The organism is Streptomyces chryseus (genome assembly GCF_014650755.1).
Lineage (GTDB): Bacteria > Actinomycetota > Actinomycetes > Streptomycetales > Streptomycetaceae > Streptomyces > Streptomyces chryseus.
In genome coordinates this window covers 1-114,173 of record NZ_BMVO01000007.1, presented here as the reverse complement: position 1 = coordinate 114,173, position 114,173 = coordinate 1, and the positions used below count along the sequence as shown (strand labels likewise).

Sequence of the window (114,173 nt, the reverse complement as noted above, 5' to 3'; positions counted from 1 at the left end):
TGAGGGCGGGCCACTGGTGATCAGTGGCCCGCCCTCCTTTCGTGCGTACGGACGTCCGGGCGTCCGGGTCAGCGGGCCGGGCGGCCCAGGATCACCCGCAGGTCCGCCGCGTTCGCCTCGGTCACCTTCCACAGCTCCTGCTGGCGGCCGTGCACGTCGGCCACGGACGCCGCGTGGTCGTCCAGCAGCCCCACCGCGCGCTCGGTGAGGACCGCCCCGAGGTTCTTGTCGTGGACGGAGATCCCCCACTCGGGCCGGTCGATGTCGGACAGGAAGTACGCCATCTTCGGGTGCGAGATCAGGCTGATGATGGGCGTGCCGCAGCCGAACGGGATCATCCCCGCGTGGCCGCGCATCCCGATCACCAGCTTGGTGCGGGCGTACGTGTCCCTGATCGCGTCGTTGTCGAAGTCGTACATCGGGATGACCGGCAGCGACACCCCGTGCTCGCGCCGCAGGTCGAACGCGATCTTCTCGTCGTCGAGCGAGTGCGCCACGCACTTCACCTCGGCGTGCGCGCCGAGCGCCCGTACGGCCTTCGCCATCTCGGCGAGGAAGTGGCCGTAGTCGTGCCCGAAGCGCAGGCCCGCCCGGTCGTACGCCGCGTTCACCAGGACGGTGTTCTCACGGTGCGGCGGGTCGGTCCAGCCGTCCACCAGTTGGCGGGTGACGGTGGTAGGGCAGGGCTGGAAGCGCACCTTGTCGTGCAGCTCGGCGGGGAGCAGCGACCGTACCTTCTCGATCGAGCCGTGGTTGCGGAGCCCGAAGAAGGACGCGCGCTCGACGAGGGCGCGCAGGGCGGTGTTGAAGCGCCCGGCCCGGTAGGACTGGCCGTCGAAGGCGTTGAACCCGACGGCGTACACCATGACGGGTACGTCGATGCGGTTGAGCAGCGCGTCGGGGACGTTCCACTGCCAGGCGCTGTTGCCGTTGGGCGCGGTGTCCGGGATGAACAGTCCGCCGCCGCCGATGACCAGGCCGCGCCGGGCGTTGACGCGCTCCAGGGCCGCCTCGTCGAAGAGCCGGTGCGCGTGGACGGAGAGCCACTTGCGCGGGCCGGTGTCGCCGTCGGTGCCGACGGCCAGCCGGACGGTCTCGGGCAGCAGCTTGTCGCCAGCGTTGCCCTGGCGCTCCATGTAGAAGGCGACGTGCGCCAGCTGCTCGGCGGCGACACCCTCCGGCGGGGCCTGCGGGGTCTCGGTACGCCGCTGCATCAGCCGGTTCGCGCGATGGGTCGGGTCCACCCGCAGGCCGTCGAGCGCGTACCGCTGCGCCGCCTCGTCGTCGCCGTGGATCCAGGCGATCTGGGCGAGCCGGCCGAAGGCCGTGGCGGCCCGGTTCGGGGCGCCCGTGGCGAGCAGCAGCTGCGCCCTGGCCTCGTCGTAGCGCGACACGCTCATCAGCGCGTGCCCGAGGACCTCGTGCGGCCAGGCGGCGTCCAGCGGGATGCGTACGCTTTCGAGTACGTCCACCGCCTCCTGGTACTCCCCCGCCGCGATGTGGGCCGCTGCGACCCTGCGGGCGCTCTCGACGTCCCCGGTGCGCCGGACGTGCGGGGTGCCGAAGTGCACGAGCAGGTCGTGGTGCGCGCCCTTGCCCTGCGCCAGGTAGGCGGCATGGAACTGGGCGTCGGACAGTTCCAACTCGCGCCAGCGCTCCTCCGCCTTCCCGTACCCCGCCTCGCCGCCCTGCCAGGGCTTGTGCCGCCCGGTGAAGTGCAGGATCGCCGTGTCGTCCGGCACCGGCAGGTCGCCGGACAGCCGCCGCTTGACGAAGTTGTAGCGGGCGTCGAGCTGGACGAAGTCCCCGTCGAGCACGGCGTTGAGGATGCCCTGGTCGTGCTTGTCGAGTTCGTACGCCCCGCTGCGTCCGGTGGCGTCGATCCGCGCGCAGAACTCGTCGCTGAGGTATTCGCGCTGGATGACGAGCAGACCGCTGTTGAGCTTGTGCTGCCCGTAGAAGAACTGCGGCACGGCCGCGAGCCCCTCGCGCAGCTTCAGCAGCTCGCCGAGGTCGCCCAGGACCACCATGTCGGTGTCCAGGGTGATGACGGTGTCGTAGTCGCGGACGCGGAAGACGTCGAGGATGAAGTACGCCTTGCGGACCAGGTAGTTGGCCTGGTCGCCCTTGGCGTACGAGTCGTAGTGGGCGGCGTCCACCCGGCGCAGCTCGACGCGCGGGTGCAGCGCCCGGATACGGGCGACGGAGGAGGGCTTCAGGTCGTCGTGCAGGACGATGAAGTCCTCGCACAGACCCGGGTTGGACAGGGCGAGGCTGCGCAGCAGCACGAGGAAGCCGGGCAGGTAGTTCTCGTCGACGAAGCTGGCGAAGGCGATGCGGCGCTTGCCGGTGAGCGTGTTGGCACTTCCGCCGGCAGGTCTCGCGGTGGGGCCGGTGGCGGGGGTGACGGCCTGGGTGGTGGCCACGGTGGTGGATGTCATCGCAGGCATATCCTCATGTCACTGACGCTCTGGGCGCGTTCCATGACCCACGCCTTTTCGCTGGTGTATTCGTGCACGGAGGTGATGGGCATCCGCATCGCCTCCTGGAGGCGGTACGCGCCGCTCTCGTAGAAGTCGAACCCGATGAGGTCGAGCGTCGGGCTGACATCGAGGAAGTCCAGCAGCCACAGCATGTTGAAACCGCTGGTGGGGATCGACGACCAGACGTCCGTCCCGACCTTGCCGACGTTGCGCAGCGGCCAGCGCAGCGATTCGTCGCCGAGGTACCGCTGGGCGCCCGGCACCAGCCGGTTGCGCAGCGAGTGCTTCCAGTCGCCGGAGACGCCGCCGAAGACGAGGCGGGTCATGACCGGCTGGTCCCAGTTGAAGCCGTGCTTGTGGATGGTGGCGTGGATGTCGGTGCGGCTGCCGGTGGCGGCCGCGTCGATCTTGTACGAGTTGAACCGGACGACGAGGTCGTACGCGTCGATCTCGGCGCCCAGCGAGCTGCGCCCCACCCGCTGCGAGTTGGCGATCAGACAGATGGACTTGCCCGCGATCTGATTGCGGAACTCCCCGACGCTGATCCAGTCGACGCCGCCGAAGGTCGGGTCGGCGACCGGTCCCCGCATGCGGCTTCGCCGCTGCTCGGCGTAGAGCGTGATCAGCTCCCGCAGCTCGGCCGCCCGGCCGCCGTTGGCCTCGATCCGCAGGTCGAGGTACTGGCTCACCGCCGCCTGGATGTCCTGCACCGGGCTGTTCTCGCGCTCCATGGCGAGCAGCGCGCCGACCAGGCGGGGCTCGGCCTGCTCCAGGCTGCCGCGTGCGTGCAGCGCGAGCCCCTCGGCCCAGACGTCGGTGGCCGGTCCGGCGGAGTACGCCGCCGCCTCCGGGCACTCGCGCTCCAGCAGCCGCAGCAGTTCGTCCTGCCGCCGCCCGCCCTCCCGCATGCCCGCGATCCGGGGGGCCACGCCGAAGCCGTCGTCGTCCGTCAGCGCGAGGTAGCGCGCGTACGCCTCGACGGTGGCGGGCTCGTCCCCGACGGCCTCCAGCGTCCTGGCCCGCAGCCGCCAGCCCGCGCGGGAGTTCCGGCGGCGGGTGAGCACGGTGTCGCTGATGAGCAGGGCCAGCCGCAGCTCGTCGTCGTACCCGCACTCCAGCGCCTTGCTGCCGACGGCCAGCAGCGCGTCGAGCAGCTCACCGCTCAGCTCCTCGGCGGGGCCCGCTGGGGCTTTGGTGGCGCGCCGGATCAGGGCCGTGGCGCCGGACGCGGCCGATGCCGGCGCGGGGGCCTGCGCCATGGCCTGCGTGGCGAGCAACTGCCGCAGCCTCTCCGCGAGTTCGGTGCGCCTGCGGTCGAGCGTGGCGACGAGCTTGCCGCTGTGCACGGCACAGGCGCGCAGGCACTCGTCGAGCCCGGTCGCGTTGATCCCGTTGTTCCCCTTGTTCCCGGCGGGTGGCACGTGGGAGGACACCCGGCCGTCCGGCGCGCCGGTGGGGTTCTCTCCGTCGCGCGGTCTCGGCCATCGGTTGCGGGCCTTCGTCATGATGCTCCAAGGTCTTTCCGCCCCGCTGACAGGTCGCGGGTCCGCGTCACCCTAGGAACCCAGCACGACCCCCGGGTGAACTCCCCTCGTCGGCAGGGAAAACATGCGCGACGCCCCTGGGCGGCCTCCCTGTTGGAGCCCGGAACCGGTCAGACGCCGCTGACCGACAGCTTCGCCGCGAAGCCCAGGAACAGGACGCCCGCCGCCGAGGTCGCGCCCGCCGACAGGCGCTTGCGGCGGCGGAAGGCGGCCGCCAGGCGGGTGCCGCCGAAGATCAGGGCGGAGAGGTAGAGCACGCTGGCGAGCTGGGCGAGGGTGCCGAGCAGGACGAACGAGAGGGCGGGGTGGGCGTACGCCGGGTCGACGAACTGCACGAAGAAGGAGATGAAGAAGAGGATCGCCTTCGGGTTGAGCAGGCTGATCACCAGCGCGCGGCGGAACGGGCGCTCGGCGGCGGGGGCCGCGTCGGCGGCCGGAGCACCGGCGTCCGCCAGTTCGTGGCGGCTGCGCCACATCGACCACGCCGCCCGCATCATCCCGATCGCCAGCCAGGTCAGGTAGCCGGCGCCCGCGTACTTCACGATGCCGAACAGCAGCGCGTTCGCCTGGAGCAGCGAGGCCACGCCGGCGGCGGACAGCACCATCAGGACGGCGTCGCCGCACCAGACACCCGCGGCGGCGGTGTAGCCCGTGCGGATGCCGCGCCGCGCCGCGACGGACAGGACGTAGAGGGAGTTCGGACCCGGCAGAAGAATGATCAGTACGAGCCCGACGAGGTAGGTCGGCAGATCGGTGATACCCAGCATGGGCGGAGTGTCGCACAGGGGTACGACACTCGGCCGGGGCATTTCGGAGTGCGGTCAGTCGCCGTCGAGGAGGGTGTCCACAGGAAGTTCGAGGGTGACGCCGACGGAGGCGGGGACGGGGACCGAGGCCCCCCGCTCGTACCGCTGCGGCGCCGGGTACTTGCCGTTTTCCGGATCGCTGTAGAGCAGCACTTCACCATGCTTGCGGTCGGCCACGATGTAGACCGGGACCCCGGCCTCGGCGTAGCTCTCGACCTTGGTCCCGAGGTCGTCGGTCCAGTTCGAGGAGGTCACCTCCACCACCAGGCGGAAGACATTCGGGGCGTAGCAGTTCTTCTGCACATGAGCGTCCCGGAAGTCCTCGTCGACGACGGAGAAGTCGGGGATCGCGTAGTCGTCGGGCAGGCCGGGCAGCCACAGGCCGATGCCCTGGACGTACCTGAGCCCGGCCTGCCTCGCCCCGGCACGGTCGAACGCCACGACCAGCCAGGTCAACGACAGTGCATGCGAGCCGTCCGGCGGCGGTGTCACGATGAGCCTCCCCTGGAGAATCTCCACGCGGTGCCCAGGCAGTGCACGGGAGAGCAGGTCGGCGGCTTCGCCCAACGTCAGCTCGTGTTGCATGACAGCCACGGCATCCTCCTTGTCGGGATCACTCTCCACCGAGAGTAGCCGGGGGCACCGACACTTCGCCCCCGATCACTCGTCCGTGGTACGCGCCTCAGAACGCGTTCGTCGGGACGTACGTGCCCCAGACCTCCCGCAGCGCGTCGCAGACCTCTCCGACCGTCGCCCGGGCCCGCAGCGCGTCCTTCATCGGGTAGAGGACGTTGTCGGTGCCCTCCGCCGCCTTCTTCAGCTCCACCAGCGCCGCGTCCACCGCCGCCTGGTCGCGCTCCGCGCGCAGCTTGGCGAGGCGGTCGGCCTGCTGGGCCTCGATGGCGGGGTCGACGCGCAGCGGCTCGTACGGCTCCTCCGTCTCCAGCTGGAACCGGTTCACGCCGACGACGACGCGCTCGGCGCTGTCGGTCTCCAGGGCGATGCGGTAGGCGCTGCGCTCGATCTCGTTCTTCTGGAAGCCGCGCTCGATCGCGTTGACCGCGCCGCCCATGTCCTCGACCTTCTCCATCAGCTCCAGGGCGGCGGCTTCGACCTCGTCGGTCATCTTCTCGACGACGTAGGAGCCGGCGAAGGGGTCGACGGTGGCGGTGACGTCCGTCTCGTAGGCGAGAACCTGCTGGGTGCGCAGGGCCAGGCGGGCGGACTTGTCGGTGGGCAGGGCGATGGCCTCGTCGAAGGAGTTGGTGTGCAGGGACTGGGTTCCGCCGAGGACGGCGGCCAGGCCCTGGACGGCGACGCGCACCAGGTTGACCTCGGGCTGCTGGGCGGTGAGCTGCACGCCGGCGGTCTGGGTGTGGAAGCGCAGCATGAGGGACTTGGGGTTCTTCGCGCCGAACTCGTCGCGCATGACCTTGGCCCAGATCCGGCGCGCGGCACGGAACTTGGCGACCTCTTCGAGGATCGTCGTGCGCGAGACGAAGAAGAAGGAGAGGCGCGGCGCGAAGTCGTCGACGTCCATGCCGGCCGCGACGGCGGTACGCACGTACTCGATGCCGTCGGCCAGCGTGAACGCGATCTCCTGCGCGGGCGAGGCGCCGGCCTCGGCCATGTGGTAGCCGGAGATCGAGATCGTGTTCCACTTCGGGATCTCGGCCCTGCAGTACTTGAAGATGTCCGCGATCAGGCGCAGCGACGGCTTGGGCGGGAAGATGTACGTCCCGCGCGCGATGTACTCCTTCAGCACGTCGTTCTGGATCGTGCCCGTCAGCTTGTCGGCCGGTACGCCCTGCTCCTCGCCCACCAGCTGGTACATCAGGAGGAGGAGCGCGGCGGGCGCGTTGATCGTCATGGACGTCGAGACCTTGTCCAGCGGGATGCCGCCGAACAGGACCCGCATGTCGTCGATCGAGTCGATCGCCACGCCGACCTTGCCGACCTCGCCGCTCGCGATCGCCGCGTCGCTGTCGTGGCCCATCTGGGTCGGCAGGTCGAAGGCGACCGACAGACCCATCGTGCCGTTGGCGATCAGCTGCTTGTACCGGGCGTTGGACTCGGTCGCCGTGCCGAAGCCCGCGTACTGGCGCATCGTCCAGGGCCGTCCGGTGTACATCGACGGGTAGACACCGCGCGTGAAGGGGTACGAGCCGGGCTCGCCCAGCTTCTCACGGGGGTCCCAGCCCTCCAGGGCGTCCGGTCCGTACACCGGCTCAATAGGCAGTCCCGACTCCGACTCGCGCGCCATCTGCTGTGCCTCCCGCTGAACGTACTGGCTGGTAATGAACCGACCCTCGCGACGGACTGTAGCGGCGGGCGTGCGGCGGGTGGAGAGCCGCAGGCTGGGACCTTGCTCACAGCGTCGCTCCTCCCATCATGCGGGGCTACGGGCGACATGCGGGGCGGCAACGGCTTTCGTGGCCGGGCGGAACGGGAATCACTCACGGGAGACGGACGAGACACCGGGGGCGGGAATGGGCTCGAAGCGGCGCAGGGGCGGGCCGGGGCGCGCGGCGACGGCATGGACGGTGACGGCCGTGGTGGCCGTGGCCGCCGTGACGGCGGGGTGCAAGGCGCAGGCGACGGAAACGGGGGCGGGCGGGCCCCGGCCGGCGACGGCGGCTCCGGCGCACGGGGGCGGGCGGGCCCCGGCCGGCGACGGCGGCTCCGGCGCACGGGGGCGGGCGGGCCCCGGCCGGCGGCGGCGGCTCCGGCGCACGGGGGCGGGCGGGCCCCGGCCGGCGGCGGCGGCTCCGGCGCACGGCCCCGCGAAGGCTCCCCCGGCGCCGACCGGCGCGACGACGGCGCCCGCCGGGCCGGCGCCCACGACCTGGCCGCCGACCGCGGACCCCACGCCGACGAAGCCCGCTCCTCCCGCGCCCGGGGTCCTGATGGCGAGTGGCTCCGAAGGCGCCCAGGTGCGCGAACTCCAGGCGCGGCTTCGCCAGATCGGCCACTTCGGCCGGACGCCCACCGGCCACTACGGCTCCGTCACCGCCGCCGCCGTGTCGTCGTTCCAGGGCAAGCGCGCCCTGCCCCGTACGGGCACGACCGACACCGTCACCTGGGGCAGGCTCGTCGGCATGACGCGGGAGCCGACCAGCGCCGAGCTGCGTCCGCCGACCGCCGCGCCAGTCGCCGCACCCGACCCGCGCTGCATGACGGGCCGGGTCCTGTGCATCAGCAAGACCAGCCGCACGCTGTCCTGGATGATCGACGGGCGGGTCGTCTCGGCCATGGACGTGCGGTTCGGTTCGCAGTACACGCCCACCCGCGAGGGGACGTTCAGCGTGTACTGGAAGTCGCGGCACCACGTCTCGACGCTGTACGACAGCCCCATGCCGTACGCCCTGTTCTTCAGCGGCGGGCAGGCCGTCCACTACTCGTCGGACTTCGCGGCGCGCGGCTACGGCGGCGCGTCCCACGGGTGCGTCAACGTCCGGGACGAGGGGAGGATCGCGAGCGTGTTCGCGCAGGTGCGCGACGGCGACAAGGTCGTCGTCCACTGGTAGGCCGCCGGTGGGCGGCGAGGGAGAGGAATGTGGCGCGGACGGGACCGGGGGAACGTGTCCCGCCCGCGCCTGTGCGCGGAGCCGAAGGTACGGGGGGAACCCCGGCTCGTCGCGCGGCCGATGACCAGTCGGCTCACTCTCTACTGCGTCACCCGCTCCAAAAACGTCACACCTGCGCGAGCGAGGAGAAGAAAGTCCAGGTCAGAGCGGTTCAGCCCGGGTACGTCAGGGCCTCGGCAGGGGCGTCGGACCCGGCGGTCGCCGCAGACAGCCCCGGGTACGAGACCGCGGGCAGGCGGCGCTGCGCCCCGTCCGGGGAGATCCGGCGGCCGTCGGTCGTCCTGCCGTCACGGCTGCGGCCGTCCTCGCCGCCATCGCCGTCGTAGCGGCGGTCACCGTCGCCGTCGTCGCCGTCGTGGCCGTCGCGGCCGCCGTTGTGGCCACCGCTGTTCCTGCCGCCGTCGCCCGAGCCGGTACCGCCGCCGTCCTCGTCCCAGGAGCCGTCCAGCAGACGGTCACAGAAGCGCTCCACCCGGTCGGCGCCCTCGGCGGCCTCCTCCAGGCGCCGTTCGTGGTGGGGGGCGAGGCTGCCGGAGCGGTAGTCCCGGCAGGCCTCGACCGTCTCGCGGTACCAGGCACCGGAGCCCGGGGCGTCCCCGGACCCGTCGCCCGTGCCGGGTCTGCCGTCGCCGGCCCAGTCCGGGAACGCGGGGGGCGTGACGCCGTCCGGCCCGGCCGAGGGCGTGTGCGTACCGCCGGTGTCGCCGTCCTCGTCGCCGTTCCCGCCGCCGGGCGCACCGGGTGTGCCGCCCGGCGGGATGCTGTCCGGGGTGGGGCCGCCGGTGCCGTCCGGATCGGCGGCGGTGGTGCCGGGGGTGGCGGGCGGCGGGGTCGCGGCGGCGGACACGGAGGACGCGGGCGCGGGACCCGTGCCCCGGCCGAAGGGGCTCGGCAGTACGCCGGTGCCCGCCGCCACCGCGACGCCGCCGAGCGCGACTCCGGCGAGGGCCCCGGCCAGGCCGATGCGTACCGGACGCCCCCAGCGCACGGGTGCGGACGCCCTGCGTTCGATGCGCACCGTGGCGAGGCTCTCCGGGGCCGAGTCCCTGGCCTTGCGGAACGCCGCGAGCGCGGCCGCCTCGCCGGGGAGTTCACCCGTCTCGTGGGCGCCGGCCCGGGCCACGCCGTCCAGTGCGGCGGCGAGGCGCTCGGCCTGGGCGCGCGCGTGTTCGCCGACAGGGCCGACAGGTTCTCCGCACAGCAGTCGCTCCGCCGCGTCCTTGTCGAGCCACTCGTACCGCTCGTCGGCCATCACATGTCCTTCTGCGTCCGCACGCGCGAATGCGTCACACCGGCGGACGTGACCTGCCCCGGTCGCGGACCTCTCTGCGGCGGTACGACTTCGAGCTCCGGCCGCCCGCCGGCCAGGCCCGCAACCGTACCGCTGACGCTTTCGCCGCTCTCGCGGCTGCCGTCGACACCACCCGCGCCGCTGTCTTCGCCGCGAGCCCCCGCGTCCGCCGCGTGGAGCAGCTCGGCCAGCCGCTTCAGACCGCGGTGCGCGGCGGTCCGTACGGCGCCGGGGCGCTTGCCCAGGGTCTGGGCCGCGCTCTTCGCGTCGAGCCCGACGACCACGCGCAGGACGACCGCCTCGGCCTGGTCCTGCGGGAGCTGGGCGATGAGGGCGAGGGTGTCACCGGTGGCGAGGGCTTCCATCGCCTCGTCGGCGGTGTCGGAGGCGCCGGGCTTGGTGGCGAGTTCCGTCTCGTCGGCGCCGACGACCGGGCGCCTGCCGCGCATCCGGATGTGGTCGAGGGCACGGTTGCGCGCGATGCGCGCCGCCCAGCCCCGGAACCGGTCCGCGTCGCCGCTGAACCGGTCGAGGTCGCGGGTTATCTGGAGCCACGACTCGGAGGCGACGTCCTCGGCCTCCGGGTCGCCGACCAGCGTTCGTATGTAGCCCAACAGCCGTGGGTGCACGGCGCGGTACACAGTACGGAAGGCGCTCTCGTCCCCGTCCTGTGCCGCGAGCACCGCGGCGGTCAGCTCCGCGTCGTCCCCCAGCACTCCCTCAACCTGTCCCGAGTCGCAGCTGGTCACCGCTGCCGCGCAGCCAGCGCGAGTCTGCACGCTACGGCGTTCCAAGGGGTCGCGTCCACGTCTTGTACAACGTGCAACCGTTTGCTGACGCAGAGCGGTGTGACAGAAAACGCATGCCCGGCGCTGAGAGTAGTACGGGCCGCCGCACGGTCCGCGGACGGCGACCGGGGCCTCTCCTGTGGGGGGTGGCGGCCCCGGTCGTCCCTCCACGGCCGGCGGCGGCCCTATCTGCGTTCCGGGCCACCGGCGCGGGCGGACGCGGGTGCGGGTGCGGGTCCGTGGAGCCGCCCCTCAGGCCCCTCCCCGGCGACCGCCTCCGCCGGGGTCGCGCGCAGCGCCCCGGGTGGCCGCGCGCCCTTGTTTCATCGGCTAGGCGGGAGGGGCTGCCTCGGCAACGCCCGTGGCGGGACGGTCGGCCGGGGGCTGCGGCGGGTGGGCGGGCTTGGAGTGGTTCCGTGATGGCGCGGGCCTGGAGCCCTTCGGCGCCTGCGCGGGCTCGGAGTCCTGCGCGGTCTTCGAGTCCTTCGGTGCGCGGGCCGGCTTGGCGTCCTTCGGGGCGGGCGCGTCCTGCTTGGTCCCGGCGGCCGGGGCCTTCGGGTCCTTCGGGCGCTTGGAGGACTCGGCATCCTTCGCTGCCTGCGCGTCCGGTGCGCGCTCGGGGTCCCGTGCGTCCTTCCCGTCCTCCGAGTCCGCCGTCTTCGCGCCCTTCCGGTCCTTGGGAGCCTTCGGTGCCCGCGTGTCGCGTGGGGCCTCGGGGGTCTTCCCCGCCTTGGTGGAGTCCTTGCCGTCGCCGACCCGTCCCGGACGCCCCTCCTGCGCCGCCTCCGCCAGTACGCCGTCGCAGTACGCCTCGACCGTCAGCCCCGCGACATCGGCGGCCGCCGACAGCCGCTCGGCGGCGTCGCCGCGTCCGGAGTCCGGGCGGCCGTGGGGCGCGAGGTACGCGACGCAGTGCGCCACCTCGTCCCGCTCCCGCTCCGCGCGCACCGCCCCGGAGCCGGCCGCGTCCGCCGCAGAAGTGCGCCCCGACGCCCCGCCCGCCCGCGCCGCGAGGGGCGTGGCCGGACCGCCGCCGCGGTGCGCGCTCGCCACCGCACGGGGGCGGGGCTCGCCGGAGCCGCCCTCGCCGATCCCGAACGGCGCCGGGACCGCCCCCGTACCGGCCGCGAGCGCGACCCCGCCCAGGGTCACCGTCGCCGCGAGGGAGGCGAACGCCGCGCGGGCCGGCAGCGCGCCCCGCCACCCCCGGGACGGCCGCCAGTCGTCGCGTCCGCGTGAGCGCCACCGCCGTCGGCGTCCCGGGGCCGCGTGCAGCCCGGCGTCGCGCGCCTCCCGGAACGCGGCCAGCGCCGCCCGTACACCGGCGTCGGTGTTCGTCCCGCCGGGTCCGGGCGCCGATCGGCTCACGGCGGCCAGCAGTGCTTCGACCTCGGCCGTGGCCGGCTCCTCACCCACCGCTGCCCGTTCCCGCGCGTGTGCTCGTTTCCATACCCGTCTCATGTCTCATCCTCCAGCGTGCGCGGCGGCGCGGACGTCACAGTGCCCGCCCGGCCGCCGCCCGCCAGCTGCTCGGCCAGCCGTTTGAGACCCCGGTACGCCGACGTCCGTACGGACCCGCTGCGCTTGCCCAGCACCCTGGCCGCCGCGGGCCCGTCCAGTCCGACGACCACGCGCAGCAGTACCGCCTCCGCCTGCTCGCGCGGCAGCGTGGCGATCATCTCCAGCGCCCGCCCGGTGGACAGCGCCTCGATCGCGTCGTCCGCGGTGTCCTGACCGCCGGGCAGGTCGAGCACGTCCTGCTCGATCAGCGACGTACGGGGTCTTCGTTTCTGCTTGCGCAGGTGGTCCAGGGCGCGGTGCCGGGCGATCGTCGCCGTCCAGCCGCGGAACCCCGCCCCGTCCCCGCGGAACCGCCCCAGGTCCCGGGCGATCTCCAGCCACGCCTCGGACGTCACGTCTTCGGCATCGTCCCCCACGAGCCCCCGCACGTAACCGAGCAGCCCCGGCTGCACGAGCCGGTACGCCGCGGCGAACCCTTCCTCGTCCCCCTGCTGGGCCCGCCCGACGGCAGCACCCAGTTCCGCGTCGCACTCCTGGGTGCGACGCCGCTCCCCGCCCCTGACCACACGTCCCTCTTCGTGCCGACTCGGCACTGGTCACCGTGCCCATGCCCCCCGGGAAGCACCAGGCCCCCGTGTTGCTCTGCGCCCCCGGGCACGGAAACGTCACACGATCAGGCGTCCGAGCCGCCCATCCGCGCCTTGATGTGGCCGATCACCTCGTTGAACTCCTCGGTGGGCGAGAAGTCGACGTACTCGCAGTCCTCCAGGGCCTCCGGCACGTGGCCGGGCGCCCAGTAGAAGGCCTGCCCCGCCTCGTAGATCTGCTCGCCGTCCTTCGTGCGCATCCTCAGCCGCCCCTTGAGCAGGTAGCCCCAGTGCGGGCACTGGCACAGGTCGTCGGGCAGGCCCTTGGCCAGCGGGCCCATGTCCGTGCCCTTGGGGAAGCGGGCGAAGGCGACGGTCATGCCTCCCCCGACCTCCCGCATCCGCAGCTCCACTCCGCCGCCTTCGATCGCGACGGGAGCGTCGTTCCGGGTCGTTGCCTGCATGGGTCCTCCCTTGCGGGGCCGTACCGGAGCCGGATCTATTCACCTTCTTCCAGTCTGGGCCCGCCCGGACGACCGTGCGACACAGCCGCCACGGCCGTCACAGCGCCGCCTCCCACACGGTCTCCCCCTCGTGCTGCCGGCCGGTGGACGCGAGCCCGGCCGCCGCGGCGACGGCGGCCGACGCGTGGTGGTCCGGATGGACGTGGGCCACGACGGTACGTACGGACGCCTCCCGCGCGAGCCACCGCACCAGCCCCGACGCGGCCTCGGACGCGATGCCGCGCCCCTGCCACGGGGTGCCGACGACCCAGGCGATCTCGGCGGCGGGCCCGTCCGCGCCGGCGCGCACGGTGGCCTGGACCGTCCCCGCCAGGCAGCCTTCGGCGCGCTCGCGCACGACCCAGTTGCACCAGGAGACGGCGGGATCGGGCGACCCGGCGGCCAGGCGCGCGTACCGCAGGCGCAGTTCCTCCGGCGTCGCCGGGGCGCCGCCGATGAAGGTGTGCAGGCTCGGGTCGGACAGTACGGCGGCCATCTCGGCGGCGTGCGCGACGCGCAGCGGCAGGAGGTCGAGCCGAGCGGTGGTGACGGGCCGGGGCTGGATCGGATGCATACCGCCACTCTCGCCGGGCACCGCCCGGAAGTCGTACGTGGCGATCGACGCGGACGGCGAGGACACCGGCGTCAGCACCGTCCTGCCGCTCGACAACTGCGGCACGTCGGGCATCGTCACCGGCTCCGGCGTCACGTGGGCCGCGCGGCGCTCGGCGCCCCGGCGGGCGTGAGCATCGGCAAGGTGCTCGCCCCGTAGTACGCGCCGCCGGCGGCCGGCCGGGGCGCCTTCCGCACGGGAGGGGCCCCGGTCAGCCGTTGCTGCGGGCCCGGCGGGAAGCCGCGGCGCGCAGGACGCGCTTGCCCTCGTTCGAGAGCTGGAGGGCGTGGTTCAGGCCGCCGCCGGAGTCGCCCGAGAGCATGTCGAGGAGCTGGCACTGGCGGCGCAGCTCGCCGGCCGTCAGCGGGCTGATGCCGTCGGTGTCGCCGGCCCGGTACGCCTCGACCCGCGTCTCGTGGCCGCCCGGCGCCGCGCCGTCCAGCCGCAGGTGGACCTCCAGTACGGCGGCCGAGCAGTCCTGGGCCCAGGCGCGCAGCGCGGCCTCGTCGTAGGCGGCGGGGACGGCGGCGGCCATGCGGATGGCGAAGCCGGCCAGTTCGCCAGGGGCCGCGCCCGCGACGCGCTCCACCACGGCGGCGACTCTGCGCAGCCGGCCCAGCCACGCGTCGCCGCCCTCCACCGCGACCCACAGCGGCCTGAGCGCCTCGTCCGTGTCGAGACCGATGCGCTCGGCGCCCTCGACGTACTCCAGCAGCGGCAGGCAGCGGTCCAGGCAGGCCACCGCACTCGCCGCCAGGGTCCGTTCGTCGGCGCGGCCGATCAGTTCCACCAGAGTCACGGTGCCTCCCTCGGCACTGCAGGGCCCGCTCGGTGCGGACCTTCTCCTTCCGACTGCGTACCGCGCCGCGATTACGTCACAGTCCGCTCATCGCCGCTCACAGCCCCAGGCGGTCGAGGAAGCGCGCGAAGAGCTCCTCGGCCACCGGATCGGCCTCTTCGCGCAGTACGTCGAGGAGCGCGCCCGGGGCCACTGTCCGTCCGGTGGCGGCCGCCCACTCGACCGCCTTCGCCGCGGCCTGCTCGGGCGGCAGGAACAGGTCTTCCAGGACCAGTCCGTCGGCGCTCAGGTAGCCCGCCATGGCCTGGCGCCCCAGGCAGCCGAACCAGGACCCGGCCGCCGTCTGTGAGGTGGCGGCCTCCACGACCACGCAGGCGCTGTCCATGACGAACGCGAACAGGGCCGGCGTCCCCGTCTCGCCGCACACCCCGCGGGCGAGCGCCCCCATGTCGCCGACCTGCGGCTCACTGGGCCGCGCCCACACCTGCCATCCGTCGCCCCGCGTCTCGTGGAGCGTCAGCCCTTCCCGTACGTCGGCCAGCGCGGCCAGCTCGGAAAGCGGCCGCCAGCTGCGGCCCACGACGAAGTAACCCCAAAAACCCATGCCCCGCTCCCCCCACGGACCCCGACAGTGCTGTCACATTCTGCCCGCATCGAGTTGCTTGAGGAGCAGCTCCGTCGAAGCGAGGGGCGGGGCGGCGGCCTTGAGGCGCTGCATGCGCGTCAGCGCGCGTACGAAGACGACGGCGAGCACGGCGGCGGCGATGTCGAGCAGATCGGCGACGATCAGCAGGTCGAGGGCGTCGCGGATCGCGGCCCTTCGCCGGTGGTGGCTTTCTCTGTACGGCAATGGGCGCACAGCACGGCTGGGCGGCCCCCCGAGGTGACGGGACGCCCCTCCCCCGAGGCGTGACATGGCGCGGACACCGGCCGGCGTGCACATGCGGAACATACGCCGCCGGCCGGACCGTCCATCGTGATTCCCGGGCCGGTCGGGCCCGTTGGTCAGCCGGTCAGCCGGTCCGCTGCGTCAGGGCCTTGAAGCCCTCCCAGTCCAGGGCGGGCGTGCCCGCGTCCCAGGTCTTCTGGGCCAGCGCGCGCATCGGCAGGTGGATGCCGCGTGCGACCTGCTCCTGCGTCTGCGCGTTCGACAGGTCGCACCAGATGGCCAGGCGGCCGCCGAGGATCTGGTCCGCGTAACGGGCGGGCACCGGGGTGGTGCCGCGCAGGACCTGCGGGGTCCAGGACTCGTAGATGCGGCGGCCCGTCGGGTAGGTGAAGGTGTTGGGCTCGCCGAGTACGTAGTACAGGTACTCGTCGTTGGCGTTGACGACCTTGCGGCCCTCGCTCAGGTACTCCTGCGGCTGCCGGGCGCCGATCTCCTTGCCGGTCCAGTACTCGACCTCGCGGTCCTGGTCGGCCTTGACGACGCCGCCGGCGTGCAGACCGTCGTTCCACGCCTTGAGGACCTTGCCGTGCGGGCGCAGGGCCGCGGCGCGGTCGTTGAGCCAGCCGGTGGCCAGGTCCTGGACCTTCGCGTTCGGGCCGTACTTGCGGACCGCCTCGCGGGCGAGACCCGGGTACGAGACCTCCGGGTTCCGCTTGAGCAGGGCGGCGTACTCGTCGCCGCCGAGGTGCACGTACCTGCCGGGGAAGACGTCGGCGTACTCGCTCAGCAGGTCGTCGACGATCCGCGCCGACTTCGGGTTGGCGATGTCCACCGCGCCGGGCGTCGCCACACCCCTGGTGTCGCGCAGCTGGAGGTCCGGATGCGCGTCCATGACCGCGCCGAGGTGGCCGGGCGAGTCGATCTCCGGGATGACGGTGATGTGGCGGCTCTCGGCGAGCTTCACGATCCGCCGCACCTCGGCCTTGGTGAGGTGCTGCTCGGACACGATCTCGGGGTGGCTGTCGGACTCGATCCGAAAGCCCTGGTCGTCGGAGAAGTGCAGGCCGAGCTGGTTGAGCTTGAGGTCGCCCATCTCGCGGACGGTGTCCTCGATCCAGTCGGCGGTGAAGTGCTTGCGCGCGGTGTCGAGCATCACTCCGCGCTGCGGCTTCGCCGGCTTGTCCCGTACGACGCCCTCGGACAGGCGACCGTCGGCCGCCAGGGCCTGCTTGACGGTGCGGGTGCCGTAGAAGACGCCGGCCTGGTCGGCTCCCGTGACGCGGACCCGGCCGTCACGCACGGTCAGGGTGTACGACTCGGGCGCGCCGCCGGGGGCGAGCGCCAGCTCGATGTCCCCCGCGCGGCCGGACCCGGCGGCGGAGTAGCCGCGCTTCAGTTCCTGGGCCAGGAGCTTGCCCTCGTCACCGAGCGCCCGGCTGTCGTCCGGGGCCACGACGACCCGGGTGGAGGGCTGCGGCTTCCAGCCGGGGCCGGAGGCGGCGTCGTAGTCCCGCACCGACGGGACGGCGCTGGGCGCCTTCGTCGGTCCGGGCTTCGCCGAAGGCTTGGCGGCCGGCTTCGCCCGCGTCGGCTGCGGGGCCGTCGGCGCGGCCTGCTTCGGCTGCGCCGCAGGGCCGGCCGACGCCGCCTGCGGGGCGGATTGGGCGGATGGTTCCGAGTGCGTGACGGTGGCGACGAGCGGGACGGTCAGGGAGACCGCGGCTATGGCCAGCGGCCCACGGAATTGCGACATCATTGGACGAACGATGCACAATCAGCCCCCCAATCGTCCACCAGTCGGCCAGTATGTGTGTCCAACCTCTCCCGTTCGGGTGAGGTTCGCGCAACCGTCGGACAGCTGTCCTGAAGCCTCGATAGCGTTGCGCCACATCCGCCCCACCGTTCTCGCCGGTCCCCCTCCGAGGAGCTTCCGCTGTCCAGCGAATCGCCGGGACGTACGGCCGTACCCACGCAGCACCGCGGGCCCGGCCCGGCGGGCTCCGCGGACCCCGCCGCCGTCGCGGCCGGCCTCCACCGGTTCAACGCCGCGCCCGCCGGCGCCGCCGAGGCGGCCCTGCTCGGCTGCTGCGCCAGTCCCCGCTGGGCACGGCGCGTCGCCGCCCACCGCCCGTACCCCGACCTGGACGCGCTGCTCGCCGCCGCCGACGAGGCGTCGTACGACCTGTCGCACGACGAGATCGCCGACGCGCTGAGCGGGGAGTCCTCCGCCGGTCTGGGCGCGGGAGCGCCCGCCGTCGCGCACACCGCCCTGCGGGCGGCCCACGCGGCGTACGAGAGCGGCTTCGGTCACGCCTTCGTGATCTGCCTGGACGGCTTCCGGCCCGAGGAGCACCGCGACCAGGTGCTCGCCGGGATCAGGTCCCGGCTGGGCAACGAACCGGACGAGGAGCGGGCGGTCGCGGCCGACGAGCTGCGCGGGCTGGCGCGGGGACGGCTCGCCCGTCTCGTTTCCGGTCCCGGGAAAGCGGATGCTTGTCCGACAAACACCGATATCGCAGGTCACACCGGCTGCGGGGAGCGGCCCGATAGCCCGTCCGTGCCCGTTTGAGTGCCACTTTGATCACACGTGTGGACCCCGCGCGAGGGAACCGACAAGTCGTCGCTACGATGACCGGGGCCGGTGGACCGTACCCGGCCGGGTCAGACCGACATCGAAGCCGGCCGACCCTGATCCCCGCTCCCGGAGGGTTTTTCCGTGCCGGCTGGAACGCTGTACCGCGGCCGGGAAGGTATGTGGTCCTGGGTGGCTCATCGAGTCACCGGCGTCCTCATTTTCTTCTTCCTGTTCGTGCATGTCCTCGACACCGCTCTCGTCCGCGTCTCCCCCGAGGCGTACGACGATGTCGTGGCCACCTACAAGACCCCGCTCGTAGCGCTGCTCGAGTACGGCCTCGTCGCCGCCATCCTCTTCCACGCGCTCAACGGCCTGCGCGTCGTCGCCGTGGACTTCTGGTCCAAGGGCACGCGCTACCAGAAGCAGATGCTCTGGACCGTGATGGGCATCTGGATCGTGCTGATGGCAGGCGCGCTGTACCCCGTGCTCGGCCACGCCGTACGCGAAGTCTTCGGGAGCTGAGGCACATGTCCGCTGAGACCACATCCGCTGTTGGTCCCGTCGAGGGCGAACGCCTCTACGACGTGGACAACCCGGCTCCACTGATCGAGCCGCCCCGCAAGCGCACCAAGAAGTCGCCGAAGACGGCGCGCACGAACTTCGAGCTGTACGGCTGGCTGTTCATGCGGCTGTCCGGCATCGTGCTGGTCGTCCTGGTCCTCGGCCACCTGCTGATCCAGCTCGTGCTGGACGGCGGCGTGTCCAAGATCGGCTTCGCCTTCGTGGCCGGCCGCTGGGCCTCGCCGTTCTGGCAGACCTGGGACCTGCTCATGCTGTGGCTGGCGATGCTGCACGGCGCCAACGGCCTGCGTACCGTCATCAACGACTACGCGGAGCGGCCCACCACCCGCTTCTGGCTGAAGAACCTGCTGTACACCGCCACGGTGTTCACCGTCCTTCTGGGCACGCTGGTGATCTTCACCTTCGACCCGAACATCCGCTAGGCCCGGGGCTGAGGCAACCACCATGAAGATTCACAAGTACGACACCGTCATCGTCGGCGCCGGTGGCGCGGGCATGCGCGCGGCCATCGAGTCGACGAAGCGCAGCCGCACCGCCGTGCTGACGAAGCTGTACCCCACCCGGTCCCACACGGGCGCCGCGCAGGGCGGCATGGCCGCCGCGCTGGCGAACGTGGAGGAGGACAACTGGGAGTGGCACACCTTCGACACGATCAAGGGCGGCGACTACCTGGTCGACCAGGACGCCGCCGAGATCCTGGCGAAGGAGGCCATCGACTCCGTTCTCGACCTGGAGAAGATGGGCCTGCCGTTCAACCGCACGCCGGACGGCACCATCGACCAGCGCCGCTTCGGCGGTCACTCCCGCAACCACGGTGAGGCCCCGGTCCGCCGGTCCTGCTACGCCTCGGACCGCACCGGCCACATGATCCTCCAGACGCTGTACCAGAACTGCGTCAAGGAGGGTGTGGAGTTCTTCAACGAGTTCTACGTCCTGGACCTGCTCATGCAGGAGGTCGACGGGGTCCGCAAGTCGGCGGGCGTCGTCGCCTACGAGCTGGCGACCGGCGAGATCCACGTCTTCCAGGCGAAGGCCGTCATCTTCGCCTCCGGCGGCACCGGCAAGTTCTTCAAGGTGACGTCGAACGCCCACACCCTGACCGGTGACGGCCAGGCCGCGGCGTACCGTCGCGGGCTGCCGCTGGAGGACATGGAGTTCTTCCAGTTCCACCCGACGGGCATCTGGCGCATGGGCATCCTGCTGACGGAGGGCGCCCGCGGTGAGGGCGGCATCCTCCGCAACAAGGACGGCGAGCGCTTCATGGAGAAGTACGCGCCGGTCATGAAGGACCTCGCGTCCCGTGACGTCGTATCGCGCTCCATCTACACGGAGATCCGTGAGGGCCGCGGCTGTGGTCCCGAGGGCGACCACGTCTTCCTCGACCTCACGCACCTGCCGCCGGAGCAGCTCGACGCGAAGCTCCCGGACATCACCGAGTTCGCGCGGACGTACCTGGGCATCGAGCCGTACACGGACCCGATCCCGATCCAGCCGACCGCGCACTACGCCATGGGCGGCATCCCCACGAACGTCAGGGGTGAGGTCCTCGCGGACAACACCACGGTCGTTCCGGGCCTGTACGCCGCCGGCGAGGTCGCCTGCGTCTCGGTGCACGGCGCGAACCGCCTGGGCACCAACTCGCTGCTCGACATCAACGTCTTCGGCAAGCGCGCCGGCATCGCCGCGGCGGAGTACAGCGCGACGGCCGACTACGTCGAGCTCCCCGAGGACCCGGCGTCGCTCGTCGTCGCCCAGGTCGAGCGCCTGCGCAGCAACACCGGCAGCGAGCGGGTGCACGACATCCGCCGCGAGCTGCAGGAGACGATGGACGCCAACGTGATGGTGTTCCGCACCGAGCAGACGATCAAGACGGCGGTCGCCAAGATCGGCGAGCTGCGCGAGCGTTACCTCAACGTCTCGATCCAGGACAAGGGCAAGCGGTTCAACACCGACCTGCTGGAGGCCATCGAGCTGGGCAACCTGCTCGACCTGGCCGAGGTCATGGCCGTGTCCGCCCTGGCGCGCAAGGAGTCCCGCGGCGGTCACTACCGCGAGGACTTCCCGAACCGCGACGACGTCAACTTCATGCGCCACACCATGGCGTACCGCGAGGTCGGCGACGACGGCACCGAGTCGATCCGTCTCGACTACAAGCCGGTCGTCCAGACCCGCTACCAGCCGATGGAGCGTAAGTACTGATGGCTACCCCGACCCTGGACAAGGTCGAGGACGCGAAGCCCGCGTCCGCGCCCTCCCCGTACATCACGGTCACCTTCCGGATCCGCCGCTACAACCCGGAGATCTCCTCCGAGGCCGAGTGGCAGGACTTCCCGATCGAGATCGACCCGAAGGAGCGTGTGCTCGACGGTCTCCACAAGATCAAGTGGGAGACCGACGGCACGCTGACCTTCCGTCGCTCGTGCGCGCACGGCATCTGCGGCTCCGACGCGATGCGGATCAACGGCAAGAACAGGCTCGCCTGCAAGACGCTGATCAAGGACATCAACCCGGAGAAGCCGATCACGATCGAGGCCATCAAGGGCCTCACGGTCCTCAAGGACCTCGTGGTCGACATGGACCCGTTCTTCCAGGCGTACCGCGACGTCATGCCCTTCCTCATCACGAAGGGCAACGAGCCGACGCGTGAGCGTCTGCAGTCCGCCGAGGACCGCGAGCGCTTCGACGACACCACCAAGTGCATCCTGTGCGCCGCGTGCACGTCCTCGTGCCCGGTGTTCTGGAACGACGGCCAGTACTTCGGCCCGGCGGCGATCGTCAACGCGCACCGCTTCATCTTCGACTCGCGCGACGAGGGCGGCGAGCAGCGCCTGGAGATCCTGAACGACAAGGACGGCGTGTGGCGTTGCCGTACGACGTTCAACTGCACGGACGCCTGCCCGCGCGGTATCGAGGTCACCAAGGCCATCCAGGAGGTGAAGCGCGCGCTGATCACGCGTCGCTTCTAGTCCTTCCGGCTGTACGTACGAAGGCCCCGGCCCCCGGTTCTCCCCGGGGGCCGGGGCCTTTCGCCGAGTTGTGCCAGTCGAGTTGTGCCAGTATCGGGGCATTGCAGGCGCGCCGAGGGGAGCACCGGGAATCATGAGCGATCAGCATCCGAACCCGTACGCGGCGGACGGCGAGCCGAAGGGCGACTACCAGTGGGGCCCGGTGCCGGGGTACGGCTACCCCCATGCCGCGCCGGGGGCGGGCTTCCCGCCGCAGTACCCGCCGACCCTGCCGGGGACGCCGATGCCGTACGCCGGACCGCCGGCGGGTTTCGCGCCGGCGCCGCTCATGTCGATCGGCGACATCACGGTGATGCCCGGCTCCATCGTCACGCCGTCCGGCACGATGCCCCTCAAGGGCGCGGTGTGGACGGTCACCGACATGTCGAGGACGGAGGAGAGGATGCCGACCGCGGCGGTCGTGCTGGCCGTCGTCTTCTTCGTCTTCTGCCTGCTCGGCCTGCTGTTCCTGCTGATGAAGGAGAAGGTGACGACCGGCTGGGTCCAGGTCACGGTGACCAGCGGCGGCCTCCACCACTCCACGGTGGTCCCGGCCCTCGGCCCGCACACCTTCCCCCTGGTCATGGGCCAGGTCAACTACGCCCGCTCGCTCGGCGCGTGAGGCTCCAGCGGCGTCACCGGACGTCCGGGGAACGTCGCCCCGCGAGACCGTCCCGCTCGTCCCGCCGACACCCTCCAACGCCTGGCACCGGCACGCGTCAGCTTCCGGCCGGCATGTCGAGTGCGGTTCCGTAGAGGCGGGACACCTGGATGCGGATCTCCACGCGTCGGCCGGGGTCCGGTTCCTGGCCGGCGGAGGCGGCCGCCTCGCCCGCCGGGTCGACGATCCGGGCCGTGCCCTCGGCGACCGCGAACGACCATACGTCGGGGCCGCTGACGTGCAGCGACGTGTGCGGGTCGCGGCGCAGTTGGCGGACCTTGAGGCGGGCGGCCGTGGACGAGACGCTCAGGGTCCGCTGCTCCTGGTCCCAGTGGTAGAGCACGGTGGACAGGTGCGGGTGGCCGGTGCTCCGGACGCTCGCGAGTACGCCGAACCGCTGCTCGCTCAGCAGCCTGGTCAGTTCGGCGTCGGTGAGCGCCCGGGGCGGCACGCCGTCGTTCTTCGTGGGGGCGGGGGCGTTCGCGTTCATGTGGAGCGGCCTTTCGTGTGATGGTCGGTCAGACAGTAACGGCGCGGGCGGTGTTGGGGGTGTGGTCGCCCCGGCCGGCCGGCCGGTGGCCGGGGCGGCGCAGCATCGTGAGGGCGATAACGAAGGCGGTCAGCAGGAGCCCGGCGCCCACGGCGAAGGCGAGGTGATAGCCGCCGGTGAGGGCCTCGGCCCGGCTCCTGCCGGCCGCCGCGAGGCTTTCGGTGCGGGAGGCCGCCAGGGTGGAGAGGACGGCGACGCCGAGGGCCATGCCGATCTGCTGGGTGGTGTTGAACAGGCCGGAGGCGAGACCCGCGTCCTTCTCGCTCGCCCCGGACATGCCGAGCGTGGTCAGCGCGGGGAGCGCGAGGCCGAAACCGGCGGCGAGCAGCATCACCGGGAGCAGGTCGACGGCGTAACTGGCCCGCACGGGGACGCGGGTGAGGAGGCCGAGGACGCCCATCAGCAGCACCAGGCCCGCCAGCAGGACGTTGCGCTCACCGAAGCGGGCGTTGAGGCGGGCGGAGACGCCGAGCGAGACCGCGCCGATCACGACGGCCGCGGGAAGCATCGCGAGGCCGGTCTCGGCGGCGCCGTAACCGAGCACCTGCTGGAGGTAGAGGGCGACGAGGATCTGGAAGGAGAAGAGCGCGGCGACCATCAGTATCTGGACCAGGTTGGCGCCGGAGACGCTGCGCGAGCGGAGGATCCGCAGGGGCATGAGCGGGTTCCCGGCGGTGGCCTGGCGGACCAGGAAGGCGGCGAGGAGTACGGCGGCGAGGGCGCCGAGGCCGAGGGTGTGCGGCGAGTTCCAGCCGTGCTCCTCGACCTTGACGACGGTGTAGATGCCGAGCATCAGTCCGGCGGTGACCAGGACGGCCCCGACGACGTCGGCTCCGGCCCGCAGGCCGAGTCCCCGGTCGGCGGGGAGTACGGCGACGGCGACCGCGAGGGCGGCGAGACCGATCGGCAGGTTGATGAAGAAGATCCAGTGCCAGTCGAGCGCGTCGGTGAGCACACCGCCGAGCACCTGGCCCAGCGACGCGCCCGCCGCTCCGGTGAAGCTGAAGACGGCGATCGCCCTGGCCCGCTCCCTGGGCTCGGTGAACAGGGTCACCAGGATGCCGAGGCTGACGGCGGAGGCCATCGCGCTGCCGAGGCCCTGGAGGAAGCGGGCGGCGATCAGCACGGCCGGGGAGGCCGCCGCGCCGGCCAGCAGGGAGGCGGCGGTGAAGACGGCGACACCGGCCAGGAACATCCGCCTGCGGCCGATCAGGTCGCCGAGCCGGCCCGCCAGCAGGAGCAGGCTGCCGAAGGCGATCAGGTAGGCGTTGACGACCCAGCTGAGGCCGGCGGCGGTGAAGCCCAGGTCGCGCTGGATGGCCGGCATGGCCACGGTGACGATGGATCCGTCGAGGACGATCATCAGCATCCCGGTGGCGATGACGCCGAGCGCGAGGCGGCGTGAGCGCGGGGTCGCGGGAGGCGCCGGGGGCGGGGCGGGTGCGGCGAACATGCGGTCTCTCCTGTCCGTTGGGACGACAGGAGAGACCGTAGCAGATAGTTTTGTTGCAGACTATTTGTTTCGGTCTTACTTCAGGGGCTGGCGTGCCCGGCGGGCCGGGCGGGGGTTCTCGGCGGGAGCCGACAGGCCGTCGCCGGCCAGGAGCTTGAGAGCGCGCAGGAGCGCCTCCCGGTCCCCGTCGGGGAGCGCGGCCAGCGCCTGCTCGTGCACGCGGTCGACGATCTTCTGACTGCGGCCGGCGACGCGGGCCCCCTCGTCCGTGACGGCGATGATCCGGGCCCGCCGGTCCGTACTGGAGGGGCGGCGCTCGGCGAGGCCGGCCTTCTCCAGGGCGTCCACCGTCACCACCATCGTGGTCTTGTCCATGTCGCCGATCTCGGCGAGCTGTATCTGCGTGCGCTCCCCCTCCAGGGCGTGGACGAGCACGCAGTGCATGCGGGCGGTCAGGCCGATCTCGGCGAGCGCGGCCGACATCTGGGTGCGCAGGACGTGACTGGTGTGGTCGAGGAGGAAGGACAGGTCCGGTTCGGTGCGGGCTGGCGTCATGGCGGTCATGCCCGCAGCCTAGCAATTCGATCCGTCGCGGATTATCCAGAAGAGAACATCCAAGGGAGCGCCGAGAAACTGTCTTGAACATGTTCAAAAAGAGGTCTAGATTCATTCCTGCCAGCCTTTTGAACACGTTCAAGAAGGGGTGGGGTATGGACCTCACTGTTGTCGCCTACGCCGTCTACCTGCTGATCAGCGTCGCGCTCACCGTCTGGGTCGCGCGCACCCTCAGCCGCAACGGACGCATCTTCATCGCCAGCGTCCTACGCGGGGACGAGAAGCTCGCCGACGCGGTCAACCACTTGCTGGTCGTCGGCTTCTACCTCGTCAACCTCGGCTTCGTCACCCTCTACCTCAAGGCGGCCGACACCGTCGAGAACGCCCGCGGACTCTTCGAGGCGCTCTCGGTGAAGGTCGGCGTCGTCCTGCTCGTGCTCGGCGTCATGCACCTCGGCAACGTCTGGGTCCTCAACAAGATCCGGCGGCGCTCCCTCATCGAGCGCGAGCAGCTCCCCCCGGTCCCGCCGCAGGGCTGGACCACCACCGCGCCCGCCGGGGCGTGAGCACGATGAGCCGGCTCCCGGTCAGCAGACTGACGATCCTGTACGACGCCCAGTGCTCCCTCTGCGTCCACCTGCGCAACTGGCTGCTGCGCCAACGCAAGCTCGTGCCGCTGGCCCTGGTGCCGGCGGGGTCGGCCGAAGCGCGGCGCAGGTTCCCCGCTCTCGACCACGACCGCACCCTGCGCGAGATCACCGTCATCGGAGACAAGGGCCAGATCTACGGCGGCCCCGCCGCCTGGGTGGTCTGCCTCTGGGCCCTGGCCGAGTACCGGCCCAAGGCCCACTGGCTCGCCACCCCGGCGGGCGCCCCCTTCGTACGGGTGACGATGCTCGCGGCGGCCAAGTACCGCGAGGCGACGACGGCCGGGGCGGCGGTCGGAGCGGGGGTCCCGGTGCCCTGCGACGACCGGTGCGCCGCGCCCGGTTAGGCTCGGACACCGTGACTGAAGACAAGGCCCCCAAGAGCGAGCAGACCCGCACGCTCATCCTCGAAACCGCTCTCCAGCTGTTCCAGGACCGCGGTTACGACAAGACGACCATGCGGGCCATCGCCAAGGAGGCGGGGGTCTCCGTAGGCAACGCGTACTACTACTTCGGCTCCAAGGAACACCTGGTCCAGGGCTTCTACGACCGGATCGCCGCCGAGCACCAGGCGGCGGTCCGTCCCGTACTGGACCGGGAGACGGACCTGGAGGCGCGCCTGGCCGGGGTGCTGAAGGCGTGGCTGGACATCGCGGCGCCGTACCACGAGTTCGCCGCCCAGTTCTTCAAGAACGCGGCGGACCCCGAGAGCCCGCTGAGCCCCTTCTCCCCCGAGTCGGAGCACGCGCGTGAGGCGGCCATCGACGTCCACCGGGAGGTACTGGCCGGCTCCAAGGCCAAGGTCCCCGAGGAACTGCGGGGCATACTGCCCGAGTTGATGTGGCTCTCCCAGATGGGACTCGTCCTGTACTGGGTCTTCGACCGGTCCGAGGGCCGGGAGCGCAGCCACCGCCTCGCCGAGCGCGGCGCCCGCCTCACCACGCGCGGGGTCGCGCTCGCCCGCTTCCGGGTGCTGCGTCCGCTCGTACGGGAAGTGCACGAGCTGTTCACGGACTTCCTGCCGGGAATGGCCGAGGCCGCGGCCGCGCGCAAGACGCGCTGAGCCGCGGCCTCCCAAGTCGCGCCCGGCATGCGGGACGCCGGCGCACCGCCTACGTCTGGCGGGACTGCAGTTCCACCACCGTGATGTCGGACTCGGCGCCCACCCGGACCGGCGGGCCCCAGGCGCCCGCGCCCCGCGAGACGTACAGCTGGGTGTCGCCGTACCGTTCGAGGCCGGCGACCGTCGGGTTCGCCTGGGCGGCGATGTAGTTGCCGGGCCAGAGCTGGCCGCCGTGCGTGTGGCCGGACAGCTGCAGGTCGACCCCGTGGCGCACGGCGTCGTGGATGACGATCGGCTGGTGCGCGAGCAGAACGGACGCGCGGGACCGGTCCCGGTCGCCCAGCGCCCGTACGAAGTCGGGGCCCTGGCCCTCCCGCTCGCCCGCCACGTCGTTGACCCCGGCGAGGTCGAAGCCGGCGATCTCCACGCGGTCGTTCTCCAACGGCCGCATTCCCAGCTCACGCACGTGATCGACCCACTGCTCGGCGCCGGAGAAGTACTCGTGGTTGCCGGTCACGAAGAACGTCCCGTGCCGGGCCCTGATCCGCGCCAGCGGCTCGGCGGCGTGGCCCAGGTCGGCCACGCTCCCGTCGACCAGGTCGCCGACGACCGCGACCAGGTCGGGCTGGGCGGAGTTGATCGTGTCGACGATCCGCTGGGTGTGCGCGCGTCCGAGGACCGGCCCGAGGTGTACGTCGCTGACGACGGCGATGCGGAACCCGTGCGCGCCGCGCGGCAGTTTGGCCAGCGGCACCCGGACCCGCTTCAGCCTCGGCCCCCGCAGCACCCCGTACGTCCCGTACCCCACGGTCCCCAGCGCCGCCGCGGCCGCACCCGCCCCGACCGCGCGCGAGACGAACAGCCGCCGCGAGAAGTCCCCGGAGGCGGTCGAACCGGCGGGCCCCTGGGGGGCGGCCGGGGGCGTGGCCACGGGGGGCGCGGGCGGCGGGGTCTGCGTCACCGTGTCCGTGCCGCCGGAAGCCGGGGCGGACGCCGACGCGGAGGCGGCGGCGGAGGCAGACGCGGGAGCGGGCGACGCCTCGGTGGCGGCGCCCAGGGAGGGACTGCGGCCCGCGCTCTCGGCGGGGCCGTGGTCCGGAGCCGCGGGGAGAGGTCCGTCGGGGGAACTCCCGCCGCCGCGCACCCCGGCGTCCCGCCGGCCCAGCACCCACCGCAGCAGCGGCCGTACCGCCTCGCCGGCCACCAGCGCCATCACCAGGTACAGCAGCACCGCCAGCCACAGGTAACCGGGCCACGCCAGCACCTGCTGCACCCGGAACGGCGCCCGCGCCTGCGAGGCGACCAGCGTCCCGACGGACAGCAGCGGCAGCACGATCGCCGCCACCGTCCCCGCCCGCCGGGCGGCGCCGCCCGGCAGGGTCGTGTCGCGGACCAGCCGGCGCCACACGTACCAGTGCGCCCCGGCCAGCAGGCCGAGGACCGAAAGCGCGATGAGAACGAAGACGACGACCACAGTTATCCCTGGCTCCGCTCACGTCGCAGGGCCCGCACTCCACGGAACCCGATCACCCCGACCGCCGTCCCCAGAAGAAAGGACGTGACGGCAAGCAGCAGATGCACCCAGAAGTACGCAGTCGGGTCACCCGCGTCGTCGAAGGCGAGCCCGCTGCCGTCCTTCCACAGATTCTTGACGAAAGTGACCCAGATGAACCAGCTCCACACCCCGAAGGCGAGCAGGAACCAGGAGACGGAGCGGCTGAGCTTCATGCAGCCAGTATCGCCGCCTGCCACCGGTCCCCGCCGCCGGGGTGCGGACCCCGGCACCGGTGCCGGGCCGGCCCGGCCCGGCTCACGGCTGTTTGTCCCCGCCATGTCCACACCCATCCGCACGCCCTGTACGTTCACGTTCGTGTCCGCCGCCAAAAAGACCGCACTGACGGTCCTCTCCGCCGCGCTGCTGCCCGTACTCACCGCACTTCCCGCGCACGCGGACGACAAGCCGGGCGCCGAACAGCCACAGCCCCCCGCTTCGATGTCGACGGTCGGAGGCGCCCAACTCGGCCTGCCCGGTACGCAGGTGCGGCTCGGCCAGGGTGCGCCGGTCCTCCCGAAGGAGGTGAGCGGCCGGTCGTGGATCGTCGCCGACGCTGAGTCGGGCGACGTGCTCGCCTCGCACAACGCCCACTGGCGGCTTCCCCCCGCGTCCACGCTCAAGATGCTCTTCGCCGACACGGTCCTGCCCCGGCTGCCCAAGTCGCAGGTCTACAAGGTCAAGGACAGCGACCTGGCGGGAGTCGGCGCGGGCAGCAGCCTCGTCGGCATCAAGGAGGACCACACCTACTCCGTCCACGACATGTGGCTGGGGGTGTTCCTGCGGTCCGGCAACGACGCCGTCCACGTGCTGTCGGAGATGAACGGCGGCTGGGACAAGACCGCACGCGACATGCAGTCGCACGCCGAGGAGCTCCAGGCGCTCGACACCACGGTCGTCTCACCCGACGGTTACGACGCCAAGGGCCAGGTCAGCAGCGCGTACGACCTGACGCTCATCGCCCGCAGCGGCATGCAGAAGAAGGACTTCCGGGAGTACTCCTCGACGGCGACCGCCGACTTCCCCGGTGAGAAGAAGAAGGGGAAGAAGCGCGAGAGCTTCCAGATCCAGAACACCAACCGCCTGCTCACGGGCGCCTACGGCGTCGAGCCGTACAAGGGCCTGGCGGGCGTCAAGAACGGCAACACCACGCACGCGGGGGCGACGTTCACGGGCGTCGCGCAGCGCGGCGACAGGGTGCTGCTCGTGACGGTCATGAACCCGTCCGCGAACGAGAGCAGCGCCGTCTACAAGGAAGCGGCCCGCCTGCTGGACTGGGGCTTCGAGGCGTCCGGGAAGGTCACGCCGGTCGGCGAGCTGGTCCCGCCCAGGTCCGTCGACACGGAGCAGGGAGCGGGCCCCCAGGGCAAGGGCGGCAGCGGCAAGAGCGCCCAGGGCGGCGCGGGCGCCGGTGACACCGCCGTCGCGAAGGACGCCCGGACGCGGGTCGCGGCGTCCGACAAGGGCGCGGGCGGCGTCGGCACGGCGCTCGCGATCACGGGCGGCGTACTGGTGGTGCTGGCCGCCGGGGTCCTCCTGGTCAACCGGCGCTGGCCGATGCCCGCCCTGGCGCGTCGCCGCCGGCGCCCGTAGGGGGCGTACCGGGGCGCGCGGGCCCGCGGGGCGGCGGGCTGCCGGGCGGCGGCCCGCCGGCGGGGTCCCGCGCGACGGAGGGCCGTCCGCCGTCACCGGGGCTCGCGCCGTCACCGGCCGCGCCGTCACGAGCACCGTCGTCACGAGCACCGTCACCGCGAGGGCCGTCGGCGTCCTCGTCCGTACGGTCCTCGTCGGCCTCCAGCTCGCCGGCGCGGCGCGTCGCCGTCCAGGCCGCGCAGCACAGCAGCAGCTTCGCCGTGAAGTTGATCCACAGCAGCAGGGCGACCGGCACGCCGAACGCCCCGTACATGCTCTTCGCCGCCACGCCCTTCATGTAGCTGCCGAGCAGCACCTTGAGCAGCTCGAAACCGACCGCGCCGATGAGCGACGCGGTGATCAGCCGGTGCCGGACGGGGTGCACGCCCGGCAGCAGCGTCAGGACGTACAGCAGGATCAGGAAGTCCGCGCCGACCGCGAGGGCGAGCGCGGCGATCCGCAGCAGTACGCCGCCCGCGCCGCTCTGCGAGACGCCGGCCTGCTCGGCGGTCCAGTCGACGGCCGTCGAGCCGATCGACGAGGCGGCCCAGGACGAGAGGCCGATGAGGCCGAGCCCGGCCAGCACGCCGGCGTCCTTGAGCTTGCGCAGGAAGGGGTTGCCCTCGTCGGTGTCGTCCAGGTCCCAGACGGCCCGCAGGCACTCCCGCATCGATCCGACCCACCCGATGCCGGTGAAGAGCAGCAGGGCGCCGGCGACCACGCCGACCGTGCCGGCGTTGTCCACCAGGGCCGCGAGGTCGAGCTGACCCGAGATGCCGGGCACCTGCTCCGCGATCTTGTCCTCCATGCGGCGCAGCTGGTCGTCGGAGAGCAGGGCCGCTCCGATCGCGGCGGCGACCGTGATCAGGGGGAAGAGGGCGAGGAAGCTGATGAAGGTGATCGCGGCCGCCAGCCGGGTCCAGTGCGCGCGGTCGAGCGTCTCGTACGTGCGCCAGGCGTGAGTGAACGTCAGCCGCGTCACGAACGGCCCCACGACGGGCAGGTTCTTCAGCCAGTCCATGATGTGCGCCTACCCCCGGGCGCGAAAACCAGCGTCCGTGTCCCCCAGAAGCGCAGCCCGGTCGCGAGCGCCATGCCGACCACCGCTCCGGAGACGGTGTCGGCGCGGGCGGAGGTCAGCCCCAGGCCGTGGTGCGAGGCGGCGACGCACAGCAGCTGGACGGCCGCGCCCGCGAGGTTGACGGCGAGGAAGGCGGCGTACTGCCGCAGCCGGTCCCCCGGACGCACGACGGTCTCCTTCGCCCGCTGCCGGTAGGTGCCCAGGGCGTTCCCGGCGTACGCGACCGAGCAACCGGCGACGAAGGACAGCGCCTTCGCGGTCAGCGGGTCCCAGCCCAGCGGGCCGCGCAGCCACAGGAACAACGCGAGGTCGGCGGCGTACGCGCAGCCGCCGGCCAGCGCGAAGCCGCGCACCTCGGTCCAGGTGACGCGCCGTGCGGCCGCTCTCACAGATCGGCCACCGCGAGCCCGTACATCGCCACCCACACGAGGCCGATGACGGCCAGGCCCCGGTCGCGCAGGACGACGTCCTCGGGGGCTCCGGCCGTCCCCCGGTCGGCGAACACGGCGTACCGCAGCACCGAGAGGATGAACGCCACCATCGACAACTGGCGCCACGGCAGCAGGCTGCCGTTGGCCGTGCCGCCGCTCTCCAGGGCCCACAGGCAGTAGCCGAGTACGGCGACTCCGGCCGCGAGCTGCCAGACGAAGCGCAGGTAGCCGGTGGTGTACTCGTCGAGGAGGGCGCGCGTGGCGCCGCGCTTCTCCGGGCGGGCGGCCATCTGCACGGCCTCCGAGTAGCGCTTCGCGGCGACCATGAAGAGCGCGCCGAAGCCCGCCGTGATCAGGAACCAGCGGGAGAGCGGGATCTGGAGCGCGACACCGCCGATCATCGCGCGCATCAGGAAGCCGGTGGTGACGACGACGAGGTCCACGACGAGGATGTGTTTCAGCCACACGCAGTAGGCGAGCTGCATGACGACGTACGCGGTGAGGAGCGCGGCCGTCATCGGGTCGCAGAGCAGGGCGGCGGCCGTCGCGGCGAGGACGGCGAGCAGCGCCCCGGCCGCGTACGCCACGGGGACGGGGACCTCGCCGGCGGCGACGGGGCGGCGGCACTTGACGGGGTGCGCGCGGTCGGCGTCGGCGTCACGGGCGTCGTTGATCAGGTAGACGGCGGACGCGGCGGCGGTGAACAGCACGAAGACCAGGGCCAGTCGGGCCACGGCGTGGGCGGAGGCCAGCTCGCCGGCGGCGGCGGGCGCGGCGAGGACCAGGACGTTCTTGACCCACTGGCGGGGGCGGGCGGTGCGCAGCAGTCCGGCGGGCAGGCTGAGCGGCCGCCGCCCGGGCGCTCTGGGCGGCGCGGCACGGCGGGGCTGGCCGATGACGGCGGTGGGGGTGGCGCTCTGCGCGGCGGTCGCGGGCCCCGCCGGGCCGGTGGCGTGGAGGGCGGGGCTGTGGGGTCCGGGGCTGTGGGTGCTGGTGGTGCCGCTGCTGCGCTCAGGCATGCGCGGCACCTCCCTCGGTCGCGGCAGCCCGGGAGGCCACGCCCACGGGGGCGGTGGCCGGCGGGGCGGCGGAGACGATCGCGGCGGCGCGGGAGGCGGTGGAGGCGGTGGAGGCGATCACCGGCCCGGTCATCCAGGCGGCGCCGAGCCCGGCGGTGATCCCGCCGAGCAGGACGCCGGCCACCACGTCGGTCGGGTAGTGCACCCCGACCACCAGCCGGGACACGCACATCGCGGCCGCCAGCGGCGGCACCAGGTGGCGGCCGGCCGGACGCAACGCCCCGAAGGCCACCGCGGCGGCGGCCGCCGACGCCGCGTGGCTGCTGGGGAACGAGTGCCGGCCCGCGGTGCTCACCAGGGGCCGCAGGGACGCGAGTTGGGGGCGGGCGCGGCGTACGGCCAGCTTGACGGCCATACTCGCGAGGTGCGCCGCGCCGACCAGCGCCGTACCCCGAAGCCAGGCCCCTCGGCGCTCGCGGTCGGCCCCCGCACCCACCAGGCCCGCCGCGATCCAGACGGCGCCGTGCTCGCCGCACCACGAGAGCCCCCGGGCGGCGGCCGCCACCCGTTGATCCGTGCCGCAGTCCCGCATGGCCGACAGCAGACGCCGGTCAACCTCTCGCATCTGTCACCCCTCCTCCGTAGCGGCGACCCGGCCGGTCGGTCGGGCGCTGGGCAGGGGCGACTCTGCTCGGATTAAGCAGACTAGTCATGTTAATTGCCTGCGACACACCACCAATCACCCGTTCGCCCAGCACAACAGGCGATCTACTCCATCCCGACGTTTAGGGGCGATACGGTCCCTTTCATGCCTGTCGACACCGCCTCAGTGGAAGTGACCGGTTGGGGCCGCACCGCCCCGACCACCGCCGCCCGCCTGGTCCGGCCACGCTCGTACGAGGAGGCGGCGGACGCGGTCCTCGACTGCGCGGCCCCCGGCGCGCGCGGCGGCATCGCGCGCGGGCTCGGCCGGGCGTACGGCGACGCGGCGCAGAACGCGGGCGGCTGCGTACTCGACATGACCGGCCTCGACCGCATCCGCACGATCGACGCCCGCGACGGCGTCGTGGTGTGCGACGCGGGCGTGAGCCTGCACCGGCTGATGGAAGTGCTGCTGCCGCTCGGCTGGTTCGTGCCGGTGACCCCCGGGACGCGGTACGTGACGGTCGGCGGAGCGATCGGCGCCGACATCCACGGCAAGAACCATCACGTCTCGGGGTCCTTCTCCCGTCACGTCGTCTCGCTCGACCTGCTCACCGCCGACGGCGAGGTGCGCACCGTCCCCGCCGGCACGGACCTCTTCGACGCCACGGCGGGCGGCATGGGTCTGACGGGCGTCATCCTCTCGGCGACCGTGCGGCTCCTGCCCGTCGAGACCTCGTGGATGAGCGTCGACACCGAACGGGCCGCCGATCTCGACGACCTGATGGACCGTCTCGCCGCCACCGACCACCGCTACCGCTACTCGGTCGCCTGGATCGACCTGCTCGCGCGCGGCCCGGCCATGGGGCGCTCGGTCCTCACCCGGGGGGAGCACGCCCCCTCGGACGCGCTGGGGGCGCGCGCCCGCCGGGAGCCGCTGGCGTTCCGGCCGGGCCGGCTGCCGGCCGCTCCCGGCTTCGTACCGGAAGGGCTGCTCGGGCGGGCGTCCGTGGGGCTGTTCAACGCGCTCTGGTACCGCAGGGCCCCGCGCGCGCGGACCGGCGAGCTGCAGAAGCTGTCGGCCTTCTTCCACCCGCTGGACGGGGTCCCGCACTGGAACCGGGTCTACGGCCGCGGCGGGTTCGTCCAGTACCAGTTCGTCGTCGGGTACGGACAGGAGGAAGCCCTGCGCCGGATCGTCGGCCGGATCTCGCGCCGGGGCTGCCCGTCGTTCCTCGCCGTCCTGAAGCGGTTCGGCGACGGCGATCCGGGCTGGCTGTCCTTCCCGGTGCCCGGCTGGACGCTCGCACTGGACGTCCCGGCCGGTCTGCCGGGGCTCGGTGCGTTCCTCGACGGGCTCGACGAGGAGGTCGTCGCGGCCGGCGGCCGCGTCTATCTGGCGAAGGACTCCCGGCTGCGGCCCGACCTGCTCGCCGCGATGTACCCGCGGCTGGCGGACTTCCGGGCGCTGCGCGCCGAGCTCGACCCGCGAGGCGTCTTCACGTCGGACCTCTCCCGCCGCCTTTCCCTCTGACCGACGGTTTCGGGCCGTCGCAGTCCAGCCCCAGGAGCGCATCATGAAGGACGCCTTCGGCATCCCCCAGTCCCTGCTCGTCCTCGGCGGCACGTCCGAGATCGGCCTCGCGACGGCCCGCCGCCTGATCGCCCGGCGCACCCGTACGGTCTGGCTGGCCGGCCGCCCGTCCCCCGCCCTCGAAACGGCGGCGGCCGGGCTGCGGGCACTGGGCGCCGACGTCCGTACCGTCGCCTTCGACGCGCTCGATCCCGTGACGCACGAGGAGAAGCTCGGCAAGGTCTTCGCCGAGGGCGACATCGACATGGTGCTGCTGGCCTTCGGCGTGCTCGGCGACCAGGCGCACGACGAGGAGCAGCCGCTGTCGGCGGTCCGGGTGGCGCAGACGAACTACACGGGCGCGGTCTCGGCGGGCCTGGTGTGCGCGAAGGCCCTCCAGAACCAGGGCCACGGCTCGCTGGTCGTGCTGTCGTCGGTGGCGGGCGAGCGCGCCCGCCGCGTGAACTTCATCTACGGGTCGAGCAAGGCGGGCCTGGACGCCTTCGCGCAGGGCCTCGGGGACGCGCTGCACGGGACGGGCGTGCACGTGATGGTCGTACGCCCCGGATTCGTCCGCTCCAAGATGACGGCGGGCCTCCCGGACGCCCCGCTGGCGACCACACCGGAGGCGGTGGCCACCGCCATCGAGACGGGGCTGCGGCGGCGCTCGGAGACGGTCTGGGTGCCGGGGGCGCTGCGGGCGGTGATGTCGGCGCTGCGCCACGTGCCGCGGCCACTGTTCCGGCGCCTGCCGGTCTGAGAGGGCCCCGGGGCGGGGGTCGGAAGCCGAGCCCCACCGGCGGGGCTCAGGAGCCCCCGGCGGGGGCACGAGTGGCCCCGGCTGGGGCTAGGAGCGGAGGGAGGGCGCGGCGGGCTGGTCGACCGGTGAGTTCTGGGCGGGCACGACACCCGCCGCGCCGCCCCCGAACGCGAACTCGCGCAGCTTGCGCCACACGCCGTCCGCGCCCTGCTCGTACAGCGCGAACCCGGTACAGGCCCATTCGGCCTCGTACGCGGAGAGCTCCTCGTACGCCCGGTCCATCCCCTCCTCGGAGATGCCGTGGGCGACGGTGACGTGCGGGTGGTACGGGAACTGGAGCTCGCGCACGAGCGGCCCGGACGCGTCCCGTACCCGCTTCTGGAGCCAGGAGCAGGCCGCCGCGCCCTCGACGACCTGCACGAAGACGACCGGGGACAGCGGGCGGAAGGTGCCCGTGCCGGACAGCCGCATCGGGAAGGAGCGCCCGGACGCCGCCACCCGCGCGAGGTGGGCCTCGACGGCCGGCAGCAGCGCCGCGTCGACCTCGGTGGGCGGCAGGAGGGTGACATGGGTGGGGATGCCGTGCGCGGCAGGATCCCCGAAGCTCACGCGCCGCTCCTGGAGCAGGCTGCCGTACGGCTCCGGGACCGCGAGCGAAACGCCGAGCGTTACGGTCCCCACGTCGTTCTCCTCCGTCGTCCGGTGCGTCTGTGTGCTGCCTGTGTGGTCCTGCCAGTGTGCAGTGTGGCGGGCGCGGCGCCCCCGTGACCAGAGTCCTTGGTCCGGACTTCCGGCCCGCGCCCCGTGCTCAGTGCTTGGCGGGCAGCAGACCGACCTTCTCGTAGGTCTGCGCGAGGGTCTCGGCGGCGACCGTACGGGCCTTCTCGGCGCCCTTGGCCAGGATCGAGTCCAGCGTCTCCGGGTCGTCCAGGTATTCCTGGGTGCGGGTCCGGAATGGCGTGACGAAGTCCACCACCACCTCGGCGAGGTCCGTCTTGAGCGCGCCGTACATCTTGCCCTCGTACCTCTTCTCCAGCTCGGCGACGGTCTCGCCGGTGAGCGTGGAGTAGATGGTCAGGAGGTTGCTGACGCCCGGCTTCTCGACGGCGTCGTAGCGGATCACGGTGTCCGTGTCGGTGACCGCGCTCTTGATCTTCTTGGCGGTCACCTTGGGCTCGTCGAGCAGGTTGATGAGGCCCTTGGGCGTCGACGCCGACTTGCTCATCTTGATCCCCGGCTCCTGGAGATCGAAGATCTTCGCCGTCTCCTTGAGGATGTACGGCGCCGGGATCGTGAACGTGTCGCCGAAGCGGCCGTTGAAGCGCTCGGCGAGGTCGCGGGTCAGCTCGATGTGCTGGCGCTGGTCCTCGCCGACCGGCACCTCGTTGGCCTGGTACAGCAGGATGTCCGCGACCTGGAGGATCGGGTACGTGAAGAGGCCGACGGTGGCGCGGTCGGAGCCCTGCTTGGCGGACTTGTCCTTGAACTGCGTCATCCGGGAGGCCTCGCCGAAGCCGGTGAGGCAGTTCATGACCCAGCCGAGCTGGGCGTGCTCGGGCACGTGGCTCTGCACGAAGAGCGTGCAGCGGTCCGGGTCGAGGCCGGCGGCCAGCAGCTGGGCGGCGGCGAGCCGGGTGTTGGCGCGCAGTCCGGCGGGATCCTGCGGGACCGTGATCGCATGCAGGTCGACGACCATGTAGAAGGCGTCGTGGGATTCCTGCAGGGCGACCCATTGGCGTACGGCGCCAAGGTAGTTGCCGAGGTGGAACGAGCCTGCGGTGGGCTGGATGCCGGAGAGCACGCGAGGACGATCAGAGGCCATGAACTCATTCTCTCAGGTGTGGAACCCAACTCGGCTCTCCGGTGTATCAAGAGTGTGAGGACGCGGGAGGGGACCCTGGAGGGGGGCCGCATCGGCATCGACGATGCTGCGGTGATCGCGCGCGTGCGGGGCGGGGAGCCCGAGGCGTACGCGGAACTGGTGCGCGCCTGCACCGGGATCGCGCTCAGGGCGGCTGTGGCCTTCGGAGCTGGGGCGGAGGCCGAAGACGTGGTGCGGGCGGCCTTCTTCAAGGCGTACCGGTCGCTGGGGCGGTTCGGGGACGGCGCGGCCTTCCGTCCATGGTTGCTGCGGATTGTCGCAAATGAGACGAGAAACACAGTGCGCTCGGCGGGTCGGCTGCGGGCCGCCACTGACCGGGAGGCGGCGCTGCCGGGTCCCGGCCCGGCCATACCGGAATCCACCGATCCGGCGGTGGCGGCCCTGGCGCGGGAGCGCCGCCGACAGCTGCTGACCGCGCTCGACGCGCTGAACGAGGACCAGCGCCGGGTCGTCACCTACCGGTACCTAGTGGCGATGGACGAGGCGGAGACGGCACAGGCCCTGGGCTGGCCGCGGGGCACGGTGAAGTCCCGCTTGAACCGGGGGCTGCGGAAGCTGGAACGGGTCCTGCCGGGGCTGTGGGAAGGGGGTGACGACCGTCGGCGGGAGGACGGGGCGGCGGACGCGCCGGGCGGCGCGCCGGAGTACCGGCCCGAGGACCGGCTGGGTGGCAGGCGCGGCGACCTGCCCGGTGGCCCGCCCCGGGGCGGGGAGCGGGCTCCGGGCCCGGCGCGGGGGCGGGGCGGGGGCCCTCCCGGTGCGGCGGCCGAGGGGCTTCGCGCGCTGGGGCGCGGGATGCGGGTGCCCGATGTGGACGGGGCGACGACGGCCGAGCGGGTGCTGGCGCAGCTCCTCGCGGAGGGGGTGCCGGTGCCGGTGGCGGAGCCGCCGGGGCGTGGTGAGCGGGTGCGGGCCCGGGCGCGGCGCAGGTGGCGCCTGCTGACCGCCGCGCTGTCCGGGCTGCTGGTCGTGCTGGTGCTCACGCCCCCGGTGCGTGCGGCGGTCGCACAGTAGTTTCGACTTCGGCGGCGTGGCGGTGCGGTACGACCCGGGCGCATCCAGGTCCGCTGCGGCGGCGGAACCACCGGGAGCCGGGGCGGCGACGCGGACCGTACCGGGCGGACGCGGGCCCACTCGGCCCGCGCCCCAACTGGTCAGCGCCTGACAGACGTCGGGCCCGGCGCGGTACGGCGTGGCACGGCCCCCCTCGGCACGGCGTGGCGTGGCGGCGGATCCAGGTCCGCCGTGCCGGGCCGCAGGCCCGGCACGCCCCGCGTGCCGGGCCTGCGGGGCTCCGGCCGTCAGTCCGTCGGGAGGCCCGGCGCCGGGAAGGCGGCCATGAGGTCGGCGACCTCGGCGCGGATCGCGGCCAGTGCGTCCTCGTCGCCGGTGCGGGCGGCCGTGACGCCCCGGTCGATCCACTCGGCGACCGTCGGCATGTGCGCGGCGGTGAGGCCGCGCGAGGTGAGGGAGGGGGTGCCGATACGGACGCCGGAGGGGTCGAACGGTTTCCTCGGGTCGTACGGGACGGTGTTGTAGTTGACGACGATCCCGGCCCGGTCCAGGGCCTTCGCCGCCACCTTCCCCGGCACGTCCTTGGGGGTGAGGTCCATCAGGATCAGATGGTTGTCGGTGCCGCCCGAGACCAGCTCGAAGCCGCGGGCGAGCAGTGCGTCGGCGAGCGCCCGGGCGTTGGCGACGACCGCGTGCGCGTAGTCGCGGAAGGAGGGCTGCGCCGCCTCGTGCAGGGCGACGGCGATGGCGGCGGTGGTCTGGTTGTGCGGTCCGCCCTGGAGGCCGGGGAAGACCGCCTTGTCGATGGCCTTCGCGTGCTCCTCGCGGGACATCAGCATCGCTCCGCGCGGGCCGCGCAGGGTCTTGTGCGTGGTCGTGGAGATCACGTCGGCGTGCGGGACCGGCGAGGGGTGCGCGCCGCCCGCGATCAGTCCGGCGATGTGGGCGACGTCCGCGACCAGGACCGCGCCGGACTCCCGGGCGATCTCCGCGAACGCCGCGAAGTCGATGGTCCGGGGGAGCGCGGTGCCGCCGCAGAAGATCAGCTTGGGGCGCTCCTTGAGCGCGAGGTCGCGCACCTCGTCGAAGTCGATGAGCCCGGTGTCGTGGCGTACGCCGTACTGGACGCCGCGGAACCACTTGCCGGTGGCCGAGACCCCCCAGCCGTGGGTGAGGTGGCCGCCCATCGGCAGGGCCATGCCCATCACGGTGTCACCGGGCTCGGCGAACGCGAGGTACACGGCGAGGTTGGCGGGCGAGCCGGAGTAGGGCTGGACGTTGGCGTGGTCGACGCCGAACAGGGCCTTGGCCCGGTCGGCGGCGAGCCGCTCGACCTGGTCGATGTTCTGCTGGCCCTCGTAGTAGCGCCGGCCCGCGTACCCCTCGCTGTACTTGTTCTGCAGGACGGTGCCGGAGGCTTCGAGAACGGCCTGCGAGACGTAGTTCTCGCTGGGGATCAGGCGCAGGGTGTCGGCCTGGAGCTGTTCCTCCGCGCCGACCAGGGCGGCCAGTTCGGGGTCCGTGGCGGACAGGGCGGGGTGGCTGAGCGGGAGAGTCATGCGTCCTCCGGGGCGAGCGGTCGGTGTCCGTCGTGATCCCGGGGTGCCCAGGCGGGCGGCACCTCGTGCTGATGTTCCCCGTACGGCTCCCCCGCGGTCCGTTCCGCGTACGCCAGTCGCCGTGCGTACCCGCCACCCTAGCGGCCGCACCCCCGCGCATGGTTTCTTCGTCCGGCATGCGAGCGACGATAGAAAGGGGCAGCATTCCTGCCCCTCGCCGGATGGATTTGTTTCGACGATCGGAGAACCCGTGTCGACCACCCAAGCCGCCATCGCCTCTGCCGAGGCCCACAGCGCGCACAACTACCATCCTCTCCCCATCGTCGTCTCGTCGGCGGACGGCGCCTGGATGACCGACATCGAGGGCCGCCGCTACCTCGACATGCTCGCCGGGTACTCCGCGCTCAACTTCGGCCACGGCAACCGACGGCTCATCGACGCCGCCAAGGCGCAGCTCGACAGAGTGACGCTGACCTCCCGCGCCTTCCACCACGACCGGTTCGCCGAGTTCTGCGCCCGGCTCGCCGAGCTGTGCGGCATGGACATGGTGCTGCCGATGAACACCGGCGCCGAGGCGGTGGAGACGGCGGTGAAGACGGCCCGCAAGTGGGGCTACAAGGTCAAGGGCGTGCTGGACGGCACGGCGAAGATCATCGTGGCGGCGAACAACTTCCACGGCCGTACGACGACCGTCGTCAGCTTCTCCACCGACCACGAGGCCCGTGCGGACTTCGGCCCGTACACGCCCGGGTTCGAGATCGTCCCGTACGGCGACCTGACGGCGCTCGAAGCGGCGATGACCGAGAACACCGTGGCCGTGCTGCTCGAACCGATCCAGGGCGAGGCGGGTGTCCTGGTGCCGCCGGCCGGGTACCTGGCCGGCGTACGGGAGTTGACCCGCGAGCGGAACGTGCTCTTCGTCGCGGACGAGATCCAGTCGGGCCTCGGCCGCACGGGCAGGACGTTCGCCTGCGAGCACGAGGGCGTCGTCCCCGACATGTACGTCCTGGGCAAGGCGCTCGGCGGCGGCGTGGTGCCGGTGTCCGCGGTCGTCGCGTCGGCCGAGGTGCTGGGGGTGTACGGGCCGGGCGAGCACGGTTCGACGTTCGGCGGGAACCCGCTGGCCTGCGCGGTCGGCCTGGAGGTCATCGCGATGCTGCGCACCGGCGAGTTCCAGCAGCGGGCCACGGAGCTCGGCGACCACCTGCACCAGCAGCTGGGCCTGATGGTGGGCGGCGGCGCGGTCGAGGCGGTGCGCGGGCGCGGGCTGTGGGCGGGCATCGACATCACGCCGTCGCGCGGCACCGGCCGCGAGATCTCCGAGAAGCTGATGGAGCGGGGCGTCCTGGTGAAGGACACGCACGGCTCGACGATCCGGATCGCCCCGCCGCTGGTGATCAGCAAGGAGGACCTGGACTGGGGCCTCGACCAGCTCGGCGCGGTCCTGGCCGGCTAGGGACGGGCGGCGTCGCGTCCGCCGTGGCGGCGGCGGACGCGACGGCGTGACCGCCGGGAGGGCCTGGCCCTGGTCGGGGCCGTCAGAGGATGACGTGGGGCAGGAACCGGGCGTACTCGTCCGTGATCAGGCCCGACGACTCCCGGATGCCGAGTCCCGCCGCCTCGCCCTCGACGACCCAGGCGCCGAGCACCACCCGGTTGCCGTCGAAGTCGGGCAGGGGCGCCAACTCCTGGTAGCAGAAGCGCTGTCCGTCCTCGGCGGGAGCGGCGGCCGGCTCCCCGCCCGGCGCGTGGACCGTGACGCCCGCGCCCTCGCGGCCGAGCAGCGGCTTGGCGACGTAACCGGGGCCGCCCGGGCCGGCCAGCTCGCGCGGGCCGTCGAGGTGGGCGGCGAGCAGGTTCGGGTGGCCGGGGTAGAGCTCCCAGAGGATCGCCAGCAGCGCCTTGTTGGAGAGCAGCATCTTCCAGGCCGGCTCGATCCACAGGGTGGTGCCGGTGCCGCCGCCGTTGTCGAGGGTGTTCAGCACGTGCGGGCCGAAGCGGTCGGTCGTCAGCCATTCCCAGGGGTAGAGCTTGAAGCAGCTGCGGATGAAGCGCAGCCGGCCGTCGACGAAGCGGCCCGAGAGGCGGTCCCAGCCGATCTGCTCGACGGACAGCGCCTCGGTGGCGAGCCCGGCCTGCTGGGCGGTCTCGCGCAGGTAGGCGACGGTCATCAGGTCCTCGCCGAGCTCGTCGCCGTCCGAGTGGACGAAGTGCACGGGGCCGGGCGGGAGCAGGTGTGCCTGGTTCTTCCACGCGTCGACGAGCCGCTCGTGCAGGGAGTTCCACTGGTCGGCGCCGGGGAAGCGCTCCTCCATCCAGAACCACTGCGGGCTGGCCGCCTCCACCAGGGAGGTCGGCGTGTCGGCGTTGTACTCCAGCATCTTGGCGGGGCCCGTGCCGTCGTACCGCAGGTCGAACCGCCCGTAGACCGAGGGCAGTTCGGCGCGCCTGCGCCAGGAGGCGGCGACGCGCGAGGCGACCCGCGGGTCGGTGATGCCGAGGTCGGCGAAGCGCTCGTGCTCGACGATGTGCGCGGCGGCGGCCAGGCACATGGCGTGCAGCTCCTCGACGACCTCCTCCATCGCCTCGACCTCGGGCAGCGAGAACTCGTAGTACGCGCTCTCGTCCCAGTACGGCCGCAACGACCCGTCGGGGAAACGGGTCAGCGGGTAGACGAGGCCCTGCTCCTCGACGGTCTGCTGCCAGCCGGGGCGGGGTTCGATCGTGTGTCGCTTCATGGTGCGTGCCTGCGTGCCCGGGCCCGGAGGCCCTGTCAGCCGCCGCCGGAGCCGGAGGAGCCGAAGCCGCCCCGGTCGACCGCGGACTTGTCGAAACTGCCGTCCGTGAGCTTGCCGCCGCTCACCCGGCCGCCGTAGTAGTACCGGCCGTTGCCGTCGTCGTCGCACTCGCGGTCGGGGAGCACTTCCTTGGAGACCCGGTCCACGCACCGCCGGTCCGGCTCCGAACCGCAGGCGGTGAGGGTCGCCGCGAGGACGCCCATGCCGCCGAGCAGGACCGTGCCCGACCTCAGCCTGCGCCGTCGTACCGCCATGTCGCGGCCACTCCCCCGTCGTTCGAACAGATTCTCAGGACCGTCCGACAGACTAGAGGGCTCCGCGCCGCCGCCGGAACCGGGTGCGCGATCAGCACCCCTCTAGAGTCGGTTTTGTGCTTCTTGGGATGGTCTGTGCGCTCTGTTCGGCGGTCTGCATCGGTGCGGCCTCCGTGCTCCAGGCCGTCGCGGCCCGCGCCACACCGCCCGGCACCGGCAGCGGGGTCGACGTCGCGCTGATGCTGCGGGTCCTGCGCCAGTGGCGGTACCTCGTGGGTCTCGCGCTCGACGCCGTGGGATTCGCGCTCCAGATCGTCGCCCTGCTCACCATCCCGATCTACGCCGTCGAAGCCACCCAGGCCGGCAGCCTCGCCGTCACGGCGGTGATCGCCGCCCCGGTGCTGAAGGTCCGCCTCAGGGCCTCGGAGTGGACGGCCGTGACCGTCGTCTGCGCCGGCCTGGCGATGATCGGGCTCTCCGTCGGCGCGGAGGGCGACAGCGAGGGGCCGCCCGCGCTGCCGTACGCCCTGCTCGGCACGGCCTTCGCCGTGCTGCTCGCGGGCGCGGTGGCGGGCCGGCTGCCGGGCCGGGCGCGCGCCCTGGTGCTCGGGTTCGGCGCCGGCACCGGCTTCGGGGTGGTGTCCGTCTCGGTGCGGCTGATCGACGACCTGGCGCCGTCGGCGCTGGCCGCCAATCCGGCCGTGTACGCGCTGCTCCTGGCCGGCGGTACGGCGTTCCTGCTGCTCACCTCGGCGTTCCAGCGCGGCTCGGTGACCACGGCGACGGCGGGCATGGTGGTCGGCGAGACGATCGGCCCGGCCGTGGTGGGCGTCGTGTGGCTCGGCGACCGTACACGCGAGGGCCTGGCGGTGCCGGCGGCCGTGGGCTTCGCGGTGGCGGTGGCGGGCGCGCTGGCCCTGGCCCGCTTCGGGGAGGCGGCCGCCGACGCGGTGCCGGACGGGACGTCCCCGGCCCCCTCCCGGGGGGACTGAGGCCTGGGAGGGGGAACTCGCACTGATGGTTTACCGTTCACCTTTACGTGGGACGGAACGCACCGCCGTACGACGGCTCCGCGCCCCCCCAGACGAGCCCCGGTCGGCCTCCCCCGTCCGGCCGGAGCTCCCCCCTCCTTCGCGCCATGAGCGCGCCCCTCACGGCAGCGCCCGACAGAGCGCGTCCAGCGCCCCCGCCCACGCGCTGTCCGGCGGCGTCGCGTACCCGACCACCAGCGCGTCCCGGTCCCGCTCCACCGCCGGGTGGCGGAAGCTGCCGACACCTTCCAGCGCCAGCCCCTGCCACGCCGCCGCCTGCACCACCGAGCGTTCCGTGCCGGGTGGCAGCTCCAGCACCGCGTGCAGCCCCGCCGCGATCCCCGTCACCCGTACGTCCGGCGCCCGCTCCGCAAGCGCCGCCACGAGCTGGTCGCGCCGCCGCCGGTAGCGCAGCCGCATCGCCCGCACGTGACGGTCGTACGCGCCGGAGGTGATGAACTCCGCGAGCGTGAGCTGGTCCGGCGAGCCGCACGTCCAGTCGGCCCTCCCCTTCGCCGCCGCCACCTCGTCCACCAGCGCCCCGGGCAGCACCATCCACGCCAGCCGCAGGCCGGGCGCGAGCGACTTGCTCGCCGTCCCCAGGTAGACCACCCGCTCCGGATCGAGCCCCTGGAGGGCGCCGACCGGCTGCCGGTCGTACCGGAACTCCCCGTCGTAGTCGTCCTCCAGGATCAGCCCGCCCGTCCCGCGCGCCCAGTCGACGGCCGCCGCGCGCCGTTCCGGACGCAGGGCGACCCCGATCGGGAACTGGTGGGCGGGCGTCAGCAGCACCGCCCCCGCGCCGCCCAGCTCCGCCAGGCCGCCGGTGCGCGAGCCGTGCGCGTCGAACCCCAGCGCCGGGGTGCCGAGCCCCGCCTCGGTGAGGAGGTCCCGGTGGTAGTGCAGACCGTACGACTCGACCGCCACCTCCCGTACGCGCCGCTGCCCCAGCACCTTCGCGAGGAGCGTCAGACCGTGCACGAAGCCGGAGCAGACGACGACGCGCTCGGGCGTGGCCCGCACGCCCCGCGCCCGCGCCAGGTACGCGGCGACGGCGGTACGCAGCTCGACGCGGCCCCGCGGATCGCCGTACCCGAACGCCTCGTGCGGCGCGGCCGTCAGCGCGCGCCTGGCCGCCTTGAGCCACTGCGCACGGGGGAAGGACGCCAGGTCGGGCGAGCCCGGCATGAGGCTGTACGCCGGTGCGCGCCGCGCGTCGCGGCGCGTCACGGCGGCGGGCTGCGCTGCGTCGCGCGGCGCGGCCCGCCGCGCGACCCGCGTGCCGGAGCCCTGGCGGGCGGTGAGCCAGCCCTCGGCGACCAGTTCGGCGTACGCGTCGGCGACGGTGTTGCGGGCGACGCCCAGGTCGGCGGCGAGCGAACGGGAGGACGGCAGGCGCGTCCCGGGGGCCAGCCTGCCCGTGCGGACGGCTTCGCGCAGGGTGTCCGTCAGGCCCCTGCGCAGCCCGGAGGCGCCCAGCTCCACATGCAGGTCGACACCGGCGGCGACAGCGGCGGCCGGCGAAGTGGCCCATGAATCCGTCACGGAAATGGACCATACCGGTGCGCCAGTGCCGCCGTAACGTCGTTGCCATGACCACGGACACGGACACCGCCACGACGACCGCCCCGTACGCCCACGCGCACACGCCCCGCCTGGAGTGGGCGAAGCTCGCACCCGACGTCTACAAGGCCATGATCGCGCTCGACGCGGCGTCGAAGAAGGGCCTCGACCCGCGGCTCGTCGAGCTGGTCAAGATCCGCGCCTCGCAGATCAACCACTGCGCCTTCTGCGTCGACATGCACTCCAAGGACGCCCTGGCGGCCGGTGAATCGGTCGAGCGGATCGTCCAGCTCAGCGCCTGGGAGGAGTCCCGGCACTTCTACACCGAGCGGGAGGCGGCGGCGCTCGAACTCACCGAGGCGGTCACCGTCCTGACCGACGGTTTCGTCCCCGACGAGGTGTACGCGCAGGCCGCCGCGCACTTCGACGAGCCGGAGACGGCCCGCCTGATCGCCCTCATCACGGTCATCAACGCCTGGAACCGCTTCGGCGTGACCACCCGCATGGTCCCGGGCCACTACACCCCGGGCGTCTTCACGCACTGACGCACCGGGACCCGGGAACGCCCGAGGGGCCTGTCGCGCACGACAGGCCCCTCCGACTCAACCGACCGGCGCCCTACTTCTTCGGCATCCAGGTCTTCCACGTCGACTCGTTCGCCTTGACCCACTTCTCGGCCGCGGCCTCGGGCGACAGCTTCTCGTCCGCGATCATCAGGGCGACCTCGTTCTGCTGCTCGGTCGTCCACGTGAAGTTCTTCAGGAACTCCGCCGCCTTGCCGCCGTTCTTCGCGAAGTCCGCGTTGAAGAACTTCTGCAGCGGCGTGTTCGGGTAGGCGCAGGCGACCTTCTTCGGGTCGGCGTCGCAGCCTTCCTTGTACGCCGGCAGCTTGACCTCGACCATGTCGATCTCGGCGTTCAGCCACTGCGGCGTCCACCAGTACGTCAGGAACGGCTTCTTCGCCTTGGCGTACTTCTTCATGGCCGTGATCTGGCTGGCCTCGGAACCCGAGTAGTTCGTCTTCAGGTTCAGCTTCAGGTTCTTGATGATCGCGTCGTCGTTGGTGACGTAGTCGGGCGACCCTTCGAGGATCTCGCCCTTGTCACCGCTCTCCGCGGTCTTGAACTCGTCGGCGTACTTGTTGAGGTTCTTCCAGTCCGTGACGTCCGGGTGCTTGTCCGCGAAGTACTTCGGCACGAACCAGCCGATGTGCCCGGTGACACCGAGGTCGCCGCCCTTGACGACGGTCTTCTTGGTGTCGACGTACTGCTTCTCCTCCTTGGGGTGGCCCCAGTCCTCCAGGATCCCGTCGATGTCGCCCTTCGACAGCGCGTCCCACGCCAGGACCTCGCCCATCTGCTGGGTCTTGACGGTGTAGCCGAGCTCCTTCTCCAGGAGGTACGCCGCGACCGCGGTGTTGGCCTGGGCGCCGACCCACGACGGGACGGTCAGCTTCACGGTCTTCTTGTCGCCGGCGTCGTTGCTCTTGCCGGTCTCGGCGGCGCCGCACCCGCTGAGGGCGAGGAGGCCGAGAACGGCGGTGGCGGCGACGGCTGTGCGGGTATTTCGCGTCTTCGTGCGCATGGTGACGGTGACTCTCTTCGTTCGCAGGAATGAGGCAGGAAGGAGGGGGACCGGTCAGCCTTCGTGACGACGGCGCGAGCGGCCCGCGCCGGGCTGGGTGAGGCGGTCCAGTACGAGACCGAGGCAGACGATCGCCGCGCCGGCGGTCATGCCGACGCCCATCTCGCCGCGCGAGAGGCCCTTGACCACGTCGTAACCGAGCGCGCCACCGCCGACGAGTCCGCCGACGACGACCACGGCGAGGACCAGCACGACGCCCTGGTTGACGGCGAGCTGCAGGGCCGGGCGCGCCAGCGGGAGCTGCACCTGGAGGAGTTGCTGCCGGGAGCCGGCGCCCAGGGAGCGCGCGGCCTCCAGAGCCGCCGGGTCGACCTCCCGGATCCCCTGGGTGGTGATGCGGACCACGGCCGGCAGCGCGTACACGACGGCCGCGATGATGGCGGAGGCGCGCGTGACGCCGAACAGCGCCACCACCGGGATCAGGTACACGAACTGCGGCATCGTCTGCATCGCGTCGAGCACCGGCCGCATCCACCGTTCGAAGCGCCCGGCCCGTGCCGCCGCGACACCGAGCGCGAAGCCCAGCAGCAGCGTCACGAACAGGGCCGCGATCACCTGGGACAGCGTGTCGAGGGACTTCGTCCACACGCCGAGCACACCGATGGCGCCCAGCGCGAGCGTCGAGGTGAGCGCGGTCGCCCATGTCCCGACCAGCCACGCCAGCCCCGCGACGATCAGCAGCAGCGCCCACCAGGGCAGCCACACCAGCCCGTCGCGCAGCGGGTTGAGCACCCACAGCGTGAAGTTCTCCGACCACACCTCGGTGCCGCCGAGGACCGGAATGCCCGAGGCGAGGTGCTCGGTGATCCAGTCCTGCGCCTTGTTGACGGGCGTGGAGATGTCGTACGTCCAGCCCTCCGGCCACGTCGGGGCGAGCAGCGCGCGGTTGGCGGCGGCGGCAGCGGCGGTGACGACCGCGACCAGCGCCCACGCGCGCCAGCCGTGCAGCAGCCGCGAGCCGCCCGGCACGGAGGTGCCGATGCGCTCGCCCGCCGCCGCCGTCGTACGGTCGAGCCAGACCGCGATCAGGACGATCGGGATGCCGGCCGCGAGCGCCTTGCCGACGTCGACCGTCGACAGCGCCGAGTAGACCTCTTCGCCGAGACCGCCGGCGCCGACCAGGGCCGCGATGACGACCATCGACAGCGCCATCATGATCGTCTGGTTGAGGCCGAGCAGCATCTCCTTGCGGGCGAGCGGCAGCCGGGCCGTCCACAGCCGCTGCCGGCCGCTCGCGCCGAGCGAGGCGGACGCCTCCAGCACCCCGGCGTCCGCACCGCGCAGGCCGAGCGCCGTGAGGCGGGCCATCGGCGGGGCGGCGTAGATGACCGTGCAGAAGAGGGCGGCGGGCGTACCGGTGCCGAAGACGAGCACGAACGGCAGCAGGTACGCGAACGCCGGCATGACCTGCATGGTGTCGAGCACCGGGCGCAGCATCCGGTGGAAGCGGTCGGAGAGTCCGGCCGCGAGCCCGAGCGCGATGCCGAGCACGGACGCGGCGGCGACGGCGACGACCATCAGCGCGAGGGTGAGCAGCGTGGCGTCCCACATGCCGAGCAGCCCGCACACGGCGAACACGACCGCCGCGGTGCCCGCCGTCTTCGCGCCGCGCCGGTCGAATCCGGCGGCGCGCCACGCGAAGAGCACCGCCAGGACGGCGAAGCCGACCCAGCCGAGCGCGTCGAGGCCGTTGTAGACGGCGTCGACGGCGTCGGTCGCGGTGTTGGACAGGTGCAGCAGGAAGTACAGGAAGAGCGGGTGGGACTCGCGGTTGTCGATGACCCACTCGTTGGCGTCGTCGAGCGGTCCGGACACGTCGACGGTCAGGGCGGCGGGCCAGCTGCCGCCGCCCCACAGCACGACTCCGAGCGGTACGAGCACGAACGCGGCGACGGCGAGCGGCAGCAGCTTGCGGCCGGCCCGGTGGCGTACGGCCGAGGCGAGGCGGCCGGGGCCGGGCACCGCCTGCTGCGCCGGCTTCTCCTTCGGGGGCGTGGTGACGGCCGCCGTCATGCGGCGACCGCCTTCTGGTCCGAGGGGCCGAGGCCGGCGACGACGGCGAGGAGCCCCTGGTGGTCGACGACGCCGATGCAGCGCCCGTTCTCCATGACGCGGGCGGGGGCGCCGGTGCGGGCGACGGCCTCGATGGCGGCCGAGACGGTGGCGTCCGGGGAGACGGAGGCCCCGGTCTCCGTCTCGGCCACGTCGTCGGCGGGGCGCATGGCCGTGCGTACGGTCATGACCTGCTCGCGGGCCACGTCACGGACGAAGTCCCGCACATAGTCGTCGGCGGGCGAGCCGACGATCTCCTCGGGGGTGCCGAGCTGCACGATCCGGCCGTCGCGCATCAGCGCGATGCGAGTGCCGAGCCGCAGCGCCTCGCTGAGGTCGTGGGTGATGAAGACCATGGTGCGGCCCTCTTCGCGGTGCAGGCGGATCACTTCCTCCTGCATGTCGCGGCGGATCAGCGGGTCGAGGGCGCTGAACGGCTCGTCGAAGAGCAGGACCTCGGGGTCGACGGCGAGGGCGCGGGCGAGGCCGACGCGCTGCTGCTGTCCGCCGGAGAGCTGGCCGGGACGGCGCTCCTCCATCCCCGTGAGGCCGACCTTCTCGACGACCTCGGCGGCCTTGGCGCGGCGCTCCGCCTTGCCCATGCCCTGGATCTCCAGGCCGTAGGCGACGTTGTCGAGGACCGAGCGGTGCGGCAGCAGGCCGAAGTGCTGGAAGACCATGGAGGCGCGGTGCCGGCGCAGTGCGCGCAGCCGCGACTTGTCCATGGACAGGACGTCCTCGCCGTCGATGGCGACGGCGCCGGAGGTGGGCTCGATGAGCCGGGTGAGGCAGCGTACGAGCGTGGACTTGCCGGAGCCCGAGAGCCCCATGACGACGAAGACCTCGCCCCTGTGCACGTCGAAGGAGACGTCGCGGACGGCGGCGGTGCAGCCGGTGCGGTTCCGCAGTTCCTCGGCGGACAGTTCGGCGTACTCGGGGTTCGCCGGTATGCGGTCGGCCTTCGGGCCGAAGACCTTCCACAGGTTTCGTACGGAGAAGACCGGTTCGGCGGCGTTCGTATGTTCAGGAGCGGTCATCACGCATCACCTCCCGGTGTTGTGGTTGCTGCAAGCAGTTCGGCGCACTTCTCCCCGACCATCAGGACCCCGATCATCGGGTTCACAGCGGGCATCGTCGGGAAGACGGACGCGTCGGCGATACGGATGCCTTCGAGGCCGCGGATTTTCAAGTCCGGTGACACTACGGCAAGTTCATCCTCGGAATCTCCCATGCGGCAGGTGCCCGCCGGGTGGTACACGGTGTGCGCGACCTTCCGGGCGTACTCACTGATGTCCTCGTCGGAGGTGACCTCCGGGCCGGGGCAGACCTCGCGCTTGAGCCACTTCGCGAGCGGCTCGGCCTTGGCGATCTCGCGGGCGATGCGGATGCCGTCGACGAGCGTCCGGGCGTCGTAGTCGTCCTCGTCGGTGAAGTAACGGAAGTCCAGCGCGGGCTTGACGGCCGGGTCGGCGCTGGTCAGGAAGAGGCGGCCGCGGCTGTGCGGCTTGGGGATGTTCGGGGTCATCGACACGCCGTGCGGGGGGCGTTCGTAGCCGAGGCGCTCCGGGTTGTCGGTGAACGGGATCTGGTAGAAGTGGAACATCAGGTCCGGGCCGCGGCTGGCCGCGTCGCGCCGTACGAACAGGCCCGCGTCGGAGTCCATCGCGGAGTTCTCGGGTATCGGACCGTCCGTCTCCCAGACGATGACCGACTCCGGGTGGTCGAGCAGGTTCTCGCCGACGCCCGGCAGGTCGTGCACGACGGGAATCCCGAGCGCTTCCAGGTCCTGCCGGGGCCCGATGCCCGAATGCATCAGCAGCCGGGGCGTGTCCACCGCGCCCGCGCAGACCAGCACTTCGCGGCTCGCCTCGACGAGGACCTCCTCACCGCCCTTCGTACGGACCCGCACACCGGTCGCCCGCGTCCCGTCCAGCTCCAGCTTGTACGCCCAGGTCTCCAGCATCAGGTGGAGGTTCGGCCGGTCCAGGAACGGGTGCAGGTACGCGACCGAGGCGGACGAGCGCTTGTTGTCCTCGGGGTGGTAGGCGAGGTCGAAGAAGCCGACGCCCTCGTGGAAGGGCTGCTTGTTGAACCCCTCGACGCGCGGTACGCCGATGGCGTCCTGCGCGGCGTCGACGAAGTCGCGGGCGATGGCGTTCCGGTCCTTCTCGTCGACCGGCACGATGTTGTTGCGCAGCTTGTGGAAGTACGGCGCCATGGAGTCGGCGCCCCAGCCCTTGGCGCCCGCGGTCTCCCACTCGTCCCAGTCGGACGGCAGCGGCTGGAAGGCGATGAGGGTGTTGTGCGAGGAGCAGCCGCCCAGGACACGGGCCCGGCTGTGCCGGATGTGGGAGTTGCCCCGGGGCTGCTCGGTGGTCGGGTAGTCGTAGTCGAGCTCACCGCCCAGCAGGCCCATCCAGCGGCGCAGGGTGAGGACGTCGGGGCGGTCGACGTCGGTCGGCCCGCCCTCGATGACGGCGACACTGACCGACGGGTCCTCGGTCAGCCGGGACGCGATCACCGAACCTGCGGTGCCGCCCCCGACGACGACGTAGTCGTATACGGGCATGGGTTGCTGCTCCTCTTTCGTGCGGCCGCGGTCGTCGGGCCGGCGGTCAGTCCGGTCCGGCGTTCGAGGACCGGTGGTCCGGGGCGGGGCCCCGGCAGTCGGTACGGGGCGGACGGGCGGTACGCCTCAGCCCGCGAACCAGCGCACCGGGCGCGGGTCCAGGTTCTGGTAGACGTGCTTCGCCTCGCGGTACTCGGCGAGGCCCGACGGTCCGAGCTCGCGCCCGATGCCGGACTTGCCGAACCCGCCCCACTCCGCCTGCGGCAGGTAGGGGTGGAAGTCGTTGATCCACACCGTGCCGTGCCGCAGCCGCCCCGCGACGCGTCGCGCGCGCCCCGCGTCGGTGGTCCACACGCCGCCGGCCAGCCCGTACTCGGTGTCGTTGGCCAGGGCGACGGCCTCGTCCTCGGTGCGGAAGGTCTCCACCGTCAGGACCGGCCCGAAGACCTCTTCCCGTACGACGCGCATCTCGCGGTGGCACTGGTCGAGGACGGTGGGCGCGTAGAAGTACCCCTCGGCCGGCCGTACGTCGGACGCCTCCGGCCGCCTACCGCCGGCGCGGAGCACCGCGCCTTCCTCCAGCGCGGAGGCGACGTACATCTCGGTCTTCGCCAACTGCTGCGCGGAGACGAGCGGTCCGCACTCCACACCGTCGGCCGTGCCGCGGCCGAGGCGGATCTTCGCGGCGCGGCGGGCGAGTTCGGCGACGAAGCGCTCGCGCACCGACTCCTCGACGATGAGCCGGGAACCGGCCGAGCAGACCTGGCCGCTGTGGATGAACGCGGCGTTCAACGCCTGGTCGACGGCGGTGTCGAAGCCCTCTTCGGTGGCGCAGGCGTCGGCGAAGACGACGTTCGGGTTCTTGCCGCCCAGCTCCAGCGCGACCTTCTTCACGGTGACGGCCGCGGCCTGCATGACCTTCGTACCGCTGGCGAGGCCACCGGTGAACGACACGAGGTCGACGTCGGGGTGCTCGGACATCCGCGCGCCGACGGGGTCGCCGGCGCCGGTCACAAGGTTGGCGACACCGGCCGGAAGCCCGGCCTCCACCAGCAGTTCGATCAGCGCGACGGTCGTCAGCGGAGTGATCTCGCTCGGCTTGATGACGAAGGTGTTGCCCGCCGCCAGGGCCGGGGCGATCTTCCAGCTCGCCTGGAGCAGCGGGTAGTTCCACGGCGCGATGAGCGCGCAGACGCCGACCGGCTCGTGCACGACGACGCTGTGGATGCCGGGAGAACCGGCGTCGACGACCCGGCCCCCGCTCTCATTGACGACAAGGTCGGCGAAGTACCGGAAGGCGTCCGTCACACAGTCGACGTCGACCCGGCCCTCCTCCAGGGTCTTGCCCGCGTCGCGGCTTTCGAGGAGCGCGATGTCCTCGCGGTCCCGCTGGAGCAGCTCACCGACCCGGCGCAGCAGCGCGGCCCGCTCGGCCACCGGCGTACGGGGCCACTCGCCCGAGTCGAAGGCGGTACGGGCGGCCGCCACCGCGGCGTCGACGTCGGCCGCACCGCCTTCGGCGACGACGGCGAAGGGCTTGGCGTCCGCGGGGTCGATGATCTCGCGCGTGGCGCCGGAAGCGGCTGCCTGCCACTTCCCGCCCACATGGATGGTCTTTTGTGCCGACACGTCGCGTTTCGCCTTCCGTTCCCGATATGTACAGCCAGTAAAGAGACCGGCGACCCGGAGCCCTCCCCCCGAAGCGGCAAACCATGCACAACACATGGCCGAAAGTGCGCTGTGTCACGAACGTTGCGCAACAAAAGCGGTCAGAACCTGCTATTCATCCGGAAGTGCTCGGTCACTGTGCCGTGGGTGCGCATCGAGAAACGACCACTCGCCGGTGGGTGCGGCGGCCCCTGCCCCGTGGAAGGCCGGGACCACTCCCCGTGGGCGCTGGGACCACTCCGCCGTAGTCGCCGGGACCACGCCCCTGTGGTCGGGACCGCTCCACCGTGGGCGCCCGGACCACTCCACCGTGGGCGCTGGGACCACTCCGCCGCAGTCCGCGGGACCCCCCCCTGTGGTCGGGACCACTCCACCGTGGGCGCCGCGATCAGCACGGCTCACAGCTCGCCGCCGTCGACGCGGAAGACCCGCTCGGCCCCGCGGCACCGGCCGCCGCTCCCCTCGCTGCCGTACGCGTAGACCAGCTCGGCGGCCTGCCTCTCGTTCACGACATCGCCCACCGGGCCGACGCGGATCTCCTGGTACCGCTCTGCGTCGGCGCGCAGCCCGTCGAGCGCCGGACGCCCGACCCTGCCGGGAATCGTGCCGGATCTCGTGCCGGTCTCGTGCCGGTCTCGTGCCGGATCTCGTGCCGGTCTCGTGCCGGATCTCGTGCCGGATCTCGTGCCGGGCTCGGCGGGAGGACTTGCCTCGGGTTGACCCGGAAGCCTGGCCCGTTGGTTTCGCAGACCTGCGCCAGGGAGGCGCGGTCGGCCATCCAGCGGGAGACCCGGTCGCACTTCAGGCTGTGCTTCCAGCCCTAGGTGGCGGCCACGGTGAAAGCCTCGCAGTCCACCACGAGCCGGCTCTTCGTCTGGGGCCTCGGGAACCTTGGGGCAGCGGTCTCAGTCGGTCCGTCCGGTCCGGTCGGTCCGGCCGGACCGACTGAGACCGAGGTGACCGGCTCGTCGGCGGCGACTTGGCGGCAGCGGCCCCGGTGGCCTCCGACCTGGCGGATTCCGCCGAGGCACTCCGCGCCTCGGCGGAATCGACCGCCAACGACCCGACTACCCGTGCGCGCCGTCCTACTGCGGCCGCCCGCCGTGAACCACACACACGGCCCCAGCGCGAGTACGACGACAGCGATCCCGGCCCAAACGGCGAAATCCAGCCCCGTAAGGAGCGCGCTCCGGCGGCGTGGGTGGTTCTCGGGCCGGGGTCCGGGCCGTGGGGCGTTCAGGAGCACGCTCCTGGACCGTGAGCGGTTACGTGGCCGGGATCCGGAGCACCGAGAACGCGCCCCCCGGAGCCTGCGACGCCGACCGGGCGGGCGGAGGGCTGGGTGACGTGGGGCTGGTGGCGTGGGGCGAGGGCGGCCCGGGATGACCGCTCTCACAGCACTGCGCCTGCCGTTCCAGCACGGCCGCCCGACCACCCGGCCATCCGCTCAGCCTCCCAGCAGTGCGCCCACCGCCGCCACGGCGGCGGCACCGGAGGCCAGGAGCTCCACCCCCGGGCCGGCCGCGGTGAGCGCGTCACGCAGCCGGGCGAGGCGGCCGGGGGTGGCCAGCCCCTCCTCCTCGATCTCCTCCTCGGTGGAGACCAGCTCGGCGTCCAGGACGACGGTGGCGTCGTTGGCGACGAGCCGCCCCAGGTCCGCCCGGAGCTCGCGTACGGAGAGGAGCAGTTCCTCCTGCGCGGGATCGCGGGACGGCTCAGCGTAATTGTTGGTGTTGGTGACGGTGTTGCTGTTGCCAATGCCGATGGCGCTGTTGCTCACGGTCCCGACGTGGATCGACGGCTGCTCGTCAGACTTCCCCACTGCGCGCTTCCCCCTCCTTGGCCGGGTCGCCTCGCCGGCGGCGGGCGCCACGGGTTCTCTGCCGAGCAGATCGCCTGGGCCGCCAGACTGAGCGGGTAAGGCGGTCTGGGGCACCATCGCCCCTTTCGCTACGCGAACAGCCCTACAGAGAGGGCGAGTTCAGATGTAAAGGGGTGACATTGTAAGCCCACGGGACGGGTGCGGCGACGCCCTTAGGGCCACGGCATCGCCACCCGCGCCCGCCCACATCAGACACCGGAACCATCACCCGCATGCCGCACGGACCGGCCACCCCTTCACCCCCCTGCCCGCTGCGCCCACCACCCTCCTGGGCTTCAGCCGAGCGCGCCGACCTCGTCCAGCCCGTCGTCAGGCTCGTCCTGCACCATCAGACCGGCGACCCACAGAGGCATCAGCCAGTGCGCCGCGAGGACGGTAACCAGTACAGGCGCGACGGCTCCCTCGACCTGCACGCCGCCGAACCAGCCGACCGCACCGACCCCGAGCGCGGCGACCAGCAGCAGCCCGGAGGTCAGCCGGTGCGCACGGGCGCGAGCGCGGTCACGCTCGGCGAGCTGCCGCTCGTCGAGCACGCGGCCACGGAGTTCGAGGAGGCCCCGGGTGGCGGAGTTGAGGACGCCGGTGGCGAAGCACCAGGGCAGCAGGAGGGCGAGGGTGGCGACGAGCGCCCACTCCTGTCGCTCGCCGAAGACCACGAAGTTCCAACTGGTCACGGACGCGACAGTGAGGAGGACGTGCGCCCCGACGACGAGCCGCCGACGGGCGGCTGTGGCGTGCAGGGCAGCGCCCTCAGGCCGGTTCATCAGCGCGAACATGCGCCGATCGAAGGCGCTAACCCCACCGGCCCGCCCCTGCGCCTGCCCCGGCCCTTGCCCCAGCCCCTGCTGGGGCCCGTAGCCGTGCTCTGCGGTCATCACTGCTTCCTCCCGTAGACCTCATCGGTGAGCGGCCGGAACGGCCGGAGGGAGAACAACGCCTCTACCGGCAGTTCGAAGAACTCGGCGATCTTCAGCGCGAGATCGAGACTTGGGTTGTACTGCCCGCGCTCGATGTACCCGACGGTCTGGTAGTGCGCCCCGACAGCCTCGGCCAACGCCTGCCGCGACACGCCACGCTCAGCCCGAACCATCGCCAGCCTGTTGTGCACCTGCTCGCTCATGTATAAGAAGTACTACATCTAGATGGACAACTACAAGGCGAGGGAGGCGAAAGGGAGCGAGGAGTGTGGGGAGTTGGGGGGCGGGGGTTGGGGAGTTGAGAAGTGCGACGGGGCGGATGCAGGGCGGGAGTGCGGGGGGGGCTGCGGTCGGTGCGGTGGTCGAGGGTGGCTGGGTGCGGGGGCGTTGGTGGGGCGGGGGCGGCGGTTGCTTCTGGTGTGGGGGCCGCCTTTTCGGGAGTGTGGCGTCGGAGGCCCGGCCCTCAAGGGCGCTCCTGCGTCGCGTCGCCTTCGGCGATCGCGCTTCGCTTTGACCCTTGACCGCCGAACCTCCGCCGCATTGCTTCAGGGGGGCGGCCCCCGGAAGGAAGCCCACGGGGGAGGTTCGGGGAGTTGCTGGTCGCCGTTGCCGGGCGGCGGGCTCGGTGAGTGGTGGCGCGGTCGGTCTAGGGGTGGTGCGGCCCCAGTCTCAGCGACTTGCGGCGACGGTTGTTGGTGCGACACCACCGTTCCGACGCACACATGCACCCAGGCCGGTGACGGCTGGCCGGCCGGGCGACCTGCGGATTGATGGGGGCGCGACTAGGGCGCAGTAGCGGAATGGGGTGACTCGGGCCGGTTCGGCGTCCACCCCCACCGGAAACCGCCCGGACTACAAGCTGGTTGCTGGGGTGAGTGGGTGGTGAGCCACGGACACCCGTAACGGCGGCATTCGAAGCGGCGGCGCGGAGGGTCGTCAAACCGCCGAGCCGCCGAGCCGTGGAGCCGTGGAGCCGTCGAGCCGTCGAGCCGCGATGAACCAAAGCCCACAGATGATGAACGGAAGCAGTACGCGTGTGACTGATGGGGCGGGAGAGGCATCGGCTTTCATCAACTGTCTGGTTGAGTCCATTTCGGCTCTCTGCGACAGCTGTTGAAGCGGCCGGGACCGCCAGCCCTGCCATCACTCGGCGCGACGGCAGGACGGACAACGGTCATCTTCGACACCCGGGCGTCCGGTGGGACGGGCGTGGTCGACGTGACGGCGGAATGCCCACCTGTCGGGCCGGGCGGGGCTGCTCACGCCATGTCGAGTTGTGCCGAGCCGTGCTGAGGGGTTCGTGTGGAGCGAAACCCACAGTCGACGCACACCCACCCCTCCACAATAGGTGGAAGTCGGACATCGCGGGCGTCGGGATTCGTCTTCTGATGGTTTCGGTTCATCACACCCGCGCAGGGGACGTCGAACCGCCCCGCTGGTACGACTCGACCGGCGGCCCTCGGCCGGCTCGACCCTCCAGCTCGTCGGCAGGCCCCCTCCTCCCGCACCTGGGTGCCCCCTGTGGAGCGAAACTCGCACTTGATTCACACCCACACCTCCGCAATGGGTGGAAGTCGGGCAGTGTGAGCATCGGAGTTCGTCTTCTGTTGATTCGGCTCTCGGCGGCAGCATCGGAGCGACCGGGACCGCGCGCCCTGCCGTCGCGCCGCGCAACGGCAGGACGACAACCGCCATCAACGACCCCCGAGCGTCCAGTGGGGCGGGCGTGGTCGATGTAGCGGCGGAATAGGCCGTCTGGCACGCCGGGCGGGGCGGCTTGAGCCATGTCGAGCCGTGTTGAGGGGCTCGTGTGGAGCTAACCCGACAGTCGATGCACACCCACCCATCCATGATGGGGGAAGTCGGGCATAGTGGGCGTCGGGGTTCGTCTTCTGTGGGTTTCGGTTCATCACACCCGCGCAGGGGGCAGCTACTGACCTTGAAGTCGTCTTGTCGTAGGGGCTGACGGTTGGTGATCGTCGCGGTATGCCGGTGGTATGAGGTATCCGCAGGGTGGGGGTCTGACCGCGGAGAGGCAAGCATTCCGTGAGCGGGTCCGGATGGAAGCGGTTGGGATGTTCGCCGATGGGCGGGGCAGTACGGAGATCGCCAAGGAGTTACGGGTCAGCGTCCGGTCGGTCCAGCGGTGGCGGCGGGCCTGGCAGGAGTCGGGACAGGACGGGGTTCGTTCCCGTGGCCCGGCCTCCCGGCCGAAGCTGAGCGATGCGCTGTTCGCCGTGCTCGAGGAGGAGTTGGCCAAAGGTCCGGTCGCTCACGGGTGGCCTGATCAGCGGTGGACACTCACCCGGATCAAGACCCTGATCGGGCGGCGGTTCCACAAGTCCATGACACTGTCGGGCATCTCCCAGATGCTGCGACGACATGGCTGGAGTCATCAGGTGCCGGCCCGTCGGGCCGTCGAGCGGGACGAGGCGGCCGTGGCCGGCTGGGTGAAGGACGTGTGGCCACAGGCGGAACGACCGCGGCGGCGCTCGGGGCCTGGCTCGTCTTCGAAGACGAAGCCGGATTCTCGATGACGCCGCCGACTTCACGCACCTGGGCCAAACGCGGAGCCACTCCGGTCATCCGGGTCCGCGGCCGTTCCCAACGCCGCTTCTCCATCGCCGCCCTGTGCTGCTACAAACCCGGCGAACGTTCCCGCCTGATCTACCGGCCCAAGCGGCATACCGACCACAAGAGCGGCGGCCGCAAGAGCTTCGCCTGGACCGAGTACCGCGACCTCCTCATCGCCGCCCACCAGCAACTCGGCGGACCGATCGTCCTCATCTGGGACAACCTCAACGTCCACAAAGACCGTCGCATGCGGGCCTTCATCGACGCCCACGACTGGATCACCGCCTACCACCTACCGCCCTACGCACCCGACCTCAACCCCGTCGAAGGCATCTGGTCAAGCCTCCGCCGAACCAGCCAGGCCAACACCGCCTTCACCGACCCTGACCACCTCATCGGCCGAATCCGACACGGCCTCCGCCACATCCAGTACCGCAGCGACATCATCGACGGATGTCTCACCGCGACCGGACTCACACTGACGACATCACGCTTGCAAGCTCATTAACCGCCCCGCTGGCGCGGCTCGACCGGCGGCCCTCGGCCGGCTCGCCCCTCCAGGCCGTCGTCGGCCGGCCCCTCCCAACTCCCACCCCCCGGGTGCCCTTCCGCCCACTCACCCCAGCACCGTGCCTGCGCTCCGGGCGGTCTCCGGTGGGGGTGGACGCCACACCACCCGAGTCACCCCACCCCACTCTCGCGCCCCACCCGCAGGCAGCACGGTCCGCAGGTCACCCGGCCATGCCGACCACTTACCGGCCTGGGTGTCGGTGTGCGTGGGAATGGTGGAGTCGCACCAACAACCGTCGCCGCACCCGCCAAGACTGGGGCCGCACCACCCCCGGAAGCTACCGCGCCCCACCCACACACCCGACAGCCACCAAACCCACCCGCACCAACAGACCTGCTGCCGTGCTGGGCGTTTCTTCTTGGGCCGTCCCCTGTTGAGCGTCAGCGGTGGGCCGGGGTGGTGGGTCAAGGGTGAAGCGAAGCGCAATCGCCGAAGGCGACGCAGGAGCGCCCTTGACGCACCACCCCGGCCCACCGACCCTGAAGCGCCAGGGACGGCCCGAGAACCACCCCGCCGAACAACCAGTGGTACGGACGAGAACCACCCCGCCGAACAACCAGTGGTACGCCCCCAGCCACACCCCCCAGAAGCAACCAGTGGTACCCCCCAACCCCCACCCCGAAAGGGGGGTTACCCCCACTGCCGACGCCCTGGGCACTCCGTAACGTTGCAGCCATGGAAGCCCGCGACCCTGAACTGAAGAAGGAACTCGACGCGACCTTGCACGCGCGCAAGGAGCTCGGGGACGACTACGAGTCGGCGCTCATCGAGTCGTTCCTGGAGAAGGTCGAGCAGCGGCTCGACGGTACGGTCGACCGCCGCGTCCGGCGCCAGCTCGCCGAGCAGCAGATGATCGTCGCCAGAGGCGGTGGGAAGCCGCCCCGGAGCGAGTCGAGCTTCGGCGAACGGTTCGGCTTCGGTGCGGTCTCGCTGGTCCTCGCCATCCCGCTGTCGGCGATCGGCGTGGCCAACGCGGGCATCGAGGGCCTGGTCGTCGCCTGGCTCGGCATCGTCGGCGTCAACGCCGTCCATGCCGCGCGCGGCTTCCCCTGGTTGCGCGGGAAGCGCGACAAGTCCGACTGGACGGACTGAGCGGACCGAGCGCGAATCCGACTGGGCGAACTGCGCCCGCAACCGCGCGCACCGTGCACCGCACCCCGCACCCCGCACCCCGCACCCCGCACCAGAAGAGGATGTCGCGGGAACCGCCGCACCCCCGGTTGCCCGGGGGCCGGGACGACAGCGGTCCCCGCGAGGGACGCGGGCCGGGATCAGGTCCGGCGTCGCGTCCAGGCGTCCATGGAGGTCCGGGAGCCGCTCCGGTAGTCCGTGACGCCGACAACAACCACGATGCACGAGCCGTGTTAAGCCGGTGCTGCGCGAACGTGTCGCCCTCGTACCACTTTCGCGAAGCCGTGGATTTGCGGCCCGGCGCGCCCCTCGTCGAGCCGTCCCCTCGTCGAGCCGTCCCCTCGCCGAGCCGTCCCCTCGCCGAGCGGCCCCTCCGCCCCGCCCAACTCTGCCGCTTCGCCTAGCTCTGCGGCTTCGCCAGGAACGCCAGCAGGTCCTGCCGGCTCACCACGCCCGTCGGCTTCCCCTCCACCAGGACGATCGCCGCGTCGTGCTGCCCCTTGCCGCCCAGCACGGCCATCAGGTCCTCCACCGGCTCACCGGAACCGACCTGCGGCAGCGGCGCACTCATGTGCTTCTCCAGCGGGTCTCCCAGCTGCGCGCGCTGCGCGAACAGGGCGTCCAGCAGCTCCCGTTCGACGACGGACCCGATGACCTCCGCGGCCATGACGTCCGGATGTCCGGCGCCGGGCTTCACGATCGGCATCTGCGAGACGCCGTACTCGCGCAGCACTTCGATCGCCTGACCCACCGTCTCCTCCGGGTGCATGTGCACGAGGTTCGGCATGTCGCCCTCCTTGTACCGCAGGACGTCGCCGACGCTCGCGTGCTGGCCCGACTCCTCGAGGAAGCCGTAGTCGGCCATCCACTCGTCGTTGAAGATCTTGCTGAGGTAGCCGCGGCCGCTGTCCGGCAGCAGTACGACCACCACGTCATCCGGGCCGAGGCGCTCCGCCACGCGCAGCGCGCCGACGACCGCCATGCCGCAGGAGCCGCCGACCAGCAGGCCCTCCTCCTTGGCGAGGCGCCGCGTCATCTGGAACGAGTCCTTGTCCGACACCGCGATGATCTCGTCCGTCACGGTCGCGTCGTACGCCGACGGCCAGAAGTCCTCACCGACGCCCTCGACCAGGTACGGCCGGCCCGAACCACCCGAGTACACCGAGCCCTCGGGGTCCGCGCCGATGACCTTGACCTTCCCGCCGCTGACTTCCTTCAGGTAGCGGCCGGTGCCGGAGATCGTGCCGCCGGTGCCGACGCCCGCGACGAAGTGCGTGATCTTCCCGTCGGTCTGCGTCCACAGCTCGGGACCGGTCGTCTCGTAGTGCGAGCGCGGGTTGTTGGGGTTGCTGTACTGGTCGGGCTTCCAGGCGCCCGGCGTCTCGCTCACCAGGCGGTCGGAGACGTTGTAGTACGAGTCGGGGTGCTCGGGGTCGACGGCCGTGGGGCATACGACGACCTCGGCGCCGTACGCGCGCAGGACGTTGATCTTGTCCGTGGACACCTTGTCCGGGCAGACGAAGATGCACTTGTAACCCTTTTGCTGCGCCACGATGGCGAGGCCCACACCGGTGTTGCCGGACGTGGGTTCGACGATCGTGCCGCCGGGCTTGAGCGCGCCGCTCTCCTCCGCCGCCTCGATCATGCGCAGGGCGATCCGGTCCTTCACGGATCCGCCGGGGTTGAAGTATTCGACCTTGGCCAGGACTGTTGCCTGGATTCCGGCCGTCACGCTGCCCAGCCTCACAAGCGGGGTGTTGCCGACGAGGGTGATCATCGAGTCGTGAAATTGCACGATGCGCTCCGGGGTCTCCGTGGTGGTATGCGGCCCAGCGTAGAGGGCTGACGACGGCGCGTTCACCTTCGGACGAGATTGAAGAGCGCCCACTACCGGGCAGTAAGCAGGTGAGTGGAGGCTTCAAGGCCTGGAGGAGGTGGCTGCGACGGTGTCGAGAGCAAGGGTGGCACGGCGGATCGCCGCTGGCGCGGCGTACGGAGGGGGCGGGATCGGTCTGGTCGGCGCGGCCGCGGTGGGGATCTTCCTTGCCGAGGTGCAGCTGGCCAAGCGGTCGGTGGGCGGCGGGCGGGCACCGGTACCTCCGCTGGCGGACGGGCTGTACGGGATGCCGCTCGCCGGATACCCCATGGACGCCCCGCTGCGGCTCGCCATGCTCGGCGACTCCACGGCCGCGGGCCAGGGCGTACGCCGGGCCGGGCAGACGCCGGGGGCGCTGCTCGCGTCCGGCCTCGCGGCGGTGGCGGAGCGTCCGGTGGCGCTGCGGAACGTGGCGCAGCCGGGGGCGCAGTCGGACGATCTTGAGCGGCAGGTCACGGTCGCACTGGCGGACCGGGAGCGGCTGCCGGACGTCTGCGTGATCATGATCGGCGCGAACGACGTCACGCACCGGATGCCGCCCACGCAGTCGGTCCGCCACCTCGCTTCGGCGGTACGCCGCCTGCGCACGGCGGGAGCGGAGGTGGTCGTCGGCACCTGTCCCGACCTGGGCACGATCGAGCCCGTCTACCAGCCGCTGCGCTGGCTGGCCCGGCGCGTGTCGCGGCAGCTCGCGGCGGCGCAGACGATCGGGACGGTGGAGCAGGGCGGGCGCACGGTGTCGCTGGGCGACCTGCTGGGGCCGGAGTTCCTGGCGAACCCGCGCGAACTGTTCGGGCCGGACAACTACCACCCCTCGGCGGAGGGGTACGCGACGGCGGCCATGGCCGTGCTGCCCACGCTGTGCGCGGCGCTGGGGCTGTGGCCGGAGTCGGACCGGCTGGACGCCTCGCGCGACGAGGACATGCTGCCGGTCGCGCAGGCGGCGGCGGAGGCGGCTTCGGCCGCCGGTACCGAGGTCACGGCCGCGCGGGCGCCGTGGGCCCTGCTGAAGCACCGGAGGCGCCGGCGCCTCCCGGCCTCGACGGAGCCGGCCCGCTCCCCTTCGGAGCCACGCCGGGCGCTGTAGGGGCACGCGGTACGGGTGCGCCGCGCGGGGTACGGGTGCGCCGCGCGGGGTACGGGTGCGCCGCGCGGGGTACGGGTGCCGTAGCGAGGGGCGCGGGTGTGTAGGCCCCGGAGTGCTGCCGCTGCGGGGGCCGCCGGGGGCGCGGGGCAGGGGTGCGCTAGTCCCGGGTGCCGGAGCGCAGCGGGGCGCTGGTGCGCAGGCCCCAGGGTGCCGCTGCGGGGGGGGGTGCGCAGGCACCGGGATGCCGCTGCGCGGGGCTTTCCCCGACCCGCCCCTTCCCGAACCGGGGCTCCGCCCCGGACCCCGGTCCTCAAACGCCGGACGGGCTGAGAACGCGGCGGGGGCCAAGGCCACCCACCACCCCACCCCCGTTTCACAGACCTGCACACAGGGAAACCAACCCCCACCTCACTGAGCGACCGCTTAGAAAAGAGGCCCGCATCACATGGTCCGCACGATGACCCGAGCCATACGTGCGGGTAACTTCCCATTCAGCCGTGCCAATCGCCTTCTCGCCCTCATGGAGCCGTCGTGCCCGAAGCAGTGATCGTTTCCACCGCCCGTTCCCCCATCGGCCGCGCGTTCAAGGGCTCGCTGAAGGACCTGCGGCCCGACGACCTGACCGCCACCATCGTGCAGGCCGCCCTCGCCAAGGTGCCCGAGCTCGACCCCCGTGACATCGACGACCTCATGCTCGGCTGCGGCCTCCCCGGCGGCGAGCAGGGCCACAACCTGGGCCGCATCGTCGCGGTGCAGATGGGCATGGACCACCTCCCGGGCTGCACCGTCACCCGGTACTGTTCCTCCTCCCTCCAGACCTCGCGCATGGCGCTGCACGCCATCAAGGCCGGCGAGGGCGACGTCTTCATCTCGGCCGGTGTCGAGATGGTGTCCCGCTCCGTCAAGGGCAACTCGGACAGCCTCCCGGACACCCACAACCCACTGTTCGCCGACGCGGAGGCCCGTACCGCCGCCGTCGCGCAGAGCGAGGGCGCGGACTGGCACGACCCGCGCGAGGACGGCCTCGTCCCGGACGCGTACATCGCGATGGGGCAGACCGCCGAGAACCTCGCCCGCCTCAAGGGCATCACCCGCGCCGAGATGGACGAGTTCGGCGTACGGTCGCAGAACCTCGCGGAGCAGGCCATCAAGAACGGCTTCTGGGAGCGCGAGATCACCCCGGTCACGACCCCCGACGGCACCGTCGTGTCGCAGGACGACGGCCCCCGCGCCGGCGTCACCCTCGAAGGCGTCCAGGGCCTCAAGCCCGTCTTCCGCCCCGACGGCCGCGTCACCGCCGCCAACTGCTGCCCGCTGAACGACGGCGCCGCCGCCCTCGTCATCATGAGCGACACCAAGGCGCGCGAGCTGGGCCTGACCCCGCTGGCGCGGATCGTGTCGACCGGCGTCTCCGGACTCTCCCCCGAGATCATGGGGTACGGCCCGGTCGAGGCCAGCCGGCAGGCGCTCAAGCGCGCCGGGCTGAGCATCGGCGACATCGACCTCGCGGAGATCAACGAGGCCTTCGCCGCCCAGGTCATCCCGTCCTACCAGGACCTCGGCCTGGACCTGGACAAGGTCAACGTCAACGGTGGCGCCATCGCCGTCGGCCACCCCTTCGGCATGACCGGCGCGCGCATCACCGGCACGCTGATCAACAGCCTCCAGTTCCACGACAAGCAGTTCGGCCTGGAGACGATGTGCGTGGGCGGCGGCCAGGGCATGGCCATGGTCATCGAGCGCCTCAGCTGACCCTCGGGGCGGCTTTGGCCGCACCCGGTTCGTGACCCAATCTCCCCCAGGATGTGACCTATCTCCTGGGGGAGAGCCATATCCCCAGGTCAACAGCGTTCTGGGGGAGAACCGCGAGGCAAAAGACCTGTCCATTTCGTGACGTAATGCACTGACAGATGGCGCGCACTCACCTCAAGCTGATGTAGGAAGTCGGGGGATCGATGAAACCGGGAGTAAGTCAGTGAGCGCCATGCCTCTTGCCCTGTTGCTGACCACAGCCGCCGCCACGGCCGTGGGCGCCGCTGCCCTGCACGCGGTCCACGGACTGCGCAAGCAGGTCACCGCCCTGCGCACCGAGCTGACGGCAGCCGCCGCGTTCGGCCGTTCCGGGGCCGCCGTCCCCCAGCAGACCCGGGCCGCAGACGCGGACGGGATACGGGCAGCGGTGGCCGAGGCACTCGCCGAGGAACGGGAGCGCGAGCTGGCCGAGGCGCGCGCCTTCTGGGCCGCGCAGGAGGCCCGTGACGCCGCCGACGCCCCGTCGCTGCTGGGCGGCCTGACCGGTCTCGGCGACGACACGCCCCCGTTCTTCGTGCCGCGCCAGGCCGACTTCACCGGCCTGGAGTCGATCGACGCGTACGAGGCGCTCGAAGCCCTGGACGGCGCCGACGCCCTGGAGGGCCTCGACGACCTGGAGCCGGCCGACGCCTTCCCCGAGGACTCCCCCGAGCTCGCGGCCGCACGCCGCCGCCACCCCTCGAACGCCGCGAACAGGATCGAACCCGGTGTCGCGGGCCAGACGCCGGGCGCCGTGGGCGACCACGAGCGCACCGTGACCCGCCTCGAAGAGCTCGCCGCCGCCCGCACCGCGCTCGCCGATGTGCGCCCGGGACCGCTCGGCACCCTCGACGTGTACGTGTTCACGGACGGTACGACGCTCTGCATGACCCCCGGCCACCGCGAGACCGCCGAGCGCCTCGCCGAGTCGCTGCGCGGCGGTGAGTCCCCGGTCCTGCTCGGCGGCTCCGGCATCTCCGGCGCGTACGCCCTGACCTTCTCCTGCGGCGAGGAAAGCGTCTACATCCTCGCCGACCGCGTCATCGCGTCGATCTAGCCCGACCTCGAAGCCCGCGCGGACCTGCTCGAACCCCGGCCCGCGCGGACCCGCTCAATGGTCCGGCCCGCGCGAGCCCCCGCGGAGCCCGGAGCCGGCCCACCCGGACCCCGCTCCGATCCCCCTCAAAGCCCGGCCCGCCCCGCCGCCGCCTCCACCAGGCCCACGGCCTCTTCCAGTCCCGCCGCGACGGACGGGGCCGTCCCGCGTTCCGGCGCGCAGGCCGCGCGCAGCGCCTGGACCAAGTCATGACCCGCCACGGCCAGTTGGTCGGCCACCACGAAGACGCCCGCGTCCGGCATGATCCGCGCCTCGCGCCCCGGCTCCTCCAGCCGCTGCGCCCGTACGGACAATTCCCTGGCCAGCGCCAGCCCTTCGGCGGCGGCCCCGCGCTGGAGCCTGCTCTGCGGGGCGGCGCGCAGCCGGTCGGCGAATCGGTCCACGGCGGCCGTCAGGGGCGTTGTATCGAGCACTCCGCGACCCTACGCGCCCTTCCGGCACTGTTGCCAACGGGCGAACACTCAGGCACGGTGACATGAAGGAGCACTCGCGCAATGCGTCCGGAGGCGCCGAATGTCCCAAGTCTTCTCCGAAGAGACCCACCAGAACCTGCTCTCCCGAATCCCCCACTGCACCGGTCGTGAAGTCTCCGACTGGCTCCGCGCCGTAGACGACGGCCCCGCTCTCTTCCGCTTCGAGGAGAAGGTGAGCTGGCTTCGGAGTGAACACAATCTCGCCTACGGTCACGCCAAAGCGATCATCCACGAGTACGACCTGAGGCGCGCCGCCCGGCGGCTGCTCTAGCCCTCCCCCGCCGGCCGGCCGCGGCCGTCGGACATGCGGAAGGGCCCGCCCGGCGTGTCGCCGGACGGGCCCCTGCGCATGGTGCCCCGCGGTGACTAGTCGTCGCCGCTGAGGATGGAGACCAGCCGCAGCATCTCCAGGTAGATCCACACCAGGGTCATGGTGAGGCCGAAGGCCGCCATCCAGGACTCCTCGCGCGGAGCGCCGTAGGCGACGCCGTCCTCGACCTGCTTGAAGTCCAGGGCGAGGAAGAACGCGCCGAGCAGCACGCCGACGACACCGAAGAGGATGCCCATCCCGCCGCTGCGGAAGCCGAGGCCGTCGCCGCCGCCGAACACCATGAACAGCAGGTTCACGGAGGTCAGGACCAGGAAGCTGATCGTGGCGATCATCAGGTAGCGCGTGAAGCGCTGGGTGACGCGGATGATCCGGGTCTTGTACAGGACGAGCATGGTGACGAAGACCGCCATCGTGCCCAGTACCGCCTGCATCGCCGCGCCCTCGGCCACGTACGTGTTCACGTAGTTGCTGAGCGCGCCGAGGAAGACGCCCTCGAAGGCGGCGTACGCCAGGATCATCGCGGGGACGGGCTTGCGCTTGAAGGACTGCACCAGCCCGAGCACCATCGCCACGAGAGCGGCGCCGATGGCCAGGCCCATGCCGAGGTCCATCACCCAGGCCACGGTGGCGCCGGCGATCACGAGGCCGAGCGTCATGCCCGTCCGCGCGACGACGTCGTCCATCGTCATGACGTTGCCGCGTACGGGCGCCTGCGGGGCGCCGTACTGCGTGTCCTGCTGGGCGTAAGGGTTGGTCGCGTACGGGTTCGCGGGGGCGCCCTGGGCGTACGGGTTCCCCTGCGCCGTACCGACGGCGGGGCCCCCGGCCTGCGGTGCCGCGGTGAAGCCCGCGGTGCCGTTGTCGCGGCTGAAGCCCCGTCGCGAGAAGACCGGGTTGCTGCTCCTCATCTCACTCCTCCATGGCCACCCTGCGTGGCCTTGACTCAAGAGTAATGGGAAAGCAAAAGGAACACCCTAGTGCCAGGGGAGGATCTTTCTGAGACCGTGACGTGCCCGGAGCCGGACTCGAACCGGCACGCCCCGAGGGGCAGCGAGGTTTAAGCTCGCCGTGTCTGCATTCCACCATCCGGGCAAGGTGCGCGGCTCCGCAATTCGCGGGTCAGAGCCTATCCGGACGCTTCCCCCGAACAGCGGAACACTCGGCCGATGTTGTCTTATTTTATTGGCGCCTGAGGGTGTGTCAGCGTGCGTAATGAGCCGTCGGCACATGCCGGGCGCGGTGGGCGGGCCCGGACGACTGCCTGCGGGAAAGGCGCAAACTCGACTGCGCGCGGCCGGCGCGGGGCCCGGGGCGCCCCCGGGGCCCGCCTCAGGGACGGCGTCATACCAAAGGAGGACGGGCGTGTCCGGCGATGCGACTCAAGAGGGCCACCCGAACGGGCACGAGGGCTGATCCGCGGGCGCCCGCCGGACGGGACGATGAAGGGGTCCCTTTACACGTCCCCGACAGGAGTGCCCTCTCGTGACCACCACCCCCACCGCCACCGCCCACCGCACGACGGCGGTGGCCGCACGCGCCACGGAGCTTTCGAAGGTCTACGGGCAGGGCGAGACCCAGGTGGTCGCCCTGGACCGGGTGACCGTGGACTTCCGCCAAGGTGAGTTCACCGCGATCATGGGACCGTCCGGTTCCGGCAAGTCGACGCTCATGCACTGCGTGGCGGGTCTGGACTCGTTCAGCTCGGGGTCCGTGCGGATCGGCGAGACCGAGCTGGGCACCCTGAAGGACAAGCAGCTCACGCAGCTGCGCCGGGACAAGATCGGCTTCATCTTCCAGGCGTTCAACCTGCTGCCGACGCTGACCGCCGCCGAGAACATCACGCTGCCGATGGACATCGCGGGCCGCAAGCCCGACCAGGAGTGGCTGAAGACGGTCATCGACATGGTCGGCCTCTCCGACCGCCTCAGCCACCGCCCCGCGCAGCTCTCCGGCGGCCAGCAGCAGCGCGTCGCCGTGGCCCGCGCCCTGGCGAGCAGGCCGGAGATCATGTTCGGTGACGAGCCGACCGGAAACCTGGACTCGCGCTCGGGCGCCGAGGTCCTCGGCTTCCTGCGCAACTCGGTTCGCGAGCTCGGCCAGACCGTCGTCATGGTGACCCACGACCCGTCGGCCGCGTCGTACGCGGACCGCGTGATCTTCCTGGCCGACGGCCGGATCGTCGACGAGATGCTGAGCCCGACGGCGGACGGCGTCCTCGACCGGATGAAGGAGTTCGACTCCAAGGGCCGCACCAGCTGACCACCGGCAGCTGACCGCGACAGCCGAAAGGCCGCAGCCGCCGTCCGGCAGCTGACCCGCGAGAGCTCGCCCCCACCCGGCCGCCGCTTCCACCACCAGGACTGACAGGAACATGCTCCGTACCGCCCTGCGCAATGTGCTCGCGCACAAGGCCAGGCTGCTGATGACCGTGCTCGCCGTAATGCTCGGCGTGGCCTTCGTGTCCGGCACCCTGGTCTTCACCGACACCCTCTCCAACGCCTACAGCAACCAGTCCGCGAAGAGCTACAAGGACGTCGCCGTCGCGGTCACCACCTACCCCGACCTCGAGAACGGCAAGAAGGACCAGGGCATAGACGCCCGGACCCTGAAGAAGATCCAGGGCCTGGACGGCGTCGCCTCCGCCACCGGCCGGGTCTCCGGCTTCGCCGGGGTCGCCGACCCCGACGGCAAGCTGATCGGCAACGGCTGGTCCAACACCGGCGCGAACTTCGAGCCGGGCGCGAACGGCGAGGACCCGGCGTACGACTTCACCGACGGCTCCGGCCCCGCGAAGGCGGGTGAGATCGCCCTCGACCGGGCCACCGCCGACAAGGGCGAGTACCGCACCGGTGACCCCGTGCGCGTCGCGACCAACGGCCCGGTGAAGGAGTACACGCTCTCCGGTGTCTTCACCACCGAGGACGGCCAGGTCAACGCCGGCGGCTCGCTGGTGCTCTTCGACACTCCGGTCGCCCAGAAGCTCTACCTGACGCCCGGCCACTTCAAGGACGTCACGATCGCCGCCGACTCCGGCACCTCCGAGCAGAAGCTGCTCGACGCGGTGAAGCCGCTGCTGCCGAAGGAGGCCGAGGCGCAGACGGGCAAGGAGCTCGCCGACGACCAGGCGAAGATGATCGAGGAAGGTCTGAGCGCGCTGAACCAGGTGCTGCTCGCCTTCGCCGCGATCGCGCTCTTCGTCGGCGTCTTCCTGATCTCCAACACCTTCACGATGCTGGTCGCCCAGCGCACCAGGGAACTGGCGCTGATGCGCGCGGTCGGCGCCTCGCGCCGCCAGGTCAAGCGTTCCGTGCTGCTCGAAGCCATGCTGGTCGGCGCGATCGCCTCCGTGGTCGGCTTCGTCCTCGGACTCGGGCTCGCGACCGGGCTGCGCTCCGCGATGTCCATGTTCGGCGCGAAGATGCCGGCCGGTCCGCTGATCGTCTCGCCCACCGCGATCGCCGCCGCCTTCGCCGTGGGTGTGCTGGTCACCATGCTCGCCGCCTGGCTGCCCGCCCGCCGGGCCGCGAAGATCCCGCCGGTGGCGGCGATGAGCAGCGTGCACGCGGCTCCGACCACCAAGTCGCTCGTCGTACGCAACTCCATCGGCGGTTTCATCACGCTGCTGGGCGCGGCGGGCATCCTCGCCGGCGCGGCGGCCGGCAAGGACGGCCGGATGCTCATCGGGGCCGGCGCGTTCTTCGCGCTGATCGGCATCATCGTCCTGATCCCGCTGCTGTCCCGCCCGGTCATCGCGCTCGTACGGCCGCTGATCAGCAAGCTCTTCGGGGTGTCGGGCACGCTGGCCGGCCAGAACGCGGTCCGCAACCCGCGGCGCACCGGAGCCACCGCGTCGGCGCTGGCCATCGGCCTCACCCTGGTCACCGGGCTGTCCGTGCTGGGCGTCACGATGGGCCGGGCCGTGGACAAGATGACCACGGACAACATCAAGGCCGACTACATGTTCACGATGGCCGGCGGCGGTTCGCTGGACACGTCGGCGCTCACCGCGCTGGAGAAGGTCCCGGGTGTGTCCGCCCTCTCCCCGCAGACGGCCGCCGACTTCGAGCTGAAGGGCGAGTGGGCCGCGGCCTCCGGTGTCACGCCGGGCGACGTCGAGCGGCTCATCAACGTCACGCCGGTCGCCGGCTCGCTGGACTCGCTGGCCGAGGGCGCGATCGCGGTCGACGACAAGACGGCGAAGAGCCGCGGCTTCAAGGTCGGCGACAGCCTGCCCGTGGAGTGGGCCGACGGCAAGAAGGGGAAGCTGACGGTCGGCGCGACGTACAAGGGGAACGAGTTCCTCTCGCCGGTCCTCATCGACCAGAAGGCCGTCGTCGAGCACCAGGCCAAGCCGTACATCCGCGAGATCTGGGTGAAGACGGACGGCGGCGCGAGCGAGGCGAACGAGAAGGCGCTCGTGGACGCGCTGGGGCAGAACCCGGCGATCAGCGTGATGGACCAGCAGGACATCCGCAACCAGTTCGGCGGCATGATCAACACCATGCTGAACATCATGTACGGCCTGCTGGGCATGGCCCTGCTGATCGCGGTGCTCGGTGTCATCAACACCCTGGCGATGTCCGTCTTCGAGCGTCAGCAGGAGATCGGCATGCTGCGCGCGATCGGTCTCGACCGCCGCAGGGTCAAGACCATGATCCGGCTGGAGGCCGTGGTCATCTCGCTCTTCGGCGCGGTGATCGGTGTCGGCCTCGGTACGTTCCTGGGCTGGGCCATCGGCCAGACGGTCCGGGACCAGGTGCCGGGTTACGCCCTGGTCCTGCCGTGGGACCGGATCGGCGTCTTCCTGCTGCTGGCGGCGGTCGTCGGCGTGCTGGCGGCGATGTGGCCGGCCCGCAGCGCGGCCAAGCTGAACATGCTCGACGCCATCAAGGCCGAGTAGGAGTACGCCGCCCGGTGAGCGCGGGGTGAAGGGCCGGTCCACGGGGGCCGGCCCTTCGCCGTGTCCCGGCGGGGCGCGTTACCGGGGCGCCGGGTTCCAGGTCCGGGCCCGCAGCGGCATCCCGGACGTACCGTCCTTGCCTGGCCGTACGGCGAGGACTTGGTTGACGCCGATCTTGTTGCGCTCGAAGGAGAGCGCCGAGGCGGCCATGTAGAGCCGCCAGACGCGGGCCCTGCCCAGGGAGGTCGCCCGTACCGCCGCGGACCAGTTGGTCTCCAGGTTCGCGACCCACCGGCGCAGCGTCAGGGCGTAGTGCTCGCGGATCGACTCGACGTCGCGGACCTCGAAGCCCGCGTCCTCCAGCGTCCCCACGGTGCGGCCGAGCGGCGCGAGCTCGCCGTCGGGGAAGACGTACGCGTCGATGAACTCGTCCACGTGGTACGCCTCTTCGTTCGGCTCGGGGCGCCGCGCGATCTGGTGGTTGAGCAGCCGCCCGCCCGGCTTCAGCAGGGCGAACAGGTCGTCGGCGTACTGCCGGTACTGGACCGAGCCGACGTGCTCGGCCATGCCGATCGACGAAATCGCGTCGTAGGGGCCGTCCGTGACGTCCCGGTAGTCCTGCACCCGGATCTCGACGCGGTCGGTCAGGCCCTCGTGGGCGACGCGCTTGCGGGCGTACGCCGCCTGCTCCTTGGACAGCGTGATGCCGGTGACCCGGGCGCCGTACTCGCGCGCCGCGTGGATCGCCATGGAGCCCCAGCCGCAGCCCACGTCCAGCAGCCGGGTCCCTTCCCGGAGCCCGAGCTTGCGGCTGATCAGGTCCAGCTTGGCGTGCTGGGCCTCTTCGAGGGTCGTCCCCCCGGCGCCTTCGCCGAAGTACGCGCACGAGTAGACCATCGAGGGGCCGAGCACCAGCCCGTAGAAGTCGTTGCCCACGTCGTAGTGGTGGCTGATCGCCTCCTTGTCGCGCCGCTTGGTGTGCAGCGGCCCGGTGCGGCGTCTGACCTCCTCGGGGGGCGGGGGCGGGGGCGGCCAGGGCCCGGCGAGGCCGATCAGTTCGCGGGCGCCGGCGCGCAGGCGCGGGTCGCGCACCGCCTGGACGGCGTGGACGACGGACTTCGTCCCGGCCCCGCGGTCCCAGAGCAGCCCGGCGATGCGGTCGAGGGCCTCGTACAGGTCGCCCTCGATGTCGAGCTCGCCCGCCACCCACGCGCGGGCCAGGCCGAGTTCACCGGGCTTCCACAGCAGGCGGCGCAGGGCGCGGCGGCTTCGGACGACGAGGACCGGCGCGTCGGCGGGGCCGGCTTCGCTGCCGTCCCAGGCGCGTACGCGGACCGGTAGGGGGGTTCCGAGAAGTTCCTCGGCGAGCGTGGTCAGCCGCAGGGCGGCGTCGGCCATGGTGCACACCTCCGTGACAGTGTTTGCCCGGATCACTGAGCGTTCACCCCAGATAACACGGGAGGACACCCGGTGGCATTCCCCGTGCGGCCGGTCCTTCGCGCGTACGCCGAAGGGGCCGCCCGCACCACGGATGGCGGGCGGCCCCTTCGGGCTGCGCTTACTGCGTACTGCCCGGCGTCTAGAGCCGGTGGAGCGGCGTCAGGACGCCTTGGCCTTCTCGTTGCCGACGGGCGCGCCCGTCTTGGCGGCGGGGGCCGGGGCGGGCTTGGCGGCCTCGTAGAACTCCTCGCGCGGAGTCTCCATGGCGCCGAGCGAGACGACCTCGCGCTTGAGGAACATCGCGAGGGTCCAGTCGGCGACGACGCGGATCTTGCGGTTCCAGGTGGGCACGGCCAGACCGTGGTAGCCACGGTGCATGTACCAGGCGAGACGGCCCTTGAGCTTGATCTTCATCTTGCCCATGACGATCATCGCGACGCCCTTGTGCAGGCCGAGGCCGGCGACGGCGCCCTTGTTGGCGTGGCTGTACTCCTTCTGCGGGAAGCCCCGCATGCCGGAGACCACGTTGTCGCCGAGGACCTTGGCCTGGCGCAGCGCGTGCTGGGCGTTCGGCGGGCACCAGGCGTTCTCCACGCCGGCCTTGCGGGCGGCGACGTCCGGGACCTGGGCGTTGTCGCCCGCGGCCCAGATGTAGTCGGTGCCCTGCACCTGGAGCGTCGTCTGGGTGTCCACGTGGCCGCGGGGGCCGAGCGGCAGGCCGTAGCGGGCCAGCGCCGGGTTCGGCTTCACGCCGGCGGTCCACACGATGGTGTTGGAGTCGACCTCGAGGCCGTTGTTCAGCACCACGTGGCCGTCCACGCAGGAGTCCATGCCGGTCTTGAGGTAGACCTCGATGCCGCGGCCCTCGAGGTGCTCCTTGCCCCACTTGCCGAGCTCGGGCCCGACCTCGGGGAGGATCTTGTCGGCCACGTCGACGAGCAGGAAGCGCATGTCCTCGCGCTTGACGCTGGTGTAGTACTTGGCCGCGTCGCGGGCCATGTCCTCCACCTCGCCGATGGTCTCGGCGCCGGCGAAGCCGCCGCCCACGAAGACGAAGGTCAGCGCCTTGCGGCGGACGTTCTCGTCGGTCGTGGAGTCGGCCTTGTCGAGCTGTTCCAGGACGTGGTTGCGAAGGCCGATGGCCTCCTCCACGCCCTTCATGCCGATGCCCTGCTCGGCCAGGCCGGGGATCGGGAAGGTGCGGGAAACCGCGCCGAGTGCGACCACCAGGTAGTCGAAGGGCAGCTCGTACGCCTCGCCGACGAGCGGCGCGACGGTGGCGACCTTGCGGTCCTGATCGATGGTCGTGACCCGACCGGTGAGCACCTCGGCCTTGGGCAGGACGCGTCGCAGGGGTACGACGACGTGCCTCGGCGAGATGCTGCCGGCGGCAGCTTCGGGGAGGAAGGGCTGGTACGTCATGTACGAGCGCGGGTCGACGACCGTGACGGTCGCTTCCGCGTAGCGCATCTTCTTGAGAATGCGCCGTGCTGCGTACAGGCCTACGTACCCACCGCCTACTACGAGGATCCTGGGACGCTCCGTGGTGCTCATGCCATCGAGTATCCACCCCTCGGACGGGGGTGGCTCGTGAGCCCCTTCACAAGCACTTCGGGCACCTCTGCTACACTCCGCCGCCCACGTGATCCAGGTCATGGCGCGGCGGGGGAACCAGGGTGTACGGCAGGACGTTGAAAACCCCCCGTGAGCTGGACGCATGGCGGGTTTCGGCGGCTGTACCACCGGCGGGCCACGGGGCCGGTTCATCCCGGCGTGACGCTCTCCAAGCCGTCCGAAATGCGGGCAGCCCCCCGGAGTTGGGCCTCCGGAGGGCCATTGGTCCCTGATTCGTAGGCCCAGAGGCCCCAATTCCTTGTGAAGAACTTCACGAAGTTCTTCCGTCAGGCGATGGACCAGGCGATCCCGTCGAGGATGTCGTGCTCGCTGACCACCACTTCCCGGGCCCCGGTGCGCTCCATGATCTCCAGCAGGACGAGAGCTCCGGCGCCGATCACATCAACCCGGCCCGGGTGCATGACCGGGATCGCGGCCCGCTCGTCGTGCGTCGCGGCCAGCAGCTCGCCGGTGATCTCCCTGACCCGCTCGTACGGGACGCGGGAGTGGTGGATCGCCGCCGAGTCGTACGCGCTCAGGCCCAGCGCGATCGCGCCCACGGTCGTCACCGACCCCGCGAGCCCGACGAGGGTGTGCGCCTCGCGCAGCGGCACGGTCTCCTCGGCGAGGTCGAGCGCGGCCCGGATGTCGGCCCGTACGGCGGCGATCCGGTCGGGGGCGGCCGGGTCCGAGACGACGCCGTCGCGCACCAGGTGGCGCTCGGTCATCCGTACGCAGCCGATGTCCACGGAGCGGGCGGCCCGCACCCGGTCGTCGCCCACGACGAACTCCGTGGAGCCGCCGCCGATGTCCACGACGAGGTAGGGCCCGGTGAGGTCCGCGCGGCCCGTCAGTTCCTTGGTGGCGCCGGTGAAGGAGAACTCGGCCTCCTGGTCACCGGTGATCACCTCGGGCTCCACGCCCAGGATGTCGAGTACGCCCCGTACGAAGTCGTCGCGGTTCTCCGCGTCGCGGGAGGCGGAGGTGGCGACGAACCGGGTCCGCTGGGCGCCGTGCGTCTTGATGACCTCGGCGTACTCGCGGCAGGCCGCGAAGGTGCGCTCCAGCGCCTCGGGGGCGAGCCGGCCGGTGCGGTCGACGTCCTGGCCGAGCCGCACGATCCGCATCCGGCGGTCGATCTCGACGAGCTCGCCGGTCGCCGGGTCGGTGTCGGCGACCAGGAGGCGGACGGAGTTGGTGCCGCAGTCGATCGCGGCGACCCGGGTGCTCGTCACTTGCCGTCCTCCTGGCCGCTGTCGTCCCCGCCGCACGGCGTCACGCACGGCCCCTTCGCCCACCACTCGGGCAGCAGCGCGAGCGCCTCGTCGCCGAACGGGTTCACGCCGGGTCCGGCCGCCAGCGCGTGGCCGACCAGGACGTGCAGGCACTTCACGCGGTCCGGCATGCCGCCCGCGCTCGGGAAGCCCTGGAGCACCTCGACGGCGTCGCGGCGCCGGATGTAGTCCTCGTGGGCGGCGCGGTAGGCGGCGGCCAGCTCGGGGTCCTCGGAGAGACGGTCCTGCATCTCCTTCATCAGGCCCGAGCCCTCCAGGGTGCCGATCGCGCCGGCCGCGCGGGGGCAGGTGAGGTAGTACAGCGTCGGGAACGGCGTGCCGTCCTCCAGGCGCGGGGCCGTCTCGACCACGTCCGGCTGTCCGCAGGGGCAGCGGTGCGCGATGGCGCGCAGTCCGCGCGGCGGGCGGCCCAACTGGAGCTTGAACGCGTCGATGTCCGCGTCGGTGGGCTCGGTGCGCGGGGTGGTCGGGGGTGCGGCGTCCATCGTTGCGTTCGTGCCTTCGTGTTCGGTGGTGACTGGTGATTACTGCTGGGTGGCGCGGTCGGCCTTGTCGACGCCGTCCCAGAGGTTGCTGTACCAGGGGCGGTCGGCGCCGCCCTGGTCCTCGCGGCGCTGGTCGCGGGCGTGCGGGTCGATGACGGTGAACCCCGTCTCGCCGGGCCGTACGAGATGCAGGTGCTCGCGGGCCAGGCGCTCGACGTACGCGTCGTCCTTGAGCCGGGCCTTCTCGTCGCGCAGCTCCTCGACCCGCCGGCCGGCCTCGCGTATCTTGCGCTGCTGGTCGGCGATCTCGCCGCGCTGCGACACGTACTGCCGCATCGGGTAGGCGAGCGCCACGACCAGCGAGCACACGACCAGCACGAGCAGCGCGGCCCGGCCGGTGAGCCGGGAGCGGCGGGCCTGACGGCGCGTCTGCGAGCGGTAGACACGGGCGGCGGTCTGCTCGCCGAGCAGCCGGATCCTGGTGGTGGTGGAGAACCGGTCCCGGTTCTTCCCGGCCATGTCTCTCCCGTCTCCCCTGTACGCGCGTACGTCCCCGCACACGGTACGGGACCGGGTGCGGGGACGTAGGGAGGCTGAGGCTTTCAGCCCTTTTGCGGTGCTCAGCCCTTGCTGTGCTTATCCCTTGCTGTGCTTATCCCTTGAAACGGGGGAACGCGCTGCGGCCCGCGTACACGGCCGCGTCGTCGAGGATCTCCTCGATGCGCAGGAGCTGGTTGTACTTGGCGACGCGCTCGGAGCGGGCCGGGGCGCCGGTCTTGATCTGGCCGCAGTTGGTGGCGACGGCGAGGTCGGCGATGGTGACGTCCTCGGTCTCACCGGAGCGGTGCGACATCATGCACTTGAAGCCGCTGCGCTGCGCCAGCTCGACGGCGTCCAGGGTCTCGGTCAGCGAACCGATCTGGTTGACCTTGACGAGAAGGGCGTTGGCCGACTTCTCCTCGATGCCGCGGGCCAGGCGCTCGGGGTTGGTGACGAACAGGTCGTCACCGACGAGCTGCACCTTGTCGCCGAGGCGCGCGGTGACGGTGTTCCAGCCGGCCCAGTCGTCCTCGAACAGCGGGTCCTCGATGGAGACGAGCGGGTACGCCGCGACGAGCTCCTCGTAGTACTCCGTCATCTCGGCGGCCGAGCGGGACTTGCCCTCGAACTCGTACACGCCGTCCTTGTAGAACTCGGACGCGGCGACGTCGAGCGCGAGCGCGATCTGCTCGCCCGGGACGTAACCGGCCTGCTTGATGGCCTCGAGGATGAGGTCGAGCGCGGCGCGGTTGGAGTCCAGGTTGGGCGCGAAGCCGCCCTCGTCGCCGAGGCCGGTGGACAGGCCCTTGGACTTCAGGACGGACTTGAGGGTGTGGTAGACCTCCGTGCCCCAGCGCAGGGCCTCGGAGAACGACTCGGCGCCGATCGGCGCGATCATGAACTCCTGGATGTCGACGTTGGAGTCGGCGTGCGACCCACCGTTGAGGATGTTCATCATCGGAACGGGCAGCAGGTGCGCGTTCGGGCCGCCGAGGTAGCGGAAGAGCGGCAGGTCGGACGCTTCGGAGGCGGCGTGGGCGACGGCGAGGGAGACGCCGAGGATGGCGTTGGCGCCGAGGGACGCCTTGTTCTCGGTGGCGTCCAGGTCGAACATGGCCTGGTCGATGAGGCGCTGCTCGGTGGCGTCGTAACCGACGAGCTCCGGGCCGATCTGCTCGATGACGGCGAGGACGGCCTTCTCGACACCCTTGCCCTGGTAGCGGTTCGGGTCACCGTCGCGAAGCTCAATGGCCTCGAACGCTCCGGTGGAGGCACCGGACGGAACAGCAGCACGACCCGTGCTGCCGTCGTCGAGGCCGACCTCGACCTCGACCGTGGGATTGCCTCGGGAGTCCAGGATTTCCCGGGCTACGACGACGTCGATGGACGGCACGAGCATCTCCTTCTGGGATGTGACGCTAGGGGTGCAGGGTCACTTTCGCCTTGCGACAAGAGCCTAACCGGCTCGGGGGCGTCGATCGGCCGTTCGCCCGCCCCCTGGGACGAGAAGAGCCCCGAATACCCGCAATTGAGGACGAAACTCTTGGACGACTTGGCGGACCGGCGCGGCGTACTGGGCAGTAACGGCAAAACCCCGGCCCGGCGCGTACGGGGGAGAACGCGCCGGGCCGGGGTGCTCACGGTGTGATGCCGGGTCAGCTCAGGTGGAGCTGCTGGCCCACGTAGATGACATCGGCGTCGTCGACGATGTCCTTGTTCAGCTCGAAGAGCTTCTCCCAGCCGCCCTTGACCTTGTTCGCCTCGGCGATCTTGCCGAGGGTGTCGCCGGACTTCACCTTGTACTCCCCGTCGCCCTTCTCGAAGGACTTCGGGGCGGCGGGCTGCTCGGCCTTGGGAGCGGTACGGACCTCGCTGCGCGAGGCCGGCTGCTCGGCGGCGCGCGGGGCGGCCTGCTCCTGCTTGGGCGCGGGCTCGGCCTGCTGCGGGGAGGAACCGGAGGTGTCGACGCCCGGGTCGACGCCGTCGTTGGTCAGGCCGCCGGCGCCGGCGCAGGCCCAGGCGCCCGGGCCCTGCAGGTCGAGAAGCTTCTCGGCGGTGGCGATCTGCTGCGCCTTGGACGCCTTGTCGGCGGTCGGGGCGTACTGCGTGCCACCGGCGGCGGCCCAGCTGGAGGCGGAGAACTGCAGGCCGCCGTAGTAGCCGTTGCCGGTGTTGATGGACCAGTTGCCGCCGGACTCGCACTGGGCGACAGCGTCCCAGGTCGCGACGGAGGCGGCGGAGGCGGAGGTCGCGCCCATCAGCGGTACGGCGACCGCGGCGCCGGTGATACCGGCGAGCGTGGCGATACGAGTGGCCTTCGACGGGCGACGGTGCTTGGCCTTGCCGGAAAACAGCATGCGACATCTCCTCACCGACGCCTACGAGGTGAGCTGTCGGGTTCGGGCCAAGTGAGTGCCCGGCGCGCGACCTGCGTCGCGCGGCTTAACCCCAAGCCGTTCCCGTCGCGTCTTTCGACGTCCGGGCCCGGCGCCTACCTGGGTCCCCCGCTCCTGCCTACGGCGCTTTACGCGTCGGTTCCCCCCGACCGACGGCAGGATTCGGCGTGACGGTCGACGGGGCCCGCGGTGGCGAGCGGTCCGACCGTAAACACATGAACCCTTGATGTTCAAAAAGGCTCATCAGGGAGATATCGCCCTTCCCGCCCCTCCCCCGGCCCCTGTCTGCGCAGGTCAGAGGTGGCGGGACGGGATCGTCCGGGCCGCGCACGTGAGTTGAGGCAAAGAGACCCTTGTCTCACTTGCTCCAATACGGACATAGCGGCCCGAACTACCCCCCGAAATCAGCCCAGATCGAGTCTCTGGCCAGGCGTGATGAGGTCCGGGTCGGATCCGACGGTCTCCTCGTTCCCGGCGTAGAGCGCCGTCCAGCCGCCGCGTACGTCGTGGACGTCGGCGATGGTGGTGAGGTTGTCGCCGGTGCGCACGGTGTAGGTCCCGTCGGCACGCCCGGCACCCTCGGCCCCGGCGGCGTCGTCACGTGCCGGTCCGTCACCTCGCGAGGCATGACGGCCCGATTCGCGCTCAATGCCCGCTTCGTCGGATACGACCGTGTCGTCCTCGCGGGCCTTCTCGCCGCGGTGCTTGCCCTTCGGGGCGGCTTCCTCGCCCCCCTCTTTCTTCGCGGCCGGCTCACCGGCGGACGGCTTCGCGGGGTCCTTGGAGTCGCCGTCCGGCGCCCCGCTGCCGCTCCGCGAGGTCCCTGCCGACCGGTCGGCCTTGACGGACCCGGACGCGGCCCCGTCCTCGCCGGAAGAACCGGCCCCGGCGGGCGCCTCGGCCGACTTCGGGGCGTCGGGGCTTTCGGACTTCGCCGTGGCCGGCGCGTCATTCTCCGACCCGGCAGCCGACCCGTCGGCCGACGCGTCGTCGTCACCCTCCGTCAGACCCGAGATGAGCGCGCAGCTGGGCCAGGCGGCGGGCCCCTGCTCGGCGAGGACCTTCTCGGCCACCTGGATCTGCTGGGAGCGGCTCGCGAGGTCGGCGCGCGGCGCGTAGGCCGTACCGCCGAACTTCTGCCAGGTCTCCGGGGAGAACTGCAGCCCGCCGTAGTAGCCGTTGCCGAGGTCGGCGCTCCACATGCCGCCGCTCTCGCAGTCGGCCACCCGGTCCCAGGTCGTGGCGTCGGCGGCGGCCGCGCCGCTCGCGCCGAGCAGCGGGATGGCGATGGCCGATCCGGTGACTCCTGCCGCGACGACGAGAGCCGGAGCCTGACGGGGGCGGCGGTGTCTACCGTTCCCGGAGCGCATGCGGTTGCCTTTCGAGTGACGGCTGAGGTTGACGGTGAACGTAGCGGTACTCGAACGTTTGTCACAAGTCGATGCAGCGCAGATCACGTGAAGGTCTCGAATTGACGTAGCGTCACTTCGTTTCGGCGGTGAACTCCACGGGAAGGGTGCGCAACCCCCGCATAATGAGGCCGCCGCGCCACCGCAAATCGGCGGGATCCCCCGCGAGTCGCACATCGGGTAGGCGCCGCAGCAGCGTCGCGATGGCCGTCTGCCCTTCGAGCCGGGCCAGCGGGGCGCCCAGGCAGTAATGGATGCCGTGGCCGTAGCCCAGGTGCTGGTTGTCGCGGCGCGTGAGGTCGAGCGTGTCCGGGTCGCCGAAGCGCTCGGGGTCCCGGTCGGCGGCGGCGAGCACCACGAGCACGGGGTCCCCGGCCGCGATGTCCCGACCGCCCAGGTTCAGCGGCTCGGTGGCGTACCGCCAGGTCGCGAGCTCCACCGGCCCGTCGTACCGCAGCAGTTCCTCGACGCCCGTCGCGAGCAGCCGCGTGTCGCCCTCGGTGAGCGCGCGCTGGAGGCGCTCGCGCTGCTCCGGGTGGCGCAGGAGCGCGTACATGCCGTTGCCGATGAGGTTGACCGTCGTCTCGAATCCGGCGAACAGGAGGATGAAGGCCATCGCGGCGGCCTCGTTCTCCGTGAGGTGCTCGCCGTGGTCGCTGGCGCGGATCAGCCCGGAGATCAGGTCGTCGCCCGGCTCTTCCCTTTTGCGGTGGATGAGTTCGGCGAGGTACGCGCGCATCTTCTTGACCGAGCGCGCGACTCCGCCCCGCGGCCCGCCGCCGTGCCGGATCATCATGCCCGCCCAGTCGCGGAAGTCGTCCTGGTCCTCGCGGGGCACGCCGAGCAGGTCGCAGATCGCGTAGATGGGCAGGGGGAAGGCGAAGTCGTGGATGAGGTCCGCGCTCCCCTGCGCCGCGAACCCGTCGATGAGCCGGTCGGTCAGCTCCTGCACCCGCGGCGCGAACTCGGCCACCGTGCGCGGCGTGAACGCCTTCGACACCAGACGCCGCAGGCGCGTGTGGTCCGGCGGGTCGATGTTCAGCAGGTGCGTCATGAGCTCGGCCTTGCGCTCGCCCGGAATGCCCGTGCGGCCCTTGGCGTGCGCGGTGCCGGCGTGGTGGGCCGGGTTCTTGGAGAGCCGCTGGTCGGCGAGCGCCTGCCGCGCGTCGGCGTACCGCGTCACCAGCCACGCCTCGACCCCGCTGGGCAGCACCGTCCGGTGCACGGGCGAGTGCTCCCGCAGCCAGGCGTACGCCGGATAGGGGTCGGTCGCGAACTCCCAGGTGAAGAGCTCGGGCATGGGGCCGGCAGGCGGCTGGTCGGACATGTCCCGACAGTATCGGCCGCCGTCGGCACCACGCGCTCGGCCGCCGTCGGCGGGGACGACGCGCGGCGCGAGCGCCGGGGGCTACCCGGGGTGGCCCTCCGCCGCGCGGATCGCGTCGCGGTAGGCGCGGGCCGCGGCGCGCAGGGCGGCTTCCGGGTCCACGCCGGCCTGCTCCGCCCGTACCGCCATGGCCAGCAGTTCGTAACCGATGCCCTCGCCCGCGGGGAGGGGGACCGCCAGGTGCGCGTTGCGCGCGCGGGAGGCGAGCTTCGCGGCGAGGGCGAGGCCCGGCTGGCCGAGCGGGACGCCGTCGGTCGCCGACTCGCGCTGCTTCTCGATCGCCTTCGTACGGAGCCAGTGCTCCTTGACCTCTTCCGGGGTCTCGGCGGTGTCGTCGCCGAAGACGTGCGGGTGGCGGTGGATGAGCTTCTCGACGATCGTGCCGGCGACGTCGTCGATCGAGAAGGGCTCCTCGCCGTCCTCCGGGCGGCCCTCCTGGGCGATGCGCGCGTGGAAGACGACCTGCAGGAGTACGTCGCCGAGCTCTTCGCGCAGCTCCTCGCGGTCACCGTCCTCGATGGCCTCGACGAGTTCGTACGCCTCCTCGATGCCGTACTTCGCGAGCCCCTTGTGGGTCTGCTGCGAGGACCACGGGCATGCGAGGCGGATGCGGTCCATGACCTGGACGAGGTCGAGCAGGCGCGCGCCGGGCAGATCGTACGAGCCGGGCAGCAGCTCCAGGTCGGGCATCTGCACCCGGCCCGAGCCCGCCAGCCGGGCGAGGCCGTCGGTCAGGGCCTGGTCGCCCTCGCCGGACGGGAGGACCACCACCGTGCGGTCGCCCTCGCACGCGTCGACCAGCTCGCGGGCGGTCGGGGCGGCGTGCTCGACGGCGACGCCCGCCTCCCGGAGGTACGGCAGCTGCGGGTGCCCCGCGTCGGCGCACAGCACGCGGTCGGCGGCGCGCAGCGTCTGCCACGCGGGCCACGACAGGAGTCCCGGCGCGACGCGGTGGCTCGCGGTGAGGAGGACGATGCGGCCGGGGGCGGCCGGTGCGGGTGCGGATGCTTCGCTGGTCACACGTCGAACGTACCTCGCCGGTACGACACCCGGGGCGGAGCCCTAGGCGCCCGCCTCGGCGGGGGCCTCCTCCTCCTTCGTCACCTGGGTGATCCACGGCGTCTTGTAGTCCCCGAGCTGCATCTTCTCGTCGTTCCAGGTGCCGTAGCGCGGGTTCACGTCGATGTCGAGCGCCTTGGACGCCTCGACGAACGCCGCGTTCACCTTCTGCTGGCCCTCCGGGGTGTTCGTGGCGCCGATCTTCTCCGCGAGCTTGCCGACCAGTACGTCCCTGCGCAGGGCGTCCTCGATCTGGTCCGGGGCGACGCCGCGCTGCTGGAGGTACATCGCGGCGAGCTGCTCGTCGCCGCCGGCCTGCTGGGCCGCGTCGGCCCGCGCCCGCTGGACGTCCTTGCGGCTCGCGCTCACCCCGGCGTCGTCCGCCGCCCGCACCACGATCCGGTCCACGATCATGTCGTAGAGCTTGGCGCGGCCGAGCTGGCCGGTCGAGCCGATGAGCTGGGCGGACTGCGGCGAGGTCTGCTGGGCCTGGCGCACGTCCTTGACCTGCGTCTGGAGGGCGGCGACCTCGATACGGCCGCCGCCGATGACAGCAGCGGCTCCTGGATGCGCCTCGTTGCCGCACGCGGCCAGGAGCGGCGCCGCGATCAGAAGCGCGGTGGAGAGGGAGAGCGCGGTGCGACGGCGGCGGTGCAAAGGGTGCCTCCCGGCGGTGATCGTGCGGCATGGCAACGAAAGTGCGACGAACGACCTTGCGGTGATCGATGTTAGGCAGTCGGAGTGGTCCGGGCCACTGATTCGCCCAACGATTCGCGCGTGTTCGTGGATGCGCTGTCGCCGCCGGCCTCGGCATCCGGGGCCGGTCCGCCGAGCATGATCATGCGGGAGACGACGAAGGTCACCGGGATCGCGGCCGCCGCGGCGACCAGCGGGGCGTACGTGCTGTCGAGCCGCAGCACGTCCACGAGCAGGTAGACGCCGCTGGTCGTGATGACGAAGTTCGCCGCGTTGGTCAGGGGGAAGAGCAGGAACTTCCGCCAGGTGGGGCGCGTGTTGTACGTGAAGCGGCAGGTGAGGAAGAACGAGCCGACCATGCTGACGGCGAAGGCCAGGACGTGCGCGGCGACGTACGGAAGCCAGGGCAGCAGCAGCAGGTAGCAGGCGTAGTACGTCCCCGTGTTCACCACGCCCACCGCGGCGAACCTGATCAGCTGGCGACGGATCATCGGTGTACGAGCTCCCGGCCGGGCCGTCGCGGGGGCGCGTCCGGCGTCGCCGCTGCCACGTTCGTCGCCTTCACCAGGAAGTGCGGCCGCCGTTTCACCTCGTAATAGATACGGCCCACGTATTCGCCCACGACGCCGATCATCAGCATCTGCACGCCGGCGAGTGCGGTCACCGCGACGAGCAGCGTCACGAATCCCGGGGTTTCCACGCCGTTCACAAGGGCGACACCGACGATCCATGTCGAATAGGCCATGGCGACGGCGACCAGCAGCAGACCGAGATAGAGCGCCGCCCGCAGCGGCTTGTCGTTGAAGGAGATGAGGCCGTCGAGTCCGTAGTTGAGCAGCTTGGAGAAAGTCCACTTCGAGCGGCCTTCCTCGCGCACCGCGTTCTCGTACTCGAAAGTGACGGTACTGAATCCGACCCAGGCGAAAAGACCCTTGGAGAAGCGGTTGTACTCGGTGAGTTCCAGTAAGGCGTCGACGCTGCGGCGCGAGAGCATGCGGAAGTCGCCGACCCCGTCGACGAGTTCGACGTCGACCAGGCGGTTGATGAGCCGGTAGTACGCACGGGCGGTAAGCGTACGCGTGACCCGGTCGCCCTTCCTGGTGCGGCGGGCGACGACCTGGTCGAAGCCCTGCTCGTGCAGCGCCACCATGCGGCGTACCAGCGCGGGCGGGTGCTGGAGGTCGGCGTCCATGATGACGACGGCGTCGCCCGAGGCGTGGCGCAGACCGGCCAGCATCGCCGCCTCCTTGCCGAAGTTGCGGCTGAAGGAGACATAGCGCGTGCGGGGGTCGGAATCCGCGATCTCCTGGAGGATCGCGAGCGTACGGTCCTTGCTTCCGTCGTCGACGTAGACCAGTTCGACGGGGTGGCCGAGGCTGCCGAGTTCTTCCGTCACGTGCTCGTGGAAGCGGCGAATGATCTCCTCTTCGTTGAAACACGGGACGACAATCGAGATGAGCACGGCTCTCCCTCGTCGGGCGCACTGGTGAGGCAGTTGAGGCAAAGGACAGCCGCTCGATATGGCGGAGGGCGACTCTCCACATGACGTGTCGGCCACCAACAGGTGAACTCACCGCTATTTGGGTGCCTTTGACCTACACCGGTGTCATGGAGATCTCTTTTTCTGTCACATGCTGGCTTATTCGATATCGGGCGCAGTAGAAGGATCACCATGTCGATTACGGAAGCGGCCCGGGGCCGTGCGGCGGCGCTGGCGGCGTTCGTCACGGTCGTCTCGGTGTGCGCAGGTGACGCGATCGCCCGCTCCTTCCCCTTCGGTCCGCGCACGCGCGCCGTCAATGACCTCGGCAACCAGTTCGTGCCGTACCACGCCCGCCTGTGGGACCTGCTGCACGGCCGCGCGGACGGAGGGGTGCTGGTCAACTGGCAGTCCGGCTACGGCACGAGCTTCCTGCCCGACGTCGGCACGTACGTCAGCAGCCCGTTCGCCCTGCTCGTCGGCCTCTTCCCCCGGGACGAGATCGACCTGGCCGTGTACGTGATCACCCTGCTGAAGACGGCCGTCGCGGCGGCCGCGATGTCCGTGCTGCTGCTCGCCCTGCGGCGCGCGGGCGGGGACGGGCCCTGGTGGGCGGCGGGGGTGCTCGGCGCGTCGTACGCGCTGTGCGGGTGGGCGGTCACCGAGGCCGTCTACAACCCGATGTGGATGGACGGCCTGATCGCGTTCCCGCTGCTGTGCCAGGTGGGCGAGTGGGCGCGTACGGGCCGCCGGCGCGTCCTGGGGCCCCTGGTCGTCGCCCTGGCGTGGACCGCGAACTTCTACACGGCGTACATGGCGACGCTCGGGGCCGCGCTCGTCCTGCTGCTGCGGCTGCTGACCGCCGACGGCCCGGCGCCGGTACGGGAGCGGCTGGGCGCACTGCTGCGCGCGGCCGGCACCACGGTGCTCGGCATCGGGCTCGCGGCGCCCCTGCTGGCCGTCGTCTTCATGGGGTCGCGGCACGCCTACCCGGGGTGGACGCGGGAGTTCGCGCCGTCGGACTGGCCGGACGTGTTCGCGCGGGCGCTCCCGGCGACGTACAGCTTCTTCACGCCCGCGGGCTTCGTCGGCGCCGGCACTCTGGTGCTCGCCGGCTCGCTCGTCTTCCACCGGGCGGCGCCCCGGCGCGAGCGGTGGGCGTGGACGCTGCTCGCGGTCGCGGTCGCGGTGTCGATGCAGTGGGGGCCCACGCACCTGGTGTGGCACGTCTTCGCCACGCCGAACGGCAGCCCGTACCGGCAGACGTTCGTGCTCGCCGGCGTGCTGGTCATCACGGCCTGGGTGTCGCTCTCGTACGGCTGGCCCGGGCGGCGGGCCCTGCTCGGCGGCACGGCCGTGGTCGCGCTGCTGTCCGCGGGCGCGGCGACGAGTCCCCGGATCACGTCCTGGACGTACCCGCTCGTGGTGGCGGGGGTGGCGGCGACGGCGGGGGCGGTGCTGCTCGCGCGGCGGGCGGAGAGCCGGGGTCCCGATGGGGCCGGCGGGACCGCATCCGGTGTCACGGCCGCCCCCCGCCGCCCGCGCCGCGCCCCGACCGTGGCCGCCGCACTCCTGCTGGCCGGCGCCCTGGCCGCGCAGGCCGCCCTCACCACCGCGTACGCCGACCGCCGGCGGCTGGCCGGCCTCGACGACTACGCGTCGTGGGGCAGCCGGCAGCAGATCCAGGCGGACGCCGTGGCCGAGGCCGACGGCTGGCCCGCGTACCGGACCGAGCCCGGCCGGGAGCAGACCACCGCCAACGACCCGCTGACCGTGGGCGGCCAGGGCGCGGCGTACTACAGCAGCCACACCCCCGAGGTCCTCACCCGCACCCTGGCCGCCCTGGGCGCCGGGTGGACCTCCAACGGCCGCGCCGTGCAGAGCCTCGACAACCCGGTGACCGACGCCCTGTTCGCCGTCGGCGCGCGGGTGCGCATGCCGCGCGATCCGCACCAGCCCGGGGCGCGGCCCGACGAGCGCGAGGTGACGGTGACGCGCGCCGCCGTGCCCCGGCTGGTCACCGTGCGCCCGCCCGGCCCCGAGCCGCGCTTCGTCGCCTCGCCCTTCCGCAACCAGGAGAAGCTCCTCGGCGCCCGCGTCTACACCCTGCCGCCCGCCGCGCTGCGCGCCGAGGGGATCGACGGCGGTGACGGCGGCGACGGCACGCTGACCGCCACCTGCCCCGCGGGCAGCGAGGTGTACCTCTGGGCCCCCGGGTTCTCCGGTACGGCGCGGCTCGACGGCGCCCGCGCCGGTACGCAGGCCGAGCTGCGCGGGCGCGTCCCCGCGCGCCGTGCCGCCCTGCAGCCCCTCGGGGCCGTGCCACCGGACGGCCGGGTCGCGATCACCCTGCGGGGCAGGGGGGCCGACGGGCTGCCGCTGCGGAGCGTCGGCTGCCTGGACCGCGACCGGCTGGCCACCGCCGTGGACGGCCTGCGGTCCTCGGGCGCGAGCGCGGTGCGCGTCACCGACAGCGGCGTACGGGCCACCCTGCCGCCCGGCACCCGGGGAACGGCCGTCTTCGCCGTGCCGCGCATCGCCGGCTGGAGCTGCCGCGCCGACGGGGCCGCGGCGCGGCCCGCCGGCTCCTACCTGGGGCTGGTCGCCGTCCCCCTGGACGGCCGGACCTCCGTGGTGAGCTGCGCGTTCAGCCCGCCGGGACTGCGCCTCGGCGGAGCGGTGGGGGGCCTGTCGCTGCTCGTGCTCCTCGGCGTGGCCGTGGCGCCGCGTGCCGCGGCCCGGCGTCGCACGAGGCACACGAAGACTTCACCCCACGACCACCGGCTCGTGGCCCGCACGGCATGAGCCGCGGCGTACGGTCGGCCGCCTGCCCCCACCCGGACCGAGGCCAGAGGCGAATCCGCATGCCATCTCTGCTGAGCAACCGGCTGACGAAGTGGGCCCTGCGCCCCGTCGCCGTGCTCGTCGACCAGCGCATCTCACGTCACACCGCGGGGCTCCGCCGCGAAGTCACCGAACTGCGGCGGAAACAACACGGCCTCACCATGCTCCTCGACCGCACCGGTCGCGGCCAGCACCGCATGCCCACGCCCGACCAGATCGACCGGCTCGTGAAGGAGGTGGAGGCCACGACGGGCGCGGGCGAGCGCGCCCGGCGCAACGTGACCGTCGCCTACCGCAACGTGGTGGCTCTGGAGGCGCTGGGCGTCGGCAGGATGGCGGGCGGTACGTCCAACGTGTGCGGCAAGCTCGCCACCGTCCCGCTGCTCGCGCGGCCCACGAGCGAGGACAACGGCACACCGGGGCTCGAAGTGCTGGAGATCGGCACGCTGCACGGGCTGTTCGCCGCCGCCCTGATGCGGATGCTGCACCGGACGGGCGTCGAGGCGACGCTGACGATCGTCGATCCGCTGGCCGGCTCGCAGCTCCAGCCGGGCACGAGCGACTACGAGGAGCCGACCGGCACGCCGGTGCGCGAGGACGTCGTACGGGCCAACCTGGCGCTCGGCGGCGGCCGTCCGGGCACCGGCGCGCGCGTCCGGCAGGGGTTCTCGGGGGACCCGGAGGTGCGGGCGGAGGTCTCCGACCGTGAGTACGGCGTGATCGTCGTCGACGGCGACCACTCCTTCGAGGGCGTGCTCGCCGACCTGGAATGGGTGGAGCGGATCGCCGCCGCGGACGCGGTCGTCGTCCTCGACGACTACGGCGACGCGCGCTGGCCCGGCGTCAAGGACGCGCTGGACAAGCACCTGGCGGGCGGCGACAGCAGGCTCACCCTGGTGGGCCGGGTCGCGACCTCCGCCTTCCTGCGGGCGCGCTGACCGTCGGGCCTCCCGCCCGCACGCTCAGACGTCCCGCATCCGTTGGTGGCGGTCAAGCGCGCGGCGCACCTCGGCCGGCAGCGGGTGGTACGGGCCGTACGCGAGCTCGGCGTCGTACAGCAGGCCCTGCAACTGGGCGTGCGCGGCGGCGTGGTCGCCCATCGCGAGCAGCAGGTTCGCGATGCGGTGGCGGATGTCGAAGGCGCGGGCGGTGGCGTCGGTCGCCGGCGTCCCGCCCGCGTACTGGTTCTCGAAGTAGGGCAGCAGGCCGCGGTACTCGGCGAGCGCCGCGGCCGGTTCGCCGAGCTGCTCCAGGCACTGCGCCGCGTCGTACCGGAACTGGAGCGCCTGCGGGTCGGCCAGGCCCGCCTCGGCGGCGCGGTCGTCCGCGAGGCGGCGCAGCTCGGGCAGTGCGCGGCGGTACTGCCCGTCGTCCAGCAGCGTCGCGGCGTACTGCTTGCGCAGGATGCGGACGACCGGGGAGCGCTCGCCGTGCTGGGCGGCGGCGGCCGGCAGGATGCCGCCGAGGATGTCGACGGCCTGGGTGATCCGCCCCTCGCCGAGGAGCTGCTTGACCTCGTCGACCGCGCCCGCGACGTCGGGCTGGGCCTGCGCGGGGGTGGGCTGGGCGGCGGGCGGGGCGGTGGCCCGGTCGGGCCAGGGGGCGTGCGGGCGCAGGAACGGGCGCGTGGGGTCGAGCGGTCCCGCCGGTGCGCCACCGTGCGCCGGCAGCAGGGGGGCCAGCGCCTCGTACACCTCCTGGGCGGAGGAGGGGCGGTGCTGCGGGTCCTTGGCGAGCAGGCGCAGGACCAGCGCTTCGAGCGGCTCGGGGATGTCCTGGCGGAGCTGGCGGACGGGCAGCGGCGGCTCGTACAGGTGGCGGTGCAGGACCCCGAGGACCGTGGAGCCGGCGAAGGGCACGTTGCCGCTGAGGAGTTCGTGCATCAGGACGCCGAGGGCGTAGAGGTCGGTGTACGGGCCGACCGCGCCGCCCATCGCCTGCTCGGGCGCCATGTAGGCGGGGCTGCCGATGGGCGAGCCGGTGTGGGTGAGACGGGTGGTGTCGGTGTCGAGGACGGATGCGACGCCGAGGTCCAGGACGGTGATCGTGCCTTCGGGCCTGACCATGACGTTGCGCGGCTTGAGGTCGCGGTGGACGATCGGCACCGCGTGCACGGCGGACAGCACCGCGCACAGCTGGGCGGCGACCGCGACGGCCCACGGCCAGGGGTACGGGTCGTGCTCGGCGAGGTGGTCGGCGAGGTCGGAGCCCTTGACGTACTGCATGACCAGGTAGAGGTCGTCGTCGTCGCTGCCCGCGTCGTGGACGGTGACGAGGCCCGGGTGGTCCACCTGGGCGGTGACCCGGCACTCGCGCACGAAGCGGCGGCGCATCTCGTCGGCGGCGGTGGCGGCGGCCATCCGGTCGGGGCGCAGCAGCTTCACCGCGACACGGCGGTCGAGGCGCTGGTCGTACGCCGTCCAGACCTGGCCCATGCCGCCCTGGCCGATGATGTTGGACAGCTCGTAACGCCCCGCGATGATCCGTCCGTTCACCGGTCCCGGTCACCCCGCTGGTCTTTGCGCAGGAGGTCGCTCAGCTCGTCCAGCTCGGCCCGGACCTGGTCCACGCGGCGGGGCTGCTGGGGCGGATGCTGGTGGGGGTGCTCGTGGGAGTGCGGCTGCTGTGGGGGCGCTTGCTGGGGCTGCGGCTGTGGCTGGTGGTGCGGCGGGGCCGGGGACGGGTTGACCGCCGGGGTGCTGGCGTACGGGTTCGGGTAGCCGTACCGCGGCGGGGCAGCCTGCCCGTACGGCTGCTGCTGCGGCTGGGGCTGTACCTGCGGGGCGTACGGACCGTAGGGGGCACGGGGCCCGGTGACGGAGTGCGGCCCGTCGGCGGCCCCGAGCCGCGCGTAGTGCCGGATGTCGAAGACCAGGAAGTACCCGGCGGTCGCGGCCCCGAGGATCAGGATGCAGGACAGCGCTATGTCGGTCCTGACGTCTCCCTCGGGCAGCGAACCGACGACGGCGAAGGCCGTGATCGCCACCGGGATGCTCGCCCACGCGGCCGCCCAGTCGTACCAGCGCCCGCGCAGGATCGCGATGCGGAACAGCGGCACGCACGACAGGACGCCGCAGCTGAACACGGCGCAGATGGGGAACAGCACGCGCATGGTGATGACGGCGCCGTCAGTGCGGACTGGCGGCGTGGTGCCGGAGCCGTGCATGGCTGCTCCTGAGGACCTGGTGAGACGTACGTGGGGACAGACACTCGGTGCGGCACGCGCTCGACCAAGCGCTTTGAGCGTATACACCGACACCGACAACGGCCCACGGGTTGTACGGATCCGATGTGGCGCGGCTCACTCCGCCGTGTTCTCGTGACTCACTCGCGACTCACCGCGGCCGTACGGTCCCGTCCGTCAGGCCGTCGTACAGCCCCTGCACGAGCTGTTCGCCGAGGCGTCCCGCCTGCCGCAGGGCGTCCTCGAACTCCGCCAGGGTGCGGAAGCGTTCGCCGTACTGGAGCTGGTCGGCGAGCGGCAGCCGGGGCAGCTGGAGCCGGCGCACGTCCAGCCGGGTGGAGGTCGAGGCGTAGCTGCTGGCCTGGCGGTTGTTGGCGGTGCCGCGCAGGAAGCCGGCGAGGAACCAGGGGTCGAGGGCCGCCGGATCGGGGCGCAGCAGCTGGAGGCTGCGGCCGAGGGCGGCGCCCGCGGTCGTGTCGTCGACGACACGGACGACCGAGCCGCCGCCGAGCACGGGCACCACCACGTCGCCCGCTTCGACGAGCACCGGGTCCTCCGCCGGGCCTTCGGGGAGGCTGCCCGAGGGCGCAGCCCCGCCGAGCACGTCCTGTTCGGTGAGGACCCGTTCCCCGGAACCGGCTCCCGCGCCGCCCGCGCGCAGCACCAGGGCGCCCGCCCTGGCGAGTTCGCCGACGGTGGTGGTGGGCCAGCGCGGTGGTCGCGCGGCTTCCCCCGCCGGGGGCGTGAGCGCGGTGGTCTGCCGCAGTGTCTCGGCCAGCCGCTCCCGTACGACGGCGAGTTCGGCGGCGCCTCCGCCGGCGGCCGGGGGCGGCAGGTGGCGGGCGGGGGCGAGGTCCACGTCGTCGTCGAGCAGCTCGATCACGGACACCGAGCGGCTGACGCCCGGGCGTCCGGCGACGGTGCCGTCGCGGTCGAAGGTCTGCCAGGTGTCGAGGACGGCGCTGTGCAGGGCCTGCCAGTCGAGCTTGTCGCGGCCGGCGGCGGAGAGGTCGGCCGTGTCGACGAGCAGCAGTTCGTGGGACGGGCGGCCGCCCGGCGCGGGCTTGCGCAGGACCCACAGGTGCAGCGGGATGCCGTACGGGGGCGCGGCGCCGGCCGGGAGCGACACGACGGCGCGCAGGGCGCCCCGGCGCAGCAGGTCGGCGCGGATGCGGCGGCCGGAGCGGCGGGAGGCGGCGGCGGGCGGCATCAGGAGGACGGCGGTACCGCCCTCGCGCAGCCGGGCCAGTGCGTGCTGGACCCAGGCGAGTTCGGACTCCGTGCGGGCCGGGAAGCCGTACTCCCAGCGGGCGTCGTAGGCCAGCTCGTCGTGGCCCCAGTTGCGTTCGTTGAACGGCGGGTGGCAGAGCACGGCGTCGGCGGCGACCCGCGGGAAGGCGTCGGCGCGCAGGGAGTCGGCGGCGGCGACGCGGACTTGGCCGCCGCCGCTCTCGGTGTGCAGGGCGAGGCGCAGGGCGGCGAGGGCGGCCAGGTCGGGGTCGCTGTCCTGGCCGTGCAGGGCGCGCCCGTCCTGGGCGCCGGCGGGGCCCGCTCCGTCGGACTGCGCGTCGGTGGACTTGGCCCCGGCGCCCTGTGCGACGGCGCGCAGCAGCGTGCCGGTGCCGCAGGCCGGGTCGAGGACGGTACGGGCGGGGCCCGCGAGGGCCGCCATCAGGGCGGCGGGGCCGGGCGGGGTGAGGGTGTACTGGCGCGGGTTGGCGTCGAGGTGGCGGCCGAGCAGGAACTCGTACGTCTGGCGCGCGCCGAGCTCGGCGGCCAGCTCAGCAGTGGCGCGCAGCAGAGGTACGGAGGGAACCAGCGCGGACGCGTCCGGGGTGTGAACAGCCCGGTGCGGGCCGAAGCGGGGGGCGAGGACCTCCCCCAGCGCGGGCGACAGGAGTGCGGCCAGCTTCTCGTCGGAGACGGCGGAGAGCTGGAGCCACGCGGTCGGCCTGTCGCGTACGAGCAGGAGCACGCAGCCCGCGTGGATCAGGGCGGTCACGGCGCCCGCCGGGTGGCCGGCGAGCTGCTGCCAGACCCGCTCGCGCAGCGGCACCTCGGCGATTTTCCCCTGGTCGCGCAGCCACTGCTCGACCGCCGGGAGGGCGAACGAAGGGCTTGTCTCGGTGCCGCCGACGGGTTTGGGGAAGTCCGGGTGGCGGCGGCGCCAGTTGCTCACGGCGGCGCGGCCCACCCCGGCGAGCCGGGCGATTCCGGCGGCGGTCACCTCTGCTGCGTTGTCCGACACCGGCCGGCTCCCCTCGTACACCTGCACCTGCTTGTGCACCGAGCATACCCGCGCACACAAGACAGCCCGCTTCACGACGTGAACCCAAGTGGATGCGTGAATCGTGTTGACTCGGTTCACAAGCTCTGCTGTGATTGACCCATCGCAGCAGAACGGGGCGGCAAGGCAGTCCCGCACACCCCTTGTCCGGAGGACATCCATGTCTCAGTACACGCAGCAGCCTCAGTTCCCGCAGGCTCCGACGCCGGCCGCGCAGGCCCGCAACGGCCTGGGCACTGCCGCCCTGATCCTCGGCATCATCGGCGCGCTGTCGGGTCTGATCCCGTTCTTCTTCTGGCTCGCCGGCATCCTCGGCATCATCGCCCTGGTCATGGGCCTGGCCGGCCGGGGCCGCGCCAAGCGCGGCGGGGCCACCAACAAGGGCGTCGCCCTGGCGGGCGCCATCCTGGGCCTGATCTCGCTGATCATGTCGGTGGTCGGCGCGGTCATCCTCTTCAAGGCCGTGGACGACGCGGTGGACGACATCAACAAGGCGACCAGCAGCTCGTCGGCGACCAAGGAGTCGGGCGACGGCAGCGCGAAGAGCGACGGCAAGAACAAGGGCAAGAAGGGCAAGGGTGGCGCCGCGGGCGAGGACGCCGAAACGCTGGCGGCCGGTGACTCGGCCGTCTACGAGGACAAGCTGACCGTCACCGCGTCCGCCCCGGAGCCGTACACCCCCGGCGAGTACGCCATCGGGCACACCAAGGGCAACAAGGCCTACAAGGTCACCGTCGTCATCGACAACGCCGGCACGAAGAAGTTCGACGCCGCGCTCGTCACCGCCGAGGCCCGCGCCGGCGCCGAGGGCGTGAAGGCCGAGCAGATCTTCGACGAGAAGGTCGGCGAACTCTTCACCGGCACGCTCGCCCCGGGCAAGAAGGCCACCGCCGTGTACGCCTTCGACACCCCGGCCGACGCCGAGAACCTGGTCGTCGAGATCTCCCCGGACTTCTCCCACGACGCCTCGCAGTGGGACCTGAAGCTCTGACCACCCGCACCACCAGCACTACCCGGCCCCACCACAGACCGTCCGGCCCACTCGCGCACCCCCCGCGAGTGGGCCGGACACTTTTCCGCGCGCGGACGCGCCTCAACGCCGCACGCCTCACACCACAGCGCCCCAACGCCTCAGCGCTCCAACCCCACAGGGCCGCGACACCTCGGCGCTCCACCACCTCGGCCCTCAGCCTCCGAAGCGGGCCGGGGCGTCGGTCGGGCCGCCGGCGGCGGGCAGTCGTTCGCCCGGGCAGCGGGACAGCACGCGCCGCATGGCGTCCCGTTCTGCGCCGGTCACCCACAGCTCGTACTTCTTCTTCACGGCCACCTGCCGGGCCACGTACACACAGCGGTACGCCTTGTTCGCGGGCAGCCAGGTCGCCGTGTCGCCGTCGCTCTTGCGGCGGTTGGCGGAGGAGTCGACGGCCAGCAGGTTGAGCGGGTCGTTGGCGAAGGCGACCCGCTTGCGGCGCTGCCACTTCTGGGCGCCCTTCTGCCAGGCGTCGGAGAGGGCGACGACATGGTCGATGTCGACCTTGCTGCGTCCGCGCACGAACTCCACGCGCCGCCCGGTGTACGGGTCCTCGGTGAGCGTTCCGGCGGCGACCTCGCAGTCCGCTCCGCCGCCGCGCCTGATCCGTACGTCGGCCAGGTCGCGTTTCAGTATGTCGTCGCGGGTCCCGCACCCGTTGTCGTCGGTGTCCGCCCAGGCGCTGCCGAACGCCTCCCGCTCGTAACCGGTCCTGGGCGCGCGCCCCTTGACGGTGAGGGCCTCGGCGGCGGCGAGCGCCGAGCCGGCCGCGCCCGGCTTCCGGCCGCCGTCGTTTCCGCCCACCGCCTCCGGTGTGCAGCCGGTGACGGCGAGAGCGGCGGACAGGGCGGCTGCGGGGAGGGCCGCCCGGAACGCGCGCACCCGCGTCGGGGTGCGTATCCAGGCGGTCCGTCGGGGCGCGTCGGTATGCATGCCGTCCAGAATCCCACGGGCGTACTACACCTTGCCGATGCCCAGCGTGTTCTCGGACGGCAACAGCCCCGAGCCCAGCACCTCCACCCACAGCGGCCCCAGCAACTCCCCCAGCCGCGCGGTCCCTTCCGGCCCGAGGGCCCGCCAGGGCGCGGCGGCCAGCTCGTCGGTGACCCGCTCGACCTCGGCGCGCAGCGCGCGTCCCGCCCCGGTGGCGGCGCCCCCGGCGTCCAGCAGCCCGCGCGCGACGAGCCGTTCCCGCGCGGCCGTCCACTCCTCGTCGCTCCAGCCCCGGCTGCGGAACGTCTGCGCCGACGCCGCTCCGATCCCCGCGAAGCTCACCAGCGCCTCGACCGGGTCGAGTCCGGCGGTGAGCAGCGCCGCGAGGTGACCGTCGCCGCGGTGCTCGCGCAGGACGGTCGCGGCCTGCCACAGCACGAGGTGCGGGGCGTCGGGCCAGGGCAGCGAGGCGTTGGCGGCGGCGAGCGGCCGGCCCGCGGTGTCCGCGGCCTCGGCGGCCCGGCGGGCCAGAACGGCGGCCTCGGCGATCTCCGGCCCGTCGACCCGCTCCCCGAAAAGGGCGCGGTACGTCCCGTCCATCCCGCGCAGCCGTGCGGCCAGGGCGTCGGCCGGGTCGGCGCCGCCCGGTCCCGCCGGGACGTACTCCGCGACCATGCGCGGGCTGAAGCTGTAGAACGCGGCGGTCACGACCCCGGCGCCCACGGCCCCCAGCGGCGCGCGGCGCCAGGTGAAGTAGCTCGGCCAGCGGACGTCCGTCGCGCAGCCGAGCTTCTCCGCTTCCGCGAAGACCTCGGGGGCGTAGTAGAGGACGGCGTGCAACGGCTCCAGCAGGTGCCACATCTGCCGCACGCGCCCCAGTTCCACGACATGCCCGCCCATGGCTCCTCCTCCGACCGCGACGCTTCATCTAGACATCGGCAAGATTGCCTCGCCCCACTCAACTTGTCAACGTCTAGATTCGGCGTAGTCTGCTGGCCATGACCAGCCGCGACACCTACCACCACGGCGACCTGCGACGGGCCGTCCTCACCGCCGCGCTCGACGTCATCCGCACCGAGGGCCCCGCCGCCCTGTCGCTGCGCGACCTCGCCCGCCGCGCGGGCGTCTCCCACGCCGCCCCCGCCCACCACTTCAAGGACCGGACGGGCCTGCTGACCGCCATCGCCACCGAGGGGTACGACCTGCTGGCCGCTGCGCTGTCCGACGCGACGGACCTGCGCGACGCCGGCGTGCGGTACGTCCGTTTCGCAGTCGCCCACCCGGCGCACTTCCAGGTCATGTTCCAGCCGGACCTTCAGCGAGCCGAGGACCCGGAGCTGCAGGCCGCGAAGGCACGTGCGTACGAGCGACTGCGCGCCAAAGTCGCCGGGCTCACCGGCGACCGCGTCGGCGACCCGGAACTGACCGGCACCGCCGCCTGGTCGATCGCACACGGCTTCGCCACTCTCCTCCTGACCAACAACCTGGACCGCTCCCTGGGCGGCCGCGCTCCGGAGGACGCCTTCTGGGCGGTGGCGGACGCGATGTTCGGCACCGGTGGCGGGGAATAGCCGAAGACGCTCAGCGCTTGACCCTGTCGCGTGCACGCGATCAACGACACGGACATCGGAAAGCATCGACAGGGGCGGGACGCATGACAACGACAACTTCCTTACGGCGTACGGGCGCGGCACTGTTCACGGCGGCCGCACTGGCGGTCCTGCCGGTCGTCGGACCGCACGGTCCGACCGGTGCCGCCGCGGCCGCTCCCGCGGCCGCCGAACGGCACGGCGCGCAGTGGCAGGGCGGCTGGGCCGCCTCCCCTCAGGCGCCGACCGCGCCGTTCGCGCCCAACTGGTCGCCGCAGGGCTTCGACAACCACACGGTGCGCCAGGTGGTGCGGGTCACCACCGGCGGCACCAAGGCCCGTATCGAGCTGTCCAACCGCTACGGGAGCACTCCGCTGCGCATCACCGGCGCGACGGTGGCCCGCACGGCCGAGGGCGCCGCCGTACAGCCGGGTTCGGTCCGGCACCTGTCCTTCAACAAGGGGCGCTCGGTGACGATCCCCGCGGGCGGCCGGGCGACCAGTGACGGGGTGCCGCTCAAGGTCAGGGCCCTGGAGTCGCTCACGGTGACGCTGTACCTGGCGGAGCCCACCGGGCCGGCCACCTTCCACCACTTCTCCGCCGCCACCAGCTACCGCGCCCACGGCGACCACCGGTCGGACCGCGGCGGCGCGGCGTTCGAGGAGAGCAGCGACTCCTGGTACTACCTCACCGGCGTCGAGGTCACCGGCGGCAGGACGGCCGAGCGGCGCGACGCGGTGGTGACCTTCGGCGACTCCATCACCGACGGCGTCGGCTCCTCCCCGAACGCGAACAACCGCTACCCCGACGAGCTCGCCGAGCGCTTCGCCGCCGCCGGGAAGCCCCGCGGCGTCCTCAACCACGGGATCGGCGGCAACCAGGTCACCAACGACACGTCCTGGGCCGGGGAGAAGGGCATCGCCCGCTTCAAGGAGGACGTGCTCGGCGAGCCGGGCGTAGGCACCGTCATCGTCCTGGAAGGCATCAACGACATCGGGGGCAGTGGTCCGACGTTTCCCGGCGGCCCCACCCCGGAGGTCTCCGCCGGGCAACTCATCGACGGCCACCGCTCGTTGATCCGTCAGGCGCACGCCAAGGGCATCACAGTGGTCGGAGCCACGCTGACCCCGATCGAAGGGTCGTTCTACGACGACGAGGCAGGGGTCAACGAGGCCAAGCGCCAGGCGGTCAACCACTGGATCCGCACCTCGGGCGAGTACGACGCGGTGGCCGACTTCGACCGCGCCGTGTCCGGACCCGACGGCGCCATCCGCCCCGCCTACGACTCGGGCGACAAGCTGCACCCGAGTGACGCCGGGTACCGCGCCATGGCCGACGCGCTGGACCTCGACTCCCTCTGACGGACCCGCCCGCCGAATCCGGGCAGCTGTGCCCGGTCCCACGGGGGGACCGGGCACAGCCCGCCGGCCGGGGCGGGCTAGGACCCCAGGATCGTCGTCAGGAACTCGCCGGTCCACGCCAGCAGTTCGCGTCCCACCACCGGCTTCCCGCCGATCTGACCGGTGGTCGGGCGCGGCACCAGGATCTGGTGCGTGGCCGGCTTGAGGACCGTGCGGGGGTAGAGACGCTTGAGGCGCAGCTCCTGCGACTCGCGCAGTTCCACCGGGCCGAAGCGGACGTTGGGCCCGGCCAGGGTGATGTCCGCGACGCCGCAGGCCCGCGCCAGCATGCGCAGCCCCGCGACCAGCAGCAGGTTCTCCACCGGCTCGGGAAGCTTGCCGTAGCGGTCGGTGAGTTCCTCCCGTACGGCCCTGATGTCCTCCTCGGAGTTCGCCGAGGCGATCGCCCGGTACGCCTGGAGACGCAGCCGCTCGCCCGGCGCGTAGTCGTGCGGAACGTGCGCGTCCACCGGCAGCTCGATCTTCACCTCCAGCGGCGGCTCCTCCTCGGCCTGGCCGTCCACCGCCGCCCGGTAGTCCGCGACGGCCTCGCCGACCATGCGGATGTACAGGTCGAAGCCGACGCCCGCGATGTGACCGGACTGTTCGCCGCCCAGCAGGTTGCCCGCGCCCCGGATCTCCAGGTCCTTCATGGCGACGTACATGCCCGCGCCCATCTCGGTGTGCTGCGCGATCGTCGCCAGCCGCTCGTGCGCGGTCTCCGTCAGCGGCTTCTCCGGCGGGTAGAGGAAGTACGCGTAGCCGCGGTCGCGGCCACGGCCCACCCGGCCGCGCAGCTGGTGGAGCTGGGAGAGGCCGAAGTTGTCACCGCGCTCGACGATCAGGGTGTTGGCGTTGGAGATGTCGATGCCGGACTCGACGATCGTCGTCGAGACCAGTACGTCGAACTTCTTCTCCCAGAAGTCGACGACCACCTGCTCCAGCTGGCTCTCGCCCATCTGGCCGTGCGCCGTCGCGATCCTCGCCTCGGGCACGATCTCGCGGAGCTTGGCCGCCGCACGGTCGATCGACTCGACCCGGTTGTGGATGTAGAAGACCTGGCCCTCGCGCAGCAGTTCGCGGCGGATCGCGGCGCCGATCTGCTTCTGCTCGTACGGGCCGACGAAGGTCAGCACCGGGTGGCGCTCCTCCGGCGGCGTCGTGATCGTCGACATCTCGCGGATGCCGGTGACGGCCATTTCGAGCGTACGGGGGATGGGGGTCGCGGACATCGTCAGCACGTCGACGTTGGCGCGCAGCTTCTTCAGCTGCTCCTTGTGCTCGACGCCGAAGCGCTGCTCCTCGTCGACGATGACCAGGCCCAGGTCCTTGAACTTCGTCTCGGACGAGAACAGCCGGTGCGTGCCGATGACGATGTCGACCGAGCCCTCCCTGAGGCCCTCCAGGGTCGCCTTCGCCTCGGTGTCCGACTGGAAGCGGCTCAGCGCCTTCACGACGACCGGGAACTGGGCGTACCGCTCGGAGAACGTGCCGAAGTGCTGCTGCACCAGCAGGGTCGTGGGGACGAGGACGGCGACCTGCTTGCCGTCCTGGACCGCCTTGAAGGCGGCGCGGACCGCGATCTCCGTCTTGCCGTAACCGACGTCGCCGCAGATCAGGCGGTCCATGGGGACGGACTTCTCCATGTCCTCCTTCACCTCGGCGATGGTGGACAGCTGGTCGGGCGTCTCGACGTACGGGAAGGCGTCCTCCAGCTCGCGCTGCCACGGGGTGTCCGGGCCGAAGGTGTGGCCGGGGGCCGCCATGCGCGCCGAGTACAGCTTGATCAGGTCGGCGGCGATCTCCTTGACCGCCTTCTTCGCGCGCGCCTTCGTCTTGGTCCAGTCGGCGCCGCCGAGCCGGTGCAGGGTCGGGGCCTCGCCGCCGACGTACTTGGTGACCTGCTCCAGCTGGTCGGTGGGGATGTAGAGGCAGTCGCCGGGCTGGCCGCGCTTGGCGGGGGCGTACTCGACGAGCAGGTACTCGCGGGTCGCGCCCTGGACGGTGCGCTGGACCATCTCGATGTAGCGGCCGACACCGTGCTGCTCGTGGACGATGAAGTCGCCCGCCTGGAGCGTCAGCGGGTCGATGGTCTTGCGGCGGCGGGCCGGCATCCGGCCCAGTTCCTTGCTGGCGGTGCGCTGGCCGGTCAGGTCGGTCTCGGTCAGTACGGCCAGCCGCAGACCGGGGTCGACGAAGCCGTTGTCGATCGAACCGCAGGCGACGTGGACGACCGACGGGGTGATCTCGGCGAGGTCCGCCTCCAGGCGGGCCGGGATGCCCTCGCCGCCGAGGACCTCGGCGGTGCGGGCCGCCGGGCCGTGGCCCTCCGTGATGTAGACGGTGCGCCAGCCGTCGGCCAGCCAGCCCTTGGTGTCGGCGAGCGCTCTCGCCGTGTCGCCCCGGTACGCCTCCGGGGCGTGCATGCCGAGTTTGAGCGTGTCTTCGGACAGCTCCTCGTCGGCGGCGAACGGGGCCACCGACCACCACAGCATGTCCAGCTCACGGGCGCGTTCCCGGACGTCCGCGATGCCGCGCAGCGAGGCCGCGCCCACGTCGATCGGGGCGTCGCCGCCGCCCGCCGTGGCCGCCCAGGACGCCTGCAGGAACTCCTGCGAGGTCGCCACCAGGTCCGCCGCCCTGGTCCGCACCCGCTCCGGGTCGCAGACCAGCGCCATGGAGCCCTTGGGCAGTACGTCGAGCAGCAGCTCCATGTCGTCCACGAGCACCGGGGCCAGCGACTCCATGCCCTCCACGGCGATGCCCTCGGCGAGCTTGCCGAGCAGCTCGCCGAGTTCGGGGTGGGCCTCGGCGAGGGCGGCGGCCCGCTCCCGCACGCTCTCGGTCAGCAGCAGCTCGCGGCAGGGCGGCGCCCACAGGCCGTGCTCGGCGACTTCGAGGGAACGCTGGTCGGCGACCTTGAAGTACCGGATCTCCTCGACGTCGTCGCCCCAGAACTCCACGCGCAGCGGGTGCTCCTCGGTCGGCGGGAAGACGTCGAGGATGCCGCCGCGCACCGCGAACTCGCCGCGCTTCTCGACCAGTTCCACGCGGGAGTACGCCGCTGCCGCCAGCGCCGCCGTGATCTCCCCCAGGTCCGCGCTCCGCCCGGTCCGCAGCGCCACCGGCTCCAGGTCCCCCAGGCCCTTGACCTGCGGCTGGAGCACGGAGCGTACGGGCGCGACGATGACGCTCACCGGGCCGGCGGACGGGTCGTCGGCGTGCGGGTGCGCCAGGCGGCGCAGGACGGCGAGGCGGCGGCCCATGGTGTCGCTGCGCGGCGACAGGCGCTCGTGCGGCAGGGTCTCCCACGACGGGTAGTCGACGATCCCCTCCTCCGGCAGCAGGGTGCGCAGCGCGGCGGCCAGGTCCTCGGCCTCGCGGCCGGTCGCGGTGACGGCGAGCACGGTACGCCCGGTCTCGCGGGCCAGCGCGGCCACCGCGAAGGGGCGTGCGGCGGGCGGGCCGACCAGGTCGATGTGCATGCGGTTGCCGTCGGTGGCGGCCTTCACCGCTTCGGCGAGCGCCGGGTCTCGTACTACGGCATCCAGCAGACCGTGCAGGCTCATGAAGGGTTTCCGTCCGGGTAACGAGGTGGACAACGCGAAGGACCCGACACGTCGCACGGGCCGGGGGCTCCAGCCTACGACGCGGGTGCGTCACCCGCGCGAGGGAGCGCTGTGGCTCGGACGGCCGAATCGGCGCTACGCTGGATCCGACGTTAGTCCGCCTTAGTCCCCGGCTCCCTGTGAGGCAGTCATGGAAGCAGCCCGGCAGTACAACGTCCACGAGGCGAAGACCCACTTCTCGCGGATACTGCAGCAGGTCGAGACCGGTGAAGAGATCGTCATCAGCCGGGCCGGCCGGCCCATCGCCAAGGTCGTGCCGCTGCGCCCCAAGGCCGACCGGACCGATTACGGCGCGCTCAAGGGCCAGATCCACATCCACGACGACTTCGACGAACTGCCCGACGACCTCGCCGAAGCCTTCGGGATGCGTGGATGAAGCTGCTCCTCGACACGCACGTCGTCCTCTGGTGGCTGAACGCCTCACCCGAGCTGTCCACCGGCCTCAGAGACCTGCTCCGTACCGAACCCGAGGTGTACATCAGCGCCGCGACGCCATGGGAAATCGCGATCAAGCATTCCCTCGGAAAACTCGACGGCACTGGAAACCTGGCCGAAAGGGCCAGGGACCTCCAGTTCACGCCGCTGCCCATCACCGCAGCTCACGGGGTGCGCGCCGGCAGGCTGCCGTCGCACCACCGGGACCCCTTCGACCGCATTCTCGTCGCCCAGGCGCAGATGGAAGATCTCACGCTCGTCACCCGCGACAAGTCGATCCCGCAGTACGACGTACAGGTCATGGCGGCCTGACCAGAACAGCGGCCCGGCCCCGGAGTGTCCACAAGGAACACCTCCGGGGCCGGGCCCTGTGACCACCGCGCTACTCCGTGGCGATCGCGTTCAGTACGTTCATCCGCCCCGCCCGGAACGCCGGGACCAGGGCCGCGAACAGTCCGACGAAGGCCGAGCCCACGAAGACGGTGAGGATCGTCGTCCACGGGATCTCCAGGACCCCGAGCCCCTCCAGCGCCAGCAGTTTCTGGGCTGTCGTGCCCCAGCCCATGCCCAGGCCGAGGCCGAGCAGGGCACCGAAGAGGGCGATGACCACGGACTCCATGCGGATCATGCGGCGCAGCTGGCGGCGCGAGAGCCCGATGGCCCGCATCAGGCCGATCTCCCTGGTGCGCTCGACGACCGACAGGGCGAGCGTGTTCACCACACCGAGCACCGCGACGATGATCGCGAGCGCCAGCAGGCCGTAGACGATGTTGAGCAGCTGGCCGACCTCGTCCTTGAGGCCCTGCTTGAAGTCGGTCTGGTCCTGCACCGTGAACTGCGGGTAGTCGGCCAGCGCCTTCTTCAGTCCGGCGTACGCGGCCTTCTCCTTGCCGTCCACCGCCTTCGCGAACATGATCATGTTCGGCGGCACCCGGTCGGCCGGGAGGTACTGGGCGGCGGTCGTGACGTTGGTGTACATCGCGCCCTTGTCGACGTTCGACTCGTCCGAGGTGATCGCCGCGATCTTCAGCTTGGCGCTCTCGCCGCCCGTGAACGCGACGGTCATCGTGTCGCCCACCTCGACGCCGTGCCGCTCGGCGTAGTCGCTGCCGACCGACATGGCGTTCTTGCCGTACGCCGCGGCCAGCTCACCGGCGACGGTCTCGCGCCGCAGGTCCTGCGCGTACGTCGGGTCGGCGGCGACCAGTTCCTCGGTCTCCTTCTTCCCGTCGGGAGCGGTCAGCTCGGCCTTGATCATCTTGTAGCTGGTGACGTGCTCGATGTCGGGGGCCGCGCGCAGCGCCTTCTCGGCCTTGGGCACGATCGGGCCGCTGGGGCCACTCTGGATGATGAAGTCCGCCCCGACCGACTTGTCGAGCTCCTGCGTGGCCGAGGCGACCATCGAGGACCCGACGACGGAGAGGCAGGCCACCAGGGCCAGGCCGATCATCAGCGCGGCGCCCGTCGCTCCGGTACGGCGCGGGTTGCGCAGCGCGTTGCGCTCGGCCATCCGGCCCACGGGGCCGAACATCCGCAGCAGTACGGCGCTGATCGCCCGTACCACCACGCCCGCCAGGAGCGGGCCCACGACGATGAAGCCGATCAGGGTGAGCACGACACCGCCGCCGAGGAGCAGCGAGCCCTCGCTCGCCTGGTCCGCCTGGGTGGTCAGGTAGAGCAGCAGGGCGCCCGAGCCGGTCAGGACGAGACCGATCGAGGCCCGTATCCAGCCGGCCCTGCCGTCCGCCGGGGTCCCGGCGTCGCGCAGGGCGGCCATCGGCGAGACCTTGCCGGCCCGCCTTGCGGGGATGTAGGCGGCGACGACGGTGACGACGATGCCGAGCGCGAGACCGACGACCGGGGTGGTCCAGGCCACGGTCAGGTCCTTGGTGGACAGCTCCATGCCCATGGAGCCCATGAGCTGCATCAGGCCGACGGCGAGGCCGACACCGGCGCCCACGCCGAGGATCGAGCCGACGACGCCGAGCAGCAGGGCCTCCACCAGCACGCCCCGGTTGACCTGGCCGCGGCTGGAGCCGATGGCCCGCATCAGGCCGATCTCACGGGTGCGCTGGGTGACCAGCATGGAGAAGGTGTTGACGATGAGGAAGATGCCGACGAGGAAGGCGATCCCGGCGAAGCCGAGCATCGCGTACTTCATCACGTCGAGGAAGGAACCGACGTCCTCACGGCCCGAGTCCGCCGCCTCCTTCGCGGTCTGGAGCTTGTACGGGCCGCCGGCGGCGCCGTCGAGCGCGGTGGCGACGTGCTGCTTCAACCGCGTGTCGGCGACGCCCTCCTCGGCGGTCACGGAAATGTTCGTGAAGGCGTCCGGCCTGCCCAGCAGCTTGCGCTGCGCGGTGGCGGTGTCGAAGTAGACCACGGTCGCGCCCGGGTTGGTCATCTTGAACGACGCGATGCCGGAGATCCGGGACTCGATGTCGCCGGTGACGGCGATGGTGCGCAGTGCGTCACCGAGCTGCAGACCGTGCTTCTCGGCGGTGTCGGCGTCGACCATCACGTCGGTGGGCCCGCGCGGGGCGTGCCCGGACGTGATGTCCATCGACTTGAGGTCGTTGCGCGTCCAGTTGCCGGCGATCGTCGGCGCGCCGTTGTCGGAGCCCATCTTCTTGTTGGCGGCGTCGACGACGGTCACCGACATGCTGACGACGGCGCCTTCGGCGGACTTCACACCGTCCGCCTTCGTCACCTGCTGGACGAGCGAGGCGGGGAGCGCCTCGGGCCTGCCGGTGCGCGGGCCCTGGTCGTCGTCCTCGGCGGCCTTGGGGCTGACGGTGACATCGGCCGAGGTGGCGGCGAAGAGCTTGTCGAACGTGGTGTTCATGGTGTCGGTGAACACGAGCGTGCCGCACACGAACGCCACCGAGAGCAGGACCGCCACGGCGGACAGCGCCATGCGTCCCTTGTGCGCGAGGAAGTTGCGCATCGAGGTCTTGACGACGGTCATGACGTCCGCCCGCGCGCGTCGAAGTCCTTCATGCGGTCGAGGACCTGGTCGGCGGTGGGCGAGAACATCTCGTCGACGATCCTGCCGTCCGCGAGGTAGAGCACCCGGTCCGCGTACGAGGCGGCCACCGGGTCGTGCGTGACCATGACGATGGTCTGGCCCAGCTCGTCGACGGACTTGCGCAGGAAGTCCAGCACCTCCGCCCCGGCACGGGAGTCGAGGTTTCCGGTCGGCTCGTCCCCGAAGATGATCTCGGGGCGCGCGGCGAGGGCCCGCGCCACAGCGACGCGCTGCTGCTGTCCGCCGGACAGCTGCGTGGGCCGGTGCCTCAGCCGGTCCGCGAGGCCGACCGTCTCCACCACCCGGTTCAGCCACGCCGCGTCGGGCTTGCGGCCCGCGATGTCCATCGGCAGCGTGATGTTCTCCAGGGCGTTCAGCGTGGGCAGCAGGTTGAACGCCTGGAATATGAAGCCGATCCGGTCCCTGCGCAGCTGCGTGAGCTTCTTGTCCTTGAGCTTGGTGATCTCGGTCTCGTCGAGGTGGATCTCGCCCGAGGTCACGGTGTCCAGGCCGGCGAGGCAGTGCATCAGGGTGGACTTGCCGGAGCCCGACGGGCCCATGATGGCGGTGAACTGCCCCCGGTTGATGTCCACGTCGACGTGGTCGAGCGCGACGACCCGGGTCTCCCCCGACCCGTACGCCTTGACGAGCTGCCGCGCCCTCGCGGCAACGGCCGTACGCCCTCCAGTGCCCCCGTGCCTGGGAATGGTCATAGCCGTTGTCACGGTGAATCTCCTCAAGTGTGAGCCGCGCGTCGTTCGGCGGCGGTCGAGTACGTCGAGTCTGGCGGCCGGAAACCCCCCGCACACTGGTGCGCATCTCCGTATTCGCCCTGGTGCCAGCCCCACCCCCGTGGTGCGGCGGCCCGTAGGACCAAGCTAAAGAACGGCCGGGTCGTCCTCGTCCTCCACCGGGACGAACACCCCCTGGGCAGAAATAAGGAGAAGCCCCTAGGGGCTGTCCACCCCCGGGTGGACCCCGACTCCGGGCAGCCCGCACCCTCCCCCTGCGTGACCTGCGAGTGAGAAGGTGTCGTGGGCCAGATACGTGCACGGTGAAGGGATCTTGGTGAGCGGCGCCGGAAGCAGTGCGGGCAAGGCGGGGAGTACCGGCGGCACCGGAAGCACGAACGACGCCGCAGGCGGTGGCGGTCCGGCGCCCGCCGGCCCGATACCCGGCGGCGGTCCGGCGCCCGCCGCCCCGGACGCCCGCCGCGGCCCCGTCGTCGCCGCGCTCATGCTCGGCATGGCCCTGGCCGCACTGGACGGCACGATCGTGTCGACCGCCGTCCCCCAGATCGTCGGCGACCTCGGCGGCTTCGCCGTCTTCTCCTGGCTCTTCTCCGGCTACCTCCTCGCCGTCACCGTCACCCTCCCCGTGTACGGAAAGCTCTCCGACACCTTCGGCCGCAAGCCGGTCCTGATCGCCGGCATAGCCCTGTTCCTCCTCGGCTCACTGCTCTGCGCCTGCGCCTGGAACATGGCGAGCCTGATCGCCTTCCGCATCGTCCAGGGCCTGGGCGGCGGCGCCATCCAGGGCACGGTCCAGACGATCGCCGCCGACCTCTACCCCCTCAAGGAACGCCCCAAGATCCAGGCGAAGCTGTCCACCGTGTGGGCCGTGTCGGCCGTCGCGGGCCCGGCGGTCGGCGGACTGCTCGCGGCGTACGCGGACTGGCGCTGGATCTTCCTCATCAACCTGCCCGTCGGCGCGATCGCCCTCTGGCTCATCGTCCGCCACCTGCGCGAACCCGCCCGGCCCGGCGCCAAGGACCGGCCTGCCCCCCGCATCGACTGGGCGGGCGCCCTGGCGGTCTTCGCCTGCGGCGGCCTGCTGCTCTTCGCCCTCGTCCAGGGCGGTGTCGCCTGGCCCTGGCTCTCCGCGCCCTCGCTGGCGCTCTTCGGCGGCAGCGCGCTGCTCGCCGCGCTCACCGTCGTCATCGAACGCCGCGCCGCCGAACCGGTCATCCCCGGCTGGGTGTGGCGCAGGCGCACCATCGCCGCCGTCAACCTCGCCCTCGGCGCACTGGGCCTGCTCATGGTCGCGCCGACCGTCTTCCTCCCCACCTACGCCCAGGCGGTCCTCGGACTGGGCCCGATCGCCGCCGGTTTCGTCATGTCCGTCATGACGCTCAGCTGGCCGCTGTCCGCGGCGCTCAGCCAGCACGCGTACACCCGCATCGGTTTCCGTCTCACCGCGATCATCGGCATCTCCTGCTCGACGCTGATCCTGCTCGCCTTCCCGCTGCTGCCGTTCCCCGGCGCGGCCTGGCAGCCCGCCCTGATCATGCTGCTGCTCGGCGCGGCGCTCGGGCTCTTCCAACTCCCCCTGATCGTCGGCGTGCAGTCGACGGTCGGGTACGCGGAGCGCGGTACGACAACCGCTTCCGTACTCTTCTGCCGCCAGGTCGGCCAGTCCGTCGGCGCGGCGCTCTTCGGCGCGATCGCCAACGCCACCCTCGCGTCCCGGCTCGCCGCCGCCCCCGACGGCATCCGGCACGGCCTCCCCGGCGACCTCGACTCCGTCTCGCACGCCCTGGCCGACCCCGGCTCGCTCACCACGGAGGCGGCCGACTACCTGCGCCGGGCGGTGGACACCGCCGTCGACCACGTCTATGTCGGCGCGGCCGTGGCGGGCTTCCTCGCCCTGCTCGCCCTGGTCTTCGTGGCGCCGCGCCGCTTCCCGGTCATCACCGAGGAGACGCCGTCGGACTGAAAGCACCCCGACACCCCGCGCCTACCACCGGTTACCAGCAGTAAGAATGAACAACGCTCTTCTTACCCGAGGTAACCAGCGGATCCTCGCGCGAGTTCGTACGAAAGACTCCCCGCCGCGCATACCGCTGGGTAACGTACGCGACCCCACCAGCGCCCCGCCGCCGCTCCCCCGGCCCCGGACGCGCTTCTCCCTGCAGTCCGCTCGGACCCAGCCGCGCAAGGAGCAAGCACGCACATGTCGCACTACCCCGAATACCTCTACCCCTGGCAGAGTTCCCCGCCTGCCCCGCCGCTGCCCCCGGCGCCCGCCCCCACGCACCCGACCGTGCCCGGCCACCACGGCGATCTGCGCAGGCTCCGCTCGGCGTACCGGCGGCTGCGCCGCGTGGCCACGCTCACCGCCCTCGGCTACTTCACGCTCTTCCTCGTCCTCTCCGGCTTCGCGCCCGGCCTGATGGGCGGCGAACTGCCCGGCGGCCTCACCACCGGACTCCTGCTGGGCCTGTGCCAGCTCCCCGTCACCCTCGCGGCCATCGCCGTGTACGAGCGGTCCGCCCGCCACCGCGTCGACCCGCTCGCCGCGCACCTGCGGGGACAGAGCCGCGAGCGGCGCACCCCATGACCGGATTCAGCGAGTCCGCCCAGGAGGCGTCCCTCGTCGCCTTCATCGCGGTCGCCACCGTGACGCTCCTCCTGTGCGTCATGACCGGCCCCGACCGCGACGACCTCGCCGAGTTCTACACCGGCTACCGCTCCCTCTCCCCCCTGCGCAACGGCCTCGCCATCGCCGGCGACTACATCTCCGCCGCCACCGTCCTCGGCACCATCGGCGTCATCTCCCTCACCGGCTACGACGGCGTCGTGCTGGCCCTGAGCACCGCGCTCTCGCTCGTCCTCCTGATGTTCCTGCTGGCCGAACCCCTGCGCAACGCGGGCCGGTTCACCATGGGCGACGCCTTCGCCCGCCGCGCGCCGAGCCGCGCCGTACGGATCACCGCCGGCCTGGTCACGCTCGCCGCGCTGCTCCCGATGATGGTCGTCCAGCTCGCCGGGGCCGGCGACCTCCTCGCCTTCATCCTCGGCTTCGACAGCTCGGGCTTCCGGACGGGCTGCATCGTCGTCCTCGGCGTCCTGATGATCAGTTACGCCGCCATCGGAGGTATGAAGGGCACCGCGCTCATCCAGATCATCAAGACCGTCTTCCTGCTCGGCACGGGCGTGGTCCTCGCCGTACTGGTCCTGGGCCGCTTCGACTGGAGTACGGCGCGGCTCCTCGGCGCGGCGAAGACCGGCAGCGGCGCGGGCGACGCCTTCCTGCGCTCGGGGCTCCAGTTCGGCGGCAGCGGACTCGACATGATCAGCTCCGAGCTGACGGTCGTGCTCGGCGCCGCCTGCCTGCCGCACATCACGATGCGCATGTACAGCTCGCGCGACGCCCTCGCCGTACGGCGGTCGATGTCCTGGGCGGTGTCGGCCGTGGTCTTCTTCTGCCTGCTCATCGCCGTGATCGGCTTCGGCGCCGCGGCGCTCGTCGGCCGGGGGCCGATCATCGCGTCCGATCCGCAGGGCAACACGTCGATCCTCCTGGTCAGCCAGGCGCTCGTGGGCGGCGGGTCGTCCGCGCTCGAAACCCTCGTCTTCACCTCGGTCACCACGGCGATCTTCCTGACCCTGCTCGCCTCGGTGGCCGGCATGATCCTGGCCTGCGCGAACTCGCTCGCCCACGACCTCTTCGCCCACGGCCTGCGGCGCGGGTCCTCCCCTTCGGACGACGCCACGGAGATGGCGCTGGCGAGAGCGGCGGCGGTCGGCGTCGGCGTCCCCGCGATCCTCCTCGCGGTCCTGGCCCGCCACGGGAACGTACAGCCGCTGGTCACCCTTTCCTTCTGCGTCGGCGCGTCCGCACTGGCCCCGGCCCTCGTCTACAGCCTCTTCTGGCGCCGCTTCACCCGGGCCGGCCTGATGTGCACCCTCATCGGCGGGACGCTGTGCGTGATCGTCCTGATGACCGGCACCAACCTGGTCTCGGGCTCGCCGCACGCGGTCTTCCAGCGCCACGACTTCAACTGGTACCCCTTCACCACCACCGGCCTGGTGTCGATCCCCTTCGGCTTCTTCATGGGCTGGCTGGGCACGTTCCTGTCCCACCGAGGCCGGGGCGAACAGCAGCGCCGCCAGTACGAGGCGGTGGAGGCGTGGATCCTGGCGGGCGCGGGTGAGGGCGGCGGGGGCGCGGGTGAGCTGGGCAAGCCGCCGGCGGGGTAGGAGGGCGGGGGCCGCCTCGCGGTGTGCGGGGGGTGTTCGCGGCCGCGACGGGCACCATGGACTCATGCGGACCATTCCGGCGATGCGGACCCTGCGGACCGAACCCGTGCTCGTGTACGACGGCGACTGCGCCTTCTGCACCACCTCGGCGAACCTGGCCGAGCGGTGGGTGCGGCCCCGGTGCGCGATGACGCCGTGGCAGTTCGCGGATCTGGGCGCCCTCGGCGTCACGCGGCGGCGGGCCGAGTACGAGGCGCTGTGGGTGACGCCCACCGGCGCGGTGCACGGCGGCGCGCAGGCCGTCGCCCGACTGCTGCTGAGCGCGGGGCGGGGGTGGGCCGTACTGGGCGCGCTGCTGACGCTGCCGCCACTGAGCTGGGCGGCCCACGGGGTGTACCGGCTGGTCGCGAACAACCGCGGCCGCCTCCCGGGCGGCAGCCCGGCCTGCGCACTCCCGCCCGACCGCCGCCCGCCTGCCTGATCCGGCGCCGCCCCGGGGTTCAGCCCTCCGCCGGGGCCCGGCCGGTCAGGGTGGCCAGGCTGGTGCGTACGTGGGTCATGTGGGCCTGCATCTCGTCGCGCGCGTCGTCGTGCTCGCGCAGGACGCGCTCGGTGTCCCGTACGACGCGCTCCTCACGCACCCGCGCCTCCGCGAGCAGCTCGGCCGCCCGCGCCTCCGCGTTCTCCTGGCGGTGCCGGGCCGCCTCCTCCGCCTCGACCAGGGCCCGCTTCGCGTCCGCGAGACCGCCCTCGGCGCGCTCGGCCAGTTCGGCGTGACGGGCGTGCAACTCGGCCGCCCGGGCGGCGAATTCACGCTCGGCGCTCTCCCAGCGCTCCGTGTGCGCCCGCTCCTGGTCGGCGAGCAGGCCCGCCGCGCGCTGCCGCGTCTCCTTCAGCGCCGCGAGGGCCTCGGTCCGCCACGCCTTCACGTCCTGACGCGCCCCGGTCCTGGTCTCGTCGGCGGTGCGCTGGGCGCCGAGCAGGATCTGCCGGGCACGGGCATCGGCGTCCGCCAGTACCGTCTCGGCGTGCGTCCGGGCCGCGTCCCGGACGGCGGCGGCCGCCGCCGCGGCCTCGTCGCGGAGGGCCTGCGCCTGATCGCGTGCGGTGGCGGCCAGCTCCGCCGCCTCCTCCTCGACCACGGCGAGGAGATGCTGGGCGCGCTCGCCCAGACTCTCGTACGTCTGCGGAGCGAGCCCGTCGGCCTGTTCGCGCACGCGCGCCGCCTCGGCCTCCATCTCCTTGCTGAGGACGGTCAGACGTGCGGCGCGCTCCCACGCGGCGTCGCGTTCCTGGGAGAGCCCGGTGGCGTACCGCTCCACCTGGTCCGGACGGTAGCCGCGGCCCCGTCCGGCGACGAAGCCGTGAGGTGACGGTGAAACCGATGCACTCATCCTGGAAGCCTCTCTCCGACGCGCAACACAATCCGTCGCAATCTTGGCGGATCAGGTTCAAGCGCTCAAAACCCGACACTCCGCCCGACCGTCCGGTCAAGGATGCGCCAATTGCCGCCAGAAGTCGGAATCGAGGCGCCCTCGCGCGGCGCGCCCAAGAGCTTTTCGGCCGCCGGCTCCATCCCACGGGAGCACGAAAGGGGGCGCCAGGCCTGTCCCGCAGGCCGAGCGCCCCCTGTCCCGCTCCGACGGACCGTCAGAGCAGGCCGTCCCACATCTGCTCCAGCAGCACCGACCACCAGCTCTCCGGCGACGCCAGCGCCGCCGGGTCCAGCGCGGCCAGCTGCGCCTGGAAATCGACCGTCCAGCGGCCGGCCTGCTCGGGCGTCAGGCCGAAACGCAGCCGCCACATGTGGCCGAGCAGCGCCAGCGAACGGGTGAACTCCGGCAGCCCGGTGTTCACGAACTGCGGCGGCACGGGCTGACCGCCCGGCCCCGCCTCCACCGGCACGGCCACGATGTTCGCCGTGCCGTACTGCACACAGATCGCCCGGCCGAAGTCACTGCCCATGACGAGGTACGAGCCCGCGTCCGACGCCGGCTGAACCCCGCGCTGCGCCGCCAGCTCCGCGAGCGTCGGCACCGGCTGGCCGGGCACCGCCTGGGCCCAGAAGAACGGCCCGAAATCGACGGGCAGTCCCGCCCAGACGAGCGTGCGCGCCACGATCTCCGGTACGCCCTGCCGCGACACCGCGGCCTGGTCGAAACGGAAGACGCCCTGCGGCCCGAAAGCTCCGAGCAGTTCGTGCGCGACCCCCTCGGGCGGGATCGGCGGCGCCTGCATCAGCTGCCCCGGGGGCGGCAGCGGCACCCGCACCGGCGCGGGGCGCGCCGGGCCGTCCGCCACCTGGTGCAACTCGCCCTGGTGGGTGAGCAGATGCCGCATGCCCTGGCGGCGTACGGCGTGCTCCTTGCCGTACGGCGCCACGCTCGTGATCCGCACCTGCGGCCAGGTCTCACGGATCATCCGGGCGCAGTAACCGCCCGGCAGCTCGCAGGACTCAAGCTCCGTGTGCAGCTCCAGCACCTGCTGCGGCGGCACATTCATGGCGCGCAGCTCGTGCAGGATCTGCCACTCCGGGTGCGGAGTGCCGGGCGCCGAGCGGCGGATGAGCTGCTGCTCGCTGCCGTCCTGGGCGCGGTAGCGCAGTACGGCCTGGTAGCCGGGGCCGACCGTCGGCAGCCCGGTCGGCTGGGGCTGCGGGTAGCCGTAGCCCTGGTGCTGCGGAGGCGGCGCCATGGGCGCGCCGCCGGGCGGCATGCCGGGCGGCCCGGGCGGCCCGGGCGGCTGCGGGGCACCGGGCGGCGGACCGGCCGGGTTGGGGCCGGCCAGCATGGTGGCAGCGTGATGCACACCCCCGCCGGGCGGGCCGGGGGGCTGGGGGGCACCGGGCGGGCCGGGAGGGCCGGGGGGCTGAGGTGCCCCGGGCGGGCCGGGGGGCTGGGGGGCGCCGGGCATGCCGCCGCCCTGGCTCGGGTCGGCGAACATCGTCGCCGCGTGATGCACACCGCCACCGGGCGCGCCGGGAGGACCGGGCGGACCGGGAGGCGCGGGCTGGCCCGGAGCACCCGGCGGACCGGGAGGCGCGGGCTGGCCCGGAGCACCCGGCGGACCGGGAGGCGCGGGCTGGCCCGGAGCACCCGGCGGACCGGGAGGCTGCGGAACCCCGGGCACGCCGCCGCCCTGGCTCGCGTCGGCGA

Annotated in this window: 101 protein-coding genes, 1 tRNA gene, 1 pseudogene and 2 riboswitches; of the genes and pseudogenes, 38 read left to right on the top strand and 65 right to left on the bottom strand. The window is 72.1% G+C overall.

From position 1 onward, the window contains the following. Nucleotides 1-68: 68 nt before the first annotated feature. The 5 genes from IE185_RS14055 to IE185_RS14035 all read right to left on the bottom strand — a co-directional run bounded on the left by IE185_RS14055 (nt 69) and on the right by IE185_RS14035 (nt 7,096). Nucleotides 69-2,441, bottom strand: coding sequence for a glycosyltransferase (locus IE185_RS14055; protein ID WP_138895083.1), 2,373 nt, complete (start codon nt 2,439-2,441; stop codon nt 69-71). After that, nucleotides 2,438-3,988: a hypothetical protein gene (locus IE185_RS14050; protein ID WP_189715243.1), complete on the bottom strand. Its 1,551-nt coding sequence runs from the start codon at nt 3,986-3,988 to the stop codon at nt 2,438-2,440. The genes IE185_RS14055 and IE185_RS14050 overlap by 4 nt, the downstream gene beginning before the upstream one ends. 149 nt (nt 3,989-4,137) lie before the next feature. Beyond that, a complete protein-coding gene (leuE, locus tag IE185_RS14045) occupies nt 4,138-4,794 on the bottom strand; it encodes a leucine efflux protein LeuE (protein WP_138895084.1) in 657 nt (218 codons plus the stop codon). Nucleotides 4,795-4,848: 54 nt separating this feature from the next. Continuing rightward, nucleotides 4,849-5,427 (bottom strand): Uma2 family endonuclease, encoded by a 579-nt coding sequence (locus IE185_RS14040; protein WP_229843489.1) that lies wholly within the window; start codon nt 5,425-5,427, stop codon nt 4,849-4,851. Between the two features lie 88 nt (nt 5,428-5,515). Further along, nucleotides 5,516-7,096 (bottom strand): acyl-CoA mutase large subunit family protein, encoded by a 1,581-nt coding sequence (locus tag IE185_RS14035; protein ID WP_189715241.1) that lies wholly within the window; start codon nt 7,094-7,096, stop codon nt 5,516-5,518. A 226-nt stretch (nt 7,097-7,322) separates the two neighbouring features. Between IE185_RS14035 and IE185_RS14030 the strand changes: the two genes are divergently transcribed. After that, nucleotides 7,323-8,360 carry a L,D-transpeptidase family protein gene (locus IE185_RS14030; RefSeq protein ID WP_189715239.1) on the top strand — a complete coding sequence of 346 codons (1,038 nt, stop codon included), beginning with the start codon at nt 7,323-7,325 and terminating at the stop codon, nt 8,358-8,360. A gap of 211 nt (nt 8,361-8,571) precedes the next feature. On the opposite strand, the gene IE185_RS14025 is transcribed toward IE185_RS14030, so the two are convergent. The 6 genes from IE185_RS14025 to IE185_RS14000 form a co-directional block, all read right to left on the bottom strand. After that, entirely contained in the window at nt 8,572-9,672 is a 1,101-nt protein-coding gene (locus IE185_RS14025; protein ID WP_189715238.1) for a hypothetical protein, read from the bottom strand. Further along, on the bottom strand, nt 9,672-10,427 hold the full coding sequence (locus IE185_RS14020) for an RNA polymerase sigma factor (protein WP_138899545.1): 756 nt from the start codon (nt 10,425-10,427) through the stop codon (nt 9,672-9,674). The genes IE185_RS14025 and IE185_RS14020 overlap by 1 nt, the downstream gene beginning before the upstream one ends. Nucleotides 10,428-10,829: 402 nt before the next feature. Then, nucleotides 10,830-11,960, bottom strand: coding sequence for a hypothetical protein (locus IE185_RS14015; RefSeq protein ID WP_189715236.1), 1,131 nt, complete (start codon nt 11,958-11,960; stop codon nt 10,830-10,832). Then, complete coding sequence (locus tag IE185_RS14010) at nt 11,957-12,586, bottom strand: RNA polymerase sigma factor (RefSeq protein WP_189715233.1); 630 nt, start codon at nt 12,584-12,586, stop codon at nt 11,957-11,959. Before IE185_RS14010 ends, IE185_RS14015 begins: the two co-directional genes overlap by 4 nt. A gap of 107 nt (nt 12,587-12,693) precedes the next feature. Then, nucleotides 12,694-13,071, bottom strand: coding sequence for a cupin domain-containing protein (locus IE185_RS14005; protein WP_138899206.1), 378 nt, complete (start codon nt 13,069-13,071; stop codon nt 12,694-12,696). A 97-nt stretch (nt 13,072-13,168) separates the two neighbouring features. Next, nucleotides 13,169-13,684: a GNAT family N-acetyltransferase gene (locus IE185_RS14000; protein WP_138899207.1), complete on the bottom strand. Its 516-nt coding sequence runs from the start codon at nt 13,682-13,684 to the stop codon at nt 13,169-13,171. Nucleotides 13,685-13,721: 37 nt separating this feature from the next. Between IE185_RS14000 and IE185_RS33680 the strand changes: the two genes are divergently transcribed. Further along, nucleotides 13,722-13,856 carry a hypothetical protein gene (locus IE185_RS33680; RefSeq protein ID WP_268246665.1) on the top strand — a complete coding sequence of 45 codons (135 nt, stop codon included), beginning with the start codon at nt 13,722-13,724 and terminating at the stop codon, nt 13,854-13,856. A gap of 78 nt (nt 13,857-13,934) precedes the next feature. Here IE185_RS33680 and IE185_RS13995 read toward each other — a convergent pair whose 3' ends face one another. From IE185_RS13995 to IE185_RS13980, 4 genes are all read right to left on the bottom strand, one after another. Then, nucleotides 13,935-14,522, bottom strand: coding sequence for a hypothetical protein (locus IE185_RS13995; RefSeq protein WP_138899208.1), 588 nt, complete (start codon nt 14,520-14,522; stop codon nt 13,935-13,937). 97 nt (nt 14,523-14,619) lie between these two features. After that, nucleotides 14,620-15,126: a hypothetical protein gene (locus tag IE185_RS13990; protein WP_138899209.1), complete on the bottom strand. Its 507-nt coding sequence runs from the start codon at nt 15,124-15,126 to the stop codon at nt 14,620-14,622. Nucleotides 15,127-15,159: 33 nt separating this feature from the next. Beyond that, a complete protein-coding gene (locus IE185_RS13985) occupies nt 15,160-15,372 on the bottom strand; it encodes a hypothetical protein (protein ID WP_138896984.1) in 213 nt (70 codons plus the stop codon). Nucleotides 15,373-15,535: 163 nt separating this feature from the next. Then, a complete protein-coding gene (locus IE185_RS13980) occupies nt 15,536-17,164 on the bottom strand; it encodes a beta-N-acetylhexosaminidase (RefSeq protein WP_138896994.1) in 1,629 nt (542 codons plus the stop codon). 180 nt (nt 17,165-17,344) lie between these two features. Between IE185_RS13980 and IE185_RS13975 the strand changes: the two genes are divergently transcribed. The 6 genes from IE185_RS13975 to IE185_RS13950 all read left to right on the top strand — a co-directional run bounded on the left by IE185_RS13975 (nt 17,345) and on the right by IE185_RS13950 (nt 22,195). Next, the gene (locus IE185_RS13975; protein WP_138896985.1) at nt 17,345-17,980 is read left to right on the top strand and encodes a 2-oxo-4-hydroxy-4-carboxy-5-ureidoimidazoline decarboxylase; all 636 of its coding nucleotides are present in this window, start codon (nt 17,345-17,347) and stop codon (nt 17,978-17,980) included. A gap of 147 nt (nt 17,981-18,127) precedes the next feature. Next, a complete protein-coding gene (gene sdhC / locus IE185_RS13970; RefSeq protein ID WP_138896986.1) occupies nt 18,128-18,508 on the top strand; it encodes a succinate dehydrogenase, cytochrome b556 subunit in 381 nt (126 codons plus the stop codon). 5 nt (nt 18,509-18,513) lie between these two features. Further along, the gene (locus tag IE185_RS13965) at nt 18,514-18,990 is read left to right on the top strand and encodes a succinate dehydrogenase hydrophobic membrane anchor subunit (protein WP_138896987.1); all 477 of its coding nucleotides are present in this window, start codon (nt 18,514-18,516) and stop codon (nt 18,988-18,990) included. 22 nt (nt 18,991-19,012) lie between these two features. Then, nucleotides 19,013-20,767: a succinate dehydrogenase flavoprotein subunit gene (gene sdhA / locus IE185_RS13960; RefSeq protein WP_138896988.1), complete on the top strand. Its 1,755-nt coding sequence runs from the start codon at nt 19,013-19,015 to the stop codon at nt 20,765-20,767. Further along, entirely contained in the window at nt 20,767-21,534 is a 768-nt protein-coding gene (locus IE185_RS13955) for a succinate dehydrogenase iron-sulfur subunit (protein ID WP_138896989.1), read from the top strand. The genes sdhA and IE185_RS13955 overlap by 1 nt, the downstream gene beginning before the upstream one ends. 133 nt (nt 21,535-21,667) lie before the next feature. After that, nucleotides 21,668-22,195 carry a hypothetical protein gene (locus IE185_RS13950; RefSeq protein WP_167519051.1) on the top strand — a complete coding sequence of 176 codons (528 nt, stop codon included), beginning with the start codon at nt 21,668-21,670 and terminating at the stop codon, nt 22,193-22,195. A 97-nt stretch (nt 22,196-22,292) separates the two neighbouring features. On the opposite strand, the gene IE185_RS13945 is transcribed toward IE185_RS13950, so the two are convergent. From IE185_RS13945 to IE185_RS13935, 3 genes are all read right to left on the bottom strand, one after another. Further along, nucleotides 22,293-22,724, bottom strand: coding sequence for a pyridoxamine 5'-phosphate oxidase family protein (locus tag IE185_RS13945; protein ID WP_138896992.1), 432 nt, complete (start codon nt 22,722-22,724; stop codon nt 22,293-22,295). A 28-nt stretch (nt 22,725-22,752) separates the two neighbouring features. Further along, a complete protein-coding gene (locus tag IE185_RS13940; RefSeq protein WP_189715232.1) occupies nt 22,753-24,237 on the bottom strand; it encodes an MFS transporter in 1,485 nt (494 codons plus the stop codon). Between the two features lie 75 nt (nt 24,238-24,312). Next, entirely contained in the window at nt 24,313-24,801 is a 489-nt protein-coding gene (locus IE185_RS13935) for a MarR family winged helix-turn-helix transcriptional regulator (RefSeq protein WP_189715230.1), read from the bottom strand. Nucleotides 24,802-24,947: 146 nt separating this feature from the next. Here IE185_RS13935 and IE185_RS13930 point away from each other — a divergent pair, with 146 nt between their 5' ends. From IE185_RS13930 to IE185_RS13920, 3 genes are read left to right on the top strand one after another with little or no spacing between them, the layout of a single operon-like run. After that, the gene (locus IE185_RS13930; protein ID WP_138899093.1) at nt 24,948-25,358 is read left to right on the top strand and encodes a hypothetical protein; all 411 of its coding nucleotides are present in this window, start codon (nt 24,948-24,950) and stop codon (nt 25,356-25,358) included. A gap of 5 nt (nt 25,359-25,363) precedes the next feature. Then, the gene (locus tag IE185_RS13925) at nt 25,364-25,786 is read left to right on the top strand and encodes a thiol-disulfide oxidoreductase DCC family protein (protein WP_138899095.1); all 423 of its coding nucleotides are present in this window, start codon (nt 25,364-25,366) and stop codon (nt 25,784-25,786) included. Nucleotides 25,787-25,797: 11 nt separating this feature from the next. Next, nucleotides 25,798-26,502: a TetR/AcrR family transcriptional regulator gene (locus IE185_RS13920; RefSeq protein ID WP_138899092.1), complete on the top strand. Its 705-nt coding sequence runs from the start codon at nt 25,798-25,800 to the stop codon at nt 26,500-26,502. A 49-nt stretch (nt 26,503-26,551) separates the two neighbouring features. On the opposite strand, the gene IE185_RS13915 is transcribed toward IE185_RS13920, so the two are convergent. Together IE185_RS13915 and IE185_RS13910 are read right to left on the bottom strand one after the other, a co-directional pair. After that, nucleotides 26,552-27,976, bottom strand: coding sequence for a metallophosphoesterase (locus IE185_RS13915; protein WP_189715228.1), 1,425 nt, complete (start codon nt 27,974-27,976; stop codon nt 26,552-26,554). Between the two features lie 2 nt (nt 27,977-27,978). Beyond that, on the bottom strand, nt 27,979-28,230 hold the full coding sequence (locus tag IE185_RS13910; RefSeq protein ID WP_138898446.1) for an SCO4848 family membrane protein: 252 nt from the start codon (nt 28,228-28,230) through the stop codon (nt 27,979-27,981). A gap of 142 nt (nt 28,231-28,372) precedes the next feature. Here IE185_RS13910 and IE185_RS13905 point away from each other — a divergent pair, with 142 nt between their 5' ends. After that, complete coding sequence (locus IE185_RS13905) at nt 28,373-29,647, top strand: D-alanyl-D-alanine carboxypeptidase family protein (protein WP_229843488.1); 1,275 nt, start codon at nt 28,373-28,375, stop codon at nt 29,645-29,647. Here the strand turns inward: IE185_RS13905 and IE185_RS13900 are convergent. Genes IE185_RS13900 through IE185_RS13885 form a run of 4 tightly spaced genes read right to left on the bottom strand, consistent with a single transcriptional unit; the run spans nt 29,595 to nt 32,842 of the window. Further along, nucleotides 29,595-30,707 (bottom strand): YihY/virulence factor BrkB family protein, encoded by a 1,113-nt coding sequence (locus IE185_RS13900; protein WP_138898448.1) that lies wholly within the window; start codon nt 30,705-30,707, stop codon nt 29,595-29,597. The two genes, IE185_RS13905 and IE185_RS13900, sit on opposite strands and share 53 nt — an antisense overlap. Next, nucleotides 30,695-31,156, bottom strand: coding sequence for a GtrA family protein (locus IE185_RS13895; RefSeq protein WP_229843487.1), 462 nt, complete (start codon nt 31,154-31,156; stop codon nt 30,695-30,697). Before IE185_RS13895 ends, IE185_RS13900 begins: the two co-directional genes overlap by 13 nt. Continuing rightward, entirely contained in the window at nt 31,153-32,217 is a 1,065-nt protein-coding gene (locus tag IE185_RS13890; RefSeq protein WP_189715226.1) for a decaprenyl-phosphate phosphoribosyltransferase, read from the bottom strand. The genes IE185_RS13895 and IE185_RS13890 overlap by 4 nt, the downstream gene beginning before the upstream one ends. Then, nucleotides 32,210-32,842: a phosphatase PAP2 family protein gene (locus tag IE185_RS13885; RefSeq protein WP_189715225.1), complete on the bottom strand. Its 633-nt coding sequence runs from the start codon at nt 32,840-32,842 to the stop codon at nt 32,210-32,212. Before IE185_RS13885 ends, IE185_RS13890 begins: the two co-directional genes overlap by 8 nt. A gap of 183 nt (nt 32,843-33,025) precedes the next feature. On the opposite strand from IE185_RS13885, the gene dprE1 reads away from it, so the two are divergent. Continuing rightward, entirely contained in the window at nt 33,026-34,393 is a 1,368-nt protein-coding gene (dprE1, locus tag IE185_RS13880) for a decaprenylphosphoryl-beta-D-ribose oxidase (RefSeq protein WP_138899229.1), read from the top strand. 43 nt (nt 34,394-34,436) lie between these two features. After that, nucleotides 34,437-35,192, top strand: a complete 756-nt coding sequence (gene dprE2 / locus IE185_RS13875) for a decaprenylphospho-beta-D-erythro-pentofuranosid-2-ulose 2-reductase (RefSeq protein ID WP_189715223.1) — start codon at nt 34,437-34,439, stop codon at nt 35,190-35,192. Between the two features lie 87 nt (nt 35,193-35,279). Here dprE2 and IE185_RS13870 read toward each other — a convergent pair whose 3' ends face one another. Both IE185_RS13870 and trpS read right to left on the bottom strand, forming a co-directional pair. Continuing rightward, nucleotides 35,280-35,873: a 2'-5' RNA ligase family protein gene (locus tag IE185_RS13870; RefSeq protein WP_138899202.1), complete on the bottom strand. Its 594-nt coding sequence runs from the start codon at nt 35,871-35,873 to the stop codon at nt 35,280-35,282. 127 nt (nt 35,874-36,000) lie between these two features. Further along, nucleotides 36,001-37,014: a tryptophan--tRNA ligase gene (gene trpS / locus IE185_RS33120; protein ID WP_138899203.1), complete on the bottom strand. Its 1,014-nt coding sequence runs from the start codon at nt 37,012-37,014 to the stop codon at nt 36,001-36,003. A 54-nt stretch (nt 37,015-37,068) separates the two neighbouring features. Here trpS and IE185_RS33115 point away from each other — a divergent pair. Next, nucleotides 37,069-37,677: pseudogene (locus IE185_RS33115) on the top strand (RNA polymerase sigma factor); the annotation flags it as partial. Nucleotides 37,678-38,375: 698 nt separating this feature from the next. On the opposite strand, the gene glyA reads toward IE185_RS33115, so the two are convergent. Beyond that, nucleotides 38,376-39,647 (bottom strand): serine hydroxymethyltransferase, encoded by a 1,272-nt coding sequence (gene glyA, locus IE185_RS13860; protein ID WP_138898070.1) that lies wholly within the window; start codon nt 39,645-39,647, stop codon nt 38,376-38,378. A 38-nt stretch (nt 39,648-39,685) separates the two neighbouring features. Continuing rightward, a riboswitch (ZMP/ZTP riboswitch) is annotated at nt 39,686-39,777 on the bottom strand. Nucleotides 39,778-39,897: 120 nt separating this feature from the next. Between glyA and rocD the strand changes: the two genes are divergently transcribed. Next, nucleotides 39,898-41,103 carry an ornithine--oxo-acid transaminase gene (rocD, locus tag IE185_RS13855; RefSeq protein WP_138898071.1) on the top strand — a complete coding sequence of 402 codons (1,206 nt, stop codon included), beginning with the start codon at nt 39,898-39,900 and terminating at the stop codon, nt 41,101-41,103. An 82-nt stretch (nt 41,104-41,185) separates the two neighbouring features. Here rocD and IE185_RS13850 read toward each other — a convergent pair whose 3' ends face one another. Both IE185_RS13850 and IE185_RS13845 read right to left on the bottom strand, forming a co-directional pair. Continuing rightward, nucleotides 41,186-42,385, bottom strand: coding sequence for a glutathionylspermidine synthase family protein (locus tag IE185_RS13850; protein WP_138898072.1), 1,200 nt, complete (start codon nt 42,383-42,385; stop codon nt 41,186-41,188). 35 nt (nt 42,386-42,420) lie between these two features. Further along, nucleotides 42,421-42,699, bottom strand: coding sequence for a hypothetical protein (locus IE185_RS13845; RefSeq protein WP_138898073.1), 279 nt, complete (start codon nt 42,697-42,699; stop codon nt 42,421-42,423). 128 nt (nt 42,700-42,827) lie between these two features. Between IE185_RS13845 and IE185_RS13840 the strand changes: the two genes are divergently transcribed. Beyond that, a complete protein-coding gene (locus IE185_RS13840; protein ID WP_138898074.1) occupies nt 42,828-43,691 on the top strand; it encodes a DMT family transporter in 864 nt (287 codons plus the stop codon). Between the two features lie 159 nt (nt 43,692-43,850). On the opposite strand, the gene pdxR is transcribed toward IE185_RS13840, so the two are convergent. Next, the gene (gene pdxR, locus IE185_RS13835) at nt 43,851-45,275 is read right to left on the bottom strand and encodes a MocR-like pyridoxine biosynthesis transcription factor PdxR (protein WP_138896219.1); all 1,425 of its coding nucleotides are present in this window, start codon (nt 45,273-45,275) and stop codon (nt 43,851-43,853) included. Nucleotides 45,276-45,322: 47 nt separating this feature from the next. On the opposite strand from pdxR, the gene IE185_RS13830 reads away from it, so the two are divergent. Beyond that, on the top strand, nt 45,323-45,838 hold the full coding sequence (locus IE185_RS13830) for a carboxymuconolactone decarboxylase family protein (RefSeq protein ID WP_138896218.1): 516 nt from the start codon (nt 45,323-45,325) through the stop codon (nt 45,836-45,838). Nucleotides 45,839-45,911: 73 nt separating this feature from the next. On the opposite strand, the gene IE185_RS13825 is transcribed toward IE185_RS13830, so the two are convergent. The 5 genes from IE185_RS13825 to IE185_RS13805 all read right to left on the bottom strand — a co-directional run bounded on the left by IE185_RS13825 (nt 45,912) and on the right by IE185_RS13805 (nt 53,187). Then, nucleotides 45,912-46,877, bottom strand: a complete 966-nt coding sequence (locus IE185_RS13825; RefSeq protein WP_138896217.1) for an ABC transporter substrate-binding protein — start codon at nt 46,875-46,877, stop codon at nt 45,912-45,914. A 54-nt stretch (nt 46,878-46,931) separates the two neighbouring features. Further along, nucleotides 46,932-48,950: an ABC transporter permease gene (locus IE185_RS13820; RefSeq protein WP_138896216.1), complete on the bottom strand. Its 2,019-nt coding sequence runs from the start codon at nt 48,948-48,950 to the stop codon at nt 46,932-46,934. Continuing rightward, nucleotides 48,947-50,026 (bottom strand): quaternary amine ABC transporter ATP-binding protein, encoded by a 1,080-nt coding sequence (locus tag IE185_RS13815; protein WP_138896215.1) that lies wholly within the window; start codon nt 50,024-50,026, stop codon nt 48,947-48,949. Before IE185_RS13815 ends, IE185_RS13820 begins: the two co-directional genes overlap by 4 nt. Beyond that, the gene (locus tag IE185_RS13810; RefSeq protein ID WP_138896214.1) at nt 50,026-51,558 is read right to left on the bottom strand and encodes a GMC family oxidoreductase; all 1,533 of its coding nucleotides are present in this window, start codon (nt 51,556-51,558) and stop codon (nt 50,026-50,028) included. The genes IE185_RS13815 and IE185_RS13810 overlap by 1 nt, the downstream gene beginning before the upstream one ends. Before the next feature lie 126 nt (nt 51,559-51,684). After that, on the bottom strand, nt 51,685-53,187 hold the full coding sequence (locus IE185_RS13805) for an aldehyde dehydrogenase family protein (protein WP_229843486.1): 1,503 nt from the start codon (nt 53,185-53,187) through the stop codon (nt 51,685-51,687). A gap of 1,296 nt (nt 53,188-54,483) precedes the next feature. Between IE185_RS13805 and IE185_RS33675 the strand changes: the two genes are divergently transcribed. Then, nucleotides 54,484-54,612, top strand: a complete 129-nt coding sequence (locus tag IE185_RS33675) for a hypothetical protein (protein WP_268246664.1) — start codon at nt 54,484-54,486, stop codon at nt 54,610-54,612. 61 nt (nt 54,613-54,673) lie between these two features. Here the strand turns inward: IE185_RS33675 and IE185_RS13800 are convergent, their stop codons facing one another. The 3 genes from IE185_RS13800 to IE185_RS13790 all read right to left on the bottom strand — a co-directional run bounded on the left by IE185_RS13800 (nt 54,674) and on the right by IE185_RS13790 (nt 56,228). Next, entirely contained in the window at nt 54,674-55,048 is a 375-nt protein-coding gene (locus IE185_RS13800; protein ID WP_138896212.1) for a hypothetical protein, read from the bottom strand. Nucleotides 55,049-55,383: 335 nt separating this feature from the next. Beyond that, the gene (locus tag IE185_RS13795; protein WP_229843485.1) at nt 55,384-55,983 is read right to left on the bottom strand and encodes a hypothetical protein; all 600 of its coding nucleotides are present in this window, start codon (nt 55,981-55,983) and stop codon (nt 55,384-55,386) included. Beyond that, on the bottom strand, nt 55,983-56,228 hold the full coding sequence (locus IE185_RS13790; RefSeq protein ID WP_138908556.1) for a helix-turn-helix transcriptional regulator: 246 nt from the start codon (nt 56,226-56,228) through the stop codon (nt 55,983-55,985). Before IE185_RS13790 ends, IE185_RS13795 begins: the two co-directional genes overlap by 1 nt. A gap of 1,794 nt (nt 56,229-58,022) precedes the next feature. On the opposite strand from IE185_RS13790, the gene IE185_RS34100 reads away from it, so the two are divergent. Together IE185_RS34100 and IE185_RS13775 are read left to right on the top strand one after the other, a co-directional pair. Continuing rightward, nucleotides 58,023-59,107 (top strand): IS630 family transposase gene (locus tag IE185_RS34100; RefSeq protein ID WP_444545112.1). Its coding sequence is split into 2 segments (ribosomal slippage): nt 58,023-58,476 and nt 58,476-59,107, totalling 1,086 coding nucleotides; the frame shifts between segments, so codons are not numbered across the junction. Nucleotides 59,108-59,845: 738 nt separating this feature from the next. Beyond that, nucleotides 59,846-60,262 (top strand): hypothetical protein, encoded by a 417-nt coding sequence (locus tag IE185_RS13775; RefSeq protein WP_138909709.1) that lies wholly within the window; start codon nt 59,846-59,848, stop codon nt 60,260-60,262. Between the two features lie 439 nt (nt 60,263-60,701). On the opposite strand, the gene IE185_RS13770 is transcribed toward IE185_RS13775, so the two are convergent. Beyond that, nucleotides 60,702-62,096 (bottom strand): cystathionine beta-synthase, encoded by a 1,395-nt coding sequence (locus IE185_RS13770; RefSeq protein WP_138899107.1) that lies wholly within the window; start codon nt 62,094-62,096, stop codon nt 60,702-60,704. A 166-nt stretch (nt 62,097-62,262) separates the two neighbouring features. Between IE185_RS13770 and IE185_RS13765 the strand changes: the two genes are divergently transcribed. The 3 genes from IE185_RS13765 to IE185_RS13755 all read left to right on the top strand — a co-directional run bounded on the left by IE185_RS13765 (nt 62,263) and on the right by IE185_RS13755 (nt 66,112). Next, nucleotides 62,263-63,264 (top strand): SGNH/GDSL hydrolase family protein, encoded by a 1,002-nt coding sequence (locus IE185_RS13765; protein WP_138899108.1) that lies wholly within the window; start codon nt 62,263-62,265, stop codon nt 63,262-63,264. Nucleotides 63,265-63,795: 531 nt separating this feature from the next. Beyond that, nucleotides 63,796-65,016, top strand: a complete 1,221-nt coding sequence (locus IE185_RS13760) for an acetyl-CoA C-acetyltransferase (RefSeq protein WP_138899245.1) — start codon at nt 63,796-63,798, stop codon at nt 65,014-65,016. A 232-nt stretch (nt 65,017-65,248) separates the two neighbouring features. Continuing rightward, nucleotides 65,249-66,112, top strand: a complete 864-nt coding sequence (locus IE185_RS13755) for a hypothetical protein (protein ID WP_189715298.1) — start codon at nt 65,249-65,251, stop codon at nt 66,110-66,112. A 125-nt stretch (nt 66,113-66,237) separates the two neighbouring features. On the opposite strand, the gene IE185_RS13750 is transcribed toward IE185_RS13755, so the two are convergent. Next, on the bottom strand, nt 66,238-66,585 hold the full coding sequence (locus tag IE185_RS13750) for a hypothetical protein (protein ID WP_189715217.1): 348 nt from the start codon (nt 66,583-66,585) through the stop codon (nt 66,238-66,240). A 100-nt stretch (nt 66,586-66,685) separates the two neighbouring features. Here IE185_RS13750 and IE185_RS13745 point away from each other — a divergent pair, with 100 nt between their 5' ends. After that, nucleotides 66,686-66,916 (top strand): DUF4287 domain-containing protein, encoded by a 231-nt coding sequence (locus tag IE185_RS13745; protein ID WP_138899329.1) that lies wholly within the window; start codon nt 66,686-66,688, stop codon nt 66,914-66,916. A gap of 95 nt (nt 66,917-67,011) precedes the next feature. Here IE185_RS13745 and IE185_RS13740 read toward each other — a convergent pair whose 3' ends face one another. Further along, entirely contained in the window at nt 67,012-67,884 is an 873-nt protein-coding gene (locus tag IE185_RS13740) for a Bax inhibitor-1/YccA family protein (RefSeq protein WP_138899328.1), read from the bottom strand. A 102-nt stretch (nt 67,885-67,986) separates the two neighbouring features. Then, nucleotides 67,987-68,068: transfer RNA gene (locus IE185_RS13735), tRNA-Leu, on the bottom strand. Between the two features lie 390 nt (nt 68,069-68,458). Here IE185_RS13735 and IE185_RS13730 point away from each other — a divergent pair. Beyond that, nucleotides 68,459-69,235: an ABC transporter ATP-binding protein gene (locus IE185_RS13730; protein WP_138898495.1), complete on the top strand. Its 777-nt coding sequence runs from the start codon at nt 68,459-68,461 to the stop codon at nt 69,233-69,235. A gap of 112 nt (nt 69,236-69,347) precedes the next feature. Further along, entirely contained in the window at nt 69,348-71,876 is a 2,529-nt protein-coding gene (locus IE185_RS13725; RefSeq protein ID WP_138898496.1) for an ABC transporter permease, read from the top strand. Nucleotides 71,877-71,954: 78 nt separating this feature from the next. Here IE185_RS13725 and IE185_RS13720 read toward each other — a convergent pair whose 3' ends face one another. From IE185_RS13720 to IE185_RS13660, 13 genes are all read right to left on the bottom strand, one after another. Next, on the bottom strand, nt 71,955-73,274 hold the full coding sequence (locus IE185_RS13720) for a class I SAM-dependent methyltransferase (RefSeq protein ID WP_189715215.1): 1,320 nt from the start codon (nt 73,272-73,274) through the stop codon (nt 71,955-71,957). Nucleotides 73,275-73,475: 201 nt separating this feature from the next. Next, complete coding sequence (locus tag IE185_RS13715; RefSeq protein WP_138897602.1) at nt 73,476-74,870, bottom strand: NAD(P)/FAD-dependent oxidoreductase; 1,395 nt, start codon at nt 74,868-74,870, stop codon at nt 73,476-73,478. Between the two features lie 347 nt (nt 74,871-75,217). After that, nucleotides 75,218-76,165, bottom strand: coding sequence for a Ppx/GppA phosphatase family protein (locus IE185_RS13710; protein WP_138897603.1), 948 nt, complete (start codon nt 76,163-76,165; stop codon nt 75,218-75,220). Beyond that, a complete protein-coding gene (locus IE185_RS13705; protein WP_138897604.1) occupies nt 76,162-76,710 on the bottom strand; it encodes a DUF501 domain-containing protein in 549 nt (182 codons plus the stop codon). Before IE185_RS13705 ends, IE185_RS13710 begins: the two co-directional genes overlap by 4 nt. Nucleotides 76,711-76,749: 39 nt before the next feature. Continuing rightward, the gene (locus tag IE185_RS13700; RefSeq protein ID WP_138897605.1) at nt 76,750-77,229 is read right to left on the bottom strand and encodes an FtsB family cell division protein; all 480 of its coding nucleotides are present in this window, start codon (nt 77,227-77,229) and stop codon (nt 76,750-76,752) included. A gap of 133 nt (nt 77,230-77,362) precedes the next feature. Further along, nucleotides 77,363-78,643, bottom strand: a complete 1,281-nt coding sequence (gene eno, locus IE185_RS13695; RefSeq protein ID WP_138897606.1) for a phosphopyruvate hydratase — start codon at nt 78,641-78,643, stop codon at nt 77,363-77,365. A 262-nt stretch (nt 78,644-78,905) separates the two neighbouring features. Next, complete coding sequence (locus IE185_RS13690; RefSeq protein WP_138897607.1) at nt 78,906-79,607, bottom strand: LysM peptidoglycan-binding domain-containing protein; 702 nt, start codon at nt 79,605-79,607, stop codon at nt 78,906-78,908. A 3-nt stretch (nt 79,608-79,610) separates the two neighbouring features. Next, nucleotides 79,611-79,782, bottom strand: a riboswitch (cyclic di-AMP (ydaO/yuaA leader). A 268-nt stretch (nt 79,783-80,050) separates the two neighbouring features. Then, nucleotides 80,051-81,016, bottom strand: coding sequence for a transglycosylase family protein (locus IE185_RS13685; RefSeq protein WP_138897495.1), 966 nt, complete (start codon nt 81,014-81,016; stop codon nt 80,051-80,053). Between the two features lie 112 nt (nt 81,017-81,128). Continuing rightward, nucleotides 81,129-82,382, bottom strand: a complete 1,254-nt coding sequence (locus tag IE185_RS13680; protein WP_138897496.1) for a cytochrome P450 family protein — start codon at nt 82,380-82,382, stop codon at nt 81,129-81,131. Between the two features lie 81 nt (nt 82,383-82,463). Next, nucleotides 82,464-83,462, bottom strand: a complete 999-nt coding sequence (locus tag IE185_RS13675) for a nucleoside triphosphate pyrophosphohydrolase (RefSeq protein WP_138897497.1) — start codon at nt 83,460-83,462, stop codon at nt 82,464-82,466. Between the two features lie 42 nt (nt 83,463-83,504). Then, complete coding sequence (locus IE185_RS13670) at nt 83,505-84,158, bottom strand: SurA N-terminal domain-containing protein (protein WP_138897498.1); 654 nt, start codon at nt 84,156-84,158, stop codon at nt 83,505-83,507. A 71-nt stretch (nt 84,159-84,229) separates the two neighbouring features. Next, complete coding sequence (locus IE185_RS13665) at nt 84,230-84,688, bottom strand: GtrA family protein (RefSeq protein ID WP_138897499.1); 459 nt, start codon at nt 84,686-84,688, stop codon at nt 84,230-84,232. Beyond that, entirely contained in the window at nt 84,685-85,659 is a 975-nt protein-coding gene (locus IE185_RS13660; protein ID WP_138897500.1) for a glycosyltransferase family 2 protein, read from the bottom strand. Before IE185_RS13660 ends, IE185_RS13665 begins: the two co-directional genes overlap by 4 nt. Before the next feature lie 210 nt (nt 85,660-85,869). Between IE185_RS13660 and IE185_RS13655 the strand changes: the two genes are divergently transcribed. Next, a complete protein-coding gene (locus IE185_RS13655) occupies nt 85,870-88,482 on the top strand; it encodes a YfhO family protein (RefSeq protein WP_189715213.1) in 2,613 nt (870 codons plus the stop codon). Nucleotides 88,483-88,541: 59 nt separating this feature from the next. Continuing rightward, nucleotides 88,542-89,459 (top strand): class I SAM-dependent methyltransferase, encoded by a 918-nt coding sequence (locus IE185_RS13650; RefSeq protein ID WP_138899227.1) that lies wholly within the window; start codon nt 88,542-88,544, stop codon nt 89,457-89,459. Nucleotides 89,460-89,483: 24 nt separating this feature from the next. Here the strand turns inward: IE185_RS13650 and IE185_RS13645 are convergent, their stop codons facing one another. From IE185_RS13645 to IE185_RS13635, 3 genes are all read right to left on the bottom strand, one after another. Continuing rightward, nucleotides 89,484-91,016, bottom strand: coding sequence for a serine/threonine-protein kinase (locus tag IE185_RS13645; RefSeq protein ID WP_189715211.1), 1,533 nt, complete (start codon nt 91,014-91,016; stop codon nt 89,484-89,486). Next, on the bottom strand, nt 91,013-91,687 hold the full coding sequence (locus IE185_RS13640) for a hypothetical protein (RefSeq protein WP_189715209.1): 675 nt from the start codon (nt 91,685-91,687) through the stop codon (nt 91,013-91,015). The genes IE185_RS13645 and IE185_RS13640 overlap by 4 nt, the downstream gene beginning before the upstream one ends. 169 nt (nt 91,688-91,856) lie before the next feature. Then, nucleotides 91,857-93,953 (bottom strand): N-6 DNA methylase, encoded by a 2,097-nt coding sequence (locus IE185_RS13635; protein ID WP_189715296.1) that lies wholly within the window; start codon nt 93,951-93,953, stop codon nt 91,857-91,859. Between the two features lie 199 nt (nt 93,954-94,152). Here IE185_RS13635 and IE185_RS13630 point away from each other — a divergent pair, with 199 nt between their 5' ends. Further along, nucleotides 94,153-94,983: a DUF4190 domain-containing protein gene (locus tag IE185_RS13630; RefSeq protein WP_138898779.1), complete on the top strand. Its 831-nt coding sequence runs from the start codon at nt 94,153-94,155 to the stop codon at nt 94,981-94,983. A 195-nt stretch (nt 94,984-95,178) separates the two neighbouring features. On the opposite strand, the gene IE185_RS13625 is transcribed toward IE185_RS13630, so the two are convergent. After that, nucleotides 95,179-95,955: an HNH endonuclease family protein gene (locus IE185_RS13625; protein ID WP_138898778.1), complete on the bottom strand. Its 777-nt coding sequence runs from the start codon at nt 95,953-95,955 to the stop codon at nt 95,179-95,181. A 24-nt stretch (nt 95,956-95,979) separates the two neighbouring features. Beyond that, nucleotides 95,980-96,855 carry an SCO6745 family protein gene (locus IE185_RS13620; RefSeq protein ID WP_138898777.1) on the bottom strand — a complete coding sequence of 292 codons (876 nt, stop codon included), beginning with the start codon at nt 96,853-96,855 and terminating at the stop codon, nt 95,980-95,982. A gap of 98 nt (nt 96,856-96,953) precedes the next feature. Between IE185_RS13620 and IE185_RS13615 the strand changes: the two genes are divergently transcribed. Beyond that, the gene (locus IE185_RS13615) at nt 96,954-97,526 is read left to right on the top strand and encodes a TetR/AcrR family transcriptional regulator (protein ID WP_138908200.1); all 573 of its coding nucleotides are present in this window, start codon (nt 96,954-96,956) and stop codon (nt 97,524-97,526) included. Between the two features lie 83 nt (nt 97,527-97,609). Beyond that, nucleotides 97,610-98,905 (top strand): SGNH/GDSL hydrolase family protein, encoded by a 1,296-nt coding sequence (locus IE185_RS13610; protein ID WP_138896603.1) that lies wholly within the window; start codon nt 97,610-97,612, stop codon nt 98,903-98,905. Nucleotides 98,906-98,982: 77 nt separating this feature from the next. Here the strand turns inward: IE185_RS13610 and mfd are convergent, their stop codons facing one another. Next, the gene (mfd, locus tag IE185_RS13605) at nt 98,983-102,513 is read right to left on the bottom strand and encodes a transcription-repair coupling factor (protein ID WP_138896604.1); all 3,531 of its coding nucleotides are present in this window, start codon (nt 102,511-102,513) and stop codon (nt 98,983-98,985) included. 190 nt (nt 102,514-102,703) lie between these two features. On the opposite strand from mfd, the gene IE185_RS13600 reads away from it, so the two are divergent. Both IE185_RS13600 and IE185_RS13595 read left to right on the top strand, forming a co-directional pair. Beyond that, nucleotides 102,704-102,949 carry a type II toxin-antitoxin system Phd/YefM family antitoxin gene (locus tag IE185_RS13600; RefSeq protein ID WP_138896605.1) on the top strand — a complete coding sequence of 82 codons (246 nt, stop codon included), beginning with the start codon at nt 102,704-102,706 and terminating at the stop codon, nt 102,947-102,949. Beyond that, entirely contained in the window at nt 102,946-103,320 is a 375-nt protein-coding gene (locus IE185_RS13595; RefSeq protein WP_138896606.1) for a type II toxin-antitoxin system VapC family toxin, read from the top strand. Before IE185_RS13600 ends, IE185_RS13595 begins: the two co-directional genes overlap by 4 nt. A 70-nt stretch (nt 103,321-103,390) precedes the next feature. Here the strand turns inward: IE185_RS13595 and IE185_RS13590 are convergent, their stop codons facing one another. Both IE185_RS13590 and IE185_RS13585 read right to left on the bottom strand, forming a co-directional pair. Then, nucleotides 103,391-105,976 carry an ABC transporter permease gene (locus tag IE185_RS13590; RefSeq protein ID WP_138896607.1) on the bottom strand — a complete coding sequence of 862 codons (2,586 nt, stop codon included), beginning with the start codon at nt 105,974-105,976 and terminating at the stop codon, nt 103,391-103,393. Next, a complete protein-coding gene (locus IE185_RS13585) occupies nt 105,973-106,761 on the bottom strand; it encodes an ABC transporter ATP-binding protein (protein WP_138896608.1) in 789 nt (262 codons plus the stop codon). The genes IE185_RS13590 and IE185_RS13585 overlap by 4 nt, the downstream gene beginning before the upstream one ends. A 343-nt stretch (nt 106,762-107,104) precedes the next feature. Between IE185_RS13585 and IE185_RS13580 the strand changes: the two genes are divergently transcribed. The 4 genes from IE185_RS13580 (at nt 107,105) to IE185_RS13565 (ending at nt 111,499) form a co-directional block, all read left to right on the top strand. Beyond that, complete coding sequence (locus tag IE185_RS13580) at nt 107,105-108,751, top strand: MFS transporter (protein WP_373303722.1); 1,647 nt, start codon at nt 107,105-107,107, stop codon at nt 108,749-108,751. Nucleotides 108,752-108,988: 237 nt separating this feature from the next. Further along, nucleotides 108,989-109,375, top strand: a complete 387-nt coding sequence (locus IE185_RS13575; RefSeq protein ID WP_189715207.1) for a DUF485 domain-containing protein — start codon at nt 108,989-108,991, stop codon at nt 109,373-109,375. After that, on the top strand, nt 109,372-111,018 hold the full coding sequence (locus IE185_RS13570; protein ID WP_138899379.1) for a sodium/solute symporter: 1,647 nt from the start codon (nt 109,372-109,374) through the stop codon (nt 111,016-111,018). The genes IE185_RS13575 and IE185_RS13570 overlap by 4 nt, the downstream gene beginning before the upstream one ends. Before the next feature lie 64 nt (nt 111,019-111,082). Next, complete coding sequence (locus IE185_RS13565; protein WP_229843484.1) at nt 111,083-111,499, top strand: thiol-disulfide oxidoreductase DCC family protein; 417 nt, start codon at nt 111,083-111,085, stop codon at nt 111,497-111,499. Nucleotides 111,500-111,518: 19 nt separating this feature from the next. On the opposite strand, the gene IE185_RS13560 is transcribed toward IE185_RS13565, so the two are convergent. Both IE185_RS13560 and IE185_RS13555 read right to left on the bottom strand, forming a co-directional pair. Then, nucleotides 111,519-112,412, bottom strand: coding sequence for a coiled-coil domain-containing protein (locus IE185_RS13560; protein ID WP_138899103.1), 894 nt, complete (start codon nt 112,410-112,412; stop codon nt 111,519-111,521). 256 nt (nt 112,413-112,668) lie between these two features. After that, a partial coding sequence (locus IE185_RS13555; RefSeq protein WP_189715205.1) for an SUKH-4 family immunity protein occupies nt 112,669-114,173 on the bottom strand: 1,505 nt, incomplete at its 5' end.

Coding starts and splice junctions, on each gene's coding strand:
- IE185_RS13815 (WP_138896215.1), bottom strand. CDS start 50,026: ATGACCGCTCCTGAACATACGAACGCCGCCGAACCGGTCTTCTCCGTA.
- IE185_RS13570 (WP_138899379.1), top strand. CDS start 109,372: ATGACCGGATTCAGCGAGTCCGCCCAGGAGGCGTCCCTCGTCGCCTTC.
- IE185_RS13665 (WP_138897499.1), bottom strand. CDS start 84,688: ATGATCCGTCGCCAGCTGATCAGGTTCGCCGCGGTGGGCGTGGTGAAC.
- IE185_RS14005 (WP_138899206.1), bottom strand. CDS start 13,071: ATGCAGGCAACGACCCGGAACGACGCTCCCGTCGCGATCGAAGGCGGC.
- IE185_RS14025 (WP_189715238.1), bottom strand. CDS start 9,672: ATGGCCGACGAGCGGTACGAGTGGCTCGACAAGGACGCGGCGGAGCGA.
- IE185_RS13615 (WP_138908200.1), top strand. CDS start 96,954: ATGACCAGCCGCGACACCTACCACCACGGCGACCTGCGACGGGCCGTC.
- IE185_RS13900 (WP_138898448.1), bottom strand. CDS start 30,707: ATGGACTGGCTGAAGAACCTGCCCGTCGTGGGGCCGTTCGTGACGCGG.
- IE185_RS14055 (WP_138895083.1), bottom strand. CDS start 2,441: ATGACATCCACCACCGTGGCCACCACCCAGGCCGTCACCCCCGCCACC.
- leuE (WP_138895084.1), bottom strand. CDS start 4,794: ATGCTGGGTATCACCGATCTGCCGACCTACCTCGTCGGGCTCGTACTG.
- IE185_RS14030 (WP_189715239.1), top strand. CDS start 7,323: ATGGGCTCGAAGCGGCGCAGGGGCGGGCCGGGGCGCGCGGCGACGGCA.
- IE185_RS13810 (WP_138896214.1), bottom strand. CDS start 51,558: ATGCCCGTATACGACTACGTCGTCGTCGGGGGCGGCACCGCAGGTTCG.
- IE185_RS13705 (WP_138897604.1), bottom strand. CDS start 76,710: ATGGACGCCGCACCCCCGACCACCCCGCGCACCGAGCCCACCGACGCG.
- IE185_RS13940 (WP_189715232.1), bottom strand. CDS start 24,237: ATGTTCGCCGCACCCGCCCCGCCCCCGGCGCCTCCCGCGACCCCGCGC.
- IE185_RS13845 (WP_138898073.1), bottom strand. CDS start 42,699: ATGGCGGTACGACGGCGCAGGCTGAGGTCGGGCACGGTCCTGCTCGGC.
- IE185_RS13825 (WP_138896217.1), bottom strand. CDS start 46,877: ATGCGCACGAAGACGCGAAATACCCGCACAGCCGTCGCCGCCACCGCC.
- IE185_RS14000 (WP_138899207.1), bottom strand. CDS start 13,684: ATGCATCCGATCCAGCCCCGGCCCGTCACCACCGCTCGGCTCGACCTC.
- IE185_RS13720 (WP_189715215.1), bottom strand. CDS start 73,274: ATGGCCGACGCCGCCCTGCGGCTGACCACGCTCGCCGAGGAACTTCTC.
- mfd (WP_138896604.1), bottom strand. CDS start 102,513: ATGAGCCTGCACGGTCTGCTGGATGCCGTAGTACGAGACCCGGCGCTC.
- sdhA (WP_138896988.1), top strand. CDS start 19,013: ATGAAGATTCACAAGTACGACACCGTCATCGTCGGCGCCGGTGGCGCG.
- dprE1 (WP_138899229.1), top strand. CDS start 33,026: ATGCCTGTCGACACCGCCTCAGTGGAAGTGACCGGTTGGGGCCGCACC.
- IE185_RS13790 (WP_138908556.1), bottom strand. CDS start 56,228: ATGAGCGAGCAGGTGCACAACAGGCTGGCGATGGTTCGGGCTGAGCGT.
- IE185_RS13595 (WP_138896606.1), top strand. CDS start 102,946: ATGAAGCTGCTCCTCGACACGCACGTCGTCCTCTGGTGGCTGAACGCC.
- IE185_RS13755 (WP_189715298.1), top strand. CDS start 65,249: ATGCCTCTTGCCCTGTTGCTGACCACAGCCGCCGCCACGGCCGTGGGC.
- IE185_RS13965 (WP_138896987.1), top strand. CDS start 18,514: ATGTCCGCTGAGACCACATCCGCTGTTGGTCCCGTCGAGGGCGAACGC.
- IE185_RS13620 (WP_138898777.1), bottom strand. CDS start 96,855: ATGGGCGGGCATGTCGTGGAACTGGGGCGCGTGCGGCAGATGTGGCAC.
- IE185_RS13565 (WP_229843484.1), top strand. CDS start 111,083: ATGCGGACCATTCCGGCGATGCGGACCCTGCGGACCGAACCCGTGCTC.
- IE185_RS13725 (WP_138898496.1), top strand. CDS start 69,348: ATGCTCCGTACCGCCCTGCGCAATGTGCTCGCGCACAAGGCCAGGCTG.
- IE185_RS13850 (WP_138898072.1), bottom strand. CDS start 42,385: ATGAAGCGACACACGATCGAACCCCGCCCCGGCTGGCAGCAGACCGTC.
- IE185_RS14015 (WP_189715236.1), bottom strand. CDS start 11,960: ATGAGACGGGTATGGAAACGAGCACACGCGCGGGAACGGGCAGCGGTG.
- IE185_RS13910 (WP_138898446.1), bottom strand. CDS start 28,230: ATGAAGCTCAGCCGCTCCGTCTCCTGGTTCCTGCTCGCCTTCGGGGTG.
- IE185_RS13625 (WP_138898778.1), bottom strand. CDS start 95,955: ATGCATACCGACGCGCCCCGACGGACCGCCTGGATACGCACCCCGACG.
- trpS (WP_138899203.1), bottom strand. CDS start 37,014: ATGGCCTCTGATCGTCCTCGCGTGCTCTCCGGCATCCAGCCCACCGCA.
- IE185_RS13775 (WP_138909709.1), top strand. CDS start 59,846: ATGGAAGCCCGCGACCCTGAACTGAAGAAGGAACTCGACGCGACCTTG.
- IE185_RS13600 (WP_138896605.1), top strand. CDS start 102,704: ATGGAAGCAGCCCGGCAGTACAACGTCCACGAGGCGAAGACCCACTTC.
- IE185_RS13655 (WP_189715213.1), top strand. CDS start 85,870: ATGTCGATTACGGAAGCGGCCCGGGGCCGTGCGGCGGCGCTGGCGGCG.
- IE185_RS13990 (WP_138899209.1), bottom strand. CDS start 15,126: ATGGGTTTTTGGGGTTACTTCGTCGTGGGCCGCAGCTGGCGGCCGCTT.
- IE185_RS13680 (WP_138897496.1), bottom strand. CDS start 82,382: ATGTCCGACCAGCCGCCTGCCGGCCCCATGCCCGAGCTCTTCACCTGG.
- glyA (WP_138898070.1), bottom strand. CDS start 39,647: ATGACTCTCCCGCTCAGCCACCCCGCCCTGTCCGCCACGGACCCCGAA.
- IE185_RS13715 (WP_138897602.1), bottom strand. CDS start 74,870: ATGAGCACCACGGAGCGTCCCAGGATCCTCGTAGTAGGCGGTGGGTAC.
- IE185_RS13980 (WP_138896994.1), bottom strand. CDS start 17,164: ATGTCGCAATTCCGTGGGCCGCTGGCCATAGCCGCGGTCTCCCTGACC.
- IE185_RS13640 (WP_189715209.1), bottom strand. CDS start 91,687: ATGCACGGCTCCGGCACCACGCCGCCAGTCCGCACTGACGGCGCCGTC.
- IE185_RS13925 (WP_138899095.1), top strand. CDS start 25,364: ATGAGCCGGCTCCCGGTCAGCAGACTGACGATCCTGTACGACGCCCAG.
- IE185_RS13820 (WP_138896216.1), bottom strand. CDS start 48,950: ATGACGGCGGCCGTCACCACGCCCCCGAAGGAGAAGCCGGCGCAGCAG.
- dprE2 (WP_189715223.1), top strand. CDS start 34,437: ATGAAGGACGCCTTCGGCATCCCCCAGTCCCTGCTCGTCCTCGGCGGC.
- IE185_RS13840 (WP_138898074.1), top strand. CDS start 42,828: ATGGTCTGTGCGCTCTGTTCGGCGGTCTGCATCGGTGCGGCCTCCGTG.
- IE185_RS13885 (WP_189715225.1), bottom strand. CDS start 32,842: ATGCGAGAGGTTGACCGGCGTCTGCTGTCGGCCATGCGGGACTGCGGC.
- IE185_RS13890 (WP_189715226.1), bottom strand. CDS start 32,217: ATGCCTGAGCGCAGCAGCGGCACCACCAGCACCCACAGCCCCGGACCC.
- IE185_RS13590 (WP_138896607.1), bottom strand. CDS start 105,976: ATGACCGTCGTCAAGACCTCGATGCGCAACTTCCTCGCGCACAAGGGA.
- IE185_RS13745 (WP_138899329.1), top strand. CDS start 66,686: ATGTCCCAAGTCTTCTCCGAAGAGACCCACCAGAACCTGCTCTCCCGA.
- IE185_RS13740 (WP_138899328.1), bottom strand. CDS start 67,884: ATGAGGAGCAGCAACCCGGTCTTCTCGCGACGGGGCTTCAGCCGCGAC.
- IE185_RS13630 (WP_138898779.1), top strand. CDS start 94,153: ATGTCTCAGTACACGCAGCAGCCTCAGTTCCCGCAGGCTCCGACGCCG.
- IE185_RS13610 (WP_138896603.1), top strand. CDS start 97,610: ATGACAACGACAACTTCCTTACGGCGTACGGGCGCGGCACTGTTCACG.
- IE185_RS13685 (WP_138897495.1), bottom strand. CDS start 81,016: ATGCGCTCCGGGAACGGTAGACACCGCCGCCCCCGTCAGGCTCCGGCT.
- IE185_RS13945 (WP_138896992.1), bottom strand. CDS start 22,724: ATGAACGCGAACGCCCCCGCCCCCACGAAGAACGACGGCGTGCCGCCC.
- IE185_RS13950 (WP_167519051.1), top strand. CDS start 21,668: ATGAGCGATCAGCATCCGAACCCGTACGCGGCGGACGGCGAGCCGAAG.
- IE185_RS13935 (WP_189715230.1), bottom strand. CDS start 24,801: ATGACCGCCATGACGCCAGCCCGCACCGAACCGGACCTGTCCTTCCTC.
- IE185_RS13930 (WP_138899093.1), top strand. CDS start 24,948: ATGGACCTCACTGTTGTCGCCTACGCCGTCTACCTGCTGATCAGCGTC.
- IE185_RS13650 (WP_138899227.1), top strand. CDS start 88,542: ATGCCATCTCTGCTGAGCAACCGGCTGACGAAGTGGGCCCTGCGCCCC.
- IE185_RS13795 (WP_229843485.1), bottom strand. CDS start 55,983: ATGACCGCAGAGCACGGCTACGGGCCCCAGCAGGGGCTGGGGCAAGGG.
- IE185_RS14035 (WP_189715241.1), bottom strand. CDS start 7,096: ATGGCGCGCGAGTCGGAGTCGGGACTGCCTATTGAGCCGGTGTACGGA.
- IE185_RS13830 (WP_138896218.1), top strand. CDS start 45,323: ATGACCACGGACACGGACACCGCCACGACGACCGCCCCGTACGCCCAC.
- IE185_RS13690 (WP_138897607.1), bottom strand. CDS start 79,607: ATGCTGTTTTCCGGCAAGGCCAAGCACCGTCGCCCGTCGAAGGCCACT.
- IE185_RS13955 (WP_138896989.1), top strand. CDS start 20,767: ATGGCTACCCCGACCCTGGACAAGGTCGAGGACGCGAAGCCCGCGTCC.
- IE185_RS13560 (WP_138899103.1), bottom strand. CDS start 112,412: ATGAGTGCATCGGTTTCACCGTCACCTCACGGCTTCGTCGCCGGACGG.
- IE185_RS13700 (WP_138897605.1), bottom strand. CDS start 77,229: ATGGCCGGGAAGAACCGGGACCGGTTCTCCACCACCACCAGGATCCGG.
- IE185_RS14050 (WP_189715243.1), bottom strand. CDS start 3,988: ATGACGAAGGCCCGCAACCGATGGCCGAGACCGCGCGACGGAGAGAAC.
- IE185_RS13575 (WP_189715207.1), top strand. CDS start 108,989: ATGTCGCACTACCCCGAATACCTCTACCCCTGGCAGAGTTCCCCGCCT.